125 protein-coding genes (2 of these 125 only partly in view) are annotated in these 107,464 nt (G+C 66.0%); 71 read left to right on the top strand and 54 right to left on the bottom strand.

Going from position 1 to position 107,464, the window contains the following annotated elements:
• Window positions 1-381, top strand: the end of a protein-coding gene (locus L7H23_RS14500; protein ID WP_237836577.1) for a crotonase/enoyl-CoA hydratase family protein. The gene continues 543 nt to the left of window position 1, outside the view; only the last 381 of its 924 coding nucleotides appear in the window; its start codon lies beyond the left edge, outside the window; the stop codon is at window positions 379-381.
• A 2-nt stretch (window positions 382-383) separates the two neighbouring features.
• Here the strand turns inward: L7H23_RS14500 and L7H23_RS14495 are convergent, their stop codons facing one another.
• The 5 genes from L7H23_RS14495 to L7H23_RS14475 all read right to left on the bottom strand — a co-directional run bounded on the left by L7H23_RS14495 (window position 384) and on the right by L7H23_RS14475 (window position 4,257).
• Window positions 384-590 carry a hypothetical protein gene (locus L7H23_RS14495; protein ID WP_237836576.1) on the bottom strand — a complete coding sequence of 69 codons (207 nt, stop codon included), beginning with the start codon at window positions 588-590 and terminating at the stop codon, window positions 384-386.
• 27 nt (window positions 591-617) lie between these two features.
• A complete protein-coding gene (locus tag L7H23_RS14490; protein ID WP_237836575.1) occupies window positions 618-1,040 on the bottom strand; it encodes an SRPBCC domain-containing protein in 423 nt (140 codons plus the stop codon).
• Window positions 1,037-1,360: a metalloregulator ArsR/SmtB family transcription factor gene (locus L7H23_RS14485; RefSeq protein ID WP_237836574.1), complete on the bottom strand. Its 324-nt coding sequence runs from the start codon at window positions 1,358-1,360 to the stop codon at window positions 1,037-1,039. The genes L7H23_RS14490 and L7H23_RS14485 overlap by 4 nt, the downstream gene beginning before the upstream one ends.
• 79 nt (window positions 1,361-1,439) lie before the next feature.
• The gene (locus tag L7H23_RS14480; RefSeq protein ID WP_237836573.1) at window positions 1,440-3,071 is read right to left on the bottom strand and encodes an alkaline phosphatase D family protein; all 1,632 of its coding nucleotides are present in this window, start codon (window positions 3,069-3,071) and stop codon (window positions 1,440-1,442) included.
• A 52-nt stretch (window positions 3,072-3,123) separates the two neighbouring features.
• Window positions 3,124-4,257 (bottom strand): DUF3667 domain-containing protein, encoded by a 1,134-nt coding sequence (locus tag L7H23_RS14475; protein WP_237836572.1) that lies wholly within the window; start codon window positions 4,255-4,257, stop codon window positions 3,124-3,126.
• 78 nt (window positions 4,258-4,335) lie between these two features.
• On the opposite strand from L7H23_RS14475, the gene L7H23_RS14470 reads away from it, so the two are divergent.
• From L7H23_RS14470 to L7H23_RS14425, 10 genes are all read left to right on the top strand, one after another.
• Window positions 4,336-5,619 (top strand): glutamate-5-semialdehyde dehydrogenase, encoded by a 1,284-nt coding sequence (locus tag L7H23_RS14470; protein WP_275671203.1) that lies wholly within the window; start codon window positions 4,336-4,338, stop codon window positions 5,617-5,619.
• Window positions 5,616-5,963 (top strand): hypothetical protein, encoded by a 348-nt coding sequence (locus L7H23_RS14465; protein WP_237836571.1) that lies wholly within the window; start codon window positions 5,616-5,618, stop codon window positions 5,961-5,963. The genes L7H23_RS14470 and L7H23_RS14465 overlap by 4 nt, the downstream gene beginning before the upstream one ends.
• Window positions 5,960-6,613, top strand: a complete 654-nt coding sequence (locus L7H23_RS14460; RefSeq protein ID WP_237836570.1) for a nicotinate-nucleotide adenylyltransferase — start codon at window positions 5,960-5,962, stop codon at window positions 6,611-6,613. The genes L7H23_RS14465 and L7H23_RS14460 overlap by 4 nt, the downstream gene beginning before the upstream one ends.
• Entirely contained in the window at window positions 6,610-7,008 is a 399-nt protein-coding gene (gene rsfS / locus L7H23_RS14455) for a ribosome silencing factor (protein WP_237836569.1), read from the top strand. The genes L7H23_RS14460 and rsfS overlap by 4 nt, the downstream gene beginning before the upstream one ends.
• Before the next feature lie 145 nt (window positions 7,009-7,153).
• Window positions 7,154-7,582, top strand: a complete 429-nt coding sequence (locus L7H23_RS14450) for a 23S rRNA (pseudouridine(1915)-N(3))-methyltransferase RlmH (RefSeq protein ID WP_237839262.1) — start codon at window positions 7,154-7,156, stop codon at window positions 7,580-7,582.
• Window positions 7,579-8,793, top strand: a complete 1,215-nt coding sequence (locus tag L7H23_RS14445) for a peptidoglycan DD-metalloendopeptidase family protein (RefSeq protein ID WP_237836568.1) — start codon at window positions 7,579-7,581, stop codon at window positions 8,791-8,793. The genes L7H23_RS14450 and L7H23_RS14445 overlap by 4 nt, the downstream gene beginning before the upstream one ends.
• A 131-nt stretch (window positions 8,794-8,924) precedes the next feature.
• A complete protein-coding gene (locus tag L7H23_RS14440) occupies window positions 8,925-10,313 on the top strand; it encodes a S41 family peptidase (RefSeq protein WP_237836567.1) in 1,389 nt (462 codons plus the stop codon).
• Window positions 10,314-10,332: 19 nt separating this feature from the next.
• Complete coding sequence (locus L7H23_RS14435; RefSeq protein ID WP_237836566.1) at window positions 10,333-10,815, top strand: disulfide bond formation protein B; 483 nt, start codon at window positions 10,333-10,335, stop codon at window positions 10,813-10,815.
• On the top strand, window positions 10,812-11,330 hold the full coding sequence (locus L7H23_RS14430; protein ID WP_237836565.1) for a demethoxyubiquinone hydroxylase family protein: 519 nt from the start codon (window positions 10,812-10,814) through the stop codon (window positions 11,328-11,330). The genes L7H23_RS14435 and L7H23_RS14430 overlap by 4 nt, the downstream gene beginning before the upstream one ends.
• Before the next feature lie 86 nt (window positions 11,331-11,416).
• Entirely contained in the window at window positions 11,417-12,025 is a 609-nt protein-coding gene (locus tag L7H23_RS14425) for a hypothetical protein (protein ID WP_237836564.1), read from the top strand.
• Window positions 12,026-12,070: 45 nt separating this feature from the next.
• Here L7H23_RS14425 and L7H23_RS14420 read toward each other — a convergent pair whose 3' ends face one another.
• A complete protein-coding gene (locus tag L7H23_RS14420; protein ID WP_237836563.1) occupies window positions 12,071-14,005 on the bottom strand; it encodes a prolyl oligopeptidase family serine peptidase in 1,935 nt (644 codons plus the stop codon).
• Between the two features lie 301 nt (window positions 14,006-14,306).
• Between L7H23_RS14420 and L7H23_RS14415 the strand changes: the two genes are divergently transcribed.
• The 7 genes from L7H23_RS14415 to rplQ all read left to right on the top strand — a co-directional run bounded on the left by L7H23_RS14415 (window position 14,307) and on the right by rplQ (window position 19,640).
• Complete coding sequence (locus L7H23_RS14415; protein WP_237836562.1) at window positions 14,307-14,705, top strand: hypothetical protein; 399 nt, start codon at window positions 14,307-14,309, stop codon at window positions 14,703-14,705.
• A gap of 49 nt (window positions 14,706-14,754) precedes the next feature.
• Window positions 14,755-16,098, top strand: a complete 1,344-nt coding sequence (locus tag L7H23_RS14410; protein WP_237836561.1) for a TldD/PmbA family protein — start codon at window positions 14,755-14,757, stop codon at window positions 16,096-16,098.
• 6 nt (window positions 16,099-16,104) lie between these two features.
• Window positions 16,105-16,896, top strand: a complete 792-nt coding sequence (locus L7H23_RS14405; RefSeq protein WP_237836560.1) for a 3'(2'),5'-bisphosphate nucleotidase CysQ — start codon at window positions 16,105-16,107, stop codon at window positions 16,894-16,896.
• A 222-nt stretch (window positions 16,897-17,118) separates the two neighbouring features.
• Window positions 17,119-17,487, top strand: a complete 369-nt coding sequence (gene rpsM, locus L7H23_RS14400) for a 30S ribosomal protein S13 (RefSeq protein WP_037553668.1) — start codon at window positions 17,119-17,121, stop codon at window positions 17,485-17,487.
• Window positions 17,488-17,562: 75 nt separating this feature from the next.
• Entirely contained in the window at window positions 17,563-17,952 is a 390-nt protein-coding gene (rpsK, locus tag L7H23_RS14395; RefSeq protein WP_003040416.1) for a 30S ribosomal protein S11, read from the top strand.
• Window positions 17,953-18,053: 101 nt separating this feature from the next.
• Window positions 18,054-19,112: a DNA-directed RNA polymerase subunit alpha gene (locus tag L7H23_RS14390; protein ID WP_237836559.1), complete on the top strand. Its 1,059-nt coding sequence runs from the start codon at window positions 18,054-18,056 to the stop codon at window positions 19,110-19,112.
• A 108-nt stretch (window positions 19,113-19,220) separates the two neighbouring features.
• A complete protein-coding gene (gene rplQ, locus L7H23_RS14385; RefSeq protein ID WP_237836558.1) occupies window positions 19,221-19,640 on the top strand; it encodes a 50S ribosomal protein L17 in 420 nt (139 codons plus the stop codon).
• A gap of 69 nt (window positions 19,641-19,709) precedes the next feature.
• On the opposite strand, the gene L7H23_RS14380 is transcribed toward rplQ, so the two are convergent.
• Window positions 19,710-20,423, bottom strand: coding sequence for a hypothetical protein (locus L7H23_RS14380; RefSeq protein ID WP_237836557.1), 714 nt, complete (start codon window positions 20,421-20,423; stop codon window positions 19,710-19,712).
• Between the two features lie 122 nt (window positions 20,424-20,545).
• Between L7H23_RS14380 and L7H23_RS14375 the strand changes: the two genes are divergently transcribed.
• The 12 genes from L7H23_RS14375 (at window position 20,546) to L7H23_RS14320 (ending at window position 32,139) form a co-directional block, all read left to right on the top strand.
• A complete protein-coding gene (locus tag L7H23_RS14375; RefSeq protein WP_237836556.1) occupies window positions 20,546-21,124 on the top strand; it encodes a MarR family transcriptional regulator in 579 nt (192 codons plus the stop codon).
• Between the two features lie 9 nt (window positions 21,125-21,133).
• Window positions 21,134-21,802 (top strand): DUF4166 domain-containing protein, encoded by a 669-nt coding sequence (locus tag L7H23_RS14370; protein WP_237836555.1) that lies wholly within the window; start codon window positions 21,134-21,136, stop codon window positions 21,800-21,802.
• A complete protein-coding gene (locus L7H23_RS14365) occupies window positions 21,795-22,196 on the top strand; it encodes a DCC1-like thiol-disulfide oxidoreductase family protein (protein WP_237836554.1) in 402 nt (133 codons plus the stop codon). The genes L7H23_RS14370 and L7H23_RS14365 overlap by 8 nt, the downstream gene beginning before the upstream one ends.
• A gap of 8 nt (window positions 22,197-22,204) precedes the next feature.
• On the top strand, window positions 22,205-23,869 hold the full coding sequence (locus L7H23_RS14360) for an SDR family oxidoreductase (protein ID WP_237836553.1): 1,665 nt from the start codon (window positions 22,205-22,207) through the stop codon (window positions 23,867-23,869).
• An 87-nt stretch (window positions 23,870-23,956) separates the two neighbouring features.
• Window positions 23,957-26,110 carry a prolyl oligopeptidase family serine peptidase gene (locus L7H23_RS14355; RefSeq protein WP_237836552.1) on the top strand — a complete coding sequence of 718 codons (2,154 nt, stop codon included), beginning with the start codon at window positions 23,957-23,959 and terminating at the stop codon, window positions 26,108-26,110.
• On the top strand, window positions 26,086-27,246 hold the full coding sequence (locus L7H23_RS14350; RefSeq protein ID WP_237836551.1) for a hypothetical protein: 1,161 nt from the start codon (window positions 26,086-26,088) through the stop codon (window positions 27,244-27,246). Before L7H23_RS14355 ends, L7H23_RS14350 begins: the two co-directional genes overlap by 25 nt.
• A 15-nt stretch (window positions 27,247-27,261) precedes the next feature.
• Complete coding sequence (locus L7H23_RS14345; protein WP_237836550.1) at window positions 27,262-27,750, top strand: GAF domain-containing protein; 489 nt, start codon at window positions 27,262-27,264, stop codon at window positions 27,748-27,750.
• A 126-nt stretch (window positions 27,751-27,876) separates the two neighbouring features.
• On the top strand, window positions 27,877-28,728 hold the full coding sequence (locus L7H23_RS14340; RefSeq protein ID WP_237836549.1) for a glycine zipper 2TM domain-containing protein: 852 nt from the start codon (window positions 27,877-27,879) through the stop codon (window positions 28,726-28,728).
• Between the two features lie 176 nt (window positions 28,729-28,904).
• Window positions 28,905-29,444, top strand: a complete 540-nt coding sequence (locus L7H23_RS14335; RefSeq protein ID WP_237836548.1) for a hypothetical protein — start codon at window positions 28,905-28,907, stop codon at window positions 29,442-29,444.
• 186 nt (window positions 29,445-29,630) lie between these two features.
• On the top strand, window positions 29,631-30,185 hold the full coding sequence (locus tag L7H23_RS14330) for a hypothetical protein (protein WP_237836547.1): 555 nt from the start codon (window positions 29,631-29,633) through the stop codon (window positions 30,183-30,185).
• 95 nt (window positions 30,186-30,280) lie between these two features.
• Window positions 30,281-31,600, top strand: coding sequence for a M28 family metallopeptidase (locus tag L7H23_RS14325; protein ID WP_237836546.1), 1,320 nt, complete (start codon window positions 30,281-30,283; stop codon window positions 31,598-31,600).
• Between the two features lie 107 nt (window positions 31,601-31,707).
• Window positions 31,708-32,139: a PilZ domain-containing protein gene (locus tag L7H23_RS14320; protein WP_237836545.1), complete on the top strand. Its 432-nt coding sequence runs from the start codon at window positions 31,708-31,710 to the stop codon at window positions 32,137-32,139.
• A 25-nt stretch (window positions 32,140-32,164) separates the two neighbouring features.
• On the opposite strand, the gene prfH is transcribed toward L7H23_RS14320, so the two are convergent.
• The 5 genes from prfH to L7H23_RS14295 form a co-directional block, all read right to left on the bottom strand.
• On the bottom strand, window positions 32,165-32,782 hold the full coding sequence (gene prfH / locus L7H23_RS14315) for a peptide chain release factor H (protein WP_237836544.1): 618 nt from the start codon (window positions 32,780-32,782) through the stop codon (window positions 32,165-32,167).
• Window positions 32,779-33,885: an RNA ligase RtcB family protein gene (locus tag L7H23_RS14310; RefSeq protein ID WP_237836543.1), complete on the bottom strand. Its 1,107-nt coding sequence runs from the start codon at window positions 33,883-33,885 to the stop codon at window positions 32,779-32,781. Before L7H23_RS14310 ends, prfH begins: the two co-directional genes overlap by 4 nt.
• Window positions 33,882-34,352: a hypothetical protein gene (locus tag L7H23_RS14305; RefSeq protein ID WP_237836542.1), complete on the bottom strand. Its 471-nt coding sequence runs from the start codon at window positions 34,350-34,352 to the stop codon at window positions 33,882-33,884. Before L7H23_RS14305 ends, L7H23_RS14310 begins: the two co-directional genes overlap by 4 nt.
• A gap of 383 nt (window positions 34,353-34,735) precedes the next feature.
• On the bottom strand, window positions 34,736-35,443 hold the full coding sequence (locus L7H23_RS14300) for a response regulator transcription factor (RefSeq protein WP_237836541.1): 708 nt from the start codon (window positions 35,441-35,443) through the stop codon (window positions 34,736-34,738).
• 192 nt (window positions 35,444-35,635) lie between these two features.
• A complete protein-coding gene (locus L7H23_RS14295) occupies window positions 35,636-36,571 on the bottom strand; it encodes a LysR family transcriptional regulator (protein WP_237836540.1) in 936 nt (311 codons plus the stop codon).
• Between the two features lie 136 nt (window positions 36,572-36,707).
• Between L7H23_RS14295 and L7H23_RS14290 the strand changes: the two genes are divergently transcribed.
• The 7 genes from L7H23_RS14290 to L7H23_RS14260 all read left to right on the top strand — a co-directional run bounded on the left by L7H23_RS14290 (window position 36,708) and on the right by L7H23_RS14260 (window position 41,005).
• Window positions 36,708-37,403 (top strand): pirin family protein, encoded by a 696-nt coding sequence (locus L7H23_RS14290; RefSeq protein WP_237836539.1) that lies wholly within the window; start codon window positions 36,708-36,710, stop codon window positions 37,401-37,403.
• Window positions 37,404-37,493: 90 nt separating this feature from the next.
• Window positions 37,494-38,090, top strand: coding sequence for an NAD(P)H-dependent oxidoreductase (locus L7H23_RS14285; RefSeq protein WP_237836538.1), 597 nt, complete (start codon window positions 37,494-37,496; stop codon window positions 38,088-38,090).
• A gap of 8 nt (window positions 38,091-38,098) precedes the next feature.
• Entirely contained in the window at window positions 38,099-38,923 is an 825-nt protein-coding gene (locus L7H23_RS14280) for a class III extradiol ring-cleavage dioxygenase (RefSeq protein WP_237836537.1), read from the top strand.
• Window positions 38,924-38,930: 7 nt separating this feature from the next.
• The gene (locus L7H23_RS14275) at window positions 38,931-39,614 is read left to right on the top strand and encodes an RNA pseudouridine synthase (protein WP_237836536.1); all 684 of its coding nucleotides are present in this window, start codon (window positions 38,931-38,933) and stop codon (window positions 39,612-39,614) included.
• Window positions 39,607-40,005, top strand: a complete 399-nt coding sequence (arfB, locus tag L7H23_RS14270; RefSeq protein WP_237836535.1) for an alternative ribosome rescue aminoacyl-tRNA hydrolase ArfB — start codon at window positions 39,607-39,609, stop codon at window positions 40,003-40,005. The genes L7H23_RS14275 and arfB overlap by 8 nt, the downstream gene beginning before the upstream one ends.
• 12 nt (window positions 40,006-40,017) lie before the next feature.
• A complete protein-coding gene (locus L7H23_RS14265; RefSeq protein WP_237836534.1) occupies window positions 40,018-40,608 on the top strand; it encodes an SOS response-associated peptidase family protein in 591 nt (196 codons plus the stop codon).
• An 85-nt stretch (window positions 40,609-40,693) separates the two neighbouring features.
• Window positions 40,694-41,005, top strand: coding sequence for a PilZ domain-containing protein (locus L7H23_RS14260; RefSeq protein WP_237836533.1), 312 nt, complete (start codon window positions 40,694-40,696; stop codon window positions 41,003-41,005).
• Window positions 41,006-41,018: 13 nt separating this feature from the next.
• On the opposite strand, the gene L7H23_RS14255 is transcribed toward L7H23_RS14260, so the two are convergent.
• Complete coding sequence (locus L7H23_RS14255; protein ID WP_237836532.1) at window positions 41,019-41,444, bottom strand: EVE domain-containing protein; 426 nt, start codon at window positions 41,442-41,444, stop codon at window positions 41,019-41,021.
• 133 nt (window positions 41,445-41,577) lie between these two features.
• Between L7H23_RS14255 and L7H23_RS14250 the strand changes: the two genes are divergently transcribed.
• Window positions 41,578-42,507 (top strand): 2-oxoglutarate and iron-dependent oxygenase domain-containing protein, encoded by a 930-nt coding sequence (locus L7H23_RS14250; RefSeq protein WP_237836531.1) that lies wholly within the window; start codon window positions 41,578-41,580, stop codon window positions 42,505-42,507.
• A 3-nt stretch (window positions 42,508-42,510) separates the two neighbouring features.
• Here L7H23_RS14250 and L7H23_RS14245 read toward each other — a convergent pair whose 3' ends face one another.
• From L7H23_RS14245 to L7H23_RS14225, 5 genes are read right to left on the bottom strand one after another with little or no spacing between them, the layout of a single operon-like run.
• Complete coding sequence (locus tag L7H23_RS14245; protein WP_237836530.1) at window positions 42,511-43,014, bottom strand: GNAT family N-acetyltransferase; 504 nt, start codon at window positions 43,012-43,014, stop codon at window positions 42,511-42,513.
• Window positions 43,011-43,706: a site-2 protease family protein gene (locus tag L7H23_RS14240; RefSeq protein WP_237836529.1), complete on the bottom strand. Its 696-nt coding sequence runs from the start codon at window positions 43,704-43,706 to the stop codon at window positions 43,011-43,013. The genes L7H23_RS14245 and L7H23_RS14240 overlap by 4 nt, the downstream gene beginning before the upstream one ends.
• Before the next feature lie 2 nt (window positions 43,707-43,708).
• On the bottom strand, window positions 43,709-44,113 hold the full coding sequence (locus L7H23_RS14235; RefSeq protein WP_237836528.1) for a ribose-phosphate pyrophosphokinase: 405 nt from the start codon (window positions 44,111-44,113) through the stop codon (window positions 43,709-43,711).
• Window positions 44,089-44,949 (bottom strand): DUF1295 domain-containing protein, encoded by an 861-nt coding sequence (locus L7H23_RS14230; RefSeq protein WP_237836527.1) that lies wholly within the window; start codon window positions 44,947-44,949, stop codon window positions 44,089-44,091. The genes L7H23_RS14235 and L7H23_RS14230 overlap by 25 nt, the downstream gene beginning before the upstream one ends.
• The gene (locus tag L7H23_RS14225) at window positions 44,946-45,575 is read right to left on the bottom strand and encodes a lysophospholipid acyltransferase family protein (protein ID WP_237836526.1); all 630 of its coding nucleotides are present in this window, start codon (window positions 45,573-45,575) and stop codon (window positions 44,946-44,948) included. Before L7H23_RS14225 ends, L7H23_RS14230 begins: the two co-directional genes overlap by 4 nt.
• Before the next feature lie 107 nt (window positions 45,576-45,682).
• Between L7H23_RS14225 and L7H23_RS14220 the strand changes: the two genes are divergently transcribed.
• From L7H23_RS14220 to L7H23_RS14210, 3 genes are all read left to right on the top strand, one after another.
• Complete coding sequence (locus L7H23_RS14220) at window positions 45,683-47,092, top strand: M20/M25/M40 family metallo-hydrolase (protein ID WP_237836525.1); 1,410 nt, start codon at window positions 45,683-45,685, stop codon at window positions 47,090-47,092.
• Between the two features lie 43 nt (window positions 47,093-47,135).
• Window positions 47,136-49,433, top strand: coding sequence for a DNA topoisomerase IV subunit A (gene parC / locus L7H23_RS14215; RefSeq protein ID WP_237836524.1), 2,298 nt, complete (start codon window positions 47,136-47,138; stop codon window positions 49,431-49,433).
• A gap of 88 nt (window positions 49,434-49,521) precedes the next feature.
• Window positions 49,522-51,201: an EAL domain-containing protein gene (locus tag L7H23_RS14210; protein ID WP_237836523.1), complete on the top strand. Its 1,680-nt coding sequence runs from the start codon at window positions 49,522-49,524 to the stop codon at window positions 51,199-51,201.
• On the opposite strand, the gene L7H23_RS14205 is transcribed toward L7H23_RS14210, so the two are convergent.
• The 4 genes from L7H23_RS14205 to L7H23_RS14190 are packed head-to-tail and all read right to left on the bottom strand — an operon-like array spanning window position 51,174 to window position 54,091.
• Window positions 51,174-52,373, bottom strand: coding sequence for a CCA tRNA nucleotidyltransferase (locus tag L7H23_RS14205; protein ID WP_237836522.1), 1,200 nt, complete (start codon window positions 52,371-52,373; stop codon window positions 51,174-51,176). The two genes, L7H23_RS14210 and L7H23_RS14205, sit on opposite strands and share 28 nt — an antisense overlap.
• Complete coding sequence (locus tag L7H23_RS14200; protein ID WP_237836521.1) at window positions 52,370-52,957, bottom strand: CoA pyrophosphatase; 588 nt, start codon at window positions 52,955-52,957, stop codon at window positions 52,370-52,372. Before L7H23_RS14200 ends, L7H23_RS14205 begins: the two co-directional genes overlap by 4 nt.
• Window positions 52,957-53,541, bottom strand: a complete 585-nt coding sequence (locus L7H23_RS14195) for a DUF1285 domain-containing protein (protein WP_237836520.1) — start codon at window positions 53,539-53,541, stop codon at window positions 52,957-52,959. Before L7H23_RS14195 ends, L7H23_RS14200 begins: the two co-directional genes overlap by 1 nt.
• Window positions 53,542-53,587: 46 nt before the next feature.
• Window positions 53,588-54,091: an N-acetyltransferase gene (locus L7H23_RS14190; protein WP_237836519.1), complete on the bottom strand. Its 504-nt coding sequence runs from the start codon at window positions 54,089-54,091 to the stop codon at window positions 53,588-53,590.
• A 90-nt stretch (window positions 54,092-54,181) separates the two neighbouring features.
• On the opposite strand from L7H23_RS14190, the gene L7H23_RS14185 reads away from it, so the two are divergent.
• Both L7H23_RS14185 and L7H23_RS14180 read left to right on the top strand, forming a co-directional pair.
• Window positions 54,182-54,553, top strand: coding sequence for a dihydroneopterin aldolase (locus tag L7H23_RS14185; protein WP_237836518.1), 372 nt, complete (start codon window positions 54,182-54,184; stop codon window positions 54,551-54,553).
• A complete protein-coding gene (locus L7H23_RS14180; protein WP_237836517.1) occupies window positions 54,550-55,311 on the top strand; it encodes an SDR family oxidoreductase in 762 nt (253 codons plus the stop codon). The genes L7H23_RS14185 and L7H23_RS14180 overlap by 4 nt, the downstream gene beginning before the upstream one ends.
• Before the next feature lies 1 nt (window position 55,312).
• On the opposite strand, the gene L7H23_RS14175 is transcribed toward L7H23_RS14180, so the two are convergent.
• Window positions 55,313-56,746 carry an NAD-dependent succinate-semialdehyde dehydrogenase gene (locus L7H23_RS14175; protein ID WP_237836516.1) on the bottom strand — a complete coding sequence of 478 codons (1,434 nt, stop codon included), beginning with the start codon at window positions 56,744-56,746 and terminating at the stop codon, window positions 55,313-55,315.
• A gap of 47 nt (window positions 56,747-56,793) precedes the next feature.
• On the bottom strand, window positions 56,794-57,393 hold the full coding sequence (locus tag L7H23_RS14170; RefSeq protein WP_237836515.1) for a TIGR02466 family protein: 600 nt from the start codon (window positions 57,391-57,393) through the stop codon (window positions 56,794-56,796).
• Window positions 57,394-57,438: 45 nt separating this feature from the next.
• Between L7H23_RS14170 and L7H23_RS14165 the strand changes: the two genes are divergently transcribed.
• The 3 genes from L7H23_RS14165 to L7H23_RS14155 are packed head-to-tail and all read left to right on the top strand — an operon-like array spanning window position 57,439 to window position 59,563.
• Window positions 57,439-58,359, top strand: a complete 921-nt coding sequence (locus L7H23_RS14165) for an SMP-30/gluconolactonase/LRE family protein (protein WP_237836514.1) — start codon at window positions 57,439-57,441, stop codon at window positions 58,357-58,359.
• 19 nt (window positions 58,360-58,378) lie between these two features.
• Entirely contained in the window at window positions 58,379-58,843 is a 465-nt protein-coding gene (locus tag L7H23_RS14160) for a heme-binding protein (protein ID WP_237836513.1), read from the top strand.
• A 33-nt stretch (window positions 58,844-58,876) separates the two neighbouring features.
• The gene (locus tag L7H23_RS14155) at window positions 58,877-59,563 is read left to right on the top strand and encodes a VIT family protein (RefSeq protein ID WP_237836512.1); all 687 of its coding nucleotides are present in this window, start codon (window positions 58,877-58,879) and stop codon (window positions 59,561-59,563) included.
• Here the strand turns inward: L7H23_RS14155 and L7H23_RS14150 are convergent.
• Complete coding sequence (locus tag L7H23_RS14150; RefSeq protein ID WP_237836511.1) at window positions 59,560-59,943, bottom strand: DUF488 family protein; 384 nt, start codon at window positions 59,941-59,943, stop codon at window positions 59,560-59,562. The two genes, L7H23_RS14155 and L7H23_RS14150, sit on opposite strands and share 4 nt — an antisense overlap.
• 86 nt (window positions 59,944-60,029) lie before the next feature.
• Here L7H23_RS14150 and L7H23_RS14145 point away from each other — a divergent pair, with 86 nt between their 5' ends.
• From L7H23_RS14145 to L7H23_RS14135, 3 genes are read left to right on the top strand one after another with little or no spacing between them, the layout of a single operon-like run.
• The gene (locus L7H23_RS14145) at window positions 60,030-61,127 is read left to right on the top strand and encodes a DUF2855 family protein (protein WP_237836510.1); all 1,098 of its coding nucleotides are present in this window, start codon (window positions 60,030-60,032) and stop codon (window positions 61,125-61,127) included.
• Complete coding sequence (locus tag L7H23_RS14140; protein WP_237836509.1) at window positions 61,114-61,890, top strand: glutathione S-transferase family protein; 777 nt, start codon at window positions 61,114-61,116, stop codon at window positions 61,888-61,890. Before L7H23_RS14145 ends, L7H23_RS14140 begins: the two co-directional genes overlap by 14 nt.
• Before the next feature lie 31 nt (window positions 61,891-61,921).
• Window positions 61,922-62,584 carry an HAD-IA family hydrolase gene (locus L7H23_RS14135; protein ID WP_237836508.1) on the top strand — a complete coding sequence of 221 codons (663 nt, stop codon included), beginning with the start codon at window positions 61,922-61,924 and terminating at the stop codon, window positions 62,582-62,584.
• Here L7H23_RS14135 and L7H23_RS14130 read toward each other — a convergent pair.
• Complete coding sequence (locus tag L7H23_RS14130; RefSeq protein ID WP_237836507.1) at window positions 62,576-63,469, bottom strand: LysR family transcriptional regulator; 894 nt, start codon at window positions 63,467-63,469, stop codon at window positions 62,576-62,578. The two genes, L7H23_RS14135 and L7H23_RS14130, sit on opposite strands and share 9 nt — an antisense overlap.
• A gap of 91 nt (window positions 63,470-63,560) precedes the next feature.
• On the opposite strand from L7H23_RS14130, the gene L7H23_RS14125 reads away from it, so the two are divergent.
• The 8 genes from L7H23_RS14125 (at window position 63,561) to L7H23_RS14090 (ending at window position 70,811) form a co-directional block, all read left to right on the top strand.
• On the top strand, window positions 63,561-64,271 hold the full coding sequence (locus L7H23_RS14125) for a CoA transferase subunit A (RefSeq protein ID WP_237836506.1): 711 nt from the start codon (window positions 63,561-63,563) through the stop codon (window positions 64,269-64,271).
• On the top strand, window positions 64,271-65,155 hold the full coding sequence (locus tag L7H23_RS14120; RefSeq protein WP_237836505.1) for an HAD family acid phosphatase: 885 nt from the start codon (window positions 64,271-64,273) through the stop codon (window positions 65,153-65,155). Before L7H23_RS14125 ends, L7H23_RS14120 begins: the two co-directional genes overlap by 1 nt.
• Before the next feature lies 1 nt (window position 65,156).
• Window positions 65,157-65,792, top strand: a complete 636-nt coding sequence (locus L7H23_RS14115; RefSeq protein ID WP_237836504.1) for a CoA transferase subunit B — start codon at window positions 65,157-65,159, stop codon at window positions 65,790-65,792.
• Complete coding sequence (locus L7H23_RS14110) at window positions 65,785-66,237, top strand: hypothetical protein (protein ID WP_237836503.1); 453 nt, start codon at window positions 65,785-65,787, stop codon at window positions 66,235-66,237. The genes L7H23_RS14115 and L7H23_RS14110 overlap by 8 nt, the downstream gene beginning before the upstream one ends.
• 42 nt (window positions 66,238-66,279) lie before the next feature.
• On the top strand, window positions 66,280-67,731 hold the full coding sequence (locus L7H23_RS14105) for a S41 family peptidase (RefSeq protein WP_237836502.1): 1,452 nt from the start codon (window positions 66,280-66,282) through the stop codon (window positions 67,729-67,731).
• Between the two features lie 85 nt (window positions 67,732-67,816).
• On the top strand, window positions 67,817-69,100 hold the full coding sequence (locus L7H23_RS14100; protein WP_237836501.1) for a serine hydrolase domain-containing protein: 1,284 nt from the start codon (window positions 67,817-67,819) through the stop codon (window positions 69,098-69,100).
• 65 nt (window positions 69,101-69,165) lie between these two features.
• Window positions 69,166-70,143, top strand: coding sequence for an NAD(P)-dependent oxidoreductase (locus L7H23_RS14095; RefSeq protein WP_237836500.1), 978 nt, complete (start codon window positions 69,166-69,168; stop codon window positions 70,141-70,143).
• Window positions 70,131-70,811 carry a glutathione S-transferase family protein gene (locus tag L7H23_RS14090; protein ID WP_237836499.1) on the top strand — a complete coding sequence of 227 codons (681 nt, stop codon included), beginning with the start codon at window positions 70,131-70,133 and terminating at the stop codon, window positions 70,809-70,811. Before L7H23_RS14095 ends, L7H23_RS14090 begins: the two co-directional genes overlap by 13 nt.
• 3 nt (window positions 70,812-70,814) lie before the next feature.
• Here the strand turns inward: L7H23_RS14090 and L7H23_RS14085 are convergent, their stop codons facing one another.
• Window positions 70,815-71,165, bottom strand: coding sequence for a hypothetical protein (locus L7H23_RS14085; protein WP_237836498.1), 351 nt, complete (start codon window positions 71,163-71,165; stop codon window positions 70,815-70,817).
• On the bottom strand, window positions 71,162-71,680 hold the full coding sequence (locus L7H23_RS14080; protein WP_237836497.1) for a sterol desaturase family protein: 519 nt from the start codon (window positions 71,678-71,680) through the stop codon (window positions 71,162-71,164). Before L7H23_RS14080 ends, L7H23_RS14085 begins: the two co-directional genes overlap by 4 nt.
• Before the next feature lie 93 nt (window positions 71,681-71,773).
• Between L7H23_RS14080 and leuC the strand changes: the two genes are divergently transcribed.
• The 5 genes from leuC (at window position 71,774) to L7H23_RS14055 (ending at window position 75,479) form a co-directional block, all read left to right on the top strand.
• Window positions 71,774-73,204 carry a 3-isopropylmalate dehydratase large subunit gene (leuC, locus tag L7H23_RS14075; RefSeq protein ID WP_237836496.1) on the top strand — a complete coding sequence of 477 codons (1,431 nt, stop codon included), beginning with the start codon at window positions 71,774-71,776 and terminating at the stop codon, window positions 73,202-73,204.
• Window positions 73,201-73,794 carry a 3-isopropylmalate dehydratase small subunit gene (gene leuD, locus L7H23_RS14070; protein WP_237836495.1) on the top strand — a complete coding sequence of 198 codons (594 nt, stop codon included), beginning with the start codon at window positions 73,201-73,203 and terminating at the stop codon, window positions 73,792-73,794. Before leuC ends, leuD begins: the two co-directional genes overlap by 4 nt.
• A 23-nt stretch (window positions 73,795-73,817) precedes the next feature.
• Window positions 73,818-74,813: an NADPH:quinone oxidoreductase family protein gene (locus L7H23_RS14065; protein WP_237839260.1), complete on the top strand. Its 996-nt coding sequence runs from the start codon at window positions 73,818-73,820 to the stop codon at window positions 74,811-74,813.
• Window positions 74,814-74,860: 47 nt separating this feature from the next.
• Window positions 74,861-75,088 carry a DUF167 domain-containing protein gene (locus L7H23_RS14060; RefSeq protein ID WP_345790409.1) on the top strand — a complete coding sequence of 76 codons (228 nt, stop codon included), beginning with the start codon at window positions 74,861-74,863 and terminating at the stop codon, window positions 75,086-75,088.
• 88 nt (window positions 75,089-75,176) lie between these two features.
• Complete coding sequence (locus L7H23_RS14055) at window positions 75,177-75,479, top strand: hypothetical protein (RefSeq protein ID WP_237836493.1); 303 nt, start codon at window positions 75,177-75,179, stop codon at window positions 75,477-75,479.
• A gap of 7 nt (window positions 75,480-75,486) precedes the next feature.
• On the opposite strand, the gene L7H23_RS14050 is transcribed toward L7H23_RS14055, so the two are convergent.
• The 7 genes from L7H23_RS14050 to ald form a co-directional block, all read right to left on the bottom strand.
• Window positions 75,487-76,122 carry a hypothetical protein gene (locus L7H23_RS14050; protein WP_237836492.1) on the bottom strand — a complete coding sequence of 212 codons (636 nt, stop codon included), beginning with the start codon at window positions 76,120-76,122 and terminating at the stop codon, window positions 75,487-75,489.
• Window positions 76,122-77,924: a succinate dehydrogenase flavoprotein subunit gene (gene sdhA, locus L7H23_RS14045; RefSeq protein WP_237836491.1), complete on the bottom strand. Its 1,803-nt coding sequence runs from the start codon at window positions 77,922-77,924 to the stop codon at window positions 76,122-76,124. The genes L7H23_RS14050 and sdhA overlap by 1 nt, the downstream gene beginning before the upstream one ends.
• A 1-nt stretch (window position 77,925) precedes the next feature.
• Window positions 77,926-78,333 (bottom strand): succinate dehydrogenase, hydrophobic membrane anchor protein, encoded by a 408-nt coding sequence (gene sdhD / locus L7H23_RS14040; RefSeq protein WP_237836490.1) that lies wholly within the window; start codon window positions 78,331-78,333, stop codon window positions 77,926-77,928.
• The gene (gene sdhC, locus L7H23_RS14035; protein ID WP_237836489.1) at window positions 78,326-78,775 is read right to left on the bottom strand and encodes a succinate dehydrogenase, cytochrome b556 subunit; all 450 of its coding nucleotides are present in this window, start codon (window positions 78,773-78,775) and stop codon (window positions 78,326-78,328) included. The genes sdhD and sdhC overlap by 8 nt, the downstream gene beginning before the upstream one ends.
• 172 nt (window positions 78,776-78,947) lie before the next feature.
• The gene (locus L7H23_RS14030) at window positions 78,948-79,478 is read right to left on the bottom strand and encodes a DUF3617 domain-containing protein (RefSeq protein ID WP_237836488.1); all 531 of its coding nucleotides are present in this window, start codon (window positions 79,476-79,478) and stop codon (window positions 78,948-78,950) included.
• A 260-nt stretch (window positions 79,479-79,738) separates the two neighbouring features.
• A complete protein-coding gene (locus L7H23_RS14025; protein WP_237836487.1) occupies window positions 79,739-79,972 on the bottom strand; it encodes a hypothetical protein in 234 nt (77 codons plus the stop codon).
• Between the two features lie 14 nt (window positions 79,973-79,986).
• On the bottom strand, window positions 79,987-81,105 hold the full coding sequence (gene ald / locus L7H23_RS14020; protein ID WP_237836486.1) for an alanine dehydrogenase: 1,119 nt from the start codon (window positions 81,103-81,105) through the stop codon (window positions 79,987-79,989).
• Window positions 81,106-81,254: 149 nt separating this feature from the next.
• Between ald and L7H23_RS14015 the strand changes: the two genes are divergently transcribed.
• The 5 genes from L7H23_RS14015 (at window position 81,255) to L7H23_RS13995 (ending at window position 85,831) form a co-directional block, all read left to right on the top strand.
• Window positions 81,255-81,728: an Lrp/AsnC family transcriptional regulator gene (locus tag L7H23_RS14015; RefSeq protein ID WP_237836485.1), complete on the top strand. Its 474-nt coding sequence runs from the start codon at window positions 81,255-81,257 to the stop codon at window positions 81,726-81,728.
• A 128-nt stretch (window positions 81,729-81,856) separates the two neighbouring features.
• Window positions 81,857-83,209 (top strand): methyl-accepting chemotaxis protein, encoded by a 1,353-nt coding sequence (locus tag L7H23_RS14010; protein ID WP_237836484.1) that lies wholly within the window; start codon window positions 81,857-81,859, stop codon window positions 83,207-83,209.
• A 50-nt stretch (window positions 83,210-83,259) separates the two neighbouring features.
• Complete coding sequence (locus L7H23_RS14005; protein ID WP_237836483.1) at window positions 83,260-83,952, top strand: SDR family NAD(P)-dependent oxidoreductase; 693 nt, start codon at window positions 83,260-83,262, stop codon at window positions 83,950-83,952.
• Between the two features lies 1 nt (window position 83,953).
• Window positions 83,954-84,925, top strand: coding sequence for a 50S ribosomal protein L11 methyltransferase (locus L7H23_RS14000; protein ID WP_237836482.1), 972 nt, complete (start codon window positions 83,954-83,956; stop codon window positions 84,923-84,925).
• A gap of 87 nt (window positions 84,926-85,012) precedes the next feature.
• A complete protein-coding gene (locus tag L7H23_RS13995; protein ID WP_237836481.1) occupies window positions 85,013-85,831 on the top strand; it encodes a hypothetical protein in 819 nt (272 codons plus the stop codon).
• 3 nt (window positions 85,832-85,834) lie between these two features.
• On the opposite strand, the gene phhA is transcribed toward L7H23_RS13995, so the two are convergent.
• The 12 genes from phhA to L7H23_RS13935 form a co-directional block, all read right to left on the bottom strand.
• Window positions 85,835-86,707 (bottom strand): phenylalanine 4-monooxygenase, encoded by an 873-nt coding sequence (gene phhA / locus L7H23_RS13990; RefSeq protein ID WP_237836480.1) that lies wholly within the window; start codon window positions 86,705-86,707, stop codon window positions 85,835-85,837.
• 26 nt (window positions 86,708-86,733) lie between these two features.
• On the bottom strand, window positions 86,734-88,008 hold the full coding sequence (locus tag L7H23_RS13985; RefSeq protein WP_237836479.1) for a PepSY domain-containing protein: 1,275 nt from the start codon (window positions 88,006-88,008) through the stop codon (window positions 86,734-86,736).
• A 91-nt stretch (window positions 88,009-88,099) separates the two neighbouring features.
• Window positions 88,100-90,121, bottom strand: a complete 2,022-nt coding sequence (locus L7H23_RS13980; RefSeq protein WP_237836478.1) for a TonB-dependent receptor — start codon at window positions 90,119-90,121, stop codon at window positions 88,100-88,102.
• Between the two features lie 72 nt (window positions 90,122-90,193).
• A complete protein-coding gene (locus tag L7H23_RS13975) occupies window positions 90,194-90,586 on the bottom strand; it encodes a hypothetical protein (RefSeq protein ID WP_237836477.1) in 393 nt (130 codons plus the stop codon).
• Between the two features lie 78 nt (window positions 90,587-90,664).
• Window positions 90,665-91,834: a sterol desaturase family protein gene (locus L7H23_RS13970; protein ID WP_237836476.1), complete on the bottom strand. Its 1,170-nt coding sequence runs from the start codon at window positions 91,832-91,834 to the stop codon at window positions 90,665-90,667.
• Window positions 91,835-91,891: 57 nt separating this feature from the next.
• On the bottom strand, window positions 91,892-94,006 hold the full coding sequence (ligA, locus tag L7H23_RS13965; protein ID WP_237836475.1) for an NAD-dependent DNA ligase LigA: 2,115 nt from the start codon (window positions 94,004-94,006) through the stop codon (window positions 91,892-91,894).
• A complete protein-coding gene (locus tag L7H23_RS13960) occupies window positions 94,003-94,398 on the bottom strand; it encodes an antibiotic biosynthesis monooxygenase (RefSeq protein WP_237836474.1) in 396 nt (131 codons plus the stop codon). The genes ligA and L7H23_RS13960 overlap by 4 nt, the downstream gene beginning before the upstream one ends.
• A complete protein-coding gene (locus L7H23_RS13955) occupies window positions 94,395-95,078 on the bottom strand; it encodes a GNAT family N-acetyltransferase (protein WP_237836473.1) in 684 nt (227 codons plus the stop codon). Before L7H23_RS13955 ends, L7H23_RS13960 begins: the two co-directional genes overlap by 4 nt.
• 5 nt (window positions 95,079-95,083) lie before the next feature.
• A complete protein-coding gene (locus tag L7H23_RS13950) occupies window positions 95,084-95,734 on the bottom strand; it encodes a hypothetical protein (protein WP_237836472.1) in 651 nt (216 codons plus the stop codon).
• Complete coding sequence (recN, locus tag L7H23_RS13945) at window positions 95,731-97,398, bottom strand: DNA repair protein RecN (protein WP_237836471.1); 1,668 nt, start codon at window positions 97,396-97,398, stop codon at window positions 95,731-95,733. Before recN ends, L7H23_RS13950 begins: the two co-directional genes overlap by 4 nt.
• A 44-nt stretch (window positions 97,399-97,442) precedes the next feature.
• Window positions 97,443-98,237 (bottom strand): outer membrane protein assembly factor BamD, encoded by a 795-nt coding sequence (locus tag L7H23_RS13940; RefSeq protein ID WP_237836470.1) that lies wholly within the window; start codon window positions 98,235-98,237, stop codon window positions 97,443-97,445.
• 61 nt (window positions 98,238-98,298) lie between these two features.
• Window positions 98,299-99,003, bottom strand: coding sequence for a peptidylprolyl isomerase (locus L7H23_RS13935; RefSeq protein WP_237836469.1), 705 nt, complete (start codon window positions 99,001-99,003; stop codon window positions 98,299-98,301).
• 129 nt (window positions 99,004-99,132) lie between these two features.
• Here L7H23_RS13935 and L7H23_RS13930 point away from each other — a divergent pair, with 129 nt between their 5' ends.
• The 3 genes from L7H23_RS13930 to L7H23_RS13920 all read left to right on the top strand — a co-directional run bounded on the left by L7H23_RS13930 (window position 99,133) and on the right by L7H23_RS13920 (window position 101,155).
• Window positions 99,133-99,504 carry a metalloregulator ArsR/SmtB family transcription factor gene (locus L7H23_RS13930; RefSeq protein WP_237836468.1) on the top strand — a complete coding sequence of 124 codons (372 nt, stop codon included), beginning with the start codon at window positions 99,133-99,135 and terminating at the stop codon, window positions 99,502-99,504.
• Between the two features lie 2 nt (window positions 99,505-99,506).
• The gene (locus tag L7H23_RS13925) at window positions 99,507-100,040 is read left to right on the top strand and encodes an SRPBCC family protein (RefSeq protein ID WP_237836467.1); all 534 of its coding nucleotides are present in this window, start codon (window positions 99,507-99,509) and stop codon (window positions 100,038-100,040) included.
• 110 nt (window positions 100,041-100,150) lie between these two features.
• On the top strand, window positions 100,151-101,155 hold the full coding sequence (locus L7H23_RS13920; RefSeq protein WP_237836466.1) for an acyl-CoA thioester hydrolase/BAAT C-terminal domain-containing protein: 1,005 nt from the start codon (window positions 100,151-100,153) through the stop codon (window positions 101,153-101,155).
• On the opposite strand, the gene L7H23_RS13915 is transcribed toward L7H23_RS13920, so the two are convergent.
• Window positions 101,156-101,755: a DNA-3-methyladenine glycosylase I gene (locus tag L7H23_RS13915; RefSeq protein ID WP_275671202.1), complete on the bottom strand. Its 600-nt coding sequence runs from the start codon at window positions 101,753-101,755 to the stop codon at window positions 101,156-101,158. It lies immediately after the preceding gene.
• 116 nt (window positions 101,756-101,871) lie between these two features.
• Here L7H23_RS13915 and L7H23_RS13910 point away from each other — a divergent pair, with 116 nt between their 5' ends.
• Window positions 101,872-102,441: a septal ring lytic transglycosylase RlpA family protein gene (locus L7H23_RS13910; RefSeq protein ID WP_237836465.1), complete on the top strand. Its 570-nt coding sequence runs from the start codon at window positions 101,872-101,874 to the stop codon at window positions 102,439-102,441.
• Between the two features lie 63 nt (window positions 102,442-102,504).
• Here L7H23_RS13910 and pnp read toward each other — a convergent pair whose 3' ends face one another.
• The 6 genes from pnp to L7H23_RS13880 all read right to left on the bottom strand — a co-directional run.
• Window positions 102,505-104,820, bottom strand: a complete 2,316-nt coding sequence (gene pnp / locus L7H23_RS13905; RefSeq protein WP_237836464.1) for a polyribonucleotide nucleotidyltransferase — start codon at window positions 104,818-104,820, stop codon at window positions 102,505-102,507.
• 193 nt (window positions 104,821-105,013) lie between these two features.
• A complete protein-coding gene (gene rpsO, locus L7H23_RS13900; RefSeq protein ID WP_237836463.1) occupies window positions 105,014-105,283 on the bottom strand; it encodes a 30S ribosomal protein S15 in 270 nt (89 codons plus the stop codon).
• A 26-nt stretch (window positions 105,284-105,309) separates the two neighbouring features.
• Window positions 105,310-106,266, bottom strand: a complete 957-nt coding sequence (truB, locus tag L7H23_RS13895; RefSeq protein WP_237836462.1) for a tRNA pseudouridine(55) synthase TruB — start codon at window positions 106,264-106,266, stop codon at window positions 105,310-105,312.
• 32 nt (window positions 106,267-106,298) lie between these two features.
• Window positions 106,299-106,709 (bottom strand): DUF6491 family protein, encoded by a 411-nt coding sequence (locus L7H23_RS13890; protein WP_237836461.1) that lies wholly within the window; start codon window positions 106,707-106,709, stop codon window positions 106,299-106,301.
• 88 nt (window positions 106,710-106,797) lie between these two features.
• Window positions 106,798-107,334, bottom strand: a complete 537-nt coding sequence (locus L7H23_RS13885) for a GNAT family protein (RefSeq protein WP_237836460.1) — start codon at window positions 107,332-107,334, stop codon at window positions 106,798-106,800.
• A protein-coding gene (locus L7H23_RS13880; protein ID WP_237836459.1) for a M20/M25/M40 family metallo-hydrolase crosses the window boundary here: on the bottom strand, window positions 107,334-107,464 show its final stretch. Its footprint extends 1,147 nt past the window's final position; 131 of the gene's 1,278 nt are visible here — the last part of the coding sequence; the start codon falls outside the window, past its right edge; it ends in the stop codon at window positions 107,334-107,336. Before L7H23_RS13880 ends, L7H23_RS13885 begins: the two co-directional genes overlap by 1 nt.

Genomic DNA, 107,464 nt, shown 5'->3' with positions numbered 1-107,464 from the left:
ATCGCGAACGCGGTCGACCTCTGCTATTCGGGCCGCCTGATCTCGGCCGCCGAAGCGCATGAAAAGGGTCTCGTCCAGTCGGTCCACGCGCCGGGCGCGCTGATCGACGCCGCGATCGCCAAGGCGCGCGAGATGACCGCCGATAGCGCGCCGGTCTCGGTCGCGCTTACCCGCCACATGCTCTGGCGCATGATGGGCGCGCCGCACCCGATCCATGCGCACCGCTGGGACAGCCGCGTGATCTTCTCGCGCGGACGCAGCCCCGATGCCGCCGAGGGCGTGACAAGCTTCCTCGAAAAGCGCCCGCCCAATTTCACCGCGAGCGTCGCGAACGACTATCCGTGGTTCGACGAATTCGAGGACACGCCGCCGTACAGCTGACCTCAGCCGGCGGCGCGACCCCGTTTCCGGACATAAGGCCGGAAGAACATGCAAAGGCCGGAGAGCGTCAGCACGAACAGCGGCGGCAGCGGGAGGTAATAGACCCACTCCGCCGGCTGTTGCCCGAGCCCGAGCGTCGCGAAGATCGCAAGGACGATCGCGCTGAACACGATCGACGTCCAGCGGTGGAACTGCCGGATAAAATTCATCGGACTTCTCCTTGCTGCCGTCGGCACTCAGCCGAGCGCGGCGACGGTCTTTTCCAGATTCTCGAGATGGATGCGCCAGCCGCCCATTGCGCCGCCGAACGCCTGCTTCTGTTCGGGACGGAAACCGGTCTGTTCCATGCGGAGCAACGTGCCCGCGCCGCTCGGTTCGAGGGTGAAGGTCACCACGCTTTCCAGATTGTACGCCGGATCCTCGTGCGGATGGTTCCAGCTGTAGGAGAGCATCCGGCCGGGATCGACGTCCAGAATCTCGCAATCAACACTCCCCCAGTCGCCGCGCAGCCGGAAGCGATGGCCAAGGTCGAGGCCGAAGTCGTTCTTCATCAGCCATTCCTCGATCAGATGCTGTGTCGTCAGCGCACGCCAGATCTTTTCGGGCGGATGCGGGATTTCGCGCTCGACCGTGACGGTGCGAAGCTCGGTATCGGTCATTGATCCATCCTTTTCAGCAAATCCTCGAGATCGTCGAACCTGGCTTCCCAGAAGCGGTTCATACGGCCCGTCCAGTCGACGAGCGGCGCAAGCGCGCGCTGCTGCGCGCTGTAATGCGTCTGCCGTCCCTCGTGCCGGTCAAGCACCAGACCCGCCTGCCTGAGCACGCCGAGATGCTTCGACACCGCGGGCTGCGAAATGCCCGCACCCGCGGTGAGCGCGGCGACGGTCTGCTCGCCATCGAGGCAAAGCCGTTCGAACAGGGCACGCCGGGTCGGATCGGCGAGCGCACGGAAAAGAAGGTCTGGAGACTGGGTCATAATTCATAACTCTCTGGCTATGGATATTCCCATAACCGTGGAGTTATGAATATGTCAAGCACCCTCCGGGGAGAGGATATCAGGCGGCGTCGTACTTCCGCTTGCCGCGCGCCGCGGTCATGCGGTGCGAGCCCGAGAGTTTCAGATCGTGCTCGCGGATCGAGGCGACATTGTGCCAGTCGGCGGTCACGCGGTCGGGGGTGAAGCCGACGGTCACATAGCCGCGATCCTGCGTGTTTGCCCATTTGAGCTGCGGCGAGGAGTGGCGGAGCGCGGCGACACGGTCGGCGTCCGAAATGCCCTTCGTATAGCTTTCATAGCCCGGCGAGGTGACGCTGTGGCCGCCGACCTCGATCCCCGCGGGCTTGCCGCCATGGACCAGATCGAAGGCCCAGGCGTTGTGGCTATCGCCCGACAGCGTGACGAGATCGGCACCCGCGTGCTGCGCTGCCGCGAGGATGCGGTCGCGCGCGGCGGGATAGCCGTCCCAGCTGTCCATGTTGAGCGGCAGCCCGGCCTTGGCTGCGGCCTGCGCCGCGGCGACGCGGCTGCGCACGACCTCGGGCGGATTGGGTCCGAACCAGTTCGCGGCCTCGGGCGGGCTGAACAGGGTGCCCATCACGACCTGCTGCGCCAGCACCTGCCAGCGGGTCCCCGCCTTCGCCGAATCGACGATACTGCCGAGCAGCCATTTTTCCTGATCGGCGCCGAGCATCTGGCGCGCGGGATCGCGGTACGCGGTCTCGGCGAAGGTCTTGAGCGCCGCCGCCGCATTGCCGCCCGCCTTGACGATATCGTCGATCTCGAACTGCTTGTCGCGTCCCGTGACGCGCGTTTCGGGCAGGAAGATCGTCGCGAGGTCTCCGACCTGATAGTGGCGCCAGCGCGTGTCGGAGACCGGCATCCATTCGGTGTGCGCGCGTTCGGCCGCCACCATGCGGTCGGTCCAGTTTCCTCCGTTGGCGTCGTGATTTTCGGCGCCGCCCTTCCACGCGTCGTTGGCGAATTCATGATCGTCCCACTGCGCGATCATCGGGAAAAGCTGATGCAGCCGCTGCAGATCGGGATCGGCGCGATACGAAGCATAGCGCAGGCGATAGTCGGCGAGCGCGACGATCTCGTTCGCGGGCTCGATGACCCGCCCCGGCAGTGCTTCCTTTACCGAGGGATAATGGCCGGCATCATATTCGTAGAGATAGTCGCCGACATGGACGCACAGGTCGATGTCACCGCGCGCGGCAGCATGGCCATAGGCGTTGAACCAGCCGAACGGCAGGTTCGAGCAGGAAAAGAGCGCGAGGTTGAACGCGCGTGTCGGCCCCTGCGGCAGCGTGCGCGTCCGCCCCGTCGGCGACATCGTTCCGTCAGGCGCGACGAAGCGATAGAAATACCAGCGGCCCGGCTGGAGCCCGTCGACATAGAACTTGGCGGTATGATCCTTCTCCCCCTCGGCGGTGACGCTACCGCCGCCGACGACGCGCGCGAAATCCGACGTTTCGGAGACTTCGACCGTCAGGCGTGTGTCCGATGGCGCGGCATAGCGCGTCCAGAGGAGGATGCTGTTCGGACCCGGCTCGCCGCTCGCGACATTGTGTGTGAAGCCCTGCGCCGCCATCGCCTGCGCAGCGCCGGGGAGGGACAGCGCGGCGAGTCCCGCGGTCCCGAGCTTGATGAGCAGGCGGCGATCGATCTCGCCCCAGAGCTGGTGCATGGCAGTCCTCCTTTTCGCCCGGTCTTTGCCCGGCTTATGTGACAGCTTGGCGCTAGCCGCTGACGCCGAGCGCGAGCAGCAGCAGCATGAACATGATCACCGAAAACAGGCTGAAGAAAAGCAGCAACGTCGCGCGGACGAGCGAACCGAAGCGCGACGAGCGATAGGCCCCGCGCAGCTGGCGATACATGTGGAACGGCACATAGAGCATCGCGAGGAAGGTCGCGGTCTGGCCGAAGACCGTCAGGTTCAGCAGCCGCACGACGACGAACAAGAGCAGCATGAAACTGATCGAATAGGTGACGAAGACGAAATGATCGTAGGTGTGGAAGCGCCGGCTGAACGGATAGAGCAGCCACATGAAGGGCAGCGACAACGGGATCAGCGCCCACGCGAATTTATAGGCGTTCGCCTGCAGCTTGTAGAGGATCAGCGCGGGGTTGGCGAACGCCTTTGCCAACCCGTGGTCGATGAAGGGAACGCCGGTGTTGTACTTGTTCTGCGAAATGAAATTCGCGCTGGTGATCACCTGGTCTTTCGGGTCGTCCAGCACCGGCGGCCCCGCCGCACGGTCGGCGGCCCGCTCGGTCTTGCTGCGGCTGCGCGAGACGCCGAGATAGTCGGCGCTCTTCTGGAGCGTGTCGCGCTCGCTCGCGAGTTCCTCGCGCTGCCCGGCGGGCAGATTCTTTTTCGCGAGCTCGGCGTCGATCCGGTCGACCTCGGCCTGCATGCTGTCCTTGATCGCCGCGGTGCGCGTCTGCTCGGCCGCCGCCTTGTTCAGCTCCTCGCCTACGCCCCCGCCGGCGCCGACCATCGCGAGCACCGCATAGGTCAGGAATACCGCAAACAGGAACAGCGCCAGCGGCGAAATGAAGCTTGCGCGCTCGCCGTGGATATAACGGCGCGTCAGGTCGCCCGGCCGCCACGCAAGCATCGGCAGCGTGTTCCAGAGCTTGCCCTCGAAATGGAAGATCGCGTGGACGAGGTCGTGCCCGATCGCGCCGAAGCTGCGATGCACGTCAACCTTCTGCCCGCAGCGGTGGCAGTGCGAACCGACAAGGCTCGTCCCGCAATTCAGGCAGCGCGTGCCGCCGTGCCCGTGCCCGCCACCATGTTTCGGCTCGACCGCCGAGCCCGCCAGCCCCGCCGTGATCGCCGCCCCGATGCTTTCGATGTCCCCGCTCATGCGCCCCTGACTAGTGGCGCGCGGCCGCCCGCGCAACGGGACTTTCATGGGCCAAGCAAAGCATGATAGGGGCGGACCGTGAACGCCGAAGCCCTCACCTCGCCGCGCCTGACCGACGCCGATGCCCTGATCGCCGACATGGGCGCCCGCGCCCGTACGGCGGCGAAGGCGCTGGCCGTTGCCAGCACCGCCGACAAGGCGGCGGCGCTCCGCGCGGCCGCCGGGCAATTGCGCGCGCAGGCGGCCACGATCCTCGAAGCGAACGCGCGCGACATGGCGTCCGGGAAAGCTTCGGGGCTGAGCGCGGCAATGCTCGATCGCCTCCGGCTCGACGAAGACCGGCTCGGCGCGATCGCCGATGCGGTCGGGGAAGTGGCAGCGCTGCCCGATCCGGTCGGCCGCGAGATCGACCGCGCCGTTCGGCCGAACGGCATGGAGCTGAGCCGCGTCCGCGTGCCCCTCGGTGTCGTCGGCATCATCTATGAAAGCCGCCCGAACGTTACCGCCGATGCCGCGGCGCTCGGGCTGATGTCGGGCAATGCGGTGATCCTGCGCGGCGGTAGCGAGGCCGTCCAGTCGAACCGCGCAATCCACGCCGCCCTCGCCGCGGGTCTCGCCGAAGCGGGCTTGCCCTCCGATGCGGTGCAGCTTGTGCCCGTGCAGGACCGCGCCGCAGTCGGCGCGCTGCTCCGCGCGCAGGGGCTGATCGACATCATCATCCCGCGCGGCGGCAAGAGCCTGGTCGCGCGCGTGCAGGACGAGGCGCGCGTACCCGTGCTCGCGCATCTCGACGGGATCAACCATCTCTATATCGACGGCGCCGCCGACCCCGCGAAGGCGGTCGACCTTGCCGTGAACGCCAAGATGCGCCGCACCGGCGTCTGCGGAGCCACCGAAACGATCCTGATTGATCGCGCTTATGCAGCGCCGCTCACCATCGTCGACGCGCTGGTCCAGGCGGGCTGCGAAGTGCGCGGCGACAAGGATATTGCCTCGCTCAGCCCGCATGTCGACGCGGCTTCGGCGGGCGACTGGGACACCGAATATCTCGACGCGATCGTCTCGATCGCGCTGGTCGACGGCCTGACCGGAGCGCTCGCGCATATCGACGCCCATTCGAGCCACCACACCGACGCGATCGTCACCGAGAATCAGGCGGCGGCCGACCGCTTCCTGTCCGAAGTCGACAGCGCGATCGTCATGCACAACGCCTCGACGCAGTTCGCTGACGGCGGCGAATTCGGCCTCGGCGCCGAAATCGGTATCGCCACCGGCCGCCTCCACGCGCGCGGGCCGGTCGCGCTCGAAGGGCTGACGACGTATAAATGGCTGGTGCGTGGGACGGGACAGGTGCGTCCTTGAGCGACAGCGTGCGTTTGTGGCGGCCGGTCGGTCCCGAAGAATTGATGCTGATCGCCGCCAGCGGGATGCGCGAGTTTCCGCCCCGCCTGCCCGAGCAGCCGATCTTTTATCCCGTGACGACCTATGACTATGCCGTGAAGATCGCGCGCGACTGGAACGTCCCCGCGTCTGGATCCGGCTTCGTGACCGAATTCGATGTCGCCGCCGACTATCTGGCGGAATACAAGGTCGAGCAGGCCGGTGGGCGCGAGCATGAGGAATATTGGATTCCGGCCGAAGACTTGCCGCGTTTCAATCAGGCCATCGTCGGCCATATCCGGGTCGTGAAATCCTTCCCCGAATGATCACCACCGGCCTCCTCGGCGGCAGCTTCAATCCTGCGCATGGCGGGCATCGCGCGATCAGCCTCGACGCGATCGAGGCACTCGGCCTCGATGAGCTGTGGTGGCTCGTCTCGCCGGGCAATCCGCTGAAGCCCGCGAAAGGCATGGCACCGCTTCGCGCGCGGCTCGGCTCGGCGCAAAAGATGGCGCGCCGCTCCCCCATCCGGGCGACCGCGATCGAGGCCGAACTCGGCACACGCTACACCGTCGACACGCTGAAAAAGCTCGTCCGCCGTTACCCGAACCGGCAGTTCATCTGGATCATGGGCGCCGACAATCTGGTCCAGTTGCCCCGCTGGCGCGACTGGCGGGGAATTGCGCGATTGATGCCGATTGCGGTTATCGCGCGTCCGGGCTATAATGGCCGCACCCATGCTGCAGAGGCGATGGGTTGGCTGCGGCGCTTTGTCCGGCCCGCGGACCAGAAACGTCTTTGGACAGACTGGAGACCGCCTGCCCTCGTGTTCCTGCGTTTTTCGCCCGATGTGCGATCCGCAACTGCAATACGGCAGGCCAACCCCCGCTGGTTCGAGAGCTATGCAGGCCGCGCGATGCGCGACCCTGTCACGCATTCGCGGCTGGCCATGGATGAAAGGAATGAAACCGCTTGATAGCCGCCAGTAAGGATGCCGCGCCCGGCGCCGCACCTGCGAATGACAGCGTGGAAGCCCTCCACGCACTGATCCTCCACCAGCTGGACGAGGACCAGGCCCAGGAAACCATCTCCATCCCGCTTGCCGGAAAGAGCAGCATCGCCGATCATATGGTGATCGCGAGCGGCCGGTCGACGCGTCACGTCTCGGCGATCGCCGACAAGCTGGCGCAGCGCATCAAGCAGGAAGCGGGCCGCAGCGTCCGCGTCGAGGGTCTGCCCAACGCCGACTGGGTGCTGCTCGATGCCGGCGACGTCATCGTCCACCTGTTCCGCCCCGAGGTTCGCAGCTTCTACAACCTCGAGCGCATGTGGTCGTTCGGCGACGCCCCGCCGGTTACCGCGGTAAATTGACGTCCTTGTTCTGTTCGGCCTAAAGCCCGAACAGAAGCGGCACCAGCCCGCTCCCCCACCCGGCCTCCCATAGGCTACTATCGTCGGGGAGGCCGGGCGGGGGAGCGGGCTGGTGCCGCTTTCACCGAAGGTGAACGAAAACGTCATGTTGCTGCACATCATCGCGCGCGGGCGCATCGGGCGCGGGCCCGAGGCCGAGCTGGTCGAGCGCTATATGAAGCGCGTGACCTGGGCGCAGAAGATTTCGGAACTTCCCGACACCGGCGGACGCACGCCCGCCGCGGCAGAGAACAGCCGCACCATCCTTCTCGATGAAGGCGGCGATCAGCTGTCCTCGCTCGAATTCGCAAAGCTCCTTGAAAAATGGCGCGACGGCGGCGTGCGCGAGGCGCGTTTCTGCCTGGGGGCAGCCGACGGCTTCACGCCCGAAGAGCGCGAGGGCGCCGACCGGGTCATCGCCTTCGGCCGCGCGACCTGGCCGCACCTGATGGCGCGCGCGATGCTCGCCGAACAATTGTGGCGCGCCACCAGCATCATCGCGAACCATCCCTATCACCGCGAGGGCCGGCAATGAGGCGCTGGACCGCCGCACTGGCGCTCGGCCTCTCGATCACGGGTGCGGCGTTCGCCGTCGCGCAGAGCGACGTCTTCGATCCCGGGGCGATCGCGACGCGCGAGCGCCAGCAATTGCTCGCCGCAAAGGAACAGTCCGCCGACGCGATGGCGCGCAGCGCCGCACTCGAGGCGCAGGCAACCGCCGCGCGCGACGAAGCCGACAGGCTCAGGAAACGCAGCGCAGCGCTCGCCGCGCGCATCCAGGCGGCCGAGGCGGACATCAACGCCGGCGAAGCACGCGTCGCGCTCGTCACGCGGCGGCTGAAAGCGCAGGAAGCGCGGCTCGCCGAGCAGGAGCAGCCCCTGCTCGAGCTGACCGCGGCACTCCAGCAGCTCAGCCGCCAGCCGCCGGTGAGCGTGCTCGCGCAGCCGGGGTCGCTGACCGACATGGTGCATGCCCGTGCGGTGATCGACGCCGCGATGCCGGTGATCCGGCGACGCACGGCGGGCGTCCGGGCCGAGCTCGTCCAGTTGCGCGCGACGCGCCAACAACAGACGGTCGCGCTACAGGCGCTCGCGGCGAGCAAGGTGCAACTCGCGCAGCGCCGCGATGCGCTGACCCGACTCGAAAACGAGGGGCGTTTGCGGTCGCGCGAACTGATGAGCAGCGCGCAGCTCGAATCGGAGCGCGCACTCGGGCTTGGCGAAAAGGCGCGCGACATCGTCGATCTGATGGACACGCTGGAGGCCGACAGCGCGACGCGCGGCGAGCTCGCGCAGCTCGCGGGGCCGGTGCAGCGCCCTCGCGATCCGACCAGCGCGGCGATGCAGGCGGCTCCGCCGGCAGCCGCCGAGGCCGAACTTGCCCGCGGCGCCTATCGCCTGCCCGTCGTCGGGCGGATCGTTGCGGGACTGGGCGAAGTCAACGACAGCGGCGTACGCTCGCGCGGCATCACCATCGCGGCGCGGCCCGGCGGCCAGGTCGTCGCCCCCGCGCCCGGCCGCGTCAGTTTCGCGGGCGACTATCGCGGTTACGGCAAGATCCTGATCATCGATCACGGCGGCGGCTGGACCTCGCTCGTCACCGGGCTGATCGGCCTGTCGGTGAATGTCGGCGACACGCTCGATGCCGGAACTCCGGTCGGCCGCGCGGGCTCGAACGACAGCCGCATAACGATCGAGTTGCGCCGCTCCGGACGTCCGGTCGATATCGCGCAGATGCTCGGCTGAGCCACCGTTAATCGCGCGTTCCGGCCTTGCCCCGTATCGGGATGTACGACTTGACGCCCCCAGAAATCCGTAGGACGATGGCGCGCCGGGGATTATAAGGCAGGTTCGTCCTGCGCGAGTGAAAGATGACCATGACCGAATCGACCCAGACCCACGCCTCCCCCACGCGCCGCTTTGCGCTGTGGCAGCGTGCCGCCGCGCTTTCGACGCTTGCGCTCGTTCCGCTCGCGACCGGCGCGATGGCGACCGTCGACGCGTCGACCGATCAGGAAATCGCGCGCTTCATGGAAGTGTTTCAGGAGGTCAAATCCAACTATGTCGAGCCCGTCAGCGACGACAAGCTGATCGAAGGCGCGATCAACGGAATGCTCGCCAGCCTCGATCCGCATTCGGGTTACCTCGACGCACGCGACTATTCGAACCTCCGCACGCAGACCGACGGCGAATATGGCGGTCTTGGCCTGTCGGTGACGATGGAGGACGGCGTCGTCAAGGTGATCACCCCGACCGCCGACACCCCTGCCGACCGCGCCGGTATCAAGGCGGGCGATTATATCACCCACATCAACAAGGAGCTGATCTTCGGCCTGTCGCTCGACGAAGCGGTCGAACAGATGCGCGGACGCCCGGGCACCAAGATCGACATCACCGTCGTGCGCGAGGGCCAGGACAAGCCGATCGAGATGACGCTGACCCGCGAGATCATCGACGTGAAGCCGGTGAAGTGGGAAGTGAAGGATGACGTCGGCGTCCTGACGATCACCAGCTTCTCCGCGGATGCCGCCCGCGACCTCAGGGCCGCGATGATAGCGGTCGAAAAATCGATGGGGCACAAACCGCGGGGCTGGGTCCTCGACTTGCGTTCGAATCCCGGCGGCCTGCTCGACGAGGCGGTCAACGTCAGCGACATCTTCCTCGACCGCGGCGAAATCGTTTCGCAGCGCGGACGCAAGAAGGGCGATATCGAGCGCTATTTCGCGGAGCCCGGCGACCTGGCAGGCGGCGCCCCGATGATCGTGCTGATCGACGCCGGTTCGGCCTCGGCTTCCGAAATCGTTGCCGGCGCGCTGCAGGACCAGCATCGCGCCGTGATCATGGGCGAGCGCAGCTTCGGCAAGGGTTCGGTGCAGACGGTGCTGCCGCTGACCGACACCACCGCGCTTCGCCTGACCACCGCACGCTATTACACGCCGTCGGGCCGCAGCGTGCAGGAAGGCGGGATCGAACCCGACATCCGCGTGCCGCAGCTGTCGGACCCCGACTACAAGGATCGTCCGCGTTTCCGGGAAAGCGACCTGCGCCGTCACCTGATCAACGAGAAGAAGGTCGACAACAGCCTGCTCGAAAAGGACGAGAAGGACGATCCGCGCTTCACCGCGAGCGCCGCCGACCTTAAGGCTAAGGGCATCGACGACTATCAGCTCTATTATGCGCTGCAGACGATCGGACGCATCAGCCCGACCACGGCGCGTATGGCGCAGGGAAGCAAGCCGGCCGCCAAGCCGACCGCGCGCAACTGACGGACGTCGAGAGGCCCAAATGCTGAAATCGCGTCTCGCCGCGCCGCTCGTCGCGCTCGCCATACCGCTGTTGCTGTACGGCGGCGCGCTCGTCTCGCAATACGGCTTTGGCCTCCATCCGTGCGAGATGTGCTATTGGCAGCGCTGGCCGCACCAGGCCGCCCTCATCTTTGCGGCGGGCGCGCTGCTGCGGCAGCGCAACGACCGGGCGATGCGCAATCTGACGTACCTCGCGGCGATCGCGATCGCGATCAGCGGCTTGATCGGTATCTTCCATGCCGGGGTCGAATATGGCTTCTGGGAAGGGCTGACGACGTGCAGCACGACGCAGACCGGACCGATCTCGCTCGACCAGATCATGGCGACGCCGATCACCCGCTGCGACGTTCCGCAGTGGGAGCTGTTCGGCATCTCGCTCGCGGGGTTCAACGCGATCTTCTCGCTTGCAGGCGCCGCGCTCGTCTTGACCTTGCTGCGCCGTCGGCCCACATCGGCGGCATGAGCAAGCCGGACAAGAATGCCTCGATGATCCGCGTCGATCAGGCGGGCGAATATGGCGCGACGCGCATCTACGCCGGCCAGCTCGCCGTAATGGGCGATCGCCATCCGATGGCGCGCGAGATCGCGCATATGGCCGAGCAGGAAGAGCGGCATCGCAAATTCTTCGATGCGATGGTCGCGCGCCGCGGCGTGCGCCCGACGGCGCTGCAGCCGGTCTGGAACGTCGCGGGCTTCGCGCTGGGTGCGGTCACCGCCGCGATGGGGCCGCGCGCCGCGATGGCCTGCACCGCTGCGGTCGAGACCGAGATCGATCGCCATTACCGGCATCAGCTCGACGAGCTCGGCGACAGCGACCCCGAGCTCAGCGCCGCGGTCGAGGATTTCCGCGCCGAGGAACTGGAACACAAGGAAGCCGCGCTCGCCGCGGGCGCCGAAAGCGCGCCGGGCTATCCGTTGCTGAGCTTCGCGATCCGCGCCGGCTGCCGTGCAGCCATCGCACTGTCAAAGCGTATCTGATAAGCTTCGATTTCAGGCCCGCTCCGTTCAGCGCGGATGCAGGCAAGGGCTGCCAAGGCCGCCCAAACAGGATGAAGGATAAAGTGATGACCCGCCTGCCGCTTGCCGCGCTGTTTCTCGCCAGCAGCCTCGCCGCGCTTCCTGCCGCCGCGCAGGACGCCGACACCGCGAACGCCGAAAAGATCAACCAGGTCATCGTCTATGGCAACGACAAGTGCGAAGCTTCGAGCCCCGACGAAATCGTGGTGTGTAACCGCATGCCCGAACAGGATCGTTATCGCGTGCCGCAGATTTTCCGCGGCGGCGACCCGCTCGACCCGCGCAATCAGGCATGGCTCAACCGCGTGACCTCGATGGAGCGGGTCGGCCGCTTCGGTACCGACAGCTGTTCGCCGGTCGGCCTCGGCGGCTTCACCGGCTGTACGCAGCAACTGGTTTCCGGTGCGAAGGCCGAGCAGAAGGCCGCCGACAAGACCGACTGGCAGGCGATGATCGCCGACGAGCGCGCCAAGCGCATCGCGGGCATCGACGCGGCCTCCGACGAAGTCGAAGCGGCGGTGGTCGCCGAGGAAAAGGCGCTGGCCGAACGGCAGAAGGCAGCCGAGGAACTCGAACGCCAGGCGAGCGGCAATGCGCCTGCGCCCGCCACCCCTGACGTCGAGGCCGGCGAGCTGCCGGTTCCGCCGAAGAACTGAGTTTCCCCGTCACCCCGGCCCGCGCCGGGATGACGGATCGGCCGGTCAGTTCAGCAGATACTGCTTCCAGAAGAGCAGCGACGCCCAGAAATTATAGTCGGCGTTTTCCTTCTTGGCGAAGCCATGGCCCTCGTTCGTGCCGACAAGGTGCCATGCGGTCCCGCCATTCTTGCGCACCGCCGCGACGATCTGGTCGGCTTCCGACGCCGGCACGCGCGGATCGTTCGCGCCGGTGACGACGAACAGCGGCTTTTTGATGTCGGCGACGCGTGTCAGCGGCGAGATTTCGATCAGCTTCTTGCGCTGCGCCGGATCGCGCTCGTCGCCATATTCGACGCGGCGAAGATCGCGGCGATATTCCTGCGTATTCTCGAGGAAGGTGACGAAGTTCGAGATCGCGACGACGCACAGGTTTGCGCGCAGCTTGTCGGCATAGTGTGTCGCCGCCGCGTAGCACATATAGCCGCCATAGCTGCCCCCGGTCAGCCCGAAGCGCGACGCATCGAGGTTCTGGTCCTTCGCGAACAGGTCGAGGAAGGCCCCCATGTCCCGGACGCTGTCCTCGCGCTTGAACGGCCCGTTGTCGAGGCTGACGAACTTCTTGCCATAGCCGGTCGAACCGCGGACATTCGGGAAGAAGACCGCGATCCCCATTTCGTTGACCAGATAGTTGGTGCGGCCGAGGAAACCGGGGCGCGACTGGCTTTCGGGGCCGCCGTGCACGTTCATGATCAGCGGGCGCTTGCCGGGGAACTTCGCAGCGTCGGGCCGATAGAGAAAGCCCGAGACTTCGAGTCCGTCGAAGCTCTTCACCTTGACCAGCTCGGGCTCGACGTTCTTCAGCGGGTCCAGACCGCCGGTTTCGCTCTGCGTCCAGCGCGTGACCTTCATCGTCTTCGGATCGACGCTATAGGCGTCGGTCGCGCTGCGCGCCGAGGTCAGGCTGAAGCCGACGTCGCCCCACGGCGCGATGCTCACGCCGCCGATAACGCCCGCGGGCAGGTCGACCGTGCGCACCGCCCCGCTCTTGGGATCGAGCAGGCGCAGCTTCGACATGCCCGCCTCGTTCACGACATAGGCGATGAAGCTGCCGTCATCGGCGATATTGAAGCTGGTGACGTCCCATTTTTCGGCAGGCCCCTTCGCGGTGAACTTGCCGGTCGCGGGGTCGAGCGTGCCGAGCCGCTGGAAATCCGACCCGTCGTCGCTCGTCTGCCAGATCGTTCCGTCGGGCGCGAATTCGGCGCCGCTCTGCGCGATCGCCTTCTTGTGGTCGCCGATCGGCGCGAGCGCGCCGGTCGCCATGTCGAGCCGGAACAGGTCGGCCTTTTCGACCGAGACATATTGCGAAACGATCGCCCAGCTCATGTCGGGTGCGAAGTCGTTGACCGCCCAGCCGCCGCCTTCGACCTGTGCCAGCATCCTGTTCGACTTCGCATCGCGCGGATTCATCACATAGATGTCGCTGTCGCGGCCGTTGCGGCGGGTCGAGGTATAGGCAAGCGTCGTCCCGTCCCGGCTCCACGCATTGTAACCGTTGCGGCTCTTGCCGTCGGTCAGCAGGTCGAGCCGGCCGTCCTTCAGCGCATAGATCTGGAAGAACTCGTTCCCGCCGACGTCCTTCTGGACCAGCATGATGTCGGCGCTCTTCGGCGACCAGGCGCCAAGCCCCACCGGCTCCGCCTCGAACGTCAGCTGCTGGCGCGCGCCCATCGGCATCGCGACGCGGTGGATCTGGCTGGTATTGCCGAACCGCGTCGCGATCAGCATCGACCGGTCGACTTCGTTCCAGCCGACGAAGGCCGCGCTGCGGTTCTCCATATAGGGGCGCGTGGCGGCGGTGAGCTCGACCGGCACTTCGGGTACGCCGTCGGCAATGAGCGCGGCGGGCTTGGGTTCGACGGCGGGCTTGGCGGATTCTTGCGCAAGCGCGGGTGCGAGCGGCAGCGCGAGCGCGGCCAGAACGGCGATATATCGCATCGGTGATTTCCCCTGGTTACCTGAATGAGCAGATGGACAGGGGTTAGACGCTATAGGGTGCGGCTTTGGATGCAAGTCGACCAACGACAGGCGATGGTCGACCATCCGCGCGCTTCATGCCGCGAATGTCACAAATATTACCAATATTGCAGTGATTTCGGCGTTCCGGCCCGGATTCGTTTCGATTCCGGGACGAATCGAATGCAAAAATTAACGAATCGCGGGCAGAGTGTCTTGACTTGGGAATTTTTGGGGCAAAACGTGCGGTTTCTGGGAATCGCCGGCCGGGGAGGCTGAAAACATGGCATCGACGTTCGGACCGCGCCTCTGGCGCCGATCGGCTGCAAGCGTGCCTGCGGCACGCAGCCTGGGCCGCCGCATGACGTGGCACGCGGCCGCCGCTCTCCTTGCTTTTGCCGCACTCCAGATCTGGCTCGTCACCAGCGCCGTTGCCGCCGGGGCGCCCTCCGCACTGATCGTCGTCGCGCTGATCATTCTCGTCGCGCTCGCGCTTCCGATCGCGCGGATGACCGAACGCCACTGGTATCACCTCAGCCGTCAGGCCCTCGCGAGCCGCGGGCTGCATGCCCGATTCCGCCGCGACACCCGCCGCCTGTGGGCCGCGGCGCTCGCCCTGCCCTTTCTGTGGGTCAGCGGCGCGATGGCCGCCACCGACGCCATCGCGGCGATCGTCAGGTAAGATCGACTTAGATTTTGACGCTTTGCCGCGCGCCGTATAGGGCGCGCGGATGCTCACCGTTGCCCAAGCCCTCGAACGCGCGCAGATGCTGTGCGACGCCGCGACCAAAGCGGGCGCCGATGCCGCCGACGCACTTTATTACTGCAATGCCGCAACCTCGGTCTCGATGCGACTGGGCGCGCTCGAGGATGTCGAGCGATCAGAGGGGCAGGATATCTCGCTGCGCGTCTTCGTCGGGCAACGCAGCGCCAGCGTCTCGACCGCCGACATGGACGCGGGCGAACTCGCCAAGCTGGTCGAGCGCTGCGTCGCGATGGCGCGCGAGGCCCCCGAAGATCCCTATGCCGGCCTAGCCCCGGAGGATCGCCTCTTCCGTGGCACCACTCCCGACTTCGAACTCGACGACGCCAGCGAAGCCGACCCGCAGGCCCTGCGCGCCGCCGCCCTCGCGGTCGAGGAGGCTGCGCGTGCCGTCGCGGGCGTGACCAACAGCGAAGGCGGCAGCGCAAGCCACAGCCGTACCCGTTTCGCGCTCGCGACGAGCCACGGTTTTCTCGGCGGCTACGGGTCGAGCGGACACAGCCTGTCGGCAAGCGTCATCGCGGGCGAAGGCGCCAACATGCAGCGCGACTATGGCTGGCACAGCGCGCATCACCTGTCGGACCTCGAAAGCGCCGGGGAGATCGGTACGCGCGCGGGGACCCGAGCGGTCAAACGCCTCAATCCCGGCAAGGCGCCGAATGGCAAGCTGCCCGTCATCCTCGACCCGCGCATCGGCGCCAGCATCGTCGGCCACCTGCTGAGCGCGATCGCCGGCCCCGCCATCGCGCGCGGCACCAGCTTCCTGCTCGGCAAGGAAGAGCAGGCGCTCTTCGACAGCAGCATTATCGTCCGCGACGATCCGCACCGCCTGCGCGGACTACGCAGCCGGGCCTTCGATGGCGAGGGTCTGCCCACGGCCGCACGCGACATCGTGACCGGCGGCAAGATCACCGGCTGGCTGCTCGACACTGCGTCGGCGAAGCAGCTCGGTCTCGAGCCCACCGGCCATGCCAGCCGCGGCGGCGGCGCCTCGGGCGTCAGCGCGAGCAACCTTCACCTTGCCGCAGGCAGCGTCACGCCCGAAGAACTGATGGCCGACATCAGCGAAGGCATCTACGTCACCGAGCTGATCGGTCAGGGCGTCAACCCGGTCACCGGCGACTATAGCCGCGGCGCTTCGGGTTTCCTGATCCGGGACGGACAGATCGCCGGACCGATCGCCGAGTTCACCGTCGCGAGCAACCTCGTCGACATGTTCGCGGCGCTGATCCCCGCGAACGACCTAGAATTCCGTCACGGCACGAACGTGCCCACCTTGCGCATCGACGGCATGACCGTCGCCAGCGGGTAGGCACCGATGCCGGGTCGCAACCTCGAAGCCGTGATCGCCGCCACCCGCGAGGTCGGCGACATGGCGATGGCGCGCTGGCGCGGCGAAGGGCGCGCAATCGACGTCTGGAACAAGTCGCACGACAATCCGGTCAGCGACGTCGATCTGGCGGTCGATGCGCGGCTGAAAGCCGTTCTCGGCGCGATGGTGCCCGAGGCGGGCTGGCTGTCCGAAGAGACCGCAGACAATGACGATCGCCTGTCGTGCCGCGCGATGTGGTGCGTCGACCCGATCGACGGCACGCGCGATTTCATCCGCGGGCGCCCCGGCTGGTGCGTGTCGGTTGCGCTCGTCATCGACGGCCAGCCCGAGCTCGGCGTGCTCTATGCCCCCGCGCTCGACGAGCTGTGGGTCGCGCAAAAGGGCAAGGGCGCAACGCTCAACGGCGAGACGCTGCGCGCGAGCCGCCGGATGATCTTCGACGGATCGCGCGTTCCCGCCGACAGCCTGCCGAAGATCGACCGCGACCTGATCATGGTCACCAAGCCGAACAGCATCGCGCTGCGCATGGCGCTCGTCGCCGACGACCGCGCCGATCTGGTCGCGACCCTACGCTGGGGTTTCGAGTGGGACGTCGCCGCCGCCGCGCTGATCGCGACCGAGGCCGGAGCCGTGGTCACCGACGCCTTCGGCGAGCCGCTGGTCTTCAACACGCCGCGCGCGCAAGCCTTCGGTGTCATCGCCTGCGCCCCCGGAATCCACCGGGCTGTCGTCGGCCGCTTGCACGATCGTGCGGTGGCGCTTACGTCGAAGGGGTAGCGGCAACGGCCCGCGGTTTTCGCATCGCGAAAACCCCATCGGCGCGCCGCACTTCCCTTGACTTTCCACGCGACTCACCCTAACTGCGCTTCATTCCGACAGCCTGACCGGACGGCGAAACGCTCCAAGCGTATTCGTGGTCCGTTTTTTGCGTTGGAAATCAGACGCTTTGAGATAGGACCCGTATGCCAGCGAGTCCTGTGGAGCAGGAGAAAGAATAGCATGGCACGTATCGCGGGCGTCAACCTGCCCACCAACAAGCGCGTTATCATTGCGCTCACCTACATCCACGGCATCGGCCGCAAGACCGCCGTCGACATCGCCGACAAGCTGGGCATCGACCACAGCCGCCGCGTTCAGGACCTGTCGGACGCCGAAGTCCTCCAGATCCGCGAAACGCTGGACGCCGACCACACGGTCGAGGGTGATCTTCGCCGCAACACGGCGATGAACATCAAGCGCCTGATGGACCTTGCCTGCTATCGCGGCCTGCGTCATCGCAAGGGCCTTCCCGTCCGCGGCCAGCGCACGCACACCAATGCGCGCACCCGCAAGGGCAAGGCGAAGCCGATCGCCGGCAAGAAGAAGTAAGCCGGTTTTTCGCGCCGGCGGCCGCCTTCTGGCTGCGCCCCGGCCGCTTTACGGATTTAGGTAGGATACAGCACAATGGCTCGTGAACCGCAGCGCCTTCGTCGGCGCGAACGCAAGAACATCTCGTCGGGTGTGGCTCATGTCAACGCGACCTTCAACAACACCATGATCACCATCACCGACGCACAGGGCAATGCGATTGCCTGGTCGAGCGCCGGCATGATGGGCTTCAAGGGCAGCCGCAAGTCGACCCCGTACGCCGCACAGGTTTGCGCCGAAGACGCGGGCAAGAAGGCCGCCGAGCACGGCGTCCGTACGCTCGAAGTCGAGGTCAAGGGCCCCGGCGCCGGTCGTGAATCGGCCCTGCGCGCCCTGCAGGCCGTCGGGTTCCACATCACGTCGATCCGCGACGTGACGCCGATCCCGCACAATGGTGTCCGCCCGGCCAAGCGCCGCCGCGTCTGACGCCTTTCCGGGCGCGCTCCGTCGGGGCGCCGCCCGCACCAAATCTCTCGCTGGACGGGTAGTCGACCCCTGCCTGTCCCGCCACTAGCAAAGGGAAGTCCATGACTGTCAATATCCGGAACTGGCAGGAATTGAAGAAGCCCAGCAACCTGGAAATCAAGGCCGGTACCGACGGCAAGCGCAAGGCGACCTTCGTCGCAGAGCCGCTTGAGCGCGGTTTCGGCCTGACGCTCGGCAACGCGCTGCGCCGCGTCCTGCTGTCGTCGCTCCAGGGTGCGGCTATCACGTCGATCAAGATCGAGAACGTGCTGCACGAATTCTCGAGCCTTGCCGGCGTGCGTGAAGACGTGACCGACATCGTCCTCAACGTGAAGCAGATCGCGCTCAAGATGGAAGGCGAAGGCCCGAAGCGGCTCCAGCTTTCGGCGACCGGTCCCGCGACCGTCAAGGCCGGCGACATCATGGTGTCGGGCGACATCAAGGTGATGAACCCGAACCACGTCATCTGCCACCTCGACGATGGCGCGACGCTGAACATGGAACTCGTTGCCGACACCGGCAAGGGCTACGTCCCCGCGACCGCGAACCGCCCGGCCGACGCGCCGATCGGTTTGATCCCGGTCGACTCGCTCTACTCGCCCGTCCGCCAGGTCGCCTACAAGGTCGACAATGCGCGCATCGGCCAGGAGCTGGACTTCGACAAGCTGAGCCTGACCGTCGAAACCGACGGCACGGTCACCCCGGAAGACGCCGTCGCCTACGCCGCGCGCATCCTCCAGGACCAGCTGCAGGTCTTCGTCCACTTCGAGGAAGCGATGAACGACAGCGGCCTCATCGGCATGGCGGCTCCGTCGACCACCGCCGATGAATCGGACGTCAACCAGCTCAACCGCTTCCTTCTCAAGAAGGTCGACGAGCTCGAACTGTCGGTCCGTTCGGCCAACTGCCTCAAGAACGACAACATCATCTATATCGGTGATCTCGTCCAGAAGACCGAAGCCGAAATGCTCCGCACGCCGAACTTCGGCCGCAAGTCCTTGAACGAAATCAAGGAAGTGCTGTCGTCGATGGGCCTGCGCCTCGGCATGGACATCCCCGGCTGGCCGCCGGAAAACATCGAGGAAATGGCCAAGAAGCTCGAACAGGAACTTCTCGGCTGATCCAGTGCCCCGGCTCCGGCCGGGGCTCACAACGGGAATGGGTCGACCCGCCAATCGACCTGGTCTGGGCTACCTCACACGGGCCCTTAACGAACGAAGGAATGGATTATGCGTCATAAATCGGGTGGCCGGAAGCTTCAGCGCACCGGCGCGCATCGCATCGCGATGTTCCGCAACATGTCGGCCTCGCTCATCAAGCATGAGCAGATCACGACGACCGTCGCCAAGGCGAAGGAACTGCGTCCCTATGTCGAAAAGCTGGTCACGCTCGCAAAGCGTGGCGGCCTTGCCAACCGTCGCCTTGCGATGAGCCGTCTGATGGACGACGCGCAGCTGGTGAAGCTGTTCGACGTTCTCGCCGAGCGTTACAAGGACCGCAACGGCGGCTACACCCGGGTCATCAAGGCCGGCATCCGCGCGTCGGACGCCGCACCGATCGCGATCATCGAATTCGTCGACCGCGACGTTGACGCCAAGGGCCAGGATTCGGGTCCGGTGTTCACCGACGAGGAACTGGAAGCCGCATAAGCGCCTTCCGGCTTTTGCAGACACACAGAAGGGGTCGGAAGCCAGCGCTTCCGGCCCCTTTTGCTTGCGTCATTCGGCTTTCTGCTTCGCCTTGCCCGTATAATATCCGCCGCAGACGCGCGACAGGCCGAACAGGTCGCTCCCCGTGCCGAAACGTGCCGGGGTATAGGAGGCCGCGCGAAGCGGAGCCGTGGTTCCCGGCGATCTGGCGGTCAGCATCGCACGCACGGCATCGAGATCCGCTTCACCCGCAGGGGTCAGGCGGGGCGGCGTGACGTTCTCGAAGAAATGCTCGAAGCCGGTCGTCGACGTCCGTAAGGTCATGACCGCAATCCGCTGAAGTTCGATGGCGTGAGCGAGCGCATCGAATTCGCCGAGATAGACAACCTCGCCCGCCGCGACATCGAACTGCCGGCTACCGTCCTGAAAGCAGAGCGCCCAACGGTCCTGCTGCGAAAAATCCTGGAAGACCCATGTTCCCGGCTTGACGGTCAACAGCAGATAGCCGTCGACGAATTTCTTCGGCTGCGCCTCGAACACTGCCTTGCCGCCCCATGGGCCGCCCTTCATCGACTGGTTTTCGGCGTCATAGACCGACAGGCCGAGGCGATAGGCGGTCTTGAAGGTCGGCGCCGGTCGCAGCGCCGGCGCCTTGATCACCAGCAGCGCCTCCTTCGAAGCCGGCGTAACCGCAATTCGGGCCGCATCCTTGGCTGGTGCGACGACCGGCATCGCCAGCATCACCGCCGCCAGCACGGCCGATATCATCCTGATTTTGCGCATCGTTCCCGCTCCCCCCGATCAACGGTGTATCGCGCGCCGGGAGGCGCGCAAGGCCTATCGTCGCGATAACGGATATTGACTTGGCGCCGGATTTATCAGATATTTCTGTTATGACAGAAATCATGGAACATGAGTCGAAACTGCCCGTTGCAGCGACCGAGTTCATTCTGCATTGGGGCAATCTCGGCAGCCAGTGGGGGGTCAACCGTTCGGTGGCGCAGATCCACGCGCTGCTCTTCATCTCCGACCATCCGCTCCATGCCGAGGAGATCGCCGAGCTGCTGGGGCTGGCCCGGTCCAATGTCTCGAATTCGATCAAGGAGTTGCTGGGCTGGCGCCTGATCGAGCGCGTTCCCCTGCTCGGTGACCGGCGTGACCATTTCACCGCCGAGACCGATATCTGGGAAATGGTCACCCGCATCGCGGCAGGCCGCAAGGCGCGCGAAATCGATCCCGCCGAGGCGGCGCTCAAGGCATGCGTCGCGCGCGCCGCCACAGACCCCGAACTCGCCCCCGCCGCAAAGGCGCGGCTTGCCGAAATGCTCGATTTCGTCACCACGATGAGCCGCTGGCACGACGAAATGCTGAACGTACCGAAACCCGCGCTCATGCGTCTGATCAGGCTTGGCGCCGGGGTGACCAAGCTGATCAACTGGCGGCCCGGCCGGGACAAAAGCAATGGCAGCAAGGACGCCGGATAGGAGGCGATCATGCGGAGCAAGAGGCGGCAACCGATCGAAGCGCACGCACCCGCTGCGGCAGAAAGCAGCAGTGCGCCCTACGATTACCGCTTCCGCCGTCTGGTGGCCGCGCGCGACTGGGACGCGCTCCCCGACGATGTACGCCGCCGCTTCTCCAAATGCCTCTCCGCCCGGCGTGTCGCGACCTATGGCGGCGAGATCGTCTGGACGCGGCTCTCCCGCGCGGGCTGGCTGCTCGCACAGCTCTGCCGCCTGATCGGCGCGCCGCTGCCGCTCGAAAGCAGCGGCCCCGCGCCCGCCGCGGTCGCGGTGAGCGAAGACGGGGCCAGCGGTGGCCAGATATGGACGCGCGTCTATGGCCGCGCGCGCGATTATCCGCAGGTCATCCACAGCGCCAAGCGCTTTGCGGGCCGTACGGGACTGGAGGAACATATCGGCGGCGGCTTCGGCATGGCGCTGACGGTGCGCGCCGAGGCCGACGCGCTGATCTTTGCGTCCGACCATTATTTCTGGCGCGCCGCGGGCCTTCGTCTCCGTCTGCATCGCTGGCTGACGCCCGGCAAAACGGTGGTGACGCACCAGCATCTGGGAAACGGCCGCTTCGCCTTCGACCTCAAGGTCACGCACCCGCTGTTTGGCGAGCTGCTGAACCAGCACGCGTTGTTCCGCGATGGCTGACGGCCCGGTCATCCTGTTCGACGCCGAATGCGTCCTATGCTCGGCCAACGCGCGCTTCATTCTGTCGCACGACCGTGCGGAAATCTTCCGGCTCGCGTCGATCCAGGGCGAGGCGGGCGCCGGTATCGCGCGCCGCAACGGGCTCGATCCGCAGGACCCGACGACCCTGCTGGTCGTCGAAGGCGTCGCGATCCGCCGCGACAGCGATGCCGTCCTCTCCATCTATGAAAGGCTGGGCTGGCCGTGGCGGCTGGTTGCGATCGTCCGCCTCGTCCCGGCTGTCCTGCGCGATCCGGTCTACCGCTGGATCGCGCGCAACCGCTACCGCCTGTTCGGCAAGCGGACGACCTGCTGGGTCGCTCCGGCCCGATATCGCGGCCGCATTCTCGAATGAGCGACGCAATGAAAATCCTGTTCCTCGGTGGCTATGGCGTCTTCGGCGGCCGCCTCGCCGAACTTCTCGCCGACCGTCCCGATCTCGAACTGCTGATCTGCGGCCGCGACCGCCAGCGCGCCGAAGCCTTCTGCGCCGCATACAGGGGCGACGCACGCGTCGTGCCCGTCGCGCTCGACCGCCGCGACATCGCCGATGCGCTGGCCGCGCACAAACCCGCCCTCGTCGTCGACGCATCGGGCCCGTTCCAGGATTATGGCGCCGACCGCTACCGGGTGATCGAGGCCTGCATCGCGGCGCACGTCGACTATCTCGATTTCGCCGACGCCGCCGACTTCGTCTTCGGGGTCGACGGTTTCGATCCGGCCGCAAAGGCCGCAGGCATCTTCGTGATCTCGGGTGTCAGCAGCTTTCCGGCCCTGACCGCCGCGGTGCTCCGTGAAATGGCGAGGGATATGGACATCCGCTCCGTCGAGGGCGGGATCGCACCGTCGCCCTATGCCGGCATCGGCCTCAACGTCATGCGTGCCGTCGTCGGCTATGCCGGCGCACCGGTGAAGCTGCGCCGCGATGGCAAGGACGCGCATGCCACCGGACTTGCGGAAAGCCTGCGTTTCACCGTTGCGGTCCCCGGCCGGCTGCCGCTCCGCAACATTCATTTCTCGCTCGTCGACGTTCCCGACCTGCAGGTCCTGCCGCGCGAATATCCGGGGATGACCGACATCTGGATGGGCGCGGGACCGGTGCCCGAAATCCTGCACCGCATCCTCAACATCCTCGCAAAGGCGCGCGCGACTTTGCGCCTTCCCTCGCTCGAGCCCTTCTCGCGCCTCTTTTATGCTGTCCTCAACCGGATGAAGTTCGGCGAGCATCGCGGCGGGATGTTCATCCGCGCGCGCGGGCTGGCGGGTGACCGCGACGTCGAACGAAGCTGGCACCTGCTCGCCGAAGGCGACGATGGCCCGTACATCCCGTCGATGGCGGTCGAGGCGATCGTGCGCAAGCTTCTCACGGACGATCGCCCTGCCCCCGGCGCGCGGTCGGCAGTCGAGGCGCTGAGCCTTGACGATTACGATGCGCTGTTCGCCCGGCGCTCGATCCATACGGGGTTTCGCGAAACCCGGCCCGACGACCTTATCTACCGGCGAATATTGGGGAGCGCATTCGACACGCTTCCGCCGCGCATCCGCGATCTGCACGTCAGCTCGGGAAGGCGCCGGTGGGCGGGCGAAGCCAGCGTCGTGCGCGGCCGCGGGCTTGTCGCGCGCCTCGCCGCGATGATCGTCGGCTTTCCCGAGACGGCCGATGCTGTGCCGGTGACCGTTACCTTCGACCCCGAGGGGAATGGCGAGCGCTGGACGCGCGATTTCGGCGGCAGGACCTTCTCTTCGTTGCAGTCCGCCGGCACCGGGCGCAACGACTGTCTGCTTGTCGAACGCTTTGGCCCGGCGGCTTTCGCGATGGCGCTGGTCGTCGAAGCCGGCCGCCTCCACCTCGTTCCGCGCCGCTGGACCCTGTTCGGTATCCCCATGCCCCGCCGGCTGATGCCCGGCGGCCCGAGCTTCGAGGAGGAAATCGGCGGCGTATTCCGGTTTAACGTCGAAATCAGGGTCCCGGTCTTCGGGCTGCTTGTCGCCTATCGAGGCACGCTGCAGCCGGTCGAAATCTCCTGAAGCGCGCGCCAAATCCGCTTGCCCCGGTCTTTTCCATCCTTACATAAAGTCGCACGAATATTTCCCGACGATGAGGATCGCCTTGCCATGCCCCCCAGGAATTTCCGCGCGCCGCTCGCGCTGGTTGCGCTGATGATGACGCCCGCGACCGCGCACGCCGCCGATGCCGCCGCCACCCCGGCCTCCGCTCCGGCGCTGACCTATCCCGCGACCGAGCGCGGCAACACCGTCGATCCGCAATTCGGCGTCGACGTCGCCGATCCCTATCGCTGGCTGGAGGACGATGTTCGCGTCAATCCGAAGGTCGCGGCCTGGGTCGCCGACCAGAACAAGGTCACCGACGCCTATCTGACGACGCTGCCCGGCCGCGAGGCGTTCAGGAAGCGGATGACCGAGCTCTATAATTACGAGCGCTTCGGCCTGCCGACCAAGGCCGGCACCCGATATTTCTACACCCGCAACGACGGGCTGCAGCCGCAGTCGGTGCTCTATGTCCGCGAGGGGTTGAAGGGCGAGGGCCGCGTCCTGATCGATCCGAATACATGGGCCAAGGACGGCGCGACCGCGCTTGGCGAATGGAACCCGTCCGAAGACGGCAAATATCTTCTCTATTCGGTGCAGGACGGCGGCACCGACTGGCGCATCGTCCGCGTGAAGGACGTTGCGACGGGGGCCGACACCAGCGACGAGATCCGCTGGGTCAAATTCTCGTCGCTCGACTGGGCGAAGGACGGCAGCGGCTTTTACTATTCGCGCTTCCCCGAACCGAAGGAAGGTCAGGCCTTCCAGTCGCTCAACGAGAATCACGCGGTCTATTTCCACAAGCTCGGCACCGCGCAGAGCGCCGACGTGCTGATCCACGCGACCCCCGACAAGCCGAAGCTCAACCATGCGGGAGTCGTCACCGACGACGGCAAATATCTGCTCGTCGTCTCGTCCGAGGGTACCGACGAACGCTTCGGGCTGACGCTGCACCCCGTGAAGGGCGGCAAGCCGATCGTGCTGGTCGACGATTATGCGAACAACTGGGAATATGTGACCAACGAAGGCACGCGCTTTACCTTCGTCACCAACAAGGGCGCCCCGCGCCAGCGCATCGTCTCGCTCGACATCAAAAAGCCGTCGGAGCTGACCGAAGTCGTGGGCGAGAATGAGGCGACGTTGGTCGGCGCCTCGCGCGTCGGCAACCGCATCATCCTGTCCTATCTTGGCGATGCGAAGTCGGAGGCGCGCATGGTCGGCCTCGACGGCAAGCCGATCGCGAACATCAAGCTCGCCGACATCGGTTCGGCCTCGGGCTTCGGGGGCAAGTCGGCCGATCCCGAAACCTTTTACAGCTTTGCGAGCTATGCGACCCCGACGACGATCTACCGCCTCGATACCGTCACCGGAAAGAGCGAGATTTTCGCGCAGCCCAAGCTGACCTTCGATCCGAAGCAATTCTCGGTCGAACAGCGCTTCTTCAAATCGAAGGACGGCACCGAAGTGCCGATGTTCGTGGTGATGAAGAAGGGGCTCGACCGCAGCAAGGGCTCGCCGACCCTGCTCTATGGCTATGGCGGGTTCAACCTGTCGCAGGTGCCCGGCTTCTCGCCGACCAAGCTCGCGTGGGTCGACAAGGGCGGCGTCTTCGTCGTCGCGAACATCCGTGGCGGCGGCGAATATGGCAAGGCGTGGCACGATGCCGGCCGCCTCGACAAGAAGCAGAATGTCTTCGACGATTTCATCGCGGCGGGCGAATATCTGATCGCGCAAGGGATCACCGGCAAGGGCCAGCTCGCGATCGAGGGCGGCTCGAACGGCGGCCTGCTCGTCGGCGCAGTGGTCAACCAGCGCCCCGACCTGTTCGCGGCGGCACTGCCTGCCGTTGGCGTGATGGACATGCTGCGCTTCGACCGCTTCACCGCGGGCCGCTACTGGACCGACGATTACGGCTATCCGTCGAAGGAGGCCGATTTCCGGACGCTGCTCGCCTACTCGCCCTATCACAACATCCGTGATGGCAAGACCTATCCGGCGGTGCTGGTGACGACCGCCGACACCGACGATCGCGTCGTGCCGGGGCACAGCTTCAAATACACTGCCGAGCTGCAGCACGCGAAGGTCGGCGACAAGCCGCACCTGATCCGCATCGAAACGCGCGCCGGCCACGGATCGGGCAAGCCGACCGACAAGATCATCGCCGAGGCAGCCGACAAATATGCCTTTGCGGCAAAATGGACCGGCCTGACCGTCGAATAGGCCGCCGGCTCGCGATCATCGCCATCGCCCTGCTCGGGCTAGCGGTGGTCGTCTGGTCGGTGCTGCCGAACGGCAAGCTCGCGCGGATCGAACAGCGCGCCGACTGCTATGATCCCGCCGCCCTGCCGAAGGTCGAAACGCTCACCGACGGGCGTAAGACGATGCGGCTGCGCGTGCTTCTCTGGAACGTCGAGGGGCTGCCCTGGCCGATCCGCAGCGGCCGCGGGCCGAAGCTCGCGGCGATCGCCGACTGGATCGCGAAGAGGCGCAAGGCCGACCTTGGCCCCGATATATTGATCCTGCACAAGGCCTTCACCCCCGAAGCGTCGCAGATCGCAAAGAACGGTCGCTTCGCGGCGATCGTGCCCGGCCCCGCGCTCGGCCAGCATCGCGCGCCAACAACGCCGGCCGCAGGCTTTACCGGCGGCGATCGTTGGTGGCGCACCCTTCCCGCGACTCCGCCGCCCGCGGGTTTCGCCGACGGCGCGCGCTGGTGGAAAGGCGAAGGCATCGGAAAATGGCTCGACGGCGGACTGTATATCGCGACCGACTTGCCGCTGAACTATGCCGAAAGCGAGGCTTTCGGACCGGATAGCTGCGCGGGCTTCGACTGCCTGTCGAACAAGGGCGCCGCGCTGATCCGCATCAACATCCCCGGTGCGCCCGCGCCGCTGTTCGCCTTCAACACGCATCGCAATTCGCGCGAGCCATCGGGCGTCTCCATCGCGCGCGCTGAACAGGCACATGTCCTGCAAACGCGCGAGAACGATGCTTTTCTGGCGGAGGTCGGCGATCAAGCGCTGATCGCCGCGGGCGATTTCAACAATTACCGCGCCGGCGACAGGGTGGGCCGCTTCGCCACCGACCCCGCCTTTCGCCTCGCCGCCAAGGGCGTCGGCTTCGCCGCCCGCGCCGCGCCCATGGCCGACAACAGGGCCTGGACCGACGCCTATGACCTCCTCGGTTTCCGCAGCTCGAGCGCGATGCGGGTCGAGCCGCTCGCGGTCGCCACGCTGTTCGACGGCAAAAATGGCCCTGTTCTTTCGGACCATCCGGCCCAATATGTCGTCTTCCGGCTGAGCTGGCGCGCCGACGCGCCGGCCGCGCCGGTCTTCATGCCCACCTGCACGCTCTGATTTCGAAAGAAGCCCATGTCCTTCGCCTTCGCCCCAACCGCCACCACCGCCGCTGCCCTCTGGGCCGAAACCGCCGACGCTGCCGAAGCGCTCGTCGCGGGCGAGCCCGACGGCATCGCAAACATGGCGAACCTCGCCGCGCTGATCTGGCAGGCGATCCCAGACCTCAACTGGGCGGGCTTCTATCGTTTCGACGGCAGCGAACTCGTCCTCGGCCCCTTTCAGGGCAAGGCCGCGTGCATCCGCATTCCGCTGGAAAAGGGCGTGTGCGGCGCCGCTGCCCGCACGCGCGAGACCCAGCGCGTCGACGACGTCCATGCCTTTCCGGGTCATATCGCGTGCGATGCCGACAGTCGCAGCGAACTGGTCGTTCCCGTCGTCGCCGGCGGACGCCTGATCGGGGTGCTCGACCTCGACAGCCCGCTGCCTTCGCGCTTCACCGCGGACGATCAGGCCGGCGCCGAGGCGCTGGTCGCGCGCGTCGCGGGCGCACTTGCCGGCTGACCCAAATTGGGACGCGAAACTCAGGGTTAACGGATTCGCGAGAATCGCTTCAGTTTGCTAACAGGCTGTTAACCAATCGCCGTTCGCCGTAACATCGGCGCAGGCTGGAATAACAGGGAGTTAGTAATGCGGACCATCCTGCTTCTGGGCGTCGCCGCCGGAACGATATTGCTGGCCGGCCGCGCATCGAGCGCCGAACCCGCGCCCGCGCCTGCGCCGAAGCTCGAATATGGCGCGCCCGCTTCGCCCGACGTCCGCGTCTATACGGGCTCGCCCGACCGCGTGCCGAGCGAGATCGACTATCGGCAGGTGAGCGGCACCTACGAGGCCGAGGGTCGCTGGACCGGCACGTGGAACGGCACCTATGAAGCGCCCGACGGACGGCGCTACGACGGCACGTATGAAGGCACCGTCGAAGGCGCCGGCGCGGGTTATCCCCCGCCGCCCGAATATGATCCGCGCTATGGATATGGCGGTCCCCCGCCGGGACCCGACCCGCGCGATGCCGACATGGCGCGCCGCTGCGGTCATGGCGGCCAGATCGGCGGCGCGGTGATCGGCGGGGTCGTCGGAGGCGTCGTCGGCAATCGCGTCGCGGGGCATGGCGACCGCACCGCGGGCACGCTGATCGGCGGCGGTGTCGGCGCGCTTGCCGGCTCGGCGATCGGCAACAGCGCCGACAAGAAAAAATGCGAGGAATGGTGGGCGAGCCGCGGCGGTTATCGCCACGGCGGCGGCTATTACGGCTACGGCTATCCCGGCACCACGGTCTATCAGCAGGGCGGCTATGCCTCTTCGGGTTATGGCTATGGCTGGTACTCGCCGGGCGTCGTCGTCGTCACGACGATCACCACCCCGGTCGTGACCGAAACGGTCGAAACGACCACAAAGACCTATTACGAGAATGCGCCGGTGCGGAAGCGCTATGTCGCGAAAAAGAAATGGAAGCCGCGGCCCAAGCCGCGCTGCGCCTGCTGATAACCCGGACAGGTCTGGTCACCGAGTCCCGAAAGAGCCCGCCATCGCGCAGATGGCGGGCTTTTCCTTTCGTCGCGCCGGAATACCGGTTCAGCGGTGCGAAAGCATGGAAGGCCTAGTGATGCGGCGTTGCGGGCGGGACCGTCCCTTGCCTGCGTCCGGGGAGCGCCCCTTCGATGCGTAAATTTACGACCCTTGCGACCGCCAGCGCGATCGTCCTGACCTCGTTCGCTGCCGTCCCCGCCGAAGCGCGCGGGCGCCACGGCGGCTGGGGCTATCGCGACCGCGACCATATCAGCACCGGCGAAGTCATCGGCGGGCTGCTGATCCTCGGCACGATCGCCGCGATCGCCAGCTCGGCGAGCAAGGACAAGGCCCAGCAGCGCAACGACCGCTACGATCCGCCTTACCGCGAGCCGCGCCAGGATACGCCGAACTATGAACCGCAGGGTGACGAGTCCGAACCCTATGGCAGCGGCACCACCGAAGTCCGCCCGTACGGCAATGGCGAGGCCGAAGCCCGCGCGTCCGACGCGTGCAGCTGGGCGGTCGAGGGCGAGATGGGCGACGATGCCCGCGTCGACAGCATCACCGGAACCGAACCGAACGACGGCGGCTGGTACGTCACCGGCACCGCCTCGCGCCTTGGCGGCGAGGTCCGCAGCTTCGGCTGCAGTTACAGGAACGGCCGCGTCGTCGACGTCCGGTTCAACTGACCGCTTCCCTGCAGGTACGGAAAAGGCCTCTCGCCCGCGGCGAGGGGCCTTTTCCTTTATGAACGCCAGCAAAACCCAGACTGAACCTCAGATAAGCGGGGGGTTCAGCACGGCGTCACGGCCGAATCGGTAAAAGGTTTCCAACAGGCCGCAACGGGTGCCGCCTGCGCATTTGGAGACCGAACCATGGCTATCAAAGCTACCTTCACCAAGGCCGCGATTGGTGCGGCCACCGCTGGCGCAATGCTGATGAGCGCCGTCCCCGCCAGCGCGCGCGACCGCGGTGACCGCGACGGCATCAGCGCGGGCGAAGTCATCGCCGGCGCCGTCGTCCTCGGCGGCCTTGCCGCGATCCTGTCGGCCGATAACGACCGCGACCGCTACGACCGGTACGACGACCGCTACGGCCGCACCGACGATCGCTACAACCGCGGCCGCTACGACAATGATCCGCGCTACGGTTATGGCTATGACTATAATCGCTACGGCAACAGCCGCAGCGCCGTCAGCCAGTGCGTCAGCGCGGTCGAGCGGGGTACGCGCCGTTACGGCCGCACCGACGTCACCCAGGTGACGAGCATCGACCGCAAGCGCGACGGCTACCGCGTCAAGGGCCGCGTCGTCGTCACCGACGGCTATGGCGGCCGCTGGGGTCGCGGCGGATCCTATGACAAGGGCAAGTTCAGCTGCGACATCCGTTATGGTCGCGTGCAGGACATCAGCTACTCGGGTCTGCGTTGAGCCCTGAACGGCTGAATTGAAACGAGAGGCCCGCCCGTGGAGACCCCACGCGGCGGGCCTCTTGCGTCGGGCTTGCACACGCCGCATGAAGCGGCATGCTTCGCCACACCCTCGCAGCCGCGCTGCTCCTCGCCACACCGACGATCGCCCTCGCGAAGGACGAAACCCCCGCCGCCGATCCCGCGCGGCTGAAGGCGCTCGTCGAAAAGCTCGTCTCGTTCGGCACGCGCCACACGCTCTCGTCGGCGACCGATCCCAAGCGCGGAATCGGCGCCGCGCGCACCTGGGGCGCCGCCGAATTCGAACGGCTGTCAAAGGCCTGCGGCGGCTGCCTGACCGTCGAGCGGATCAGCGACCGCTTCGAAGGGCCGCGCGCGCCCTCCGGCGTTATCGTGGAAAATGTCCTTGCGATCCAGAAGGGTAGCGACCCGAACCGGGTGATCATCATCGCCGGCCATATCGACAGCCGCGTCACCGATCCGATGAATTTCACCAGCGACGCGCCCGGCGCGAACGACGACGGGTCGGGCACCGCGCTGGTGCTCGAGGCCGCGCGCCTGCTGTCGAAGGACAGGCATCGTGCGACGATCGTCTATGCGCTGCTGTCGGGCGAGGAACAGGGGTTGTGGGGCGGCAAGCTGATCGCGCGCCACGCGAAGGAGAAGGGCTGGCAGGTCACTGCCATGCTCAACAACGATATCGTCGGCGGCACGCACGGCACCGATGGCACGATCGTCGACAACCGTGTCCGCGTGTTCAGCGAAGGCATCCGCTCCTCCGAAGATCTCGCGGCGCAGCTCGTACGCCGCGGCATCGGCGGCGAGGACGACGGCCCGTCGCGCGCGCTGGCCAAGGCCGCGGTTCGCGCGGGCGAAGCCAATCCCGCAATCGGACTCGAAGTGCTCGCGGTACGCCGCCCCGACCGTTTCCGCCGCGGCGGCGATCACAGCCCCTCGCTCGAACTCGGCTATCCCGCGATCCGGTTCACCGTCGGGGTCGAGGATTATGACCACCAGCATCAGGATCTGCGGACCGAGAACGGCCGCAAATATGGTGACACGGTCGACGAGATGGATTTCCCCTATCTGGCGCGGGTGACCGCGCTCAACGTCGCCCTCGTCTCCGAGCTTGCCGATGCGCCGGCGGCGCCGGCAAATGTCAGCATCGACGGTGCCCTCAGCTCGAACACCACGGTCCGCTGGACCCCGGTCGAGGGCGCGGCATCCTATCGCATTCGCTGGCGGCGCGCCGACCGAAGCGACTGGACCGACAGCAGGCTCGTTCCGTCGGGTCCGGCGAACGAGTTAATTTTGCCCGGCGTCGTGGTCGACGATAATTTCTTCGGGGTTTCAGCGGTTTCGGCAACCGGCGAGGAAAGCATCGTGACGTTCGGGGGCCTTCCGCCGGCATCTTAATTGTCGAACAAAGCAAACGAAAATTTACCTTCGCGCGTTATGGCATCGATGGGACCAAAATAACCGCCGGGCGTGGGTGGCCGGGCGGCGTAGAATGTTGGTCGCCCATGCCGAATCCCGAGGCTTCCGCCTCAACCGCACCGGATGAAAAGCGCCAGCCGCGACAGTCGCGTCTGGTCAAGGCGGCGCTCGGCTGCCAGCGACTCAGCCGTTTCGATGTCACGCTGCGGAATGTCTCCGAAACCGGCGTCGGCGGCGTAGGACCCCATGTCCTGAACATCGGCGAACGCATCACCATCTTCCTGCCCGGGCACGAGCCGATGCTGGGCACCGTGCGCTGGGTCGTCGACAAGCGCTTCGGCATCGAAACCGACAAGCCGGTCGAGACCGTCCGCCTGCGCGTCGCGCACGGCGACGAACTGCGCACCGCCGACAGCATCGCCGATTTCCAGATCGTCCCCGCGCCGAAGATCGACACCTGGCGCCCCGGCCTGACGCGCGCCACGACATTGCCGGGGCATTTCGGTCGGAAAAGGTGACCCGGCCGGCTACAGGTTATGCAGGTTACCGGAGCCGGTAATCGGGGCCCACATAGGCCCGGACGGGACTGCCGCGCTCCAGTTGCTGGTTGCGATCCCATCCATCCTTCCGCGCGCCGCGCATATTTTCCTCGCGCCGTTCGATCAGCATCATCGCGAGCTTGATACAGGCAAGCTTGCGATTGGCGTGCTGCGATCGCTGATCCTGCACCACCGTGACGAGCCCCGTGGGAATATGCGTGGCACGGACCGCGCTGTCAGTCTTGTTGACATGCTGCCCGCCCGGGCCGGACGCACGCATTGCCTGATATACGACATCCTCTTCGCGCAATTCGCCGATGGCCTCGATCGGCGGGACCCTCGTCACCCCCACGAACCAGTTTCTTCGTCGATGATGGGGCCGGAACGGGCTGGCGCCGACCCACAGGACCGTGCCCTCCCGCTCTCCGGCAAACCGGTCGGCGCCCTCGCCCGAAACCCGCAGCATCAGCGAGGCCGGATTGCCGCTCGCTGGTTCCATCGGCTCGCAGCGCACGCCGGCCTTGGCGGCTTCCTTTGCAAAGATATGCGCCAGCTGACCGACAACCCATCGGCACTCTTCGGGCCCGTGACCCGACGACAGGTGCAGGATGATCTCGCTCATGAACGCCTCGTCTTGTAGCTCAGCAGGGGTCGAAGGCTCGCGATGACACGGATCAGTCCCGCGGCCTCAAGGTCGCCGACAACACCGCCGATGTCCTTGTATGCCTGCGGGGCTTCCTCGAAAATCAGCCGACGATCCTCGCAGATCACACGCCCCCCAAGCGCCGTGCGCTCAAGGTCGGACGGCCGAAACCGCTTCGACAGCCGGCCATGCGCGTCGTTGCGACCCCATTTCCGGCCGGCGCCATGAGCCAGCGAACAGAGGGCCCCGGCCGCTTGCCCGACGACGGGTTCGACCAGATAGCTGAAATCGCCGCGCGACCCCGGAATCACGACCAGCCCCCGGTCTGCCGGCGCCGCTCCCTTCCGATGCAGCCATCCGCCTTCGTACGGCGTGACGCTGTTGTGGCAGATGTCGAGCCTTCGCACGGCCGCCAGACCCAGCTTTTCGCAGAATCGGCGTGCTATGATCTCGCGATTGAGAACCGCCCAGCCGACCGCCCGGTCATGCGCGGCGAGATACGCCGCCCCCGCCTCGCCCGATGCCTCGGCCGGCGCGGTGCCGCGGGATCGCGTCCAGTCGTCGAGGATCGCCTGTCCCAACCCGCGCGAACCGCTGTGGACCATGAGCCAGACGGCATCGGGACGAAAGCCGAATGCCTCGAACCGGTCGATGTCGACAATCCGTTCGACGCGCTGGAACTCGGCAAAATGATTGCCGCCGCCTATGGTCCCCAGCGCCGCTCCGCCGAGCGCCGGATCGATCTTCGCCTTCGAGAGCGCCGCGCCTGCGTCGCCGTCCCAAGGCTCATCCAGACCGCGAAGCTTGCGCGCGGCTGCATCGAGCCGGAACCTGCGCACGGGCTGGTCGGTTTCCCAAAGCGCCATTCCGCAACCGATATCACTACCGACGAGATGCGGGAACAGCATGTCGGGTGACCAGTATGCGGCCCCCACCGCAATCCCGCGGCCGGCGTGAAGGTCCGGCAAACCGACGATCCGGGCAAGGCCCTCGAACTCGGCGGCTCGCGCAAGCTGGTCCAAGGCGAGCGGATCCACCCGCGAAAGGTCGGATGCGATGATCCTGATACTTGCCTTCGTCATGCGCCTTCTCCCTGCCCGCCGCGCGCGGGCATGAGGTGCCATGGAAACTCGGCACTATCCTTGAGAATCCCGTCCCGCGGATCGACGAAGAACTGGCGAAGTCGCGACCAGCGGCGAGGGCTGTCGAGTACCTCGCCCTCGATCATCCATTCACCCCGCCGCCCGATCGAGATCCGGGTAGCCACGATGTCGTCCAGGTGCAGCCGGACGTGCATCTTCACCGTGCTGCCGGTATCCAGCCGCGCGCAGATTTCACTGAACACATCGTCCCAGCGACGCCCGCGCCGGCTTCTCAAGAAGCGGACCAGCGGCGCCAGATTTTCGTTCAGCGATTTGGTGTAGGGCGCCTCGCGGTTGGCGTGCCGCTTCAGACCGAGAAATTTACAATCGGGATCACTCCTTTTCAGTTTGGCAGATGCCGCATGGCTCGCGCCCCAGCGCGGCCGCTCGACGATGATCTTGAACATGTCATGCCGCATGCCGCGCCTCCCCCCGATCCGGGAGCTGCGAACGGACAGCGATTGAAAGTGACGAAAGATAGCCGGCGGCATCCGCGCCGCGCAACGGGGTCAGGCGAACGCAGTCGCCCGGAAGGAAATTGCCCATGCAATTTGTTCCTGAATAGTCTGGAAATCGGAAAATGTTGCGTTGCGGATCGACGCTGCTCGCATGACTTTCTCCTTTCCAGTTCAGAAACAATGCCGGTATCGGCGGCCGGCCCGATAGCTTGTACGGACCGCAAACTCAACATTTAAAGTGGTGCGCGCCCTACCCGGCACCCCCAAACAGAAAACCGGCGCGGATCGCTCCGCGCCGGTGTCCCCCGTTAAAACTCTTGTGTCGAAGCGGCTCAGGCGACCCGGCGCACTTCATTCCCTTCTTCGTCGATGTCGCGAAGGACATAACCGCGGCCCCAGACCGTCTCGATATAATTCTCGCCGCCGCAGGCGAGCGCGAGTTTCTTGCGCAGCTTGCAGATGAAGACGTCGATGATCTTCAGTTCGGGCTCGTCCATGCCGCCATAGAGGTGGTTCAGGAACATTTCCTTGGTCAGCGTCGTGCCCTTGCGGAGCGAGAGCAGCTCGAGCATCTGATATTCCTTGCCGGTCAGATGCACGCGGACGCTGTCGACTTCGACCGTCTTGGTGTCGAGGTTGACCGCCAGCTTGCCGGTCTTGATGACGCTCTGGCTATGGCCCTTCGAACGGCGCACGACCGCATGGATGCGGGCGACCAGCTCGTCGCGATGGAACGGCTTGGTGACATAGTCGTCGGCGCCGAAGCCGAACGAGCGCACCTTCGAATCCATTTCGGAAACGCCCGACAGGATCAGCACCGGCGTCTGCACCTTTGCGGTGCGGAGCTTTTTCAGCACGTCATAGCCGTGCATGTCGGGCAGGTTCAGGTCGAGCAGGATGATGTCGTAATCATACAGCTTGCCGAGGTCCAAGCCTTCCTCACCGAGATCGGTGGTGTAGACGTTGAAGCCTTCGGTCGTGAGCATCGTGTCGATCGCTTTCGCGGTCGTCGGCTCGTCCTCGATCAGCAGTACGCGCATTAGGCACCCCTTGATTGTTCCCACGATGGACCCGCAACCCGTCTGCGGCCCCCTCGCAGTGCCCCCGACGACCCCTGTTGCAGGGCTGCCGGAACATTAACCATGAAAGCAATGAAGGGAAAAGGTTAATTTTGATTTAACCCGCAGGAATCCGCGATTCGCGGCCTATATGCAACAGTCGGGGATGCGCATTTACCGGTTACCGAGCGCCGTCAGCTGCTCGTGCGCGCCGGTGCACGACAGCTTCAGATTGTCGACCAGATAGTCCGAAAGCGCTCGCACGCGCGCGGGCCGCAGCCGCGACGGCGGCGACAGCAGGTGCAGATACGCCTGCGGTAACGACCAGTCGGTGAGGATGCGGACGAGCGCTCCCGAAGCGAGTTCGGTCGCCGCGATGAAGTCGGGCAGGACCGCGATCCCGCCCCCCGCCGCAAGCAGGGGGACTACGATATCGCCATTGTTGGTGAACAGCGGCCCCGACGGGAGCACCGTCGCTTCCTCGCCCTTGCGCTGGAAATGGAGCGGCATCGCACGCTGGCGGTGGCCGTAACCGACGAGGCGATGCCCGCCGAGGTCGAGCGGATGCCTCGGCGTGCCATGCTTCTCCAGATAGGCGGGACTTGCCAGCACCGACGCCGCGACCGGCGCAATCGTCCGCGCGAGCAGGCTGGAATCGGCGAGCGGCGAGATGCGCAGGGTCAGATCGATCCCCTCGGCAACGGGGTCATGGCGCGCATCGCTCAGCAGCACCTCGATCTCGACTGCAGGATGCTGGTCGAGAAACGCCGCGAGCGGCGGGCCGAGCACCTTGATGCCGAAGCTCATCGGCGCCGCGAGACGGATCGGCCCCGCCAGGTCGACGCGGTCGCCGCGCGCCGCTTCGGTCGCCGCAGTCGCCGCCGCGACCATCGCGCGCGCCTCGTCGAGCAGCCCCGCCCCCGCGGTCGAGACCGCGACGACGCGCGAGCTGCGGTGGAGCAGGGTGATGCCCAGCGATGCCTCGAGCCGCGTCACCGCCTTCGACACGCTCGCCTTCGACAGCCCCAGCGCGGCGGCGGCGGCGGTGAAGCTGCCACCATCGGCGACGGCGACGAAACAGGCCCAGCCTTCATAGTCGGGAAGCGCCACGAATACCTCCTGAATCGAAACAATGGTTTTCCATCTACGCTATTTTCGAAACGATCCCAATGCCTATTTTGTCCTCAACAGATGAGCCGCCCGGCACCGATGCCGGAGGGCGGCACCAAGATAAAGGACAAGCCCGATGATCGACATCCGCAAATTCGACACGCTGGGCCACGCCAACCACGGCTGGCTCGACGCCCGTCACCACTTCTCGTTCGCCAATTATTACGAGCCCGATCGTATGGGCTGGGGCGCGCTGCGCGTCTGGAACGACGATGCGATCGCATCGCAGTCGGGCTTCCCGCCGCATCCGCACCGCGACATGGAAATCATCACCTATGTCCGTACCGGCGCGATCACGCACCGCGACAGCATGGGCAACACCGGCCGCACCGCGGCGGGCGACGTCCAGGTGATGAGCGCCGGCACCGGCGTGACGCACAGCGAGTTCAACCTCGAGGACGAGGAAACGACGCTGTTCCAGATCTGGATCATGCCCGACCGTGACGGCGGCAATCCCGGCTGGGGCGCCCGCCAGTTCCCGAAAGCCGACCGTTCGGGTCAGTTCGTGACCTTGGCGAGCGGCATCGAGGGCGACGAAGCGCTGCCGATCCGCGCCAATGCCCGTGTGGCTGCGGCAACGGTGAATGCAGGAGAGACCGTGTCCTACGACCTCGAAGGCGGGCGCCACGCCTACCTCGTCGCCGCCAAGGGCCGCATCCGCGTCAACGGACAGGATGCCGATCCCCGCGACGGCATCGCGCTCCGCGATGTCGGGACGATCAAGGTCGAGGCGCTCGACGACGCCGAACTGGTCCTCGTCGACAGCCTGTAACCGCAACCCCCTCGGGCCGCCGCTTGTCCCCCTCCCTGTTGGCGGCGGCCCACCCCTTTCCCTCATCCAAGTCCCAAGGAGTTTAGTGCCATGACCAATATTCTTCGCGTCGATGCCAGCGCCCGTCACACGGGCTCGACCACCCGCAGCCTGACCGACCGCCTCGTCGAGCGCCTGCTCGGCCAGAGCTATGGCGCCAGGGTCGTCCACCGCGACCTCGCCACCACCCCGCCCGCGCTGCTCGACGAAAGCTGGGTGTTCGCCAATTTCACCGACGACGCCGAACGCAGCGCCGAACAGAAGGCCGCGCTCGAAGCCTCGGACGAACTGATCGCCGAACTCGAAGCCGCCGACGCGGTCGTCATCGGCGTCCCCGTCTACAATTTCGGCATTCCCGCATCGCTGAAGGCATGGATCGACCTGATCGCCCGCGCCCGCCGCACCTTTCGCTACACCGAAGCCGGCCCCGAAGGCCTGCTCAAGGGCAAGAAGGCCTATCTGGTCGTCGCGTCGGGCGGCGTGCCGGTCGGCAGCGACTATGATTTCGCGACCGGCTATCTGCGCCACGTCCTCGGCTTCGTCGGCATCACCGACGTCACCGTGATCGACGCCGGCGCCCAGATGATGGACGGTGAAGCTGTGAACCGCGCGACCGCGGCCATCGAAGACCTGCAGCAGGCCGCTTGAAGATGTCGATGCGCCGTCTCCCGAGCTGGTTCCTTTCGCATGGCTCGCCGATGATGGCGCTCGAGCCCAGCCCGGCGCGGGATTTCCTCGCCGGGCTGGGCAGCTCGCTGCCGCGTCCGCGCGCGATCCTCGTCGTGTCGGCGCATCATGACGCGGCATATCAGGGCGGCCGCGCGACCGTGACCGCCTCGGCCGCGCCGCCGACGATCCACGACTTCGGCGGCTTTCCCGACGAACTGTTCGCGATGCGCTACCCCGCCCCCGGCGATCCGGCGCTTGCGGCGCGCATCGTCGATCTGCTCGCAGGTCACGGTCTCACCGTCACCGCCGATCCCGAGCGCGGGCTCGACCATGGCGCATGGGTGCCGCTGTCCGTCATCTACCCCGACGCCGACATCCCGGTGATCCAGCTCTCGATCGCCTCGAACGCGCCGCCCGAATGGCATTATGCGCTGGGGCAGGCGCTCGCGCCGCTCCGCGACGAGGGCGTGCTGATCATCGGATCGGGCAGCATCACGCACAATCTCCGCGCCTTCTTCACCACGCGCCCCGCGATCGGCGCGCCGGCGCCCGCATGGGTCGGCGACTTCACCGCCTGGGTCGCCGGCCGCATGGAAGCCAATGCGATCGACGATGTCCTCCACGCCGTCGATCGCGCGCCGCACGGCAAGGACAATCATCCGACGCCGGACCATATATTGCCGCTATTCGTTGCGATGGGCGCCGGCGCCGACGGCGACCGGCTGCATGCGAAGCGTCTTCACGCCAGCACGACCTATGCGTTTCTGGCGATGGACGTTTACGCTTTCGGCGAAGAGAGCGTCGCCGTATAGCGCGGCGATGCTTCTTTCAGACCATATTCTCTTCCTCGATGGCGAGGCGCTCGTCATCGACAAGCCGGCGGGCCTGCCCGTCGACGCCCCGCGCGACGGCAGCCTCAGCCTCGAAAATCATCTCGACAGCCTGCGCTTCGGTTTCAAGCGCTGGCCGCTGCCCGTCCACCGGCTCGACCGCGACACCTCTGGCTGCCTGCTGCTCGCACGCAATCCCAAGGCGCACGGCCGCTTCACCCGGGCGTTCGAGGGGCGAGAGGTCGAAAAGCAATATCTCGCGATCCTCGACGGTGTCCCGGCCGACAATGGCGGCACGATCGACCTGCCGCTCGGCAAGACCTCGACCGCCGAAACCGGCTGGCGGATGGTTGTCGATCCGAAAGGCAAACCCTCGGTCTCGCATTGGGAAAAGCTCGCCGAAGTCGACGGCCGCGCGCTGCTGCGCTTCCGCCCCGAAACCGGCCGCACGCATCAATTGCGTGTCCACGCGCTCGAAGGGCTGGGTTTTCCGATTGTCGGCGACCCCGTTTACGGCAAGGGCGGCCCCAGGGACCGCACGATGCTGCACGCCGAACGGCTCGTCGTAAAACGTGACGTCAAGCCGTCAATAATCGCCGAAGCGCCCTTTCCCGATCGCTTCGCCGCACTCGGCTTCGCGGCCCCCGAAGGCGCCGCGCCGACCCGTGGCTGACATCCCCGAAAGCGCGATCAGCGAGAAGTTTCTCGCCGGCTCGGGTCCCGGCGGCCAGAATGTCAACAAGGTCGCGACGGCGTGCCAGCTGCGCGTCGATGTCTTCGCGCTCGGCCTTGCGCCGGACGCCTATCGCCGGCTCAAGACGCTGGCGGGCAGCAAGATGACGGCGGCCGGCGAACTCGTCATTCTCGCGCGCAGCTTTCGCACGCAGGAGGCCAATCGCGCCGACGCACGGGCACGGCTGAACGAACTGGTCGACGCCGCGCTCGTCCGGCCCGAGAAGCGGATCAAAACCAAGCCAAGCAAGGCCGCAAAAGCGAAGCGCGTCGACAGCAAGAAGGCGCGCAGCAACGTGAAAGCCGGACGCGGCCGCGTGCAGTTCGACTAGGCCGGACCCGCGATGCAGCTTTACCGGCTCGACGCCACCGCAGCGCAGATTTCCGTTACTTTCGGGGTCGACGCCGGCGACGATCCGTGGACCGGCGACTATGTGACGCCCGGCCGACCGGCACCCGTCATCACCCCCGACAGCCGCGGCGGCCCGCGCCGCTATCTGCGTCCGAAGCTGTGGGGCGTCCCGCCGCCGCCGCAGGGAACGCAACCGGTCGCGACGGTGCGCAATCTCGCAAGTCCGTTCTGGATCGGGACACTTCGCCACCCCGAGCTTCGCTGCCTGATCCCCGCGACGAGCTTTGCCTTATGGTCGGGCGCCGCCGGTGCGAAGCGCCAACACTGGGCCTCGGTCGACGGCCGTCCGATCTTCGCCTTCGCCGGAATCCAGCGCCAGAACGAGGATTGGCCGGGCTTCGCGATCCTGACCACCGACCCCAACAGGCTGGTCGAGCGTCATAGCCCTGCCGCAATGCCGCTGATCCTCCATCCCGAGGATCATGAGCGCTGGCTCACCGCCGACTGGCGCGACGCAGCGGCGCTCGTCACACCCTATCCCGGCCATCTGATGGCGGTTGGCGAAACGCCACCCGTCACCTGAAATTTCACCATATTCCTTCACCTTGCGATAACCAGCTGCGGAGTAAATCCGGCGAATCAAACAGACCGGGTGGGATTCGCAAGCAGTGCTGACAACGACAAAAGCCGCCAAGCAGGGACGCGGGGCCGAGCGCGCAACCGTGCAGGCCCGCGCACGTTTCCGCGAGCCGGGGCTCAATCCCTTCGGCGCCGACCTGTTCGACCTGTCGTCGACCGGCTTTCGCATGGTGACCGCGTTCCGGCCGCAGATCGGCAAGCATATCTGGGTCAACCTGCCCGGCCTTCAGCCGCTCGAGGCGGTCGTGCGACGCGCCGAGGGCAACAGCTACGGCTGCGAGTTCGTCCATCCGCTCCACCCCTCGGTGGCGCAGCATCTGCAGACCAAGCTCGGCAGCTGACCGGTCGCGCCGATCAGCCCTCGGGCGTTTCGGACTTCTTCAGGATATGCTTCCACTCATCGGGCGTCACGCGCCCGACCGAGAGGCGCGACTGGCGGATCAGGTCCATGTCGGCGAGCTTCGGATCGGCCTTGATCGCCGCGAGCGTCACCGGATGCTTGAGCGCACGAACCGGCGCGACGCGAACGATGACCCAGGGCGAGCCCTTTTCCGCCGTCGGATCGGGCGATGCGGTCTCGGTGATCTTCATGATCCCCACGCATTCCTTGCCGATATTGCTGTGATAGAAGAGCGCCTCGTCGCCGACCTTCATTGCCATCAGGTTCAGCTTCGCGGTGTGGTTGCGCACCCCGTCCCACATCCCCGTGCCATCCTTGACGAGCTGCTCCCACGCATAGGCGTCGGGTTCGGATTTCATCAGCCAATATTGCTTTGCCATGATCGCGGGCTTAGCCGAGCCCCGCGCGGGGTGGAACCGCCTTTTTCCCTTTAACCCGCGCGCGCCAGCGCCTAAATCGCGACTCATCCGGCGTCCCTGCAGGCGCTGCCCCTATCGAATGGACATAATATACATGACCGCTGCCGTTCCCGTCATTTCCATGTCGCTCCCCGCCGACCAGTTCGCGCATGATTTCGGCGCCTCTTTCGAACGCTTCGGCTTTGCGATGATTACCGATCATGGCATCGACCCCGCGCTGATCGACGACGCCTGGACGAAGGCGAAGGATTTCTTCGCGCTGCCCGAGGATCAAAAGCGCGCCTATCATATTCCCGGCGGCGGCGGCGCGCGCGGCTATACGCCGTTCGGCACCGAGATCGCGAAGGGCGCGAAGGAAGTCGACCTCAAGGAATTCTGGCACGTCGGCCGCGACCTGCCCGCGGGCCACCGTCTCGCCGCGCAGCAGCCGAACAACGTCTGGCCGGCCGAGGTCGACGGCTTCCGCGCGGTCTATGACAAGCTGTTCGCCGAGTTCGACCGCGTCGGCGGCCGGCTCCTCTCGGGAATCGCGCGCTACCTTGGCCTCGCGCCCGATTTCTTTGACGACACGGTGAAGGACGGCAACAGCGTGATGCGCCTCCTCCACTATCCGCCGGTCGCGGCTCCCGCGAAGGGCATCCGCGCCGAGGCGCACGAGGACATCAACACGATCACGCTGTTGCTCGGCGCCGAGGAAGCCGGCCTCGAAATCCTCGACAAGGATGGCAGCTGGCTTCCCGTCTCGCCCCCGCCGGGCGCGATGGCGGTCAATGTCGGCGACATGTTGCAGCGGCTGACCAACAACCGCCTGCCCTCGACCACGCACCGTGTCCGCAACCCCGACGCCGGCCGCGCCAGCGTTGCGCGCTACTCGATGCCCTTCTTCCTGCACTTCCGCTCGGACTATCCGATCGAGACGCTGGAAAGCTGCGTCAGCGCATCGCACCCCAACCTCTATCCCACGCCGATCACCGCCGACGACTATCTGCAGGAACGACTGCGCGAGATCGGGTTGAAGAAATAGACCTCAGCGATCGGGGAGCGCGTAGATGTCGCGCTCCAGCCCGTCGGGAAAGCGCTCGCGCATGAGCACGGTGCCCCCGAGCTTTTCGGCAAGCTGGCGCGCCGCGACATTCGCGTCGTTCATATGCGTCTCGACGAGGTCCCAGCCGAGCGTGCGATAGCCGAAGGCGATCGCCGCGCGTGATGCTTCGGCGGCATAACCCATGCGCCGCGCCTCCGGCACGATCCACCAGGTAAGTTCGGAGCGCGGCCAGCCCTCGGCCCACCAGAGGCCGCAGCCGCCGATCATCCGCCCGCTCGCGCGCTCGACGACAGCCCAACGGCCATAGCCGCGCAGTGCCCAGTGGCCGAGGTCGGCGGCGAGCACGCGCCACGCCGCGCTGGCATCCATCGGCCCGCCGTAGAAGCGTGACGCCGCGGCATCGGCGAAGAAGTCGCGATAGACGGGGAAGTCGCCGGCCTCGGGCGCGCGCAGGATCAGGCGCTCGGTGTCCAGTGTCGGGATCATCGGCCAGCCTTCTTCGATCGGGTGAAGCGGTTGCGCCCACGCCACAAGGCAAGCAATCCGGCGCCGTCGCTGCCGCGATAGGGCAGCAAGTTCCCGAGCGAGGAAATGAAGGCAACCACCATCAGCATCGACGCGACCGGTGCCAGATCGATGGTCCGGTCGTCGACACGGATCTGTTCGAACGCCTCGGCCGTCGGCAGCCCGCTCGCCCGCGTTGCCGGAATGTCGTGCAGATCATAGCCCACGACCGTCGCTGCGTTTCGCGGTGGAGAGGCGGCCGGCACCGACAGCACCACCGATGCCGCGAGCGCCAGCAGGGCAATCGCGGCGTCGGCAAGCGGCCCGGCGGCGAGCACAATCGCATGTTGCCGCCGCGTCCAGCCGCCCTCCGGCGCGCGCAAGCGGACGAAACCGCCAAGGTCGCCACCCCGGGGCAGCGGTTCGAAGGTCAGCCGACGCTTGAGCGGAGCATAGGTCACACCGAACACCGAAATCGCCAGCACCGTGCCCCGCTGCCGCCAGACCGCGAGGGCATGGCCGAGTTCGTGGAAGAGAGTAACGAGGAAGCTCATCGCCACGAGCGCGATCAGCACCGCAAGCCCGCCCCACGACCGCGGCGCATATTCGTACAGCCCCGCGAACAGCATCAGACTCAGCAGGATGCGGACAAGCCCGGCGACCCATTCGCCCATGCCTATCGCTCCGCCCAATAGTCGAACACCGCCTGCTGCTGTTCGCGGATGAAGCGCGCGGCGGCGGCGCCCTCCCACGGGCCGTCGTAGCCGAGGAGCAGCGCTGTCCCGCCGACCCACCAGCCCTGTCCGGGCAGCCGATCGCTCTCGCGTACCAGCAGCACCGCAAGATCGGGCTCACCATCGAGCGCGGTGAGCCGGTCGACCTCGGCGAGCGTCTTGCACACCGCGCGCATCTTGGGGCGCGTGAAACGGAAGCCGAGGTCGCCGAGCAGTTCGGAATAGCTGACGCTGCGCCCCTCGCGCGCCGCCGCGGTCAGGATAGCGCGGATGCGCGGCGCATCGCCGAGCGCCGACACGTCGGCGGCGCTTTCCTCGCTGCCTAGCCCCTGGTCTTTGGCGGCCATGGAATGAAGCCCGAAGTGCGCTGGACATAGGCGGCATAGTCGGGCCGGGTCTTGTGCAGTCCCTTTTCGAGCAGCGCCTTGCCCGACCATTTCGTCAGCGTGAAGGTCAGGAAAAGTGGCCCGATCACGCTCGCCAAGGCAATCCACGGGCCGAGGTCGGCGGCGATCAGCCACAGCCCCCACCAGGTCAGCGCGTCGCCGAAATAATTGGGATGCCGCGTATAGCGCCACAATCCCGTGTCGAGCACCTTGCCCTTGTTCGCCGGATCCTTGCGGAAACGATCGAGCTGGGCATCACCGATGGTTTCAAACGCAATGCCGATCAGCGCCGCAACGACCCCGATCCAGCCGACAAGGCCCACGGCCGGCGGCGGAAATGCACCCGCCATGCGGATCAGCGAGGTCGCGCCCGCCCAATCGGCCGCGCTTGCCCAAATGCCGATCTGCGCCGGCAGACTTGTGATGAATAGCAAAGGCGCCTGCGTCAGGAAGACCGTGAGCAGCGCCACCTTTGCCCAGCTCCATTTCCTGGTCTCCATCTGCCGCGCGATGATCTTTGCATAGCGCGGATCCTCGCCATGCGATCGCCAGCGGACGAAAAGATGGATCGCAAGACGCAATCCCCACAGGGATGTCAGTCCGAGCAACAGCCGCCCGTGCAGCCCCTCGATTCCCGCCTGCCACGCGCTGCCCCATGCCAGCAACACCATGCCGAAGGCCCAGAAGGCGTCGATGAACGATACGTCGCGGATCGCGACGGCGATCCACCACAGGATCAGGATCACCGCGATCAATCCGGCGAAATTGATGCCCAGCAGCGTCAGCGCTTCGCTCATCCGCGCGCTCCTTCATCCTCCGTGCCGACGATATCGTCGATCGAGCTTACCGCACGCTCGGGGAATTTGGGAATGCAGCTTTTATAGGTCTCCAGCACCTTCATCATATCGGCGCGAAAATCGCCGGTGGGCCAGATCAGCGGACCAAGCCCGCCCGTTTTGCGGCCATAGTCCATGAAACCGACGACCAGCGGCACCTTTGCCGCAAGCGCGATCTGGTAGAAGCCGGTGCGCCACTTCTTTGCCTTGCCGCGCGTCCCCTCGGGCGCGACGGTCAGCATGAATTCCGCACGGCGCGCGAATTCGTCGACCATCTGCTGCACCACATTGCTGGCGTTGCGGCGATCAACGGGGATGCCGCCCATCTGTTTCATGAAGCCGCCGATCGGCCATTTGAACAGCGACAGCTTGCCCATGAAATGCGCGCGCACCTTCAGATCGGCGGTAAGGCCGAGGAAGTTTACAAAGTCCCAGTTGCTCGTGTGCGGTGCGGCAATGATGATGAAGCGCCTCGGCTCGGGCACTTCGCCGACAGCTTTCCAGCCGCGCGCGCGGTACATCAGCAGCAGCAGCCATTTCACCGCGCGCGCAACCGGTCCCGGCGGGTGATCCTCGATAGATGTCATTCGCTCTCCCCTGCTCCAGCACTTGCGCGAAAGCGTCGTGGCAGGCAAGCCGCTTGCGGCCGGACACGCTTTCTGCTCCCTTTGCCCGATCGACAGGGGAGGCTTGAATGAAGAACTGGACCGCGCTGCTGACTTCGGCGCTGCTCGTGGCGACACCCGCGGTGGCACAGGATGCCCCGCGTGCAGACCAGCTCGCCTTCCGCGATCTCTACAAGGAACTCGTCGAAACCAACACGACGCTCTCGTCGGGCAGTTGCACCCTCGCCGCCGAGCGCATGGCCGCCCGCATGAAGGCGGCGGGCTTTGCCGACAGCCAGCTCACGCTTTTCGCAACCCCCGAGCATCCGAAGGAGGGAGGCCTCGTCGCGATCTATCCGGGCACATCGAAGACCGCGAAGCCGATCCTGCTGATCGCGCACATCGACGTCGTCGAGGCGAAGCGCGAGGATTGGGAACGCGACCCGTTCATAATGATCGAGGAAAACGGTTATTTCTACGGCCGCGGCACGCTCGACGACAAGGCACAGGCGGCGGTGTGGGTCGACACGCTGATCCGCTTCAGGAAGGAAGGCTACAAGCCGAAACGCACGGTGAAACTTGCCCTTACCTGCGGCGAGGAAACCAATGGCGCGTTCAACGGTGCCGAATGGCTCGCCACGAACAAGCGCGACCTGATCGACGCCGAATTCGCGCTCAACGAGGGCGGAGGCGGCGACAGCGACGGCAAGGGCAAGGTCGTCGGCCAATCGGTGCAGGTCGGCGAAAAGACCTTCGCCAATTTCCGCCTCGAAACCCGCAATCCCGGCGGCCACAGCTCGGTCCCGGTCCGCGACAATGCTATCTATCAGTTGTCGCGCGCGCTGACGAAGATCGACGAATATGAATTTCCGGTCGAGATGACCGACACGACGCGGCGCTTTTTCGCCGAAGCAGGGGCCGCGCGCGCCGACGCGCTGGGCAATGCCATGGTCGCGCTCGCCAAGGACAATGGCGACAAGGCGGCCGGGGCGATCGTCAACGCCGACCGCTTTCTGCACGGCAATATCCGTACCACTTGCGTCGCGACCCTGCTCGATGGCGGGCATGCCCCCAATGCGCTCCCGCAACGCGCCGGCGCGAACATCAACTGCCGCATCTTCCCCGGACACAGCATCGAGAGCATCCGCGAGGAACTGATCAAGGTGATCGGCGACCCCGGTGTTACCGTCACGCAGCTGCCCCCCAAGCGCCCTGCCCCGCCGTCGCCTTCGCTCGACCCGAAGATCATCGGGCCGATGCAGAAACTCGTCGACAAATATTGGCCGGGGCTGAAGGTCATCCCGTCGATGGCGAACGGCTATACCGACGCGACCTTCCTCGGCGCCGCGGGGATTCCGACCTATGGCATTCCCGGCATCTGGGGCGACCCTGACGGCAATGGCGTCCACGGCCTCAACGAACGCGCCGAGGTGAAGGCGGTCTATGTCGGGCGCGATTACATGTTCGATCTGGTCAAGGCCTACGCCGACAAACCCTAAGCCCTTTGCCTTGTAACGTCAGGATTGCTATCGGCGCCCGATAATGGCCAGTACGACCGACGACCTTCCGCCTTCCGAGCCCGGCAATATCGACACCCCGTTCGACAGCGCGCTGTCCGAGCGCTACCTCGTCTATGCGCTGTCGACGATCACGGCGCGTTCGCTGCCCGATCTGCGCGACGGCCTGAAGCCCGTCCACCGCCGCCTGCTGTGGGCGATGCGCGCGATGCGGCTCGACCCGTCGCAGGGGTACAAGAAATCGGCGCGCGTCGTCGGCGACGTCATCGGCAAATTCCACCCGCACGGCGACACCGCAGTCTATGACGCGATGGTCCGCCTCGCGCAGGATTTCTCGCTCCGCTACCCGCTCGTCGACGGGCAGGGCAATTTCGGCAACATCGACGGCGATAATGCTGCGGCCTATCGCTACACCGAAGCGCGGCTGACGCGGGTCGCGATCGACCTGATGCAGGGGCTCGACGAGGGCACGGTCGATTTCAAGCCGACCTATAACGGCGAGGACGAAGAGCCCGAGATCATGCCGGGGCTGTTCCCGAACCTGCTCGCGAACGGCGCGAGCGGGATCGCAGTCGGCATGGCGACGAACATTCCGCCGCACAATGCCGCCGAGGTGATCGACGCCGCACTGGTGCTGATCGAGAATCCGAAGGCCGAACTCGCAGACCTTCTGGAGCATGTGAAGGGCCCCGATTTTCCCACCGGCGGCATCATCGTCGACGGGCCCGAGACGATCCGGCACGCCTATGAGACCGGGCGCGGCGGCTTTCGCGTTCGAGCACGCTTTTCCTTGGGGAAGCACGCAGATGGAAGCTGGGAAGAAACAGGGATCGAGAAGCAGCCAGGTGGCACCTGGCAGCTCGTCATCAGCGAAATCCCGTACGGCGTCGCCAAGGGCAAGCTGATCGAACAGATCGCGCAACTGATTGCCGACAAGAAATTGCCGATCCTCGAGGATGTGCGTGACGAGAGCGCCGAGGATCTGCGCATCGTGCTGGTGCCGAAGAGCCGCAACGTCGACCCCGAGATCCTCAAGGAAAGCCTGTACCGGCTGAGCGAGCTCGAGAACCGCTTTGCGCTGAACCTCAACGTCCTCGACGCGACGCGCACTCCGAAGGTGATGGGGCTGCACCAGCTGCTGACCGAATGGTTGCAGCACCAGATCATCGTGCTCGTCCGCCGCGCGAAGCATCGCATCGCGAAGATCGACGACCGGCTCGAACTCGTCGCCGGCTACATCATCGCCTTCCTCAATCTCGACCGGATCATCGAGATCATCCGCACCGAGGATGAGCCGAAGCCCGTGATGATGGCCGAGTTCCTGCTGACCGACCGTCAGGCCGAAGCCGTCCTCAACATGCGCCTGCGCAGCTTGCGCAAGCTCGAGGAAATGGAGCTGAAGCGCGAGCAGGCCGAGCTGACCGCCGAACGCGACGAGCTGGCCAAGCTGGTCGAAAGCCCGGCGCGACAGAAGACGCGGCTGCGCAAGGATCTGGAAAAGCTGCGCGCCGTCTATGGCCTCGACACGCTGCTCGGCGCGCGCCGCACGACACTGGCCGAGGCGGCACCCGCGCGCGATATCCCGCTCGACGCGATGATCGAGAAGGAACCGGTGACGGTCATCCTGTCGAAGCGCGGCTGGATCCGCGCCCAGCGCGGCCATGTCGCGCCCGAGCAGTGGGGCGAGTTCAAGTTCAAGGAAGGCGACGAGCTTGCCTTCGCCACGCGCGCGCAGACGACCGACAAGCTGCTGATCGCGGCGAGCGACGGGCGTTTCTATACCGTCGGCGCCGACAAGCTGCCCGGCGGACGCGGTTTCGGTGAGCCGCTGCGGCTGATGGTCGACATCGATCCCGATGCACGCATCGTCGCGCTGATCCCCGCAAGCGCCGAGGGCCGCCTGCTGCTGGCATCGTCGAGCGGGCACGGCTTCGTCGCGCAGATGAGCGAAGTCGTCGCCGAAACGCGCAAGGGCCGCAACGTTGTGAACCTGAAGCCGAAAGCGCAGCTGGGCGTCGTGCGCCCGATCGCGGCCGACCATGACAGCGTCGCGGTGATCGGCGAGAACCGCAAGCTCGTCGTCTTCCCGCTCGCCGAGGTTCCGGTGATGGCGCGCGGCCAGGGCGTCATGCTGCAGAAGTACCGCGACGGAGGCCTGTCCGACGCAACGACCTTCGTCTTTTCCGAGGGTCTGAGCTGGGCGATGGGCGGCGACACCGGCCGCACGCGCACCGAAACCGACCTCGGCCCGTGGCGCGTCGCGCGCAGTGCATCGGGCCGGATGCCCCCCACGGGCTTCCCTCGCAACAACCGCTTCGACTGATCGCATTCGGATGTTGCCGTAAATAGCTTATTTACTCCCGGCCCCTAGTCCAAGGGCAATGGGGAAAGGTCGCACAAAACCCACTGTTATGCCTATTGATAGAACCGGCGAAGACCGGCCCTCACTGTTCGTCGGCTGGATCGACGCGTTGCCGGTACCGGCGGCGTTGATCAGACCCCTTTCGCGCGGCAATTTCAGCCTTCACGCCAGCAATGCGGCGTTCGACCGGCTGGGCCTGTCACCCGCGGGAGTCGATGCTCCGATCGAACTGCGTCGTGCGATCGAACGCGCTGCGCAGCAGGGCGACGGCAACCAGGAATTTTCGTGCCGGCTGGGCGTCGGCGTCGCCGCGCGCGACCTGCGGGGTTCGATCGGCCCGCTCGCCGAAGAGAGCGGCGATACGTCGCTGTTCCTGCTGACGCTGATCGACCGCACGCAGGAGATGATGACCGAGCGCAATCTGCGCCGCGAACTCGTCTCCGACAGCCTGACGGGCCTCCCCAACCGTGCCGGCTTCGAGGAACTCGTCGAACGGCGCGGCGACCCGGAGGGCAGCGGCGACCACGCGATCCTGCTGCTCGATCTCGCGCGCTTCAGCCGCATCAACGAACATATCGGCCCGATGGCCGGCGACGAGTTGATCATCACCGTTGCGCGCCGGCTGAAGTCCAGCCTGCGTAGCGGCGACATATTGGCACGCACCGGCGGCGACGAGTTCGCCATCTCGTCGCGCGTCGCGGGTGGCAAGGCCGACGTGCGCGAAATGGCGCGGCGCATTCGCGGCTGCTTCGACCACCCCTTCCGCATCGGCGAGCTGAAGGTCAGCGTCGACTGCGCGCTCGGCTGTGCGATCCAGCCCGAAATTGACACCGATATCGCCGATCAGATCCGTCATGCACAGATCGCGCTCAAGCGCGCGAAGCGCACCGACCGGATCGAAATCTACGAGCCCGAGGCGGCGCTGATCTCCGACAACCGTTTCGGCCTCGAAACCGAGCTGCGCAACGCGATCGAGCAGGATCGGCTGCACCTCGACTTTCAGCCGCTGATCGAACTGTCGACCGGAACCGTCGCGGGCTTCGAGGCATTGGCGCGCTGGAACACCGGCGCCGGCGATTCGATCTCGCCGACCGAATTCATCCCGGTCGCCGAGGATTCGGGGCTCATCGTTCCGCTCGGCCAATGGGCCATCGGCAAGGCGGCGGCGACGCTCGCCGACTGGGACCGCCAGAATGGCGGCAAGACCGTCGATTGCTATATTTCGGTCAATGTCTCCGCGATCCAGCTGGTCCGTGACGATGTTGCGGCTGTCGTCCGGGAGGCACTGGCCGCGGGCGGCGTCGGCGGCGAACGGCTGATGATCGAACTCACCGAAAGCGCGATCATCGGCGATCCCGATCTGGCGCTGTCGGTGCTGAGCGAACTCAAAGCGCTGAACGCGCGCGTCGCGATGGACGATTTCGGTACCGGCTATTCGAACCTCGCCTATCTGCAGCGCCTGCCGCTCGACGTGCTCAAGATCGACCGCAGCTTCGTCGATCATATGGTCGAGGACCGCGACAAGGCCGCGATCGTCCGCACGATCCAGAGCCTCGCCGAAGTGCTGGGCATGCGCACGACCGCCGAAGGCGTCGAGACCGCCGATCAGGCCCGGCTGCTTTCGGCTTTGGGCTGCGACTTCGGGCAGGGATTCCTGTTCGCTCACCCGATGAAGGCCGACTCGGCGCTTGCCTATTGGCGTCAGTCGCTGGTGCGCCCGATCATCTGATCGGCGAGGGTGGCGACGCGCGCCGCGTCCGGATAATCTTCCGCGACCCATGCCGCCTCGACCGCACGCAGGATGCGCGCGACTTCGGGGCCGGCGGTGACGCCGCGCGCGATGATGTCGCCGCCCTTCATGGGGAGCAGCGGGACCTCCCAATTTTCCAGCGACGTCGCTGCAGCCTTTGCCGACGCGGGATCGCCGGCAAGCAGATACACATCGCGCGCCGCATCGAGACCGATGCCGTGTGCGAGCTGCCGCGCCGCGCGAAGGTCGCTGCGATGTCCTGCCAGGGCCGCAAGATGCTTGCGCTGACGGGTCGAGAGGCGAAGGCGACTTGCAACCTGTTCGGCGGTTGCGGGCTCCCCGGGCAGCAGCGCCGACAGGCGGCGCAGCGGCGCGGCCTCGACGCCCGTCGCGGCTTCGTTGGCGAGCAGCCGGTCGAGGATCGCGGCGAAATCGGGCGCGAGTTCGGGCAGGATCACCTCGAACATCCCGTCGGCCGCCATCTGGCCCACGATCGGGCGCGGGTCGGCGATCGAGAGGATCTTGAGCAATTCGTCGGCGACGCGCTCGCGCGACAGGCTTTTGAGCGACTGGCGCGCGGCGATCACCGCGGCATGGCTGGCGGCTTCCAGATCGCCCTGCCCGAAGCGCGCGGCAAAGCGGTAGAAGCGCAGGATACGCAAATGATCTTCGGCGATGCGCGTCGCCGCATCGCCGATGAAGCGTACGCAGCCACTTTGCAGGTCCGCGATGCCGCCGAACCAGTCGGCGACCTCGCCGCTGTCGGGATCGGCGTAGAGCGCATTGATCGTGAAGTCGCGCCGCGCTGCATCCTCGCGCCAGTCGTCGGCGAAGGCGATCGTCGCGCGGCGGCCGTCGGTCTCGACATCGCGGCGCAGCGTCGTGATCTCGTGATGATCGCCGCTGGCGATCGCAGTGACCGTACCGTGCGCGATGCCCGTGGGGATCACCTTGACGTCGGCCGCTTCGAGCCGGCGCGTGACCTCTTCGGGCAACAGCGGCGTTGCGATATCTATATCGGTCACGGGAAGCCCGAGCAGCGTGTCGCGCACCGCACCGCCGACGATCTTGACCTTGTCGGCCCCGAGCGCCGCGACGATGCGCCGCAGTCCGGGTGCGTTGCGCCATGCCGTTTCGGGCAACGTCGTCATCGGTACCACCCCGCAGGAAGGCGCCGCGAAAGCTTGATGATGATGTCCGCCGTCACGCCCCAGATCCGCCGTCCCTGCCAGTCCATGTCGTAATAGTGCCGGTCCTGCCCCTGCCAGTTCGCATGGTGGAGCGCATAATTGCTGGGGTCGAACAGGATGTCGAGCGGCACTTCGAACCAGTCCTCGACCTCGTCGGGATTGGGATCGAGCGGCAGGTCGGGCGGGATCACGCCGAGCACCGGAGTGATGTGATAGCCGCTGCCCGAGCGGTACGGCGTCGTCGCCCCGGCGATCGTCACGTCGTGGCGGTGGAGGCCTATCTCCTCTTCGGCCTCACGCAGCGCTGCGTCGATCGCGTCGACGTCGCCGGGATCGATCTTGCCCCCGGGAAAGGCGACCTGTCCGGCGTGGCTCCGCAGCCATTGCGGGCGCTGGGTCAGGATGACGCCGGGGTCGGGGCGGTCGGTGAAAGCGATGAGCACCGCGGCGTCGCGGAGGCGCTCGCCGTGGAGCAGATAGGATTCATCCTCGCCGTCGTCGGGCAGCAGATTGTCGAGCGCCGCGCGCAGCTTTTCGGAGAGCATCAGGCGTCCACCAGCGGGAAACGCGCGCCGTCCGACCAGATTGCCGGGGGTTCGGCATTGTCGGCAAGCGCCATCTCGACGATCTCATAATAGAGAGCCCGGTCTACACGAGCTTCAAGGCCGTTGCCGATCGCGCCGCGGACGTGGAGGCGCGGGTCGGGGTTATCCGCGTCACCGCCGAAACTGAGGGGGTGATCGGGGCCCGCCATGACGAGGTCATCCGTGTCGAGGCGAAAGACGAGCTTGCGGGCTTCGCCCTCCCCCTCGCTCTTCATCTCGACGGCACGGAAGGGCGTGTCCTCGACTGCGATGACCAGCTTTTCGGCCGGGGTGACGAGGACGTGGCTGCCGTCGGGTTCGCGGCGGAGGATCGTCGAGAAGAGCTTGACCATCGCGGGGCGGTTGATGCGGCCACCCTCATGATACCAGCTGCCATCGGTGCGGATTTCCATCGCGCTGTCGCCCTCGCGCTCGGGGTGCCAGCTTTCCACCGGGGGCAGCTTGCGCGCCGCGAGCAGCTCGGCCGCCTCGGTCAGCGAAAGCTGGGCGAAGTCCTTGGGGAGCGAAGGCGCGGGGCTGACCATCGGTCCGACATAGGCGGACGGGCGAAGGGTGCAACCCCAAGCCGGCTCAGCGCGGCCCGATCATCCCGGCGCCGGTCGGCAGCCCGTGCCCGTTCACCGCCCGCGCGAGCAGGCGGCGCTTCTCAAAGGGGCCTGGCAGGTCCCATGCGCCGGTCGTATCGGCGGTGAAGCCGAAGAAGCGGCCGTAATATTCGGGGTCTCCGATCATCATCAGCGCACTGTCGGCTTCGGTTGCCGCCGCTTCGAGCATATGCGCCATCAGCGTGCGGCCATGGCCGCCACGCTGGACGTCGGGGCGCACCGCAACGGGGCCGACCATGACGAGCGGCGTCGCGGTGCCGTCCGCGGCATGATGCGCGACGGGCCAGCACTGGATCGTGCCGATCAGCGCGCCATCCTCGAGCGCCGCGAAGCTGAGCGCCGGAACCGCATCCATGCCGAGACGGATACGGTAGGCGGTTCGTCCAAAGCGATCCGATCCGAAAGCTTCGTCGAGCAGATGCTCGACCGCCTGCGGCTCGATATCGGACAATGGAAGTAACTCGACCAACGCGCACCCTTTCGCTAATGCGGCGGCGCTTTAGGGGCGCAGCGCGGCGATGCAAAGCCGAATGTCGGTCCCGCCGAACAGGAATTTCTTGTGACCGATACATTGTGGCTGGAGGTGGATGGGCTGACCGTCGATGTGCTGACCGGCATCTATTCCGAGGAAACGCACCTGCCGCAGCCGCTGCGCATCTCGGTGCGCGCGAAGCTGGCGATGGCCGATCATTATGATCCGGTGACGCCGCTCAGCCGCTCGAAAAATTACATGCACCTGAAATTCGCCGCGACCGAGGGCATTCCGAAGGACGTCCATTTCGTGCTGATCGAAAGCGTCGCCGACCATATCATCGACACGCTGTTCCTGCAGGACGAGAAGATCGAGGTCGTCGAAGTGAAGATCGTCAAGCTCGCGATCGCCGAGGAAGGCGAGCAGATCGGCATCACGATGCGCCGGAGCCGCAAGTGACGCAGAAGCTGGCGCTGGTGACGGGTGGGCTCCACCGCGTCGGCGCCGCGATTTCGGCGCGGCTGGCGCGCGAGGGCTATGCGCTGGCGCTGCACCACCACAGTGGCGGCGACGCCGACGCGGTGCTCGCCGAGGCACTGGCAGAGACGGGAGCGGTCAGCCATCGTTTTGCCGCGGACCTTGCCGATCCGGTCGCAGTCGATACGCTGATCCCCGCGGTGATCGAGAAATTCGGGCGCGCGCCCGACCTGCTCGTCAACAATGCCGCGCTCTTCGCCGAGGGTGAGTGGGCCGATCTGTCGGCATCGGCGCTCGCAGAGATGATGCAGATCAACCATCATGCGCCGGTGATGCTCGCAAAGGCTTTGGTCTCGGCGAGCGAGGACAAGCGGCCCGCGACCGTCAATATTATCGACCAGCGGGTCGTCCATCCGGTTCCCGACCAGATCGCCTACAGCCTGTCGAAATCGGCGCTGTGGCAGGCGACGCAGACGCTGGCGGTCGCGTTCGGCGGCCGCGCGCGGGTCAATGCGGTCGCGCCGGGGCTGACAATGGCGACCGACGATTATTCGGCAGCGCAGGTCGAGCGGCTGGCGCAGCGTATGCCGCTCGGCGCGCTGCCCACGCCGGCGCAGATCGCCGACGCGGTCGTCTATCTGGCGCGCGCCGAAGCGGTCACGGGGCAGACGATCTTCGTCGACGGCGGCGCGCATCTGGCGCCGCTGGGACGCGATTTCGTCGCGCTGGAGCGCGACTAGATCAGTAGATGTGCACCGCTTTGGTGACGAGATAGCCGTCGAGGCCCTCAGGGCCGCTCTCGCTGCCGAAGCCCGATTCCTTGATCCCGCCGAAGGGCGCGTCGAGCGACGATATCACGAAGCTGTTCACCCCGACCATGCCGCTTTCGATGCCGTCGACGATGCGGTTGATGCGGCGGCCGTTCTCGGTGAACGCAAAGGCGGCGAGGCCATAGGGCAAGCGGTTCGCCTGTTCGAGCGCTTCCTCCTCGGTGCCGAAGGGGCGGATCAGCGCCATCGGGCCGAAGGGTTCGTGGTTCATCGCATCGGCCTCGACCGGCACGTCGGCGATCGCGGTCGGCTGGAAGAAATAGCCGTTGCCCGTCGCTTCGCCGCCCGCGATCACGCGTGCGCCCTTCGCCTTGGCGTCGGCGACGAGCGCTTCCAAAGCAGGCACGCGGCGCGCGTTGGCCAGCGGGCCCATCTGGGTGTCGGCGTCGAGGCCGCTACCGATCTTCACCTTCTGCGTGCGTTCGGCGAAGCCCTTCACGAAGGCATCGTAGATGCCCTGCTGGACGTAGAAACGCGTCGGCGAGATGCAGACCTGCCCCGCGTTGCGGAACTTTTGCCACACGACCTTGTCGAGCGTCGCCTCAAGGTCGCAATCGTCGAAGACGAGCACCGGGGCGTGGCCGCCGAGTTCCATCGTGATCCGCTTCACGCCATCGGCGGCGAGCTTCATCAGATGCTTGCCGACCGCGGTCGAGCCGGTGAAGCTGACCTTGCGGATCACCGGGCTGGCGAGCAGATGGCGGCTGATCTGGTCGGGATCGCCATAGACGAGCTGGACGACGTCGCCGGGAATGCCGGCGTCGGCGATGCAGCGCATGATCGCGCTGGTGCAGCCCGGCGTCTCCTCGGGCGCCTTGGCGATCACGACGCAGCCCGCGGCGAGCGCGGGGGCGATCTTCTTGACCATCAGGTTGACCGGGAAGTTCCACGGGCTGAAACCCGCGACGGGGCCGACCGGATGTTTGGTGACCATCGCGCGCTGGCCGAGCGGACGCTGAAGGACGCGGCCTTCGATGCGTTTGCCCTGCTCGGCGAAATAGTCGAACAGCCCGGCGGCCGAAAGCACCTCGCCGCGCGCCTCGCCGATCGGCTTGCCCTGTTCGAGCGTCAACAGCGTCGCGATATGGTCGACGCGCTCGCGGATGATCCCCGCGGCCTTGTGCATCAGCGCGGCGCGCTCGTCGGGGGTCTTGGCGCGCCAGACGGGCCAGCCGCGCTCGGCGGCAGCAAGCGCTTCGTCGAGGTCGGCCGCGGTCGCGACCGGAAGCTCGGCAATCGCGCCGGCAGTCGCGGGGTTATAGACCGGCCGCTCGTCACGCCCCTCGCCGCTCCGCCAGGCACCGTTGATGAAGAGCTGGAGGTCGGCGTCGTAGGTCGCGGTCATGGGAAATCCTTGATCGGGAATGGGGGATGGCGGCGATATAGGGTGCGTCAGCGATAGTTAAAGCTGATGCTGATGCGATCCTTCTTGCCGGCGTTGGGCATCACTTCATGCCGAAGCCAGCTTTCCCACAGGAAGACGCGGCCCGCGGCGGGTTCGGCATAGATGAAGGGTCGCTGATGTTCGGGCGCGTCGTCGGTGCGACCGGGCGCCGCCATCAGCATCGCGAGGCGCGGGTCCTCCAGCTTCAGCGCGCCCGATCCCGGCGGGACGGCGACATAGAAAGTACCCGACACGATGCTGTGCGGGTGGATATGGCCGCTGTGGGTGCCGCCGGGTTTCAGGACATTGACCCACAGGCTGTCGAGCTTCAGCGGCTTCGCGAGGTCGAAATGGCACGCTTTGGCGAAAGCCTTCACTTCCTTGTCGAGCAGCTTCTTGAGGTCGTAAAACGCCGGATCGCGCTCGGGGAGGTCGCCGAGGCTCGCGTAGCTCGTATAGCCCTTGTAGCCATGCTCGCGGCTCCACGCCCTCCCCGCGCCATCCTCTTCGGCGAACAGGCGGCAGCTTTCCTCCAGCTCTTCGAGCAGGTCGGGCGTGCCGATGTCGGCCTCGTAAAAATTGGTGGCGAAGAGCGTGCGAACGGGCATGATGGCCGCAAAGCACAGCAAACGGACAAGAGCAAGGGAGAGGGTATGGCCGAGTTTGAACTGATCGCCGACGGATTGCGCTTCCCCGAGGCGCCGGTCGTGATGGACGACGGCAGCGTCATTGTCGTCGAGATCGAGCAGGGACGCATCACGCGCTGCTGGCCCGGCGGCCGCAAGGAGGTCGTCGCGACCCCCGGCGGCGGGCCCAACGGCCTCGCGATCGGTCCCGACGGCAAGCTCTATTGCTGCAACAACGGCGGGTTCAACTATGTCGAGGCAAACGGCTATCTGGCGCCGCACGGAATCGCGAGCGACTATTCGGGCGGGCGGATCGAACGCATCGACATCGATACCGGCGCGGTCGAAGTCCTCTACAAGACCGGCGATCATGGCGTGACCCTGCGCGGTCCGAACGACATCATGTTCGACACGCACGGCGGCTTCTGGTTCACCGATCATGGCAAGGTCGATTATGCGAAGCGCGCCCACGACATCGTCGGCATCTTCTATGCGAAGGCCGACGGCAGCTTCATCGAGGAAGTGATCTTCCCGTCGAACAATCCGAACGGCGTGGGCCTCTCGCCCGACGGCAACACGCTCTACGCGGCTGAAACCTACACCTGCCGCCTGATGAAATTCAACATCATCGCTCCCGGCAAGGTCGACGACGCCGCCGGTCCCGGCGGCCCCGGCATTCCGCTCTATCGCCCCGCAGGCTATAAATTCTTCGACAGCCTCGCGATGGAGGCGAACGGCAATATCTGCGTCGCGACGATCGGCGAATGCGGGATTTCGGTCGTCGCCCCCGATGGCGCGCTCGTCGAATTTGTCGAGACCGACGACATCTTCACCACCAACATCGCCTTTGGTGGAGCCGATATGCAGGACGCCTACCTCACCCTGTCGGGTTCGGGCCGGCTGGTGAAGACGCGGTGGAAGCGCCCGGGATTGAAGCTCCAGCACTGACTTTTGCCGGGAGGCGAGGATGAGACTGTTTGCGGCCGCGATTCTGCTCGCGGCGACACCGGCGAGCGCGCAGGTGCTGAACGCCGAACAGGCCGACGCGATCGTCAAGGGCTGCGCCGCGCATGCGCGCGCCAAGGGACAGAGCCACGCGATCGCGGTTGTCGACCTCGGCGGTCATCCGGTCGCGACCTGGCGGATGGACGGCAACGCCTTCGGCATGATGGAGTTCTCGCTCGAGAAGGCCCGCGCGGTTGCCGCGTGGGGTTTCCCGACAAGCGGGATGGAGGCGGCGGCCAAGGGCACGCCGGGCTTTGCCGACGCGCCGCATGTCGTGACGGTGCCGGGCGGCGTGCCGGTCTTCAGCGCCGACGGGCGCACGCGACTGGGCGGGGTCGGTGCCTCGGGCGAAGCACCCGCCGACGATGCCGCTTGCGCCGCCGCCGGGATCGCGGCAGCAGGGCTGAAGTCGGAGCGCGCCCGCTGATCGTGGGCGCCTCCCGCAGCAGGGAGTGCCGCGATGCACGAGGAAACCCATGCCGTCACGCGGATCGGATGGCTGCGCGCCGCGATCCTCGGCGCCAACGACGGGATCGTCTCGACCGCCAGCCTGATCGCGGGCGTCGCGGCGGCGGGAACGTCGCAATCCTCGATACTCGTCACCGGCACCGCAGGACTCGTCGCGGGCGCGATGTCGATGGCCGCCGGCGAATATGTGTCGGTGAGTTCGCAGCTCGACGCCGAAAAATCCGACGTCGAGCTGGAGAAGCGGCACCTTGCGGCCGATCCCGAGTTCGAGCTCGAGGAATTGACGCAGATTTACGAGCAGCGCGGACTCGACCGCGCGCTCGCCGAACAGGTCGCGGCGCAGCTCACCGCGCATGACGCGCTCGACACCCATCTGCGCGACGAACTGGGGATGACCGACGCGACGGCGGCGCGGCCGATTCAGGCCGCCGCGGCTTCGGCGGCAAGCTTTACCGTGGGGGCGGCGCTACCGCTCGCGACGGTGTTTCTCGATCGCGGCACCTCGCTCCCGTGGACGGTGTCGGCAGCGTCGCTGATCTTCCTGGCGCTGCTCGGCGCGCTCGGCGCATGGGCGGGCAATGCACCGATGCTGCGCCCCGTGGTGCGCGTAACCTTCTGGGGGGCGATGGCGATGGCCGCGACGATCGCGATCGGGTCGCTGTTCGGGGCCGTCGCCTAGCGGCGCGCCAGCCATTCGCGCAGCGCGAGCGCATTGTTCCGCTCGGGGCTTTTCGCGGCATAGAGCAGGGTCACCGGCCCCGCTTGCTTAGCCGCGTCGAGAACGAACAGCGCGGCCTTCACCTCTTCACCGCCCGCGTCGAGTTCGGCAAAATAGTCGAGGCGGAAGGCGTCCCACGCTTCCTCCGAATCGACGGTCTCGCCATGATAGCGTTTGCGCAAAGCCTCGCTCGGCGACAGCGGCTTCAGCCAGGCGGCAAGCGCGGCCTTTTCCTTCGAGACGCCGCGCGGCCAGAGCCGGTCGACGAGGAAACGCGCGCCGTCACTTGCCTCCGCCGCGTCATGAATGCGCTTTACCGCAATTGTCAGGGACTTCGCCATCTGCAAGACTATCCGCCATAGCTCGTTTGCGAGCAAGATAATCCGCCCTCGCGCGGATGCGCGAAAATCAAAGGAGGGGTCCGGCAATGAATTGGGCAATCGACATCGATCGCGACGACGTCACACAGGCGGGGCTGGTCGACGATCCGTCAGCGCCGCTCGCACCCGGACAGGTACGCGTCCGTCTCGACAGCTATGCGATGACCGCGAACAACATCACCTATGCGGTGTTCGGCAAGCCTGCGGGTCTGTTCGGCAACGATCAGGGCTATTGGGATTTCTTCGCCGAGCGCGGCGAGCCGGGGCGGCTGCCCGTGTGGGGTTTCGCAACCGTCACCGAAAGCGCCGCCGACGGGATCGCGCCGGGCGACCGTTTCTATGGCTATTATCCGATGGCGAGCGATGCGGTGCTTACGAGCGGCGGGGCAGGCCCCGGCGGTTTCACCGACGTGACCCCGCGGCGCACGACGCTGCCACCGATCTACAATAATTATCAACGGATCGAGGCGCTGCACGATTACCGCGCTGCTGACCATGATTATTGGCCGGTCTTCCGTCCGCTGTTCCTGACCGGCTGGCTGATCGCCGACCAGTTCGAGGATGAGGGCGACTATGGCGCCGAGCAGATTTTGATCGCGAGCGCGTCGAGCAAGACCGGGATCGGACTCGGCTTCTCGATCGCGCAGCGACAGGGACACCGTCCGCAGACGATCGGGCTCACCAGCAAGGCCAATGTCGCCGATCTCGACGCGCAGCATATTTACGACCGCGTCATCGCCTATGACGACATCATGACGTTGAACGCGGCGACGCCTTCGGCGCTGGTCGACATGGCGGGCAATGGCGCGGTGACGCGTGCGGTGCACAGCCATTTCGGAAACAAGCTCCAGGTCTCGATCATCGTCGGCAAGTCGCACTGGGATTCCGATGCGGGCGAGGCCGCGCTTCCCGGTCCCGAGCGGCAGGGCTTCTTCGCACCCGGCCGCAGTCAGAAACGCATCGCCGACTGGGGCGGGCCGGCGTTCGGGCAAAAGATCGCCGAAGCCTGGCTCGGTTTCATGGACGTCGCGCCGCGCCTCGCGCGCATCGACAAGCGCAGCGGCGGCGAAGCCGCGCTTGCCGCGTACAGGGAAATGCTCGAAGGCCGCGCCGATCCCAAGGCCGGCATCGTTGTCGAGCCCTGAACCGATCAACAAGGACCAAGCAATGCTGATCGTCGGCAGCCCCGTCTCGCCCTATGTTCGCAAGATCCTCGCGCTCCTCCATCTGAAGGGGCTCGACTATGAGCTCGACCCGATCACGCCCTTCTATGGCAATGACGAATTTTCGAAACTGAGCCCACTGCGCCGCATTCCGGTGCTGATCGACGGCGATCTGGTCGTGAATGATTCGACCGTGATCGCCGAATATCTCGACGAGGCCTATCCCGACGTGCCCGCGCTGCCGAAGGGCGCGCGCGAACGCGCGCAGGCGCGGTGGATCGAGGAATATGCCGACAGCCGGCTCGGCGACCTGTGCGTCTGGGGCCTGTTCTTTCCGAAGGTGGTCGCGCCGCACGTCTTCAAACGCCCGCCCGACGAGACGGCCATCGCGAAGGTCACCGACACCGACCTGCCCGTCGCGCTCGACTGGCTGGAAGAGCGCGCTCCGACGGTCGGGTTCCTGTTCGGCGATACGGTGAGCGTCGCGGATCTCGCGGTCGCCTGTCCCTTACGCAATGCAGCGATCGCCGGCTGGACGCCCGATCCGGCACGCTGGCCGAAGAGCGCCGCATGGCTCGGCCGTATCGCCGCGCAGCCCTGCTATGCGCGGACGATCGGCTTCGAGCCCGCGATCCTCGCGACGCGCGCCGAAGGCCGCCGCGCCGCGCTCGAAGCCGTCGGGGTGAAAGTCGCCGAACAGAGCTTCGGGACCGATGCCCCGCGCGCCAGCATCATGCTGCGCTGATCCTTCTCTCTCCAAGCAACAGGAATGACTTATGGGTCGCTTTACGACCGTGATCTTCGATTTCGGCGGCGTCATCACCGCCTCGCCCTTCGAGGCGTTCAACCGGCTCGAGGCCGAGCGCGGACTGCCGCACGACTTCGTGCGCCGCGTCAATGCGACCAATCCCGACGATAACGCCTGGGCGAAGTTCGAGCGCGCCGAGATCGACGCTGCGGCGTTCGATGCGCTGTTCGCCGACGAGGCACGCGCACTGGGGCATGAGCTGGAAGGCGAGGCGGTGCTGGCGGTAATCGCAGGGGCGGTCCGCCCGGCGATGGTCGCCGCGCTCGACACGCTGAAGGACCGCGGCTTCACCATTGCGTGCATCACAAACAATGTGCCGGGCGGCAAGATGGGCATCCAGGGCGCGGGCATGACGCGCAGCGCGGAAGCGGCGATCGAGGTCGCCGACATCATGGCGCGATTCGTTCACGTCATCGAATCAAGCAAGGCCGGGGTGCGCAAACCCGACCCGCGAATTTATCAGATGATGTGCGAAAAGCTTGGTGTCGAGCCTGCCGAATGCATCTATCTCGACGACCTCGGCATCAACTGCAAACCCGCGAGCCAGCTGGGCATGCATGCGATCAAGGTGACGAGCGGCGAACAGGCGCTCGCCGACCTGTCGGCGGCGCTGGAGATGCAGCTACCCTGACGCGTCGGCGAGGTTGAGCTTCGCGGCGCGCCCGAAAATCTGCGTCAGTACCGGCTCGGTATCGGCGACGCGCATCGCGACGTGGAATTCGACCGGATCAAGCGCGGGCATAGCGTCGATTTGCACCAGCGCGCCGTCGGTAACCTCGCCGCGCACCATCGGCTGCGGAAAGATACCGATGCCGCCGCCGGCCTTGGCGATGTCGATCATCGTCCGGGCATTGTTGCAGAGGTTCAGGGATTTCTGCGCAATCCGCGATGCCTCGATCGCCTCGCGCATTCTCCCGTGGATCGGCGAATGGCTGGCAAGCGACCAGACGGGCAGCATCGCCTCGCCACCGGCAAAGGCCGATGCGATGGCGGGACTGGCGAGCCAGACGAGTTCGACCGCGCCGATCGGGCTGGTCTTGAGCGCCGGGTGGGCGATCGGCCCGGCGGCAAAGGCGATGTCGGTGCGGCCGGTGAGCAATTGCTGGATCAGGTTCGCCGTAAGGTCGATCTCGATCTCCAGCCCGACATTCGGCATGTCGGCCTTGAGCTCCGCGACGAAGGCGGGAAGGCAGCTCGCCGCGGCAATTTCGCCCGCACCGATCCGCACCACCCCGCTCGCCTCGCCATAGCCGCCGCTGCCGAGCAGCGCATATTGCATGTCGCGGAGCAGCGGATCGCAGTCGCGGACGAGCTTGCGTCCCGCTGCGGTCAGCGACATCGCGCGCCCTTCGCGGCGAAAGAGCGCCGTGCCGAGGCGCTGCTCCAACTCGCGCATCCGCGCCGAGACCGTCGGCTGCGTAGTGTTGAGTCGCTCGGCGGCGGCCGAAAAAGTGCCGAGCCGGTCGATCCAAAGCAAGGTTTCGAGATGATAGAGCGAGACGCGATTGATAGACATTGTCTATGTATAATCCAAAAATCGAACAATTAGAATTGATGGATCAAATGCGCCAATGTCGCGCCCGACATCCCGGCAAGGAGGCCCTTTCATGGCGAACAAGCGATATTCCGATGCAGCAGCCGCGCTCGACGGCCTCCTTTTCGACGGCATGCAAATCTGCGCGGGCGGCTTCGGCCTGTGCGGCATCCCCGAACGGCTGATCGACGCGATCCGCGACGCGGGCACGAAAGAGCTGACCATCGCCAGCAACAACGCCGGCATCGACGGTGAAGGCCTCGGCAAGTTGCTCCGCACGCGGCAGGTCAAGAAGATGATCTCGTCCTATGTCGGCGAGAACAAGGAGTTCGAGCGGCAGTATCTGGCGGGCGAGCTCGAGGTCGAATTCTGTCCGCAGGGCACGCTTGCCGAACGCTGCCGCGCCGGCGGCGCGGGCATCCCCGGCTTCTACACCAAGACTGGCGTCGGCACGCTCGTCGCCGAGGGCAAGGAAGTGAAGACTTTCGACGGGCAGGATTATATCCTCGAACGCGGAATTTTCGCCGACCTTGCGATCATCAAGGGGTGGAAGGCCGACGAGAGCGGCAATCTGATCTTCCGCAAGACCGCGCGCAACTTCAACCAGCCGATGGCGACCGCCGCGAAGATCTGCGTCGCCGAAGTCGAGGAAATCGTGCCGACCGGTAGCCTCGACCCCGACAGCATCCACCTGCCCGGCATCTATGTGAAGCGCATGATCGTCGGCGCGCCGTACGACAAGAAGATCGAATTCCGCACCGTCCGCCCGCGCGAGGCCGCGTGATGCGCAGTTTTGCCCTTACCGCCGCGCTGCTCCTTGCCGGGTGTGCAAGCGCTCCGTCAGAGGTCGCGACCGCGCCGGCTCCGCCGCCCGCCCCGCTGCCGCCTCCGGCTGAAGCCGCGAAGCCGCCGGTCGCGCTGCAATATCTCTATGGCTCCCCCGAAGCCGCCGTCGCCGTGCGCGCGACCAATGCGCGGATCGCCGACTATGGCGTGTGGCGGATCAAGGAGCGGCCGAAGGACAGTGTCGTCCTCGCTCCGGGCGCGACGATGGATGCGCCGGCGTTCGAGCCGTGCGCCAACAAGCCCTTCGCAGCAGTATTCGACGCCGACGAGACCTTGATCTGGAACCTCGGCCCGATGCGTTACTTCGCCGAGAAGGGCACGGCGTTCGACGTCAAGGTCTGGGACCAGTGGGAAAAGACCGGAGCGGGCAAGGCGATCGCGATGCCGGGCACGGTCGAGATGGTGAACAGACTTCGCGCCGCGGGGATCACCGTCATCGCCAACACAAACCGCAGCGCCGCCAATGCCAAGGGCAGCGAAGATACGCTCCGCGCCGCCGGGCTCGGCGAGTTCAGGCATGGCGAGACCTTATTCCTGATGGGCGACGACGCCGGCGGGTCGAGCAAGGACGGCCGCCGCGCGACGATCGCGTCGAAATATTGCGTGATCATCCTCGGCGGCGATCAGCTCGGCGATTTCAGCCAGCAGTTCAACGTCAAGGATCTGCCCGCCGCGCAGCGCATGGCGCTCGCGACCAGCGCGGGCGCGACCGCACTCTGGGACAAGGGCTGGTTCCTGTTCCCCAACCCCGTCTACGGCCCGTGGGAAAAACTGGGCTGGGACGACGCCTTCCCCTCCGACAAGCAATGGGAGCCTAACTGACATGGCCTGGACGCGTGATGACATGGCGGCGCGCGCCGCAAAGGAACTGCAGGACGGCTACTACGTCAATCTGGGCATCGGCATCCCGACTTTGGTCGCGAACCATATCCCCGCGGGGATGACGGTGACGCTGCAGTCGGAAAACGGCATGCTCGGCATCGGCCCCTTTCCGTACGAGGGCGAGGAAGACGCCGACCTGATCAATGCCGGCAAGCAGACGATCAGCGAAGTGCCGCAGTCGGCCTATTTCTCTTCGTCGGACAGCTTTGCGATGATCCGCGGCGGGCATATCGACCTCACCGTGCTGGGCGCGATGGAGATCGCCGAGAATGGCGACATCGCCAACTGGATGATCCCGGGCAAGATGATCAAGGGCATGGGCGGCGCGATGGACCTCGTCGCCGGGGTCAAGAAGATCATCGTCGTGATGGAGCATAATGCCAAGGACGGCAGCCCCAAGTTCATCCCGGCGTGCACGCTGCCGCTGACTGGGAAGAATGTCGTCGACATGATCATCACCGACCTCGCGGTGTTCAAACGCGACGATCATTCGAGCCCGTTCCGTCTGATCGAACTCGCACCGGGCGTCACCGCCGGGGAAGTCGCCGAAAAGACGACGGCGCATTATATTGCATAATGTCGCCGCCAACCCCGGCACCACCTGGCTGATTGTCGGCGGGTGGCTGTCGGTTCTGGCCGCGCTGTTGCATATCGCCTGCATCTTCGGCGGCCCCGACTGGTACCGCTTCTTCGGCGCCGGCGAAGGCATGGCGCGCGCTGCGGCGCGCGGCGACATGCGGCCGACGCTGATCACGCTGGGCATCGCCGCCATTCTGCTGATCTGGGCCGCCTATGCCTTTTCGGGCGCCGGATCGTTCCCGCGCCTGCCCCTGCTACGGACGGGGCTGGTCGTCATCACCGCCATCTATCTGCTCCGCGGGCTTGTTTTCGTGCCGCTGAACCTGTGGCGCCCGCAGCATACGGACGCCTTCGCGATCTGGTCGTCGCTGATCGTCCTTGTCTATGGCACGATTTACGCGCTCGGGACCGTCAAGGCCTGGCATCATCTCGCACCCGCCTGACGGCGATATTGCAAGACGTGGCGGGCGCATTAGGAGGGGCCTATGTCAAAGCTCCTCCTGCCGCTGCTTCTGCTGGCGCAAGGCACAGACACGGCCAACGATCGCAACTGGGCCGAAACGCTGCGCGCCGATGCGCGGGCGATGCACGACGACATCGCAGCCAATCATCCGGGGCCGGCCAACGATCTGGACCCCGATTTCGCCAAGCGCAACGATGCTGCGCTTGCGCTGGCGATTGAGCGTGCAGCCAGCGTCCGCGACCTTCCCGGTTATTTCTATGCGCTGAGGGGCTATGCGGCAGCCTTCGACGATGGCCATCTGGGCTTCTGGCTCGCGAACGACGCGCCCCAGCTCGGCGCCCAATGGCCCGGTTTCCTGACCGGCTTCGATGGCGATCGGCAGGTCGTCAAAACGCGCGCTGACGATTCTCCGGTGCCGCTTGGCGCCATACTCGACAGCTGCGACGGCAAGCCGGCGGCAAAGCTCGCAGCGGACCATGTCGGCGCGTTCGAGGGGCGCTGGTTCCTCGCCTCGACCCGGATACTGCGCGGCGGATATCTGTTCGTCGATCAGGGCAATCCTTTCATCACCCGGACGACGCGCTGCCGCTTTATAGTCGATGGCAAGCCGCGCGAGGTAACGCTGGCATGGCGACCGATCGCGCGGGCCGAGATGCGCGATCGGGTACGCGATACCGGCCGGTCGGCGACCGACCCCATCGGCGCGCGGACACTGGCCGACGGCACACGCTGGTTCACGTTGTCCGATTTCGACGGCGCGCCCGACTCGACCGCTACGAAGGCGCTGACGCCGATGATCGCCGCGATGCGCAGCGACCGCGCGGCGATTGCCGCCGCCCCGCGCATCGTTTTCGACCTGCGCGGCAACGGCGGCGGGTCGTCCGACTGGTCGGCGCAGATCGCCGAAATTCTCTGGGGCAAGCAGCGGGTCGAGGCGCAATCGGGATCGAGTGCGGTCGACTGGCGCGCCTCCGCCGACAATGTGAAGACGCTCTCCGACTATCGTGACGAGTTTCGCGGCGCCGAAGGCACGTCGGCCGAAATGCTGGGATGGATCGACGCGACGGTGAACGGCGTCACCGCCGCGCACGCGCGCGGCGAACCGCTCTGGCGCTTCGCCGATCCCGCGCCGGCGAAAACGCCGGGCGAGCCCCCTGCCCCGCCCGCAGGCCCGGTCTATTTCATCACCGACGGCACCTGCGCCTCGGCGTGCCTCGACGCCGCCGATCTGTGGAAGGCGCTCGGCGCGATCCAGGTCGGGCAAGAGACGAGCGCCGACACGCTGTACATCGACGTGCGCGTCGACCCGCTGCCGAGCGGCCTTGCCAATATCGCCGTGCCGATGAAGGTCTATCGCGGCCGCGAACGCGGGTCGAACGAGCCATTGCGGCCAACCCATGCCTTTGCCGGCGATATGCGCGACAGCGATGCGCTTGCCCGCTGGATCGCCGCACTGCCCGAGAACCGTCGATAGCAGCACGCCCGCCGGGGGTGACGACCGGACAAGTCGCCGCTAAGACGGCGGACCGATAGAGGGTCGCAATCCAGTTATAGAGTCGATGAAGCGCGTTTTTGTTTTTCTGATTGCGGTAGCCGCGCTCGTATCGGCTGGCTGGTTCGGTGTCCGCGCGCTTGGCGGCGACCATCCGCTCGCAAGCGTTGCGATTCCGTTCAAGGCCGCAGAAAACCTGCCCGACACGCCCGAGGAATGGCACGGACGGATCGACTATCAGGCGCTCGACCGGCAACTCGCGGCGGTGGCGCAGCGGCCCGAGATGGCGGGTCTGGCGGTTGCGGTGGTCGAAGATGGCAAGCTGAGCTTCGTGCGCACCTATGGCGTCGCCGATGCTGCGACCGGCGCGCCGGTAACGCTGCAGACCCTGTTCCGCTGGGCCTCGGTTTCGAAGACCGCCACGGGCGCGCTTGCGGCGGCGCTGGCGAACGACGGTGCTATCGATCTCGACCGCCCGGTCGCCGACTGGCGCACCTCGCTGCGCCTGCCCGGCGGTGCCGAGGCGCGGATCAGCGTCGCCGACCTGTTGTCACAGCGCACGGGCCTGACCAAAAATGCCTATGACGAGAAGCTGGAGGAAGGACAGAGCCCCGCGCTGCTGCGCTCGATGCTCTTTGCCGCGCCGCTGCAATGCGAACCCGGCACCTGCCATACCTATCAGAATGTCGCCTTCGACGCGGCGAGCGAGATATTGGGCGAAGCCGCGAACGAGGGCTTCGCCAATGCGGTCGAGAGCCGCTTCTTTCGCCCGCTCGGCATGATCAGCGCGGGCTATGGCATGGAAAGGCTCACGGAGGCGAAGGACTGGGCACGGCCGCACCGCAACGGCGCGCAAGTCCGCCCGGTCAAGGAAGCCTATTGGCGCGTTCCCGCCGCCGCGGGGGTCGAAAGCGATATCGTCGATTTCGCCAAATGGATGCAGGCGATGATGGGGAAACGGTCGGATGTCCTGCCCGAAAAGGTGCTGCAGATCGCGCATCGTCCGCGCGTCGGCACCGGGCGCATCTATGGCGGGACGCTGCGGCAGGCGAACAGCGATGCGGCCTACGGCCTCGGCTGGCGCAGCTTCATCTATGACGGCCGCCGGCTCGAAGGCCATTCGGGGGCGGTCTCGGGCTATCGTGCGACGATGATCTTCGAACCCGCGACGCGGACGGGCGTCGTCGCGATGTGGAACAGCGACTGGGGCTTCCCTTTCCGCATCCCGTTTGCGGCGATCGACAGCTATCACAGGCGCACCGATGCGAATTGGCTCGACCTCAGCGAGTTGCCGCCGGCGACGGGCGGCGCGGCGGGTGCCGCTCCATCGACGGTGAGTTTGAAAGAGTAACGCCCCTTGCCGCGCGATCCGCGGCCTGTGTATCAGGCCTGCGCCGAGTAAGAGGAGAATCGACCATGCGCGTACTGCTGACCGGATCGTCGGGCTGGCTGGGGCGCTATCTCGCTCCCTTGCTGACCCAAAGCGGCCATGCGGTCACCGGGCTCGACGTCGTGCCCGGTATGCATACACAAGTGATCGGCACCATCGCCGACCGCGGGCTGGTCGAACGGACGATGGGCGAGCATGGAATCGAGGCGGTCATTCATGGCGGAGCGCTGCACAAGCCCGACATCGTCCGTTACCCGCGACAGGCCTTCGTCGACGTCAATGTCAGCGGCACACTCAATCTGATCGAGGCGGCGGTCGCTGCCGGGAACGACCGTTTCCTCTTCACCTCGACCACATCGCTGATGGTGCGCGCCGATGTTCGTGCGGGGGCGGGCGACGCCGGCGCGTGGTGGATGGACGAGGATTTCGGTCCGATCGAACCGCGCAACATCTATGGCATCACCAAGCTCGCCGCCGAGCAGGCGTGCAAGCTGGTTCACCGCGAGCATGGGATCAACGTCGCGATCTTGCGTACTGGCCGTTTCTTTCCCGAAGACGACGACACGCATGCCGTGCCGAGCGGGCCGAACCTGAAGGCCAACGAACTGCTCAACCGGCGCCTGACGGTCGAGGACGCCGCCGCGGCGCACCTTGCCGCACTCGAAGCCGCGCCGCAGATCGGTTGCGATACCTTCATTCTCTCGGCCCCGCCGCCCTTCGCGCGCGATGACGCCGAGGAGTTAGCCCGCGATGCGCGCGCAGTGATCGCGCGCCATCATCCCGATGCGGCCGAGCTTTATGCCGCGGAGGGCTGGGTGCTCCCCGACATCATCGACCGCGTCTACGACCCGTCGCGCGCCGAGCGCCGCTTCGGCTGGCGTGCGCGGACCGACTTCGGCAGCGCGCTCGCGGCACTCCGCAACCGGACGCCGCTGCCCTTCACCCACGACCCCGACTATACATCCCCCATCGTCGCACAGGAGCGCGAAGCATGTATGTGCTGATCACCGCCAACCGCAATTATTCGAGCTGGTCGCTGCGCCCGTGGGTGCTGATGAGCGCGCTGGAGATCGAATTCGAGGACCGGATCGAACCCTTTACCAAGCCGGTGAACTACGACGCTTTTCGCAGCTTTTCACCGACCGGGCAGGTTCCGGCGTTGCTTCACGAGGGTCGCACGCTGCACGACTCGCTCGGTATCACCCTCTATCTGGCCGATCGTCACGCGGGTGTCTGGCCCGCCGATCCCGACGCGCGGGCGTGGGCGCAGTGTGCGGTCGCCGAGATGCACAGCGGTTTTTCGGCGCTCCGTAACGATTGCACGATGAATGTCGGGGTCCGTGTGACGCCGAAGCCGATGTCCGATGCGTTGCGTTCGAACGTCACTCGCATCCGCGAGCTGTTCGAAGAAGGGCTCGCGAAGTTCGGCGGCCCGTGGCTCGCAGGCGCTGACTTCTCTGCCGCCGACGCTTTCTTCGCGCCGGTCGCCTTCCGCATCCGCACCTATGGCCTCGACGTCGGGGCCGGACAGGCATGGGTCGACCATATGTTGTCGCATCCCGCGATGGCCGAATGGGAACGGCAGGCGCTGGTCGAGGAGTGGCGCGAGGAGAGTCACGAGGTCGAGCTGATCGCGGCAGGCGTGATCACCGCGGATTACCGGACCGCCTGACCGCTATTCGGATGCCGTGACGTCCTGCGGCCGGAGCGCAGGCGTGACGCACATCGTCACGCCGCCCCCGACGTCGCAGGATCTCGGGACGAACTGAAAGCAACGGGCACCATCGCTTCTGGTCTTGCCCTCATAGCCGATATGATCGGCCGCGAAATCCGCTTCGCTGCTTCGCGTCACCCTTGCGGCCGTCGCTATCGCGACCGCCACGGCAGGATCGCCCGCGGCCTGCCCGATCGGGACAAAATCGCCCTTCAGGGCGGCACCGCCGCATACGACCTCGCCTTTCCCGCCGCATCCCGCCACAAGCAGGACGCTCGCAATTGCTGCCAATACGACCATTCGCACGGTCATTCGGCGAGCGCCTCGCGCACCACGGCTACCCCCGCCTCGCGCTGCATCTTCAACTCGGCCTTCAGCTTCGCCGGATCGGGCGCGAAGACGAAGCCGAAGCTGACCCCGCCCTCCTTGCCGATCGTCGCATGGTGGAGCTTGTGCGCCTGTACCAGCCGCTTCGCGTAACCGTGGCGCGGTACCCAACGGAAATATCGCTGATGGACGAGGCCGTCGTGCACCAGCGTGTAGATGATGCCGTAGAAGAGGATACCGAGCCCGATCCACGTCCCCGGTTCCCATGCCGAGGCGCCCATGATCATCGGGCTGCCGATCACGAACATCGAAATGCTCATCGCCGCGCCGACGATCGCGAACAGGTCGTTCTTCTCGAGCAGATTATCGTGGGGTTCGTGATGGTCGCGGTGCCATGCCCAGCCGAAGCCGTGCATGATATATTTGTGGCTCGCCCAGGCGACGCCCTCCATCGCCACGACGGTGGCAAGCACGATAACGATGATAGCGAGCGTCGACATGGCTCCGCTTATACTCCAACGCGCGCGACCGAAAATTGCGTTTTTGATCGCCACTGGCTTGCAAAGTTATCCGGCAGGCGTAAGTGAACCCGCATGACTCGGCCCCGCACCCTTTACGAGAAAATCTGGGACGCGCATGTCGTCGAACAGCGCCCCGACGGTACCTGCCTGATCTTCATCGACCGCCACCTTGTCCATGAAGTCACCAGCCCGCAGGCCTTTGCCGGGCTTCGCGCGACCGGCCGCACCGTACGCCGCCCCGACCTGACGCTCGCGGTGCCCGACCATAATGTGCCGACGACGGCACGGCTCGACGCGGCGGGCAACAAACTGCCGATCGCCGATCCCGAAAGCGCGGCACAGCTTGCAGCGCTCGAAAAGAACGCCCCCGAGTTCGGCATCCGCTACATCGACGCGGTCGCGCCCGAGCAGGGCATCGTCCATGTCGTAGGCCCCGAGCAGGGTTTCTCGCTGCCCGGGACGACGATCGTCTGCGGCGACAGCCACACCGCATGCCACGGCGGCATCGGCGCGCTCGCCTTCGGCATCGGGACGAGCGAGGTCGAGCATGTGCTGGCGACGCAGACCTTGTTGCTCCAGCCGTCGAAGACGATGGAAGTGCGGGTCGAAGGCGAGGTCGGCCCCGGCGTCACCGCAAAGGACATCATCCTTCACATCACCGGCACGATCGGTGCGGCGGGCGGAACCGGCCATGTCATCGAATATACCGGCAGCGCGATCCGCGCGCTCAGCATCGAGGGTCGTCTGACCGTCAGCAACATGGCGATCGAGGGCGGTGCGCGTGCCGGCCTGATCGCGCCCGACGAGACGACCTTCGCCTATCTGATGGGCCGCCCCTATGCGCCGAAGGGCGCCGACTGGGATGCCGCGGTCGCTTGGTGGAAGAGCCTTGCGACCGATCCGGGCGCGACCTACGACAAGGTCGTGATCATCGACGCCGCCGACATTGCGCCGAGCGTGACTTGGGGCACCAGCCCCGAGGATGTCGTGCCGATCACCGGCGTCGTTCCTGACCCCGCGAGCTTTGTCGATCCGTCGAAGCAGGTCGCCGCGGCCAAATCGCTCGCCTATATGGGCCTCGAACCCGGCACGCGGATGCAGGACGTGCCGATCGAGAATATCTTCATCGGCAGCTGCACCAACAGCCGCATCGAGGACATGCGCGCCGCGGCTGCGATCGTGAAGGGTCGCAAGAAGGCCGCCAACGTCAAATGGGCGATCGTCGTCCCCGGTTCGGGCCTTGTGAAGGCACAGGCCGAAGCAGAGGGACTCGACCGCATCTTCACCGACGCCGGTCTCGAATGGCGCGAGCCGGGTTGCTCGGCGTGCCTTGCGATGAACCCCGACAAGGTGCCCGCGGGCGAACGTTGCGCGAGCACCAGCAACCGCAATTTCGTCGGCCGGCAGGGCCCGGGCAGCCGCACCCACCTTGTCAGCCCCGCGATGGCGGCGGCGGCGGCGGTGACGGGCAAGCTCACCGATGTGCGGGAGCTGATGGCATGAACCCGCTGGAAAAAGTCGAAGGCCGCGCGATTCCGTTCGGGCTCAAGAATGTCGACACCGACGTCATTATCCCTGCGCACTGGCTGAAAACCACGACACGCGAGGGCATGGGGCGCGGCGCGTTCGAGGCGATCCGCAAGGATCCCGACAACCTGTTCGACAGCGCCGAGTATAAGGGTGCGCCGATCCTGATCGCCGGCGACAATTTCGGTTGCGGGTCGAGCCGCGAGCATGCCGCCTGGGCGCTCGGCGACCTTGGCATCCGCGTGGTCATCGCGCCGAGCTATTCGGACATCTTCTCGGGTAACGCAGTCAAGAACGGCATCCTGCCCGTCGTTCTGCCGCAAGCCGCGATCGACCGGCTGATGGAGGTCGCGGTGACCGATCCGGTGCATGTCGACCTCGACACACAGACGGTGACGACGCCCTTTCAGGACCGCTTCACCTTCGAGATCGATCCCTTCCGCAAGATGTGCCTGCTCGAAGGACTCGACGAGATTTCGCTGACCGAAAAGAGCGACGCGGCGATCGGCGCCTATGAACGGAAGCTCGACGCCGAGCGTCCGTGGATGCGCCCGGTCGCGGCATAGGATCCCAATAAGAGGAGAAGATGATGAAGGCTCTCTTGTCGACCGCAACCGGCGGCCCCGAAACGCTCACCCTCGGCGAGCTGCCGCGCCCGACCGCCGGCAAGGGCCAGATCGTGATCGACGTGAAGGCCTGCGCGGTCAACTTTCCCGACGTGCTGATCATCGAGGATAAATATCAGTTCCGCCCCGAGCGTCCCTTTGCGCCCGGTGGCGAGGTTGCAGGCCTCGTCGCCGAAATCGGCGAGGGCGTCACCGAATTCAAGGTCGGCGACCGCGTAATCGCCGGCTGCGGCAACGGCGGCATGACCGAGGCGGTCGCGGTGGGCGTCCACAATGTCTATCATCTGCCCGAAGCGCATGATTTCTCCGAGGGAGCCTCGCTGCTGATGACCTATGGCACCAGCATCCACGCACTCCTCGATCGCGGCCATATCAGGGAGGGCGACACGCTGCTCGTACTCGGCGCGTCGGGCGGCGTCGGCATCGCCGCGGTCGAGCTGGGCAAGGCATTCGGCGCGCGCGTCGTGGCGGGCGTGTCGAGCGAGGAAAAGGCGGGCATCGCACGCGAAGCCGGCGCCGACGAGGTCGTCGTCTATGGCCGCCAGCCGTTCGACAAGGACCAGTCGAAGGAGCTTGCCAACAAGTTCAAGGAAGCCGTCGGCCCGAATGGCGCGAATGTCATCTATGACGCGGTCGGTGGCGATTATGCCGAGCCGGCGCTGCGCTCGATTGCGTGGGAAGGCCGCTACCTCGTCGTCGGCTTCCCCGCGGGCATCCCGCGCCTTCCGCTCAACCTCACCCTGCTCAAGAGCTGCGATGTTGCGGGCGTCTTCTGGGGCGCGTTCGTGATGCGCGAACCCGCGCGCAACCGCGCCAACATCGCGCGCCTGTTCCAGCTGTGGGAACAGGGCAAGATCAAGCCGCGCGTCACCGGCACCTACGCGCTGGAAGATGGCGGCAAGGCGATCGCCAAGCTCGCGGACCGTACCGCGGTCGGCAAGCTGGTCGTCACCGTCTGAAATATCGCCCCGATCCCGCGCTGACCGCGGCGCTGCGTACCCTCGCGGTGCCGGGCCGACTGGAGGTGCGGGTGACGCCCGGTGCCAGCCGCGACGCGGTGCGGATCGATGGCGACCTTGTTCAGGTCCGCGTCACTGCGCCGCCCGCTGACGGCGCCGCAAACGACGCCGTAATCGCCCTGCTTGCGGCGGCGCTCGATCGGCCGCGCCGCGACCTTTCGCTGCTTCGCGGTGCGTCCTCGCGGATAAAACTGATCGGAATTGCGACGGGCTGATCCGCATTCCGACTATCCGGTTAACCCTTTATCAGGGCCTTGCCGCCTATGGTGCGATCAGGACTATTGGGACCACAGGGTATCCGCGATGGGGAATCGCCGTTCGAACGAAGATACGCAGCAGGCCGCGAGTCTCGCGAACATTTCGCGTACCCGCCGCGCGCAGCTTGTCGCCGAGTTCGAAGGCGAGTTGGGCATCGACCACAAGGCCCGCGCGCTTGCCGCCTATGAAGCCAAGCGCTGGCAAGTGATCAAGACGATCATCGTCTGGACGATCGCGATCATGTTCTTCACCATCGCCTGTCACAAATTGTGGGTCATGGGTCAGGACGTCGAAGAGCCCTTCTCCGACCTCGATCCGATGAAGAGCCTGTTCGGCAGCGACAGCTAGCCCCCGGCTATTGCTTCGGCGGTTCCCGCAAATGCGCCGGGACTGCACTCCGCCCCAGCGAGTTCGCCGAGAATATTCCATCCGAGACCTTGGGCGCGTAGTATATCGCCCGCATCACCAGCTTCTTCTTCCCGTCGCGGCCGGTAATGGTGGCGCCGATCAATGCGCCGTCGGGCGCGACATCATAGGTCCGGATATCGGTTTCGTCGATGATGACGAGGTGCGTCGCCGGCCCGAAGCGCGTCTGCCGGGTGCCGCCGAGCCTTGCCGACAACATCGTCGAATTGGCCTGCACGCCGCAGGCCGCGCGCGCCACCCATGGCTCCTCGTCGATCTCGACGGTTGCAACGTTGAAATGGATGCCGGTCATCGCCTCGCAATCGGCGATCATCCGGTCGCGCGGCGTTTCGACGCGGTGATGGATGCCGTCGTGGAATTCGGCCGCCCATTCGCGAACCTCGGTCCCGTCGGGCAGATAGATGATGTTTGACCCGACAACGGTATAGGTTGCGCGGGTTTCACGCGTCAGCGCGATCAGCGCCCGCGCCTCTATCGACGCCGCCGTCATTTCCGGCGCGGCGGCTGCGGGGGAACCGATCGCCGCGAGCATTGCAAACGCGCCCGCGGCGGCTGATGCCCGCATCAGTAAACGCGCGCCTTCGGTTTGATGTAATCCGCGTCGTCCGACAGCGTATATTCGTGGACCGGACGGTAATCGAGACGGACGCCGCCGCCCTTGCCGCCCCAGCCGTCGAACCAGCTGATCGTGTGCTTCATCCACTTCTTGTCGTCGCGGTTCGGGAAATCCTCGTGCGCGTGGGCGCCGCGGCTTTCCTTGCGGTTGAACGCCGAATGCATCGTCACCGTCGCCTGCGCGATCAGATTGTCGAGTTCGAGCGTTTCGATGAGGTCGGTGTTCCAGATCAGGCTGCGGTCGGTGACATGGACGTCGTTCATCCGCTGATAGGTCTTGGTCAGCTTTTCCTTACCCTCGGCCATCAGTTCGTCGGTGCGGAACACCGCCGCATGCTGCGACATCGCGCGCTGCATCTCGGTCCGGATTTCCGCCGTCGGCGAACCGCCGTTCGCATTGCGGAAATGGTCGAGGCGGCCGAGCGCCAGGTCGGCGCTATCCTTCGGCAGCGCGGGCTGCGCGGCACCGGGCTTCAGGATTTCCTTCAGGCGATGGCCGGTCGCGCGGCCGAAGACGACGAGGTCGATCAGGCTGTTCGAGCCGAGACGGTTGGCGCCATGCACCGACACGCAGGCCGCTTCGCCGACGGCGAACAGGCCGGGGACGACGGTGTCGGGATTGCCGTCCTTCAGCGTCACGACTTCGCCATGATAGTTACAGGGGATGCCGCCCATATTGTAATGGACCGTCGGCACGACCGGCAGCGGCTGGCGCGTCAGGTCGACGCCCGCGAAAATCTTGCCGCTTTCGGTGATGCCGGGCAGGCGTTCGTGGAGCACCGCGGGATCGATATGATCGAGGTGCAGATAGATATGATCCTTGTGCGGGCCGACGCCGCGGCCTTCGCGGATTTCGAGCGCCATCGAACGCGAGACGACGTCGCGCGACGCCAGATCTTTCGCCGACGGGGCATAGCGTTCCATGAAACGCTCGCCTTCGGAGTTGGTGAGATAGCCGCCCTCGCCGCGCGCACCTTCGGTGATCAGGACGCCCGCGCCATAGATGCCGGTCGGGTGGAACTGGACGAATTCCATATCCTGCAGCGGCAGGCCCGCACGCAGCACCATGCCGCCACCGTCGCCGGTGCAGGTGTGCGCCGAGGTCGCGGTGAAATAGCAGCGGCCATAGCCGCCCGTCGCGAGCACGACGGCCTGCGAACGGAAGCGGTGGATGCTGCCATCCTCCATGCACAGCGCGATCACGCCGCGGCACGCGCCGTCTTCCATGATCAGGTCGAGCGCGAAATATTCGATGAAGAAGTCCGCGTCATATTTCAGCGACTGCTGATAGAGCGCGTGGAGCATCGCGTGGCCGGTGCGGTCGGCCGCGGCGCAGGTGCGCTGCACCGGAGGGCCTTCGCCCATATTCTGCATATGGCCGCCGAAGGGGCGCTGGTAGATGGTGCCGTCGGCGTTGCGGCTGAACGGCACGCCGGCATGTTCGAGTTCGTACACAGCGGCGGGCGCCTCGCGCACCATATATTCGATCGCGTCCTGGTCGCCGAGCCAGTCGGAGCCCTTGACGGTGTCGTACATGTGCCACTGCCAGTGGTCGGGCGAGTTGTTGCCGAGCGATGCGGCGATGCCGCCCTGCGCGGCAACGGTGTGGCTGCGCGTCGGGAATACCTTCGTGATGCACGCGGTCTTGAGGCCGGCTTCGGCGCTGCCCATCGTGGCGCGCAGGCCCGAGCCGCCGGCGCCCACGACGACCGTGTCGTAAACGTGATCGATGATCTTGTAGGCTTCGGTCATCTTACATTCCCCCCGGAGCGAGCCCGGCGGCGGGCGCAAGCGCGATGCGGACGATGGCGAAGATGCCGTAAGCGGCACCGCCGATCGCGTAGAAATTCAGGATAACGAGCGAGAGCAGCTTCACCGCTTCGCCATGGACGTAATCCTCGATCATCACCTGCAGCCCGAGGCGGAAATGCCAGAAGACGCTGACGACGAGCAGGATGAGCGCGAGCGCGACCGTCGGGTTCGACGCCCAGCGATGGACGGCGGCATGGTCGCCGAGATCGAGGCGGAACATCGAGACGACGAACCAGGTGACGAGCAGGATGTTGCCGAGCGCGGTCAGGCGCTGCTGCAGCCAGTGCTGCGAGCCGTGCTTCGACGAGCCGAGCCCGCGAACCCGGCCGAGGCGCGTACCATTACCCATTGAGCGCCTCCTTCAGGACATAGAGCCAGACCGCGGCGGTCGCGAAGAACGCGCCGGCGAATACGAGGACCGACCAGAGCTTGTTGGTCTTGAGCTCATAGCCCGCACCGGCATCGAGAACGAAGTGGCGGAGACCCGAGAAGAGGTGCTGGAAGAAAGCCCAGGTCAGGCCGACCAGCACCACCTTGCCGAGGACATTGGTGATCTGGTGGAAAATCGTGATCTCGGGGCTGGGATCGTGCCAGACGCAGGCGATGAAAGCCGCATAGGCCTCGGGCCCCGCAGCGATCGCGCCGAGCCAGCCGAGGAACATCAGCCCCCCGACGATCGCCAGACCGTCGCCGGTGATGCGGTGAAAGATCGAGACCGCCATCGAAGGCGCCCATTTATACACCTGGAGGTGCGGCGAGAGCGGCCGTGCGCTCGGTTCGTTGCCAGCCATATCAGCCCCGTTTCATGACTCTGTCGGTCGATGGGCGCGGGTTAAGCGTTCCCGCTGCGATATGCAATTGCTTAGGGCGCGAGGGATGCAGATTATTGTCTGCCGGCCGCGAGACGAAAAGAGGGCGCGCGGTCCCTGACCGCGCGCCCTCCCTATCCGGAAATTACCGAAATCAGCTCTTGCAGGGACCGGTGTTGGTGCTGGTGACCTGCAGCTGCATTTCCATTTCGCCGCCGGTCGGCGCCTTGCCCTTCGAAGAGACGAGGATATCGGTCTTCTTCGCCTCGAGCGTACCCGACATGGCGAGCTCGACCTTCTGGCCGGCCTGGTTGCACGAACCGGCGAGGTCGATCTTGCCGCCGCCGATCTGGTTCTTCGTCCAGGTGCAGGCGTCGCCATAGCCCTTCGACAGGGCACCGGCGAGATCTTCCTTGTCGACCTGTTCCTGCGTAACGCACTGATCGGTCGCACCCGCGGCTGCGAACTGCTTCGACATCTGGTCCTTCACATTGTCGGGAACGCCCGGCATGTCGAACTTGACCAGCTTCACTTCGGTCTTCCAGTTGCCCGCTTCACGCTTCACGGGAGCCGACGAGGCCGCAGCCGTACCTCCGTCCTTGCCGTCGGCCGCCTTGTCCGACTTGCCGCAGCCGCCCAGCGCGAGCGCAGCGCCCAGCACGGCAACAGTCACAAAATTCTTCATCTGGTTTCTCCGATTATGTTTTGGGTCCCTGTGGATTCGCCCCCCGTCCGTGTCCACGACGACTGGGCAGCGCCGAATTATAGAGATGTTTTAAGGAGATGCACCCCCTTATTGCCCTGCAACGCATATTCGTCCCCGTTGCGGACGCTCGTTCCGGCCCCGCCAAAAGACAAAGGGCGGCACGGGGCCGCCCTCGATCCCGGCCATGAGCCGGGATGATCCGTTCCGGTCCGGCGGGTTTCAGCGCCGGCCGGGATGCGTCACTTCAGCTTGTCGCGATTGGCATAGAGCAATGCTGCAAGCACCGCGGCCGAACCGACCCCGATGCCCGCCGCCGTCTTCCAGCCGATCTTCTTGCCGCCCTTGTCCGCTGCCGCCCTGTCGGCGGCTTCGGTCGCCTCTGCGGCTTCCTTCTGCGCCTGAAGTTCGCGCGCGGCGCGCAGCACTTCATTTTCCTCTTCGTCGTGCGGCGGCGGGGGAGCTTGGTCGGTCATCACACTAGTCCTTGTTATCCGGCGAGCGCCTGATCGACAGGCACATAGTCCGTTCCGACCGCTTCGGCGACGGCTTCGAACGTCACCTTACCATTCCAGACGTTGAGTCCCTGCGCAAGATGCTCGTCGCGCTTCAGCGCCTCTTTCCACCCCAGATCGGCGATGCGGAGGGCATGCGGCAGGGTGACGTTGTTGAGCGCATAGGTGCTGGTGCGCGCGACCGCGCCCGGCATGTTCGCGACCGCATAATGGACGATGCCGTCGACGACATAGGTCGGGTCGGCATGCGTCGTTGCGTGGCTGGTTTCGAAACAGCCGCCCTGGTCGATCGCGACGTCGACGAGCACCGAGCCCGGGCGCATTGTCTTCAACATGTCGCGGCTGACGAGCTTCGGCGCTTCGGCACCGGGGATCAGCACCGCGCCGATCACGAGGTCGGCCTCGGCAACGCATTCGGCGAGATTCGCGCGGTTCGAGAAGCGGGTCTTGGCGCGCGCCTCGAAGAAGGTGCCGACGCGCTCGAGCACTTCGGGGTCGCGGTCGAGGATGGTGACGTCGGCGCCGAGGCCCGCCGCCATTTGCGCGGCGTTGAAGCCGACGACGCCGCCACCGATCACGCAGACCTTGCCGGGCGCGACGCCGGGCACGCCGCCGAGCAACACGCCGCGGCCGCCATGCGCCTTTTCGAGCGCGGTCGCGCCGGCCTGGATCGACATGCGGCCCGCAACCTGGCTCATCGGCTTCAGCAGCGGCAAGCCGCCGTGCGGGCTGGTGACGGTTTCATAGGCGATACAGATCGCACCCGACTTCATGAGGTCGAGCGTCTGTTCGGGATCGGGCGCAAGGTGGAGGTAGGTGTAGAGGATCTGGCCGGGGCGCAGCATCGCGCGCTCGACCGCCTGCGGCTCCTTGACCTTCACCACCATGTCGCAGGTCGCGAAGATTTCCTCGGCGGTCTGGACGATCTCGGCGCCCGCCTGCTCATAGAAGCGGTCATGCGCGCCGATGCCTTCGCCGGCACCGGTCTGGACAAGGACGCGGTGGCCGTGGACGACGAGCTCGCGCGCGCTCTCGGGGGTCAGGCCGACGCGATATTCGTGATTCTTGATTTCCTTGGGGGTGCCGATGATCATCTTCGCTCTCCATCGAAGGGCCGGCGCATCGAAGGCCGGGCCGATGGCGCGGGCTTATAGCAGAAAGCATGCGCGAGGTGCTTGCATATCATCCCCTTCCCGGCGATATTCGTGCAAGAATTTTGCACATATCAGGCAAGATGCGCACGATGCTTGATCGAATTGACACCAAATTGCTTGAGTTGCTGCAGCGTGACGGGCCGCGCTCGACCGCCGAACTTGGCGAAGCGGTCGGCCTTTCGCCTTCGGCATGCCATCGCCGCATCCGCGCGCTCGAGGCGGAAGGCTATATCACCGGCTATACCGCGCGACTGAATCCCGAACGGATCGGCCTGGGCCTCGACGTGTTCGTTGACATCAGCCTGACCTCGCAAAGCGAGGAAGCGCTCACCGCGTTCGAGAGCGCAGTGAAGAGCTTCGACGAAATCCTCGAATGCCAGTTGCTTTCGGGCGCCTCGGACTATCGCCTGCGCGTCGCGGCGCGCAACGTCGCCGACTTCGACCGGCTGCACCGCCATTGCCTGTCGCGCCTGCCCGGCGTTGCCGCGATGCACAGCGCCTTCGCGCTGCGGACGATCAAGGCGTTCGAGGGCTATCCGATCACGCACGACGATCGCCGCTGAAGCCAGATTCCGGCGCGCTGGTTAACGCCCCCTTTACCATCCTGTCGGCATACCCCGGTGACGAGTTTCGCGGACGATCGGGACGGCAGATTCCACACGTCCGAAGATTGGGTCAGGGAAGCAGGATCATGGTGAAGGAAAATCCGATTCACAAGCAGCAGATCGATCCGGTGCTGATGGCCGATCGCTTCCCCTTCTATGACCTCGACGGCCGCCTCGCCGCGGACGCCGCCGAAATCTACGGCATCATCGCAGGTCGCGAGGAGCATATCGCACGCGCCTATTGGGATGCGTTCAACGCACTGCCGGGCATGGAACGCAAGGTCGAGGGCGAGCTGCTCGAATCCTACGTCAAAGGCAGCGCGCGCCACACCGAAACCAAATATCGCGACGCCGCCGGCCAGGAGGTCGCGACGATCGCCTGCCAGAACACGCATATGGCGCGCCGCGTGAAACTGCCGCTCGCCTCGGTCATGTCGTGCATCGCCGAGAGCCTGCGCCTGACGATCGAATTCGTGATCGACGCCTGCGCGGGCGATACGCAGCGCCAGGCGCGGCTCACGAGCGCAATCAACCGTCTCGCGCTGCTCGAATTCGACATCATGCAGCGCTATGCGACCAAGCTCGACCGCGCCGTCATCTCGACCGAGCGCCAGTCGCTCGCGGGCGATTTCGACCGGTCGATCGCCTCGCTGGTGCAGGACACCGACACTGCGCGCCAGCAGCTCGCGAAGCAGGCTTCGTCGGCCGACCAAGCTGCCAAGGGCATGATCGCCAAGACGAGCGAAGTCGCCGCGGCTTCCGAGCAGTCGGCGATCGCGATGCGCGAAGCCGCCTCGACCGCCGCGGGCCTGATCCGCGCGATCGAGGATGCGCGCAGCGAGGTCGAAGCCTCGGCGAGCGTCGCGACGCGGGCGTCCGAACAGGCAGGCGAAGCCGTCGCCATGTCCGAAGCGCTCTCGCGCCACGCCGAATCGATCGAGTCGATTCTGGGCCTGATCCGCGAGATTGCGGGTCAGACGAACCTGCTCGCCCTGAACGCCACGATCGAGGCCGCCCGTGCGGGCGAGTCGGGTCGCGGCTTCGCGGTCGTCGCGCAGGAAGTGAAGAGCCTCGCCAACGAAACCGCGCGCGCGACTGACGATATCGCGGGCAAGATCACCGCGATCCAGCAGGCGACACGCGGGTCGGTGTCGGCGAACCAGTCGATCCAGCAGACGATCGTCGAAGTGCAGAATTCGGCGCAGCGCATCCGCGACGCGATGGACGCGCAGGCGCAGACGGTCACCTCGATCACCGCCGCCGTCGACGAAACCGCGCTCGCCGCCGACTCGATGTCGTCGACGATCGCGAGCATCCGCAACGATTCGGGCATGGTGGCCGGCGAGATCAGCACACTGAGCGCTGAATTCGCCAAGATGGGCGACCGCCTCCAGTCGCTGGAAAAGGCCGCGAGCGAATTCAGCCGCCGCGTCGCCTGATATCGGGCGCAAGCTTGGCAACGACACTTCCCCTGCCCTAAGGCGGGGGGATGACGACCCACATCCTGATCACCGGCGCCAGCCGCGGTATTGGCGCAGCGATTGCCGAAGCGCTGACTACTGACGCGACGAAAGTCGTCGCGCTGTCGAGCGCCGACGGCGACCTCTCCGATCCTGCGGTTCCAGGGAAGCTGTGGCAGGCGAGCCTCGACCGTCTCGATGGCCGTATCGACGTGCTGATCAACAATGCCGGCATCTTCGAAGCCAATCCGCTCGACGCGGACGATGCCGACTGGCTCGCGGGCTGGGAGCGCACGATGCAGGTCAACCTGACCGCAAGCGCCCTTTTCTGCCGCCGCGCCGTGCAGCACTGGCAGGACCGCCGATCGGTCGGCCGCATCGTCAACATCGCGAGCCGCGCCGCCTATCGCGGCGACAGCCCCGCCCACTGGCACTATGCCGCCTCGAAGGCCGGGATGGTCGCGATGACGAAGACGATCGCGCGCGGCTATGCGAAGGACGGCATTCTCGCTTTCGCGATCTGCCCGGGCTTCACGATGACCGGCATGGCCGACGAATATCTGGCGAGCCGCGGCGGCGACAAATTGCTCGCCGATATTCCGCTCGGCCGCGTCGCCATGCCCGACGAGGTCGGCGAAATGGCTCGCTGGTGCGCACTCGATGCGCCCGCGTCGATGACCGGCGCCGTGCTCGACGTCAACGGCGCGAGCTACGTGCGCTGAGATGAGCTGGATCGTCTCTCTCCCCTGTACCCGCGCCGAGGCCGAGGCTTTGTCCGGCGAAATTCCCGAACTCGATGCGATGCCCGAGGCGCCCGTCGTCGTGACGCGCGAGATCGACGAGGATGCCGGGCTTTGGCAGCTCGATGCCTATATGGACGACAAGCCGGATGCGGCGCTGATCCGGCTGTTGCAGTCATTGGTTCCGAGCGCAAAGGGTACGAAGCCCACCGTCGAGGAGCTGGTCGAGCAGGACTGGATCACGCTGTCACAGCAGGGTCTCGAGCCCGTTCAGGCAGGCAGATTCTTCGTCCACACAACCAGCTATGCAGATCAGGTGCCGCCGGGCACCGTCCCCTTCCTGATTGACGCAAGCCAGGCATTCGGGACCGGCGGGCACGACACCACTGCCGGCTGCCTGAAAATGCTCGACAGCCTTGCCCGGCAAGGCGCGAGCCCGCGGAATATTGCCGACGTCGGAACCGGCACCGGTCTGCTGGCGTTCGCCGCGATGCATCTGTGGCCGCGCGCGAAGACGATCGCGTCGGACATCGACCCGGCGAGCATCCTCGTCACCCGCGACAATGCAGCCATCAACGGCGTTCCGCTTGGCCGCGGCGGCGGGCGGCTGGCCCTCGCGGTCGCGCCGGGGACCGACCATCCGGCGATCCGCCACCGCGCGCCCTATGATCTGGTCGTCGCGAACATCCTGGCCGGTCCGCTGATCACGCTGGCGCCAGACATCGGTGCGGCGACCGCGCCCGGCGGCCACGCGATCCTCGCCGGGCTTATCGCGCGCCAGATGGAGCCGGTGCTTGCCGCCTACCGTGCGCAAGGCTTCCGGCTGGTTGCACGCGGCGGCAGTGCCGAATGGCCGTGCCTGCTACTGGCGAAACGCCGCCGCTACGGATACCGGCGCAAGGAACGCGCCTTCCATCGCGCCAGCCCGTCGGACGCGAGCTTCGGGAGCTGGTAGCTCCGGGCGGGATGGCCTCAGGCTAAATACTGGAAATACCCCGAAGATTTGCTATGCTCCGGCAATCGCAACCGGGAGAGGCCGACCATGAGCCTGTTTGCCATTGCCTTGCTTGCCACCGCACCCGCGGCAGGCGACGCAGCCGAACCGATCGTCGTGACCGGAACCCCCGTCACCCGCGAGGACGCGAGAAAGCGCGCCGCCCAGTTCGTCCGCCGGGCCGGAGTGGCCCAGCTGCAGCCCGTCGCGCGATGGACGATGCCGGTCTGCCCCCGCACGGTCGGCCTCGACGACAATGTCGCTGCGATCGTCGACAACCGCATCCGCACGATAGCCGCTTCGACGGGAGCAAAAGTCGCCCCCGCGGGCTGCGCCGCAAATATCGTGGTGGTCTTTACGGCCGACGGGAACAGCCTTGCCCGCGCGATTCTGAAAAAGTCGCCCGATCTGCTGGCCGAAATGTCGCCGGTCGCGCGCGAGCGGATACTGGATGGCGACGGTCCGATCCGCTGGTGGTACAATACGCGCGTCGAAACCCGGCACGGCATGCCGGTTTCAAACGGCATGATCCGGCAGTATAACAGCAGCATTGTCAGCACGCAGGTCGTGCGGGCGTTGCAATCGGCAACCGTCATCGTCGATGTCGAAAAGGCGGAGGGCACGCCGCTCGAGGCCGTCGCCTCGCACGCCGCGATGGTCGCGCTCGCCGAACTCAGCAGCAATCCCCCGCCCCCGGAAGGCTCGATCATGGGGCTGTTCGACGGCGAGTCGGGGCGCCGCGAGCTGTCCGACAGCGATACGGCGCTGCTGCGCGGAATCTATGAGATACCGCCGGACCGTGAGGCGTTTCAGCACCGCCGCCAGCTGGTCTCGACGGTTCGCAAGGAACAGCAGGGCGAGGAGTGAGGCTCAGCCGCTCTTTGCGAGCGCATAGTCCTGCGTGCCGCGCGTGATCACCTCGTCGCCGGGAAGTATGTCGGCAATGGCAATCGGCGGCAGCGCGTCGTTCGCGGCATAGAGCGGCGCGAAATCGGTATTCACCGTGGTGTCGAGCAGCTGATCGAGGCTGTCGATGACGAAATAATTCTGCTGGAAATCGTCGATCCGGTAATCGGTACGCATCACGCGCGCGAGATCGAAGCCGATGCGGTTCGGACTGTCGCTGTCGAGCGCAAACACGCTCTCGGCATAGCTCGACACGATGCCGGCACCATAGATGCGCAGCCCGCCCGCTTCGCGGATCAGACCGAATTCGACCGTGTACCAATAGAGCCGCGCGAGCTGCTTCAGCGCGTCGAACTTCAGGCTGCGGAGGCCCCCTTCGCCATAGGCGACCATGTAGTCGGCGAAGACCGGATCGGCGAGCATCGGGACATGGCCGAACACGTCGTGAAAGACGTCGGGTTCCTGCAGATAGTCGAGCTGCTCGGGAGTACGGATGAAATTGCCCGCCGGGAACCGGCGGTTGGCGAGATGGTCGAAAAAGACGTCGTCGGGGACGAGCCCCGGCACCGCGACGACCTGCCACCCCGTAGCATCCGTCAGCCGCGCGTTGAGCTCTCGATAGTCGGGGATGCCCGGCTTTTCGAGCTTGAGCACGTCGATCCCGCGCAGAAAGGCTTCGGATGCACGCCCGGGCAGCATCGCCGACTGGCGCGCAAAAAGCCGGTCCCACATCGCATGCTCGTCAGCGGTAAAGGCATCCCAGTCCTGCGGAATCGTCCAGTCGGCCGCGGCGCCGGGCGGCGGCACTTCATGGACGTGGGTAAAGCCATCCTTCATCGAACAGGGTCTAGCATGAACTGGTTTCAGATGAAACCTTTCCGACGCGCGACTCCGAGCCATCGTGCCGCACGCGGAAGGCGCGGCAAGATTAGCCGATCGACGATCCACAGCAAGGCCAGCGACGCGGCCAGCATGGGCAGAAACGCCGCGAGCAGCAGGATGATCGCCGCGACGCCCCTGAGCCGCGCCGGATCGCGCGACGGCGAAGGCGCGCCGAGCACGTCCTCCGGCTTGCGGCGGCGCCACATCAGAAAGCCGGAGATCGCGAGCGTGAAAAGCGCCAGCGCGGTCACGACGCCGACGATCTGGTTCGCGAGCCCGAAGAGCTGTCCCTCATGCCAGGCGATCCCGATGTTCACCACGCGGTCGATGACATGCTTGTCGGCAAAGCCGCTGCGCGAAACCTCGAGGCTCGTCGCGGGATCATAGCTGACCTTCCGCACCTGTGGCCGGTTCTGGGTCTGCGTCGTCAATGTCCAGACATTGCCGTTCGGCGGGCCGAACATGTTGGGGGCGCCCGGCGGCTGGATGATCGCGGGCGCAGGCATATGCTCGGCGCGGGCGCGGAGGACGATATAGGCGAGCGGCGCACGATGCTCCGGACCCTGCGGCCTGGGCGCCGCCGAAGCCATGGCATGATGATCATGCGCAGCGTGGGGGTCGGCGCCACCCTTCCAGTCGGGGACGCCCGCCACCCATCCCATCTCGGCGCGGATCGCGCGAAAGCCGCCGGCCCACACGTCGGTCCACGGTAGCGCCGTGAAGAGCAGGATCAGCGCCAGCCCCGACACCCAGAAGCCCCTGACGGTGTGGAGGTCGCGCAGGGCGGTGCGGCCGCCAAGCGACAGCCGCGGCCAGACGATTCCCGCAAGGCCCCGCCCCCGCGGCCACCAGAGATAGAGGCCGGTCAGGATCAGCACGATCGCCCAGCTCGCCGCCAGTTCGACGAGCAGCCTGCCGCTGCGCCCGGCCAGCAGGCTGCCATGCAGACGTGCAAGCCATGCCGACCATCGCGCGTCGGGGTCGACCGTCCCGATCACCCGCCCCTGCGGCGAAACCGCGACGTCGCGCATCGCGCCGCCGGACAGGCCGATATGGACGACCGCGGCGTCGCCGGCCGCCTCGGGAATGCGATAATAGTGAAAGCTCGCTCCGGGGTTGCCCGCGAGAGCCGCCGCAACCTGCGCGTCGGCGTCGACGGCCCCCTCCGAAGACAGCCCGCGCCATGCGCTTTCTTCCCACCGGTCGAGCTGCGGCTTGAACAGATAGGCCGCGCCCGTCACCGACAGGACAAGCACGATGGGATGACGAACAGCCCGGCATAGAAATGCCAGCGCCAGATCGTGCGATAGAGCGGAATCCGGTTGACGTCGGCCATCCCCAAGTCCCTCAGAAACGCGCGCGAAGGCCGGCGGAGACCGCCCGGCGTTCGACGGGGTAATAGATCGCCGGGTTTGCGGCCGACGTCACCGAAGCATCGATCGTCGCGCTGATGTCGCCGATCGCCCTTTTTCCCGTGATGTTGCGGATGTCGACAAATGCTTCGACACCCTCAGCCACGCGCGCACCGCCGGTAAGGCCGACCAGCGCATAGCCGGGGGTGCGGACATTGTTGCGATAGTCGGCGAACGGGCCCTGCGGCACCCATTCGACGTTCGGCGCAACGTGCAACGCATCGGTGCCGATCCGCGCCTCGGCACGATAGGCATGCTTCGGCACCACCGGCAGGCGGTTGTCGCCGAATTGACTGTCGTTCCGGAAGCGGAAGTCGCTGAACGCATATGTCTGGCGCAGACGCAGCCAGGGCGCGATATCGAGATCGAGCCCCGCCTCGATCCCCTGATGCAGGGTCCGGTCGGCGTTGAAGGTGGCGGCCGGGATACTGCTGCTCACGCTATATTGCAGCATCTCTCCTTTCAGCGTCGAGCGATAGAGCGCCAGATCCCAATGGACGATGCCCACGCTGCCGCGCGTACCGATTTCGGCGGTCCAGGCACGTTGCGGCCGGATGTCCGAAATCAGCATGCTGACGGGCGGCACGCCGACCGACTGGAACACCTCGCCGAACCCCGGGAATTCGGCCGAGCGGCTGTAGTTGGCGAAGAATTGCACGCCGTCCGCCGGCTCGAACAGTAAGCCGAATTTCGGTGAAAAGGCATCGAAATCGACCCGCCCGTCGTTCGCCGGACTGGTCGAGAAATCGACCCGGCGTTTCCGCCAGCCGTCGGCATAGACCCCGCCCGCGATCAGCGAAAGTTGCGGCGCCGGCCGCACGCGGACTTCGCCATACAGGTTCGCGGTCTGCGCGTCCTGATCGGCGTCGAAAGTCAGCGCGCCACGCCGACCGGCGATATTGACGAACTGGCGTGCATGAACAGTGCCGCGGCGCAATTCGCCCCCCAGCGTCGCCTCGACCGGTCCCGCCGCATAGTCGAGCCGCGCAAAACCGCCGACGTCGGTCGATTTCTGGTCGATTACCTGAAAGATCGGATGGAACAGCGACTTGGCGTTGACGAAGCCTCCGACCTCCAGCTTCGCCGCGCCGAAGTCGAAAGTCGTGCGATTCTGCAGGCGCAGCGAGTCTATGTCGCGTTGCTGATCGCCTGCTGCGCTGCCGGCGTTCGCCATCTTCGGCGTCGTCAGCGCCTGCGCACGGGTCAGCGCGCCGGGAAGCTGCTGGTCGATAGTGTTGAAGCTGACATAGAAGCGCGTCGATACCGTGTCGCCGAACCGCAGACCGACGTTCCCCTGAAAGCGAAGACTGCGTCGTTTCGCATGGTCGCGGTCGCCATCCGACGTGTCGGCGCTCACCGCCCCCCAGGCATCGACCGCGTCGCTGGCGACCCCCGCCGACACGAGGCCGCGATGGAGATCGAAGCTGCCGACATCGCCGCGCAGATATATTCCTCCGGCCGTGCGGGCGGTCGGGGTCACGCCGTTGATTGCGCCGCCCAATGTGCCCGATCCGAAGCGCAGCGCATTGGCGCCGCGATACACTTCGAGATGATCGAAGAAGATCGGCTCGAGCTCCTGGAAATCGCCATTATCGTCGGCGAGATTGATCGGCACCCCGTCCTGCAACAACGTCAGCCCGCGCATGTGAAAGCCGCGCGAGATACCCGAGCCGCGGATCGAGATGCGTACCTCCTGCCCGTAGCGGGGCTGGAGATATATCCCCGGCGAAAAAGCCAGCGCGTCGCGCAGGGACACGACCGACTTGTCGGCATAGTCTTCATAGGAAACGACATCGGTGCCGCCCGGTGTATGCGAGGCACGGTCTTCGGCAGCATGGGTCGCAGTGGGTGCGGTCACGATAATGGCGGAATCGGCCTCGTCGGCATGGACGGGCGAAGCCGCAAGGCAAGATGCAAGCGCCAGCAACGGCGCCGCACAATCGGCATTGATCTTCATCGGAATATCTTCCCCGGATACAGGCATGGGGCCGCGCCGCGCTTTCGGGCGCGGACGGCATGTCAGGCTGGATCAGGCGAAGAGGGGTGGTCCGGTACTGGGAGGGAGCGGCGACGCGATCCCCGGGGCATAGCCCAGCGAGGGAACGGCAGCGGGAGAGGGCTCAGCCTCGACGAGCTTCTCGGGCAGCGCCGGCAAGTCGGGCGCGATGGGAGCAGCCGCGAGCGCGCCCCAAGGACAATGCTGCTGGCCCTTGCCGGCCTGGTGATCGCCGGTCTTCTTCAGCGCGATCGTCACCGTCCCGTCGGGATTGGCGGGGTCCGAACAGACGCGAACGGTGATCGTGCCGTCGGCATTGCTGTCGATCATCCAGCCGGGCGCGACGAGCATTCGCGCCGCCAGCGCCAGAATCAGCGGCAGCAGCAACAGGATGCCCGGACGGCGAAAGGCGGCAAGGATGCCCACGCGTCGCGCCTTATGGCGCACCGCTAGCGCTGGCAAGCGGACAGATTGCCCTATCCGGCGCCACGCTGTCCGGCGTCCCTATTCGGCCGGCGTCTCGTCGGTCTTCTTGCCGGTGCGCGTCCACGGATAGAGGAACTGACCCCAATATTTCTTCGGTACATCCTCGGGGATGCCGTAATTTTCGGGCCAGCGGTCCTTCGGCAGGTGGAAAGTGCCGAACAATTTGTCGATCCACGGAAAGTGAATCGCGAAATTGACGTCGAAGGCCTCGCGCTCCAGCCCGTGGTGCCAGTGGTGAAAGCGCGGCGTCGCGACCCAGTGGCCGAGGCGGTTGAAATTGCCCCCGACATTGGCGTGGAGCAGCGACGACCAGACATAGACGAAACCGATATAGGCCTGCATCACCGAAGGCGAGAAACCGAGCGTGAACAGCGGCAGCGAGGTGATTGCGCGCAGCAGGATGATCTCGACGAAGTGCATCCGCGACCCGGCGAGCCAGTCCATCGACTTGGCGCTGTGGTGCACCGCGTGGAAACCCCAGAGGAAGGGGTAGCGGTGGAAGGTGCGGTGGAACCAGTATTGCACCATGTCCGACGCGACGAGCACGATCAGGAACTGGACGATCCACGGCAGCGACGCGACCCCGGCGCGGAAGGTGTCCCAGCTGTTCGTATGCGCGTTGACGAACTGCTGCGGCGCGAGCGCAAGGAAACCCAGCACCTGCACGAACATCGTGCTGACGAGATAATAGAAGAGGTCCTCGCGCCATTCGGTACGAAACAGCCGCTGCGCGCGGCGATGCGGGAAGGCGCGTTCGAGCGGCGCGAACATGAAGCCGGTGACGAGCAGGTTCACGACGAAGAAGTCGAGCCCGAAGAAGATGCCCCAGTCGCGCGTTTCCTGCGGCTGGACGTTCGACCCGCCAAGCAGGATCGCCCCGAGCCCGATCATCAGCGCGGTGAGCCCGAGCACCTTGCGCGGGCGGAGCAGCAGGCTGAGCAACGATAGTCCATAGCTGACGAGGAGAACGAGGTGAACCGCACCGCGAAAGCCGGTCCAGTTCTTGACGACCGCAAGCTCGGGGGTCGCGAACCAGTCGGGGAAACGCAGCGCAATCACCATCAGGAAGCCCGCGATCGCGAACAGCAGCCCGAAGAAGCCCGACAGCCACCCGCTCCCGAACCGCCGCACCTCGGTGTGCGATTCCAGATCGTGCATCAGCGTTTCGAGATAGTCATTCTTTGCCATGCGGCCCCCTCACAGCATTTCGTGCGCGCCGTCTGTGATGGCGCGCACGTTCCTCTTCTAACCCGCTGCCGCGACGATCGCAGCCCATTCGGCCTCGTCGATCACGCGGATACCGAGCGCGCTCGCCTGCTTGAGTTTCGACCCTGCGCCGGGGCCCGCAACGACCAGATCGGTCTTGGCGCTGACCGAGCCTGCAGCCTTGGCGCCCAAAGCTTCGGCCTGCGCCTTGGCCTCGTCGCGGCTCATCGTTTCGAGTTTGCCGGTGAAGACCACTGTCATGCCCGACACCTCGCTCTCGCGGGTTTCGACAACATAGGGAGGGGGTGAGACCTCGCCCATCAGATCGTCCCATAGCACGCCGTTGTGCGGCTCGTGGAAGAAATCGCCGAGCGCCTGAACAACGACAGGGCCGACACCGTCAATAATGGTAAGCTCTGCAATCGAAAGCTCATCACCTGCATGCGCTTCGAATGCGCATTTTCGCAGAACCCCCAACTCACCGAAATGCTTTAGGAGATCGCGCGCGGTCACCGCGCCGACGTGGCGAATGCCGAGCCCGAACAGCAGGCGCGCGGCGTCAGGTGAGCGCTTCGCCTCGATCGCGGCGAAGAGATTGTCGACCGACTTTTCCTTCCACCCCTCGCGGCCGAGCAGGTCGTCGCGGTGGTTCTTCAGGCGGAAGATATCGGCGGGCCCCTTGTCAAGCCAGCCGAGGTCGAGGAACTCCTGAATGCTCTTTTCGCCGAGCCCCTCGATGTCGAGCGCGCCGCGGCTGACGAAATGGCGCAGGCGTTCGAACTTCTGCGCGTTGCAGATGAGGCCGCCGGTGCAGCGGACGTCGACCTCGCCCTCCTCGGCGACCGCTTCGCTGTCGCAGACGGGGCAATGGTCGGGGAAGATATAGGCGGCGCGATCCTCGTCGCGGGTGAGGTTCTCAACGACCTGCGGGATCACGTCGCCCGCGCGCTGGATCACGACGCGGTCGCCGGGGCGCACGCCGAGGCGGCCGATCTCGTCGCGGTTGTGGAGCGTGACGTTCGACACGACAACACCGCCGACGGTGACGGGGGTGAGCCGCCCGACCGGGGTCAGCTTGCCGGTGCGGCCGACCTGGATGTCGATCGCCTCGAGCGTCGTCTGCGCCCGTTCGGCGGGGAATTTATGCGCGATCGCCCAGCGCGGCGCCTTTGCGACGAAGCCCAGACGCTGCTGCCAGTCGAGACGGTCGATCTTATAGACGACGCCGTCGATATCGTAGGGCATCTCGGCGCGCTCGGCCTCAATCATCCGGTAGTGCGCGAGCACGTCGGCGACGCTCTCGAAGCGCTTCAGCAGCGGCGAGACGGGAACGCCCCACGCCGCGATCTGCTTCATCATCGCATATTGCGTCTCGGCGGGCACCGCGCTGACCTCGCCCCAGCCATGCGCGAGAAAGCGCAGCGGACGCGACGCGGTGACGTTGGCATCCTTCTGGCGCAGCGAGCCCGCCGCGGCGTTGCGCGGATTGGCAAACTGGCGGACGGTCGCCGGATCGAAATCCTGCTCGCGTTGCGAAGCAAGCGCCCTGCCCTCGTCCATCAAACGCTCGTTCAGCGCGGCGAAATCGGCCTTGGCCATATAGACCTCGCCGCGGATCTCGAAGACGTCGGGTGCGGTACCCTTCAGGTCCTGCGGAATGTCGGCGATCGTCGCGACGTTCGCGGTGACGTCCTCGCCGACCGAACCGTCGCCGCGCGTCGCGGCCTGCACGAGCTTGCCTTTCTCGTAGCGCAGCGAACAAGACAGGCCGTCGATCTTGTCCTCGGCTGTGAGCGCGATGGCCTCGTCCGCGCCGAGATTGAGGAAGCGCCGCACCCGCGCCGCGAACTCTTCGACATCCTCGCCCGAAAAGGCGTTGTCGAGGCTCATCATCCGTACCGCGTGCGTGACCTTGGCAAGCGGCGAGCTCTCGACCGCTGCGCCGACCAGCTTGTTCGGGCTGTCGGCGCGGATCAGGTGCGGGAAGGCATTTTCGATTTCGGTGTTACGACGCACGAGCGCGTCATAGTCGGCGTCCGCAATCTCGGGCGCATCGTCGGCATGATAGCGTTTGCTGTGATAGGCGATCGTTTTCGCGAGCCGCATCAGTTCGTTGGCGGCGTCGGCTTCGGTCAGCGATTCAATTTCGGTCATGCGCCGGCTTTTGCCACCGGCTTGAACTCGGCGCGAGTACCAAATCCTGCGATAAGCGGGCGACCTTTCCGGATCGCTTCCTGCACCACCGGTAATTGAAGCGAGGCGGCGTGCGATTCCCTGCTGTCCCACAATTCGACGATCCAGATCGCGTCGGGGTTCGCGCTATCCTCGCCGACCAGATAGGCGATGTTGCCGGGCATCGATCCGGTGCCTTCGGACAGGATCGCGGTTAGCGCCGCGCGCTGCCCTGGCTGCGCCATCATCTGCCCGATGAGGCCGTATTGCGGATCGGCTTCTTCCATTCTTGCCTCCATGGCCCGAAGTTTCGTCGCGGGCAGCAATGCCCCCGCCATCGCCAGCAACGCGGCCAGATGCTCGCGCCGGTTCATTTCGCGATCGCCAGCACATGCACCTCGCGGCGGATACGAAAGCCGAGCGATTCATACAGGCCGATCGCGCCGGCATTGTCGGCGTAGCTGTGCAGGAAGGGCGTTTCGCCGCGCGCCACCATCGCACGCATCACATGACCGATCAGCGCACGCGCCAGCCCGCGCCCGCGGCAATCCTCCCATGTCGAAACGCCGCTGACCTCGGCCATGCCGGGGGCAAGGATGCGCTGGCCCGCCATCGCGAGCAGGCGCCCGTCTTCGCGGACCCCGAAGAAGGGACCGTAACGATGCGTCGCCGGACCCCACGGCCCGGGCTTCGCATGATCCGCGAGCGCCGCCATTTCGGCGGCATCGCCCTCGCCGAGGGGGATGATCGCGGGTTCGCCGTCGCGCGGCACGGGCGGCGGCCCTTCGGCTACCATCTGCGCCAGCACGGCGCGCTTTACCTCGCGCGTTCCGGCCGGCACCGGCCAGGGCTCGCCCTCGACGATCCAGAGTTCGCCATCATCCGGAACCAGCGTGGCGAGAGCCGCTTGCGCTTCCGCGCCGGTGTCGACGGCGACGCCGAACACACCATAACCGCGGTCGATCCGCATCGCCCTGTCCCCGCCCTCGGCCAGATGCGCCTGTCGTCCGGTGAGCATCGTCCAGATCGGCCGGTCGAGCGGATGGGCAGCCATGCGTCTCAGCCCCGCTCCATCGCGAGCGTCTCGGTCGGCGGAATCTGCATCCCCTCGAACGCCTCCTTGGCATAGGGCCCGTCGACATCGACCCAGTGCAGGAACAGATGCGCCGACCAGCGATTGGGGTTCGGCATCATCCGCCCATGCGCCCGGTGGACGCCCTGATAGAGTACCGCATCGCCCGCGCACATCGCCACCGAGCCATAGGGCTCGTCACCGAAATCGGCATCGGCGCGCTGGCGCGGGGTTTCGATATGGCGCGACCCGACTTCGAGCGGCCACGGCCGGTCGTCACTCGCTGCGAGCAGCAGCGACAGGCTGTGCTCGCAGGCGTAGCGGTCCGAATGGATGCGGCAGATATCGCCCGCGCGGTACATGCGGAAATAGCAATAGGTCGGACGAAGCTCACGGCCGACGAGCGTGCTCACCGCCGGCGTCATTCCCCACAGGAAAGTGATCATCGGCGTATATTGCAGGCCGTAAACCTCGACCGCCTCGGTCTTGAGCAGGTCCGATCCGCGCTTCAACTGGTCGAACGCAACACCCGCACGCGTGAGGTCGGACTTCAGCGTACCCAGAAAGGCATGCGTCACGTCCGTCGGCAGAAAGCCGGGCAAGGCCAGATAACCGTCGTCCCGATAATTGCCCGTCATACAGTCTCCAACAGTCTTTCCGCTTGCGCGCGTGCTTCGGCGGTGACTTCGGCGCCCGATAGCATCCGCGCGATTTCCTCGCGGCGACCAGCATCGTCGAGCGCGCGAACGCCGGTGCGGGTGACCGTGCCTTCGCTCGATTTCGCGATGACAAAGTGCGACGCACCCTTCGCCGCGACCTGCGGGCTGTGGGTCACCGCCAGCAGTTGCTTGCCCGCGCCGGCGAGCCTTGCCAGCCGCTCACCGATCGCGCTCGCGACCGCGCCGCCGACGCCGCGGTCGATCTCGTCGAAGATGATCGTGTCGGCGCCGCCCTCTTCGGCAAGCGCAACCTTCAATGCGAGGATGAAGCGCGACAGTTCGCCGCCCGACGCAATCTTCGCCAGCGGTGCAAAGGGCGCGCCGGGGTTGGTCGAGATCAGGAATTCGACACGGTCGATACCGTCGGCACCCCAGCGCTCGGCGGGAAGGCGCTCGACCGCGGTCCGGAAGCGCGCCGCGTCGAGCTTCAGCGGGACGAGCTCGCCGGCAACCGCGGTATCGAGACGAGTCGCCGCTCTGGCACGCAGGTCGGACAGGGCCGTCGCGGCGTGGGTATAGGCGGACGCCGTTTCCGCGACCGCAGCTTCGAGCCGCGCGAGGCCGGCGCTGCCGCCCTCGATCGCGTCGAGCCGCGCCGCGAGTTCGCCCGACAGTTCGGCAAGCTCGTCGGGCTGGACATTGTGCTTGCGCGCCATCGCACGCAGTTCGAACAGGCGCGTTTCGGTCTCTTCGAGGCGCTCGGGATCATATTCCATCGCACGCGCGGCTTCGCCCAGCTTCGTCTCGGCCTCGTCGGCCTCGATAATCGCGCGGTCGAGACTGGCGAGCGCTTCGGCGAGCAGCGGATGATCGCCCGCAAGCCGGTCGAGCCGCCGCGCCGCGCCGCGCAACAGCGCCGGACCGCCGTCGCTGCCGTCGAATGCCTCCATGATCGCGCCGAGATCCCCGGCGATCTTCTCGCCCTTCTGCATCGCGGCGCGTGCCTCGGCGAGTTCGGCCTCTTCGCCGGCGCGGGGGCCGAGCGCCTGCAATTCGGCAACGCAATGTTCGAGCCATTCGCGGTCGCGTTCGGCCTCGGAGATCGCCGCCCGCGCGGCTGCCAGCCTGTCCTCCGCAACACGCCACGCGGCATGGGCGCTCGCGACCGCGCCGGTGTCGGCACGCGCATAGGCGTCAAGCAGCGCGCGATGCCCCGCGGGCGCAAGCAGGCCGCGGTCGTCGTGCTGGCCATGAATTTCGACGAGATAGCCCCCGACCTCGCGAAGCAGCGCCGCCGAACAGGGCTGGTCGTTCAGGAACGCGCGGCTGCCGCCGTCGGCCTTGAGCGCCCGGCGGATCAGCAGCGGCTCGCCCGGATCGAGCGCGACATCGTTTTCGGCAAGCAGCGCGGCGAGCGGCGTGCCCGGCGCGGGCGGGGTGAAGCTTGCCGTGACCTGCGCCTTGTCGGTTCCCTGCCGCACGAGCGCGCTGTCGGCACGCATCCCGAGCGCGAGCCCCAGCGCATCGAGCAGGATCGACTTGCCGGCCCCGGTCTCGCCCGTGAGCACGCCGAGCCCGGTCTCGAAATCGAGGTCGAGCCGTTCGATCAGAACGATGTTGGCGATGGAAAGCGCCGTCAGCATGTCCTGCCCTTACCGCAGAACAAAATGCGAATCCACGCGCAGAATTATGCGCTGGGCGCGTTCTTCTGCATCAGCCTGTAGGCGCGCTCATACCATTCGCTGCCCGGATAGTTCGCGCCGAGGACCGCAGCCGATTTCTTCGCCTCTTCCGGAATGCCGAGCGCAAGATAGCATTCGGTCAGGCGATAAAGCGCCTCGGCGGCATGGCTGGTCGTCTGGAACTTTTCGGTCACTTCGCGGAAGCGGATCGAAGCGGCGAGCCAGTTCGAGCTGCGCTGATAGAAGCGCCCGATCTCCATCTCCTTGCCCGCGAGATGGTCCTGCACGAGGTCGATCTTGAGCCGCGCGTCGGCGGCGTAACGCGTGTCGGGATAGCGGCGGGTCACCTCGCCGAGCGCGTTGAGCGCCTGCTCGGTGATCTTCTGGTCGCGCGTGACGTCGCTGATCTGCTCATAATAGCTGAGCGCGATCAGATAATAGGCGTAAGCCGCGTCCTTGTTGCCCGGGTGGATCGCGAGGAATCGCTGCGCGGCCTCGATCGCCGGGGTATATTCGCGGTCCATATAATAGCTGAAGCTGCTCATCAGCTGCGCGCGGCGGGCCCAGGGCGAATAGGGATGCTGGCGCTCGACCTCGTCGAACAATGCGGCGGCGATCTTGTACTGCCGACGGTCGAGGCGATCCTGTGCCGCACGGTAGAGCGTATTGACGTCGCGCGCGACGTAGCGTGTGTCCTTTTTGACCCCCGCGCCACCGGCGCAAGCGGCCAGCATCGGTGAAATCACAAGAGCGGCGGCGAGCAGGCGCGTCGTTGCGCGCAGGGAGGAACGCTGAGTCATGCGCGCGGTATAGCCACAGCGCGGATGAACGCAAAATAAATGATAGGGCTGCCGCGGCGGTTTATGGCGCCTTGACGACACACCCCTTCGGCGCGTCGGCCGGCGCCGGAATGCGGCGCGCGGTGGTAATCGTGAATTGCGGTTCGAGCATCTGTCCGACCATCACGCCCAAACCCGCGGTCGGCGAGGTCGGCGCATCATAGATCTTCTGGACGACATCGGCGCCCGCGATCAGTTCGCCGAACACGGCAAAACCGGCATTATCGCCGCTTGCGGCGGGATCGGCGTTGAAGCCGGGAACATCGCTGAGCAACAGGAAGAAATCGCTCGTCGCCTGTCCCGGTGCGCCGCGCGCCATAAGCATGGCGCCCTTGCACGCCGTCAGGCCGGTGACATTGGTCGGCTCGTGCGCGATCGGCGGATAATTGAGCTTCGCATCGCCACGATTGCCGCCTTGGATCAGCGCGCTGTAAGGGCCCCAGCTTTTCGTGGAGCGATAGAATTTGAAACCGTTCATCCGCTTGCTGTCGACATAGCGGAGGAAGTTGGCGGCGGTGACGGGGGCTCGCTTGTCCTCCAGCCGGAGGACGATCGTCCCCGCATTGGTGACCAGTTCGACATAGGGCCGCGTATCGGGAGCATCGGGCGACGACGACGGAGGAGCCGACGCCGTGATCGGCGACGGTGCCGGAACGGGTGCAGGTGTCGAGGCGGGATTCGCTGCGGCGGCCAGCGACAAGGACAGGATCAGGCTTTGCAAAATCATGGAATCACTCTGCTTCGGACAAAAGATCGGCGGTCAGGCTATACGCTGCCGGCCGCCTCGCCAAGACGCGGAGACGATCATTAAACCTTTCGGTTGACAATCGAGGCTGATAAGTCAATATTCAACCATATGGTTGAACATGATTCGCACACCCTCGACACGATCTTCCACGCGCTTGGCGATGCGACGCGGCGCGCGATGCTCGGTGAACTGGCTTCAGGCGAGCGAAGCGTCGGCGAACTCGCCCAGCCCTTCGCCATGTCGCTCGCGGCGGCATCGAAGCACATAAAGGTCCTCGAGGCCGCGGGTCTGGTCCGCCGTGACGTTCGCGGTCGCACCCATGTCTGCAGTCTCGACCCGGCGCCGCTGATGAGCGCCGATCAGTGGCTCGGCATCTATCGCCGCTTCTGGACCGATCGCCTCGATACCCTCGAACGCCTGCTCCGCGACAGCCCGCCCCCGCCCCCCAAGACTCCCCTCCCCGGGAAAGAAGGAGAATGACGATGACCGCCATGCTGACCGACGACACCTACGGCACGCTCAGCGAGCCCGCGACACTGACGCTCCAGCGCCTGCTCCCCGGACCGATCGAACGCGTCTGGGCCTATCTCACCGATGGCGAGCTTCGCCGCCAGTGGCTCGCCGCGGGCGCGATGGAGGAAAGGGTCGGCGCGCCGGTCGAGTTCGTCTGGCGTAACGACGAGCTGACCGACCCGCCGGGCGAACGTCCCGAAGGCATGGCCGAAGAGCATCGCATGACGTGCGAGGTCACCGCGGTCGACGGCCCGCACAGCCTGTCGGTCAGCTGGGGCAGCACCGGCGGCGTGACCTTCACCCTCGAGGAGCAGGGCGACGAGGTCCTGCTGACCATCGTCCATAAACGGATCGAGGACGTCACCGTCCGCCTGAACGTCAGTGCCGGCTGGCACGCGCATGTCGACGTGCTCGAAGCACGGCTGCGCGGTACGACACCCGCGCCGCACTGGGACAATTGGGTGCACCTGCGCGCCGACTATACCGCGCGCTTCGCACGCTGACATCGCGGGGACCCGCGACCGGAGGGGCCGCCTCGCGCGGCCCCTTCTTTTTTGTGGCAATCGGCCCGACTGTTGTATAGCAATAATACAGTTTCAGGAGGGGCGAAGCCATGAAGCGGAGATGGAAGATCGTGCTCGGGGCGCTCGGCGCCCTGATCGTCGTTGGCGGTGGCGGCTTCGCCTATATGCTGACGCAGCCGCCGAAGCCCGCGAAGATCGTCGAGGCCGGCCCGACCGGGCAGCGGATCGAGGGCGGCGGCCTGCTCGCCAACTATTATCCGGGCAGCGGGACCGCGCCGCATGCAGCGATCCTGCTTCTCGGCGGCTCCGAGGGCGGACTTGGCAAGGACATGCGCGCTGCCGCACTGCTGTTGCAGGCCGAGGGCTTCACCGTCCTCCAGCTCGCCTATCACAACGCGCCCGGCAAGCCGGCGAAGCTCAAGAACATTCCGCTCGAGGATTTCTATCGCGGACTCGACTGGCTGAAGAAGCAGCCAGGGGTCGACCCGGCCCGCGTCGGTATCGTCGGCTATTCGAAGGGCGCCGAGGCCGGGCTGCTCGTCGCGACGCGCTATCCCGGCATCGGCGCCGTCGCGCTGGGGATGCCGTCGAGCGTCGTCTGGGACGGCATGAGCGGCGAGAATTACATGCTCGGCTCGTTCAGCTCGTCGTGGAGCGAAAAGGGCAAGCCGGTGCCGCACCTCGCCTATAAGGGCCAGCCCGACAGCCGCGGGCTGATGGCGGTGTTCGAAGGCGGCCTCAGGGAAGTGGACAGGAACCCTGCGGCGATCATCCCGGTCGAAAAATACACGGGCAAGCTGCTGCTCGTCTGCGGCGAGGCCGAGAAACTCTGGCCGAGCTGCCCGATGACCGACCGGATCGTTGCACGGGCCGCGAAGGCAGGCGCAGCGGCACCGGTCGTTCTACGCTATAAGGACGCCGGGCACGGCGTGATGGGAGCCCCCTTTACCGACGACAAGGCGCGCGCAAACTGGAGCCAGATGGGCGGCACCGAGGCAGGCAACGCCGCCGCGCGCGCCGACAGCTGGCCGAAAATCGTCGCCTTTCTCAAGGCCGGGCTTGCGGCGCCGCCTGCTCCTGCCTCGGGCAGCTAATCAGCTCGCGGGCGGTTGAAAGGCCGCCCGCGCGCGTGCGGCCCTGGCGCGGATCGCGCAGCCTTCGGCATGATCGTTGATCAGCCCCATCGCCTGCATGAAAGCATGTACCGTCGTAGGGCCGACGAATTTCCATCCGCGCTTCTTGAGGTCTTTCGACATCGCGATCGAGGCGGGCGATGTCGATGCAAGGAACGGAATATCGCCGTGCGGCTCGAAGCTCCAGACATAGGCTGCGATAGAGCCCCTCTCGCGCACAAGCTCCTGCGCGCGGCGGGCATTGTTGATCACCGCCTCGATCTTGCCGCGGTGCCGGACGATCCCGGCATCCTGCAGCAGCCGCTCGACATCGCCGTCGTCGAACGTCGCCACGCGGCCGAAATCGAAGCCGGCGAAAGCGGCGCGAAAATTCTCGCGCTTCATCAGGATCGTCCGCCAGCTGAGGCCCGACTGGAAACCTTCGAGGCTCAGCTTCTCGAACAGACGGCGGTCGTCGGCGACGGGAAAGCCCCATTCCTCGTCGTGATAGGCGATATAATCGTCCGACGCGGCGCACCAGCCGCAACGCGCGATACCGTCGGAAGCAGTAAACAGGGTCATGGGCGGCCTCGCAGTTCATTCACGATATGTTCCCCTATCAGAGGCAAGCCCTCCTCTCAAGCCGGCAGCGGATCGGATGCTTTATCCCGGCGCGTCATGCGGTTAGGGTCATACCCATGCGAAGATACCGGACAATCCGGCTGGCGAGCGTCGCCATTGCCATTCTCGCCCTGTCGGCCTGCGCCGGCGGCAATTTCCGGCCTGTCAGCGACACGCCGGTGCGGATCGGTCCGCCCTATTCGATCCGTGGCACGACCTATGTCCCCGCGGCGGCGCCTGCCTATGACGTCGTCGGCTATGCGAGCTGGTACGGCAGCGAGTCGGGCAACCGCACCGCAAACGGCGAGCAGTTCCGCCCCGGCTGGATCACCGCCGCGCACACGACCCTGCCGCTGCCGACCTATGTCGAGGTAACCGCGCTCGATACGGGACGCCGGATCATCGTGCGCGTCAACGATCGCGGACCATTTGTGCAGGGTCCGCGGATCATCGACCTGTCACGGGGCGCCGCCGAGGCGCTCGGCGTCAAGGCGCAGGGCCACGCCCCCGTCCGCGTGCGCAAGGTCGAGCCGTCCGACAAGGACCGCGGGCGATTGCGCGAGGGCAAGCCCGCCGCCGCGCTGCCGCCCGTTCCGCAGCAGGAACTGCAAAGACTCCGGGCCCAGCTTGCCGCCAAGGGGGGCTAGCCGGCCCAAAGGAAAAGGGGCCGCCTTACGGCGACCCCTTCCCTGTTCCGGTATCGGAAAGACTTAGTCCTTCAGGAAGTCGGGCACATGGCCCTGATCTTCCGGACCGTCTTCGCTGCGCTCGCGGCGCGGGCCACGGTCGCCACGGCCCTCGCCATCACGGCGCGGGCCACGGTCGCGGCCGCCACGGCCACGATCACCGCGGTCGCCGCCGTCACGGCGCGGACCACGATCGCCGCGCGGCTCGCGGGGTTCGCGCGCCGGACGGGTGTCTTCCAGCTCTTCGCCGGTTTCCTGATCGACGACGCGCATCGACAGGCGGACCTTGCCGCGCTGGTCGATCTCGAGGACCTTGACCTTGACTTCCTGGCCTTCGCTCAGGACGTCCGAGACCTTCTCGACGCGCTCGTTCTTGATTTCGCTGACGTGGACGAGACCGTCCTTGCCGCCCATGAAATTCACGAACGCACCGAAATCGACGAGGTTGACGACCTTGCCGTCATAGATCTTGCCGACTTCAGCTTCCTCGACGATGCCGCTGATCCACTTGCGGGCGGCTTCGATCTGGTCGAGATCGCTCGACGAGATCTTGATCAGGCCTTCGTCGTCGATGTCGACCTTGGCGCCGGTGGTCGCGACGATCTCGCGGATCACCTTGCCGCCGGTACCGATGACGTCGCGGATCTTCGACTTGTCGATCTGCATCATCTCGATGCGCGGCGCGTGTGCCGACAGCTCGCTGCGGGTTTCGCCGAGCGCCTTGTTCATTTCACCGAGGATGTGCGCGCGGCCTTCCTTGGCCTGGTTCAAAGCGGCTTCGAAGATCTCGCGCGTGATGCCCGCGATCTTGATGTCCATCTGCATCGTGGTGATGCCTTCGGACGTACCGGCCACCTTGAAGTCCATGTCGCCGAGGTGATCCTCGTCGCCGAGGATGTCCGACAGGATCGCATAATCCTTGCCTTCGAGGATCAGGCCCATCGCGATGCCCGAGACGGGGCGCTTGATCGGCACACCGGCGTCCATCATCGCGAGCGAACCGCCGCAGACCGACGCCATCGACGACGAGCCGTTCGACTCGGTGATGTCGCTGGTGAGGCGGATCGTATAGGGGAACTCGTCCTTCGTCGGCAGCACGGGGTGCAGCGCGCGCCACGCCAGCTTGCCATGACCGACTTCGCGGCGGCCCGGGGCGCCGAAGCGGCCGACTTCACCGACCGAATAGGGCGGGAAGTTATAATGGAGCATGAAGTTCTGGTACGACAGGCCGTTCAGGCCATCGACCATCTGTTCGCTTTCCTTGGTGCCGAGCGTCGCGGTGGCGATCGTCTGCGTTTCACCGCGGGTGAACAGCGCCGAACCATGCGCGCGGGGCAGGAAGTGCGTTTCGGCGACGATCGGACGAATCTGGGTCGTCGTGCGGCCGTCGATGCGCTTGCCGTCCTTGAGGATGGCGCCGCGAACGATTTCGGCTTCCAGCTTCTTGGTCAGCTTGATGCCGGCCATGACTTCCTGCGGCGACAGGCCATCGGCGGCGAAGCTTTCCTTCGCCTTCGCGCGCGCTTCGTTGAGCGCATTCGAACGGGCCGACTTGTCGGTCAGCTTGTAAGCGGCGGCAATGTCCTTGCCGATCAGCTTCTTGAGCTTGTCCTTGATCGCGGCATTGTCGTCGCCGGCGGCGACTTCCCACGGATCCTTGGCGGCCTGTTCGGCGAGCTTGACGATCGCCTTGACGACTTCCTTGCACGCGTCGTGCGCGAACAGGACGGCGCCGAGCATGACCTCTTCCGACAGCTCGTTCGCTTCGGATTCGACCATCATCACCGCATCGTAAGTGGCGGCGACGACGAGGTCGAGGTCGCCTTCGGCAACCTGTTCGTCGGTCGGGTTCAGGATATATTCGCCGTTCAGGTAACCGACGCGCGCGGCGCCGATCGGGCCCATGAAGGGCACGCCCGAGATGGTGAGAGCGGCCGAAGCGGCAACCATCGCGAGGATGTCGGGTTCGTTGTGGCCGTCATAGCTCAGCACCTGAGCGATGGCGTTGATCTCGTTGTAGAAGCCTTCGGGGAACAGCGGGCGGATCGGACGGTCGATCAGGCGGCTGACCAGCGTTTCCTTTTCGGTCGCGCCGCGTTCGCGCTTGAAGAAGCCGCCCGGGATGCGGCCGGCGGCCGAATATTTTTCCTGATAATGGACGGTGAGCGGGAAGAAGTCCTGCCCGTCCTTCACCGACTTCGCGGCGGTCACGGCGCACAGGACGACCGTTTCGCCCAGCGTCGCCATCACGGCGCCGTCGGCCTGGCGGGCAACCTTGCCCGTTTCGAGGGTCAGCGTTTCACCGCCCCACTCGATCGATACTTTTTTCACGTCAAACATGTGGTTTCCTTCGCCCGCCGGGCCCTATGCCGGGCGGGGCCTCTGATTCCGGGCAATCCGGCCCGGGGCGGTACGGGGCGCTTTGATGCCCCTGTGGCGGTCCCGCCGGATGCGGGAGCGGCCCTGCGGTCGCGCACAAATGCGGGCGACCAATATGACAGCGGCCCCGGAAATCCGGGGCCGCCAGAAACTCTTACTTGCGAAGACCCAGCTTCGCGATCAGCGCCTGATAGCGGCCCTCGTCCTTCTTGCGGAGGTAGTCGAGGAGGCTGCGACGCTTGTTGACCATCATCAGCAGGCCGCGGCGGCTGTGGTTGTCCTTGTGGTGCGCCTTGAAGTGAGCGGTCAGCGTGTTGATGCGGTCGGTCAGGATCGCGACCTGCACTTCCGGCGAACCGGTATCGCCCTTTGCGCGGGCATTGTCTTCGATGACTTCGGTTTTGCGCTCGGCGGTAATCGACATAATCTGTTTTCCTCGAACATCGTGTTTTAAAGGTTGAAGCCGCGGACAACCTTCAGCGTTCCCGCCAAAGCCTCGATCAGGGCGACGGGACGCATTTCGCTGTCCCTTCCCCAATAGAGCCCGTCATCCGTGCTACCCCCGGTCCAGACGCGACCCTGACGGATCGCCCCTGCCGCTTCCGGAGAAAGGTTCAGAGCCGGGATGTCGACCAGCCCTGCCTCGAGCGGCAGAAATACTTCTGATTGGGCGGCCCCTTGGCCGAAAGCGTTCAATTTGTCCAGCGAAATCGCCTGCGAGAGGTCGAACGGCCCGGCTTTGGTCCGGCGAAGCATGGTGACATGCCCCACCGTTCCGACGGCCCGGGAGATATCGCGCGCCAGCGATCGGATATAGGTGCCCTTCGAGACGTGGGCGGTGAGGGTGATGGAGTCGAGCGGTGCTTCCCCATTCTCGTCATCCCGGACTTGATCCGGGGTCGATTTTTCACCGGCGGCCATGGATGCCGGATCAAGTCCGGCATGACGAAGGGAATAAACCGTCACCCCCCGAGCCTTCATCTCGACCTCTTCACCGGCCCGCACGCGGTCATAGGCGCGCTGGCCGTCGACCTTGATCGCGGAATAAGCCGGCGGAACCTGTTCGATCGGTCCGGTGAAGCGCGGCAATACGGCCTCGATCTCGGCCAGCGTCGGCCGCACATCGCTGGTTGCGACGATGTCGCCCTCGGCATCGAGGCCCGCGGTCTCGGTCCCGAACTGCACGGTGAAATCGTAGATCTTGCTCGCGTCGAGCATCCGCCCGCACAGCTTCGTCGCCTCACCGAGCGCGATCGGCAGTACGCCGGAGGCGAGCGGATCGAGCGTCCCGCCGTGCCCGACCTTGACCTTGCCGAGACCGGCCTCGCGGCAGACGCGCTTCACGGCGCCGACTGCCTGCGTCGAGCCGAGCCCCACGGGCTTGTCCAGAATGATCCAGCCGTTCATTCCGCGCGCCCTGCTGGCGCGCGGGACGCTTGTCAATTCGACTTCGCTGCTTTGTCGGCCTCACGCTTTGCCTTCAGCTCGGCCTTGGTCGGCGGCGGCGCCGAACTGACGAACGAAACCAGCGGACAGCGTTCGCCGCGGACAAGGATCGTCGCGAAGCGGTCGAGCCGCGATGCGCCGCGCGTGTCGACGCCGATCGCCTGCGCGAAGTCGACGTCGCGGCACCGCGTGGCGAAGGTGCCATAATACCAGTCGCCGCCGCGGTCCTGGATCCATATCCCGTTTTCATTGTCGGCGCGCCAGTTGCGGATCGTGGTGTCGTTCGGAAAGACGATGCCCGATTCGACGCCGAGCGCGCGCGGCTCTTGCGCGGGCTCGGTGGCGGCCGCTGCAGAAAGGGGAAGCAGCATGGCCGCCAGGGAGAGTGCGAGTTTCTGTTTCATGTCGAGTCTTTCAGCCGAATGGCCCTGCCCGATCGCTGTGCTAGCAGATCGAGTCTGAACCGGCACTGACCCGTAAGTATGAGCGCGATCAGCCCAGCCAATCGCCGGCGAGCAGCGACCAGAGTCCGGTGTCGCGCAGATAGCCCGTCCAGGTGATGCGCTCGGATCGCAGCACGCCTTCCTTGACGCACCCCAGCTTCGTCACCGCCGCCTGCGACCTTTTGTTGCGCTCGTCGATGCGGAATTCGATGCGGCGGATGCCGACGGCAAAGCCATGCTCGATCATCAGCTTTTTCACCCGGCGGTTGAGCCCCGTCCCTCGCATATCGGGATGGATATAGCTGTTGCCGATCTCGACCGTCTGCGCCGACCAGTCGGGACGCAGCCAGGCGGTCATGCCGACAAGCCGGTCGCCCGCGATGACGGCATAGGGCATGCGCCCGCCGCCGCCGATCAGCGCATCGAAGCTCGCGTCGAAATGTGCCGGGTCGAAGCTTGACGAGTAGATGGTCCAGATATCGGCATCGGCCGCGCAGACCGGCCGCAGTGCCTCGCGATGCGCCTCGATCAGCCTGACGAGGCGAAGATCGCCGTCGGCGAGATCGACGTAGAGGTCGCCTTGCATCACTGGACGCCGGCGGTCGCGAGCAAGATGCCCAGACCGACCTTGGCACCGCCGAGACTCTTGGTCTTTTCGACGTCGATCCATTCATCGAGCGCATGCGCCCGCCCGCCCTCGCCGCCCGACCCGATCG

The sequence above is a fragment of the Sphingopyxis sp. BSN-002 genome, from assembly GCF_022024275.1.
In the GTDB taxonomy this organism is placed as follows: domain Bacteria; phylum Pseudomonadota; class Alphaproteobacteria; order Sphingomonadales; family Sphingomonadaceae; genus Sphingopyxis.
The sequence above is the reverse complement of the archived record's forward strand: the minus strand, read 5'-3'. Positions and strand labels throughout refer to the sequence as shown.

Excerpts from the sequence above, each read along its gene's own strand:
- L7H23_RS14415 (WP_237836562.1), top strand. The coding sequence starts at position 14,307 with ATGGCATCGACGTTCGGACCGCGCCTCTGGCGCCGATCGGCTGCAAGC.
- L7H23_RS14030 (WP_237836488.1), bottom strand. The coding sequence starts at position 79,478 with ATGAAGAATTTTGTGACTGTTGCCGTGCTGGGCGCTGCGCTCGCGCTG.
- L7H23_RS14450 (WP_237839262.1), top strand. The coding sequence starts at position 7,154 with ATGTTGCTGCACATCATCGCGCGCGGGCGCATCGGGCGCGGGCCCGAG.
- L7H23_RS13950 (WP_237836472.1), bottom strand. The coding sequence starts at position 95,734 with ATGACGGGCAATTATCGGGACGACGGTTATCTGGCCTTGCCCGGCTTT.
- L7H23_RS14475 (WP_237836572.1), bottom strand. The coding sequence starts at position 4,257 with ATGAGCGGGGACATCGAAAGCATCGGGGCGGCGATCACGGCGGGGCTG.
- rpsO (WP_237836463.1), bottom strand. The coding sequence starts at position 105,283 with ATGTCGATTACCGCCGAGCGCAAAACCGAAGTCATCGAAGACAATGCC.
- L7H23_RS14340 (WP_237836549.1), top strand. The coding sequence starts at position 27,877 with ATGCGGACCATCCTGCTTCTGGGCGTCGCCGCCGGAACGATATTGCTG.
- L7H23_RS14265 (WP_237836534.1), top strand. The coding sequence starts at position 40,018 with ATGCAGCTTTACCGGCTCGACGCCACCGCAGCGCAGATTTCCGTTACT.
- L7H23_RS14135 (WP_237836508.1), top strand. The coding sequence starts at position 61,922 with ATGGGTCGCTTTACGACCGTGATCTTCGATTTCGGCGGCGTCATCACC.
- L7H23_RS14360 (WP_237836553.1), top strand. The coding sequence starts at position 22,205 with ATGAAAATCCTGTTCCTCGGTGGCTATGGCGTCTTCGGCGGCCGCCTC.
- L7H23_RS14105 (WP_237836502.1), top strand. The coding sequence starts at position 66,280 with ATGTCAAAGCTCCTCCTGCCGCTGCTTCTGCTGGCGCAAGGCACAGAC.
- L7H23_RS14365 (WP_237836554.1), top strand. The coding sequence starts at position 21,795 with ATGGCTGACGGCCCGGTCATCCTGTTCGACGCCGAATGCGTCCTATGC.
- L7H23_RS13970 (WP_237836476.1), bottom strand. The coding sequence starts at position 91,834 with ATGGCAAAGAATGACTATCTCGAAACGCTGATGCACGATCTGGAATCG.
- L7H23_RS14445 (WP_237836568.1), top strand. The coding sequence starts at position 7,579 with ATGAGGCGCTGGACCGCCGCACTGGCGCTCGGCCTCTCGATCACGGGT.
- L7H23_RS14085 (WP_237836498.1), bottom strand. The coding sequence starts at position 71,165 with ATGACCGTGCGAATGGTCGTATTGGCAGCAATTGCGAGCGTCCTGCTT.
- L7H23_RS13890 (WP_237836461.1), bottom strand. The coding sequence starts at position 106,709 with ATGAAACAGAAACTCGCACTCTCCCTGGCGGCCATGCTGCTTCCCCTT.
- L7H23_RS14015 (WP_237836485.1), top strand. The coding sequence starts at position 81,255 with ATGCTTGATCGAATTGACACCAAATTGCTTGAGTTGCTGCAGCGTGAC.
- L7H23_RS14205 (WP_237836522.1), bottom strand. The coding sequence starts at position 52,373 with ATGACGACGTTGCCCGAAACGGCATGGCGCAACGCACCCGGACTGCGG.
- L7H23_RS14125 (WP_237836506.1), top strand. The coding sequence starts at position 63,561 with ATGGCGAACAAGCGATATTCCGATGCAGCAGCCGCGCTCGACGGCCTC.
- L7H23_RS14425 (WP_237836564.1), top strand. The coding sequence starts at position 11,417 with ATGACCCGCCTGCCGCTTGCCGCGCTGTTTCTCGCCAGCAGCCTCGCC.
- leuD (WP_237836495.1), top strand. The coding sequence starts at position 73,201 with ATGAACCCGCTGGAAAAAGTCGAAGGCCGCGCGATTCCGTTCGGGCTC.
- parC (WP_237836524.1), top strand. The coding sequence starts at position 47,136 with ATGGCCAGTACGACCGACGACCTTCCGCCTTCCGAGCCCGGCAATATC.
- L7H23_RS14245 (WP_237836530.1), bottom strand. The coding sequence starts at position 43,014 with ATGATCCCGACACTGGACACCGAGCGCCTGATCCTGCGCGCGCCCGAG.
- L7H23_RS13980 (WP_237836478.1), bottom strand. The coding sequence starts at position 90,121 with ATGAAGATCAATGCCGATTGTGCGGCGCCGTTGCTGGCGCTTGCATCT.
- leuC (WP_237836496.1), top strand. The coding sequence starts at position 71,774 with ATGACTCGGCCCCGCACCCTTTACGAGAAAATCTGGGACGCGCATGTC.
- L7H23_RS14240 (WP_237836529.1), bottom strand. The coding sequence starts at position 43,706 with ATGGGCGAATGGGTCGCCGGGCTTGTCCGCATCCTGCTGAGTCTGATG.
- L7H23_RS14080 (WP_237836497.1), bottom strand. The coding sequence starts at position 71,680 with ATGTCGACGCTCGCTATCATCGTTATCGTGCTTGCCACCGTCGTGGCG.
- L7H23_RS14335 (WP_237836548.1), top strand. The coding sequence starts at position 28,905 with ATGCGTAAATTTACGACCCTTGCGACCGCCAGCGCGATCGTCCTGACC.
- L7H23_RS14025 (WP_237836487.1), bottom strand. The coding sequence starts at position 79,972 with ATGACCGACCAAGCTCCCCCGCCGCCGCACGACGAAGAGGAAAATGAA.
- L7H23_RS14480 (WP_237836573.1), bottom strand. The coding sequence starts at position 3,071 with ATGCACCAGCTCTGGGGCGAGATCGATCGCCGCCTGCTCATCAAGCTC.
- L7H23_RS14380 (WP_237836557.1), bottom strand. The coding sequence starts at position 20,423 with ATGCGCAAAATCAGGATGATATCGGCCGTGCTGGCGGCGGTGATGCTG.
- L7H23_RS14120 (WP_237836505.1), top strand. The coding sequence starts at position 64,271 with ATGCGCAGTTTTGCCCTTACCGCCGCGCTGCTCCTTGCCGGGTGTGCA.
- L7H23_RS14165 (WP_237836514.1), top strand. The coding sequence starts at position 57,439 with ATGGCCGAGTTTGAACTGATCGCCGACGGATTGCGCTTCCCCGAGGCG.
- L7H23_RS14285 (WP_237836538.1), top strand. The coding sequence starts at position 37,494 with ATGACCAATATTCTTCGCGTCGATGCCAGCGCCCGTCACACGGGCTCG.
- rpsK (WP_003040416.1), top strand. The coding sequence starts at position 17,563 with ATGGCTCGTGAACCGCAGCGCCTTCGTCGGCGCGAACGCAAGAACATC.
- L7H23_RS14055 (WP_237836493.1), top strand. The coding sequence starts at position 75,177 with ATGGGGAATCGCCGTTCGAACGAAGATACGCAGCAGGCCGCGAGTCTC.
- L7H23_RS14290 (WP_237836539.1), top strand. The coding sequence starts at position 36,708 with ATGATCGACATCCGCAAATTCGACACGCTGGGCCACGCCAACCACGGC.
- L7H23_RS14405 (WP_237836560.1), top strand. The coding sequence starts at position 16,105 with ATGCCGGGTCGCAACCTCGAAGCCGTGATCGCCGCCACCCGCGAGGTC.
- L7H23_RS14305 (WP_237836542.1), bottom strand. The coding sequence starts at position 34,352 with ATGTTCAAGATCATCGTCGAGCGGCCGCGCTGGGGCGCGAGCCATGCG.
- L7H23_RS14225 (WP_237836526.1), bottom strand. The coding sequence starts at position 45,575 with ATGACATCTATCGAGGATCACCCGCCGGGACCGGTTGCGCGCGCGGTG.
- L7H23_RS14390 (WP_237836559.1), top strand. The coding sequence starts at position 18,054 with ATGACTGTCAATATCCGGAACTGGCAGGAATTGAAGAAGCCCAGCAAC.
- L7H23_RS14490 (WP_237836575.1), bottom strand. The coding sequence starts at position 1,040 with ATGACCGATACCGAGCTTCGCACCGTCACGGTCGAGCGCGAAATCCCG.
- L7H23_RS14005 (WP_237836483.1), top strand. The coding sequence starts at position 83,260 with ATGACGACCCACATCCTGATCACCGGCGCCAGCCGCGGTATTGGCGCA.
- L7H23_RS14115 (WP_237836504.1), top strand. The coding sequence starts at position 65,157 with ATGGCCTGGACGCGTGATGACATGGCGGCGCGCGCCGCAAAGGAACTG.
- rpsM (WP_037553668.1), top strand. The coding sequence starts at position 17,119 with ATGGCACGTATCGCGGGCGTCAACCTGCCCACCAACAAGCGCGTTATC.
- L7H23_RS14430 (WP_237836565.1), top strand. The coding sequence starts at position 10,812 with ATGAGCAAGCCGGACAAGAATGCCTCGATGATCCGCGTCGATCAGGCG.
- L7H23_RS14000 (WP_237836482.1), top strand. The coding sequence starts at position 83,954 with ATGAGCTGGATCGTCTCTCTCCCCTGTACCCGCGCCGAGGCCGAGGCT.
- L7H23_RS14200 (WP_237836521.1), bottom strand. The coding sequence starts at position 52,957 with ATGCTCTCCGAAAAGCTGCGCGCGGCGCTCGACAATCTGCTGCCCGAC.
- L7H23_RS14210 (WP_237836523.1), top strand. The coding sequence starts at position 49,522 with ATGCCTATTGATAGAACCGGCGAAGACCGGCCCTCACTGTTCGTCGGC.
- L7H23_RS14440 (WP_237836567.1), top strand. The coding sequence starts at position 8,925 with ATGACCGAATCGACCCAGACCCACGCCTCCCCCACGCGCCGCTTTGCG.
- L7H23_RS14495 (WP_237836576.1), bottom strand. The coding sequence starts at position 590 with ATGAATTTTATCCGGCAGTTCCACCGCTGGACGTCGATCGTGTTCAGC.
- L7H23_RS14280 (WP_237836537.1), top strand. The coding sequence starts at position 38,099 with ATGCGCCGTCTCCCGAGCTGGTTCCTTTCGCATGGCTCGCCGATGATG.
- L7H23_RS13955 (WP_237836473.1), bottom strand. The coding sequence starts at position 95,078 with ATGGCTGCCCATCCGCTCGACCGGCCGATCTGGACGATGCTCACCGGA.
- L7H23_RS13920 (WP_237836466.1), top strand. The coding sequence starts at position 100,151 with ATGAAGCGGAGATGGAAGATCGTGCTCGGGGCGCTCGGCGCCCTGATC.
- L7H23_RS14460 (WP_237836570.1), top strand. The coding sequence starts at position 5,960 with ATGATCACCACCGGCCTCCTCGGCGGCAGCTTCAATCCTGCGCATGGC.
- L7H23_RS13910 (WP_237836465.1), top strand. The coding sequence starts at position 101,872 with ATGCGAAGATACCGGACAATCCGGCTGGCGAGCGTCGCCATTGCCATT.
- L7H23_RS14145 (WP_237836510.1), top strand. The coding sequence starts at position 60,030 with ATGAATTGGGCAATCGACATCGATCGCGACGACGTCACACAGGCGGGG.
- L7H23_RS14320 (WP_237836545.1), top strand. The coding sequence starts at position 31,708 with ATGCCGAATCCCGAGGCTTCCGCCTCAACCGCACCGGATGAAAAGCGC.
- L7H23_RS13960 (WP_237836474.1), bottom strand. The coding sequence starts at position 94,398 with ATGAACCGGCGCGAGCATCTGGCCGCGTTGCTGGCGATGGCGGGGGCA.
- L7H23_RS14375 (WP_237836556.1), top strand. The coding sequence starts at position 20,546 with ATGGAACATGAGTCGAAACTGCCCGTTGCAGCGACCGAGTTCATTCTG.
- recN (WP_237836471.1), bottom strand. The coding sequence starts at position 97,398 with ATGCTGACGGCGCTTTCCATCGCCAACATCGTTCTGATCGAACGGCTC.
- L7H23_RS14235 (WP_237836528.1), bottom strand. The coding sequence starts at position 44,113 with ATGGCCGCCAAAGACCAGGGGCTAGGCAGCGAGGAAAGCGCCGCCGAC.
- L7H23_RS14095 (WP_237836500.1), top strand. The coding sequence starts at position 69,166 with ATGCGCGTACTGCTGACCGGATCGTCGGGCTGGCTGGGGCGCTATCTC.
- L7H23_RS14065 (WP_237839260.1), top strand. The coding sequence starts at position 73,818 with ATGAAGGCTCTCTTGTCGACCGCAACCGGCGGCCCCGAAACGCTCACC.
- L7H23_RS14230 (WP_237836527.1), bottom strand. The coding sequence starts at position 44,949 with ATGAGCGAAGCGCTGACGCTGCTGGGCATCAATTTCGCCGGATTGATC.
- L7H23_RS14100 (WP_237836501.1), top strand. The coding sequence starts at position 67,817 with ATGAAGCGCGTTTTTGTTTTTCTGATTGCGGTAGCCGCGCTCGTATCG.
- L7H23_RS13930 (WP_237836468.1), top strand. The coding sequence starts at position 99,133 with ATGGTTGAACATGATTCGCACACCCTCGACACGATCTTCCACGCGCTT.
- L7H23_RS14435 (WP_237836566.1), top strand. The coding sequence starts at position 10,333 with ATGCTGAAATCGCGTCTCGCCGCGCCGCTCGTCGCGCTCGCCATACCG.
- L7H23_RS14160 (WP_237836513.1), top strand. The coding sequence starts at position 58,379 with ATGAGACTGTTTGCGGCCGCGATTCTGCTCGCGGCGACACCGGCGAGC.
- L7H23_RS14255 (WP_237836532.1), bottom strand. The coding sequence starts at position 41,444 with ATGGCAAAGCAATATTGGCTGATGAAATCCGAACCCGACGCCTATGCG.
- L7H23_RS14090 (WP_237836499.1), top strand. The coding sequence starts at position 70,131 with ATGTATGTGCTGATCACCGCCAACCGCAATTATTCGAGCTGGTCGCTG.
- L7H23_RS14155 (WP_237836512.1), top strand. The coding sequence starts at position 58,877 with ATGCACGAGGAAACCCATGCCGTCACGCGGATCGGATGGCTGCGCGCC.
- L7H23_RS14420 (WP_237836563.1), bottom strand. The coding sequence starts at position 14,005 with ATGCGATATATCGCCGTTCTGGCCGCGCTCGCGCTGCCGCTCGCACCC.
- L7H23_RS14485 (WP_237836574.1), bottom strand. The coding sequence starts at position 1,360 with ATGACCCAGTCTCCAGACCTTCTTTTCCGTGCGCTCGCCGATCCGACC.
- L7H23_RS14010 (WP_237836484.1), top strand. The coding sequence starts at position 81,857 with ATGGTGAAGGAAAATCCGATTCACAAGCAGCAGATCGATCCGGTGCTG.
- L7H23_RS14170 (WP_237836515.1), bottom strand. The coding sequence starts at position 57,393 with ATGCCCGTTCGCACGCTCTTCGCCACCAATTTTTACGAGGCCGACATC.
- L7H23_RS14175 (WP_237836516.1), bottom strand. The coding sequence starts at position 56,746 with ATGACCGCGACCTACGACGCCGACCTCCAGCTCTTCATCAACGGTGCC.
- sdhA (WP_237836491.1), bottom strand. The coding sequence starts at position 77,924 with ATGACCGAAGCCTACAAGATCATCGATCACGTTTACGACACGGTCGTC.
- L7H23_RS14130 (WP_237836507.1), bottom strand. The coding sequence starts at position 63,469 with ATGTCTATCAATCGCGTCTCGCTCTATCATCTCGAAACCTTGCTTTGG.
- L7H23_RS14050 (WP_237836492.1), bottom strand. The coding sequence starts at position 76,122 with ATGCGGGCATCAGCCGCCGCGGGCGCGTTTGCAATGCTCGCGGCGATC.
- ald (WP_237836486.1), bottom strand. The coding sequence starts at position 81,105 with ATGATCATCGGCACCCCCAAGGAAATCAAGAATCACGAATATCGCGTC.
- L7H23_RS14300 (WP_237836541.1), bottom strand. The coding sequence starts at position 35,443 with ATGCGCGTACTGCTGATCGAGGACGAGCCGACGACCGCGAAAGCGATC.
- L7H23_RS14310 (WP_237836543.1), bottom strand. The coding sequence starts at position 33,885 with ATGACGAAGGCAAGTATCAGGATCATCGCATCCGACCTTTCGCGGGTG.
- L7H23_RS13935 (WP_237836469.1), bottom strand. The coding sequence starts at position 99,003 with ATGATTTTGCAAAGCCTGATCCTGTCCTTGTCGCTGGCCGCCGCAGCG.
- L7H23_RS14220 (WP_237836525.1), top strand. The coding sequence starts at position 45,683 with ATGAAGAACTGGACCGCGCTGCTGACTTCGGCGCTGCTCGTGGCGACA.
- L7H23_RS14195 (WP_237836520.1), bottom strand. The coding sequence starts at position 53,541 with ATGGTCAGCCCCGCGCCTTCGCTCCCCAAGGACTTCGCCCAGCTTTCG.
- L7H23_RS14250 (WP_237836531.1), top strand. The coding sequence starts at position 41,578 with ATGACCGCTGCCGTTCCCGTCATTTCCATGTCGCTCCCCGCCGACCAG.
- L7H23_RS14330 (WP_237836547.1), top strand. The coding sequence starts at position 29,631 with ATGGCTATCAAAGCTACCTTCACCAAGGCCGCGATTGGTGCGGCCACC.
- L7H23_RS13925 (WP_237836467.1), top strand. The coding sequence starts at position 99,507 with ATGACCGCCATGCTGACCGACGACACCTACGGCACGCTCAGCGAGCCC.
- L7H23_RS13995 (WP_237836481.1), top strand. The coding sequence starts at position 85,013 with ATGAGCCTGTTTGCCATTGCCTTGCTTGCCACCGCACCCGCGGCAGGC.
- L7H23_RS14345 (WP_237836550.1), top strand. The coding sequence starts at position 27,262 with ATGTCCTTCGCCTTCGCCCCAACCGCCACCACCGCCGCTGCCCTCTGG.
- pnp (WP_237836464.1), bottom strand. The coding sequence starts at position 104,820 with ATGTTTGACGTGAAAAAAGTATCGATCGAGTGGGGCGGTGAAACGCTG.
- phhA (WP_237836480.1), bottom strand. The coding sequence starts at position 86,707 with ATGAAGGATGGCTTTACCCACGTCCATGAAGTGCCGCCGCCCGGCGCC.
- L7H23_RS13885 (WP_237836460.1), bottom strand. The coding sequence starts at position 107,334 with ATGCAAGGCGACCTCTACGTCGATCTCGCCGACGGCGATCTTCGCCTC.
- ligA (WP_237836475.1), bottom strand. The coding sequence starts at position 94,006 with ATGACCGAAATTGAATCGCTGACCGAAGCCGACGCCGCCAACGAACTG.
- truB (WP_237836462.1), bottom strand. The coding sequence starts at position 106,266 with ATGAACGGCTGGATCATTCTGGACAAGCCCGTGGGGCTCGGCTCGACG.
- L7H23_RS14325 (WP_237836546.1), top strand. The coding sequence starts at position 30,281 with ATGCTTCGCCACACCCTCGCAGCCGCGCTGCTCCTCGCCACACCGACG.
- sdhD (WP_237836490.1), bottom strand. The coding sequence starts at position 78,333 with ATGGGTAATGGTACGCGCCTCGGCCGGGTTCGCGGGCTCGGCTCGTCG.
- L7H23_RS14150 (WP_237836511.1), bottom strand. The coding sequence starts at position 59,943 with ATGGCGAAGTCCCTGACAATTGCGGTAAAGCGCATTCATGACGCGGCG.
- L7H23_RS14350 (WP_237836551.1), top strand. The coding sequence starts at position 26,086 with ATGGACCGGCCTGACCGTCGAATAGGCCGCCGGCTCGCGATCATCGCC.
- L7H23_RS14410 (WP_237836561.1), top strand. The coding sequence starts at position 14,755 with ATGCTCACCGTTGCCCAAGCCCTCGAACGCGCGCAGATGCTGTGCGAC.
- prfH (WP_237836544.1), bottom strand. The coding sequence starts at position 32,782 with ATGAGCGAGATCATCCTGCACCTGTCGTCGGGTCACGGGCCCGAAGAG.
- L7H23_RS13940 (WP_237836470.1), bottom strand. The coding sequence starts at position 98,237 with ATGACTCAGCGTTCCTCCCTGCGCGCAACGACGCGCCTGCTCGCCGCC.
- L7H23_RS14370 (WP_237836555.1), top strand. The coding sequence starts at position 21,134 with ATGCGGAGCAAGAGGCGGCAACCGATCGAAGCGCACGCACCCGCTGCG.
- rplQ (WP_237836558.1), top strand. The coding sequence starts at position 19,221 with ATGCGTCATAAATCGGGTGGCCGGAAGCTTCAGCGCACCGGCGCGCAT.
- L7H23_RS14355 (WP_237836552.1), top strand. The coding sequence starts at position 23,957 with ATGCCCCCCAGGAATTTCCGCGCGCCGCTCGCGCTGGTTGCGCTGATG.
- L7H23_RS13915 (WP_275671202.1), bottom strand. The coding sequence starts at position 101,755 with ATGACCCTGTTTACTGCTTCCGACGGTATCGCGCGTTGCGGCTGGTGC.
- sdhC (WP_237836489.1), bottom strand. The coding sequence starts at position 78,775 with ATGGCTGGCAACGAACCGAGCGCACGGCCGCTCTCGCCGCACCTCCAG.
- L7H23_RS14275 (WP_237836536.1), top strand. The coding sequence starts at position 38,931 with ATGCTTCTTTCAGACCATATTCTCTTCCTCGATGGCGAGGCGCTCGTC.